General features: G+C 57.9%; 101 protein-coding genes (2 of these 101 cut by a window edge). 56 read left to right on the forward strand and 45 right to left on the reverse strand.

What is annotated here, in order from left to right:
* A protein-coding gene (locus tag FY152_14555; protein UXS33395.1) for a HAMP domain-containing histidine kinase crosses the window boundary here: on the reverse strand, positions 1-86 show its 5' portion. The gene continues 1,249 nt to the left of window position 1, outside the view; 86 of the gene's 1,335 nt are visible here — the first part of the coding sequence; the start codon lies at positions 84-86; its stop codon lies beyond the left edge, outside the window.
* A complete protein-coding gene (locus FY152_14560; protein UXS33396.1) occupies positions 83-757 on the reverse strand; it encodes a response regulator transcription factor in 675 nt (224 codons plus the stop codon). Before FY152_14560 ends, FY152_14555 begins: the two co-directional genes overlap by 4 nt.
* A 185-nt stretch (positions 758-942) precedes the next feature.
* Between FY152_14560 and FY152_14565 the strand changes: the two genes are divergently transcribed.
* Positions 943-2,091: an efflux RND transporter periplasmic adaptor subunit gene (locus FY152_14565; GenBank protein UXS33397.1), complete on the forward strand. Its 1,149-nt coding sequence runs from the start codon at positions 943-945 to the stop codon at positions 2,089-2,091.
* Position 2,092: 1 nt separating this feature from the next.
* Positions 2,093-5,245, forward strand: a complete 3,153-nt coding sequence (locus tag FY152_14570; GenBank protein UXS33398.1) for an efflux RND transporter permease subunit — start codon at positions 2,093-2,095, stop codon at positions 5,243-5,245.
* 15 nt (positions 5,246-5,260) lie between these two features.
* Here FY152_14570 and FY152_14575 read toward each other — a convergent pair whose 3' ends face one another.
* Complete coding sequence (locus FY152_14575) at positions 5,261-5,803, reverse strand: NUDIX hydrolase (GenBank protein UXS33399.1); 543 nt, start codon at positions 5,801-5,803, stop codon at positions 5,261-5,263.
* Between the two features lie 113 nt (positions 5,804-5,916).
* Here FY152_14575 and FY152_14580 point away from each other — a divergent pair, with 113 nt between their 5' ends.
* From FY152_14580 to FY152_14590, 3 genes are all read left to right on the forward strand, one after another.
* Positions 5,917-6,561: a DUF47 domain-containing protein gene (locus FY152_14580; protein UXS33400.1), complete on the forward strand. Its 645-nt coding sequence runs from the start codon at positions 5,917-5,919 to the stop codon at positions 6,559-6,561.
* On the forward strand, positions 6,561-7,565 hold the full coding sequence (locus tag FY152_14585; protein ID UXS33401.1) for an inorganic phosphate transporter: 1,005 nt from the start codon (positions 6,561-6,563) through the stop codon (positions 7,563-7,565). Before FY152_14580 ends, FY152_14585 begins: the two co-directional genes overlap by 1 nt.
* Positions 7,566-7,663: 98 nt before the next feature.
* Entirely contained in the window at positions 7,664-8,455 is a 792-nt protein-coding gene (locus FY152_14590; GenBank protein ID UXS33402.1) for a Ku protein, read from the forward strand.
* Positions 8,456-8,458: 3 nt separating this feature from the next.
* Here the strand turns inward: FY152_14590 and ligD are convergent, their stop codons facing one another.
* From ligD to FY152_14625, 7 genes are all read right to left on the reverse strand, one after another.
* Positions 8,459-10,951: a DNA ligase D gene (gene ligD / locus FY152_14595; protein ID UXS33403.1), complete on the reverse strand. Its 2,493-nt coding sequence runs from the start codon at positions 10,949-10,951 to the stop codon at positions 8,459-8,461.
* Positions 10,952-10,954: 3 nt separating this feature from the next.
* A complete protein-coding gene (locus FY152_14600; protein UXS33404.1) occupies positions 10,955-11,782 on the reverse strand; it encodes a Ku protein in 828 nt (275 codons plus the stop codon).
* Positions 11,779-12,063: a hypothetical protein gene (locus FY152_14605; GenBank protein UXS33405.1), complete on the reverse strand. Its 285-nt coding sequence runs from the start codon at positions 12,061-12,063 to the stop codon at positions 11,779-11,781. Before FY152_14605 ends, FY152_14600 begins: the two co-directional genes overlap by 4 nt.
* Positions 12,064-12,267: 204 nt before the next feature.
* Positions 12,268-14,610 (reverse strand): EAL domain-containing protein, encoded by a 2,343-nt coding sequence (locus FY152_14610; GenBank protein ID UXS33406.1) that lies wholly within the window; start codon positions 14,608-14,610, stop codon positions 12,268-12,270.
* A gap of 324 nt (positions 14,611-14,934) precedes the next feature.
* On the reverse strand, positions 14,935-16,521 hold the full coding sequence (locus FY152_14615; protein ID UXS33407.1) for an ABC transporter substrate-binding protein: 1,587 nt from the start codon (positions 16,519-16,521) through the stop codon (positions 14,935-14,937).
* A 75-nt stretch (positions 16,522-16,596) separates the two neighbouring features.
* Positions 16,597-17,577, reverse strand: a complete 981-nt coding sequence (locus tag FY152_14620; GenBank protein ID UXS33408.1) for a TIM barrel protein — start codon at positions 17,575-17,577, stop codon at positions 16,597-16,599.
* A 66-nt stretch (positions 17,578-17,643) separates the two neighbouring features.
* Positions 17,644-18,357: a FadR family transcriptional regulator gene (locus FY152_14625; GenBank protein ID UXS33409.1), complete on the reverse strand. Its 714-nt coding sequence runs from the start codon at positions 18,355-18,357 to the stop codon at positions 17,644-17,646.
* Positions 18,358-18,562: 205 nt separating this feature from the next.
* Between FY152_14625 and FY152_14630 the strand changes: the two genes are divergently transcribed.
* From FY152_14630 to dinB, 6 genes are all read left to right on the forward strand, one after another.
* The gene (locus tag FY152_14630) at positions 18,563-19,591 is read left to right on the forward strand and encodes an ABC transporter permease (protein UXS33410.1); all 1,029 of its coding nucleotides are present in this window, start codon (positions 18,563-18,565) and stop codon (positions 19,589-19,591) included.
* A complete protein-coding gene (locus FY152_14635; GenBank protein UXS33411.1) occupies positions 19,588-20,487 on the forward strand; it encodes an ABC transporter permease in 900 nt (299 codons plus the stop codon). The genes FY152_14630 and FY152_14635 overlap by 4 nt, the downstream gene beginning before the upstream one ends.
* The gene (locus FY152_14640) at positions 20,474-21,319 is read left to right on the forward strand and encodes an ABC transporter ATP-binding protein (protein UXS33412.1); all 846 of its coding nucleotides are present in this window, start codon (positions 20,474-20,476) and stop codon (positions 21,317-21,319) included. Before FY152_14635 ends, FY152_14640 begins: the two co-directional genes overlap by 14 nt.
* Positions 21,316-22,053, forward strand: a complete 738-nt coding sequence (locus FY152_14645; GenBank protein ID UXS33413.1) for an ABC transporter ATP-binding protein — start codon at positions 21,316-21,318, stop codon at positions 22,051-22,053. The genes FY152_14640 and FY152_14645 overlap by 4 nt, the downstream gene beginning before the upstream one ends.
* 230 nt (positions 22,054-22,283) lie before the next feature.
* The gene (locus FY152_14650) at positions 22,284-24,350 is read left to right on the forward strand and encodes an ATP-dependent helicase (protein ID UXS33414.1); all 2,067 of its coding nucleotides are present in this window, start codon (positions 22,284-22,286) and stop codon (positions 24,348-24,350) included.
* Between the two features lie 23 nt (positions 24,351-24,373).
* Positions 24,374-25,453: a DNA polymerase IV gene (gene dinB / locus FY152_14655; GenBank protein ID UXS33415.1), complete on the forward strand. Its 1,080-nt coding sequence runs from the start codon at positions 24,374-24,376 to the stop codon at positions 25,451-25,453.
* A 302-nt stretch (positions 25,454-25,755) separates the two neighbouring features.
* On the opposite strand, the gene FY152_14660 is transcribed toward dinB, so the two are convergent.
* On the reverse strand, positions 25,756-27,927 hold the full coding sequence (locus FY152_14660) for a TonB-dependent siderophore receptor (protein ID UXS33416.1): 2,172 nt from the start codon (positions 27,925-27,927) through the stop codon (positions 25,756-25,758).
* Positions 27,928-28,191: 264 nt separating this feature from the next.
* On the opposite strand from FY152_14660, the gene FY152_14665 reads away from it, so the two are divergent.
* The 14 genes from FY152_14665 (at position 28,192) to FY152_14730 (ending at position 41,352) form a co-directional block, all read left to right on the forward strand.
* Positions 28,192-29,025 carry an ABC transporter ATP-binding protein gene (locus FY152_14665; GenBank protein ID UXS33417.1) on the forward strand — a complete coding sequence of 278 codons (834 nt, stop codon included), beginning with the start codon at positions 28,192-28,194 and terminating at the stop codon, positions 29,023-29,025.
* Positions 29,022-30,068: an iron ABC transporter permease gene (locus FY152_14670; protein ID UXS33418.1), complete on the forward strand. Its 1,047-nt coding sequence runs from the start codon at positions 29,022-29,024 to the stop codon at positions 30,066-30,068. Before FY152_14665 ends, FY152_14670 begins: the two co-directional genes overlap by 4 nt.
* Complete coding sequence (locus tag FY152_14675; GenBank protein UXS33419.1) at positions 30,065-31,105, forward strand: iron ABC transporter permease; 1,041 nt, start codon at positions 30,065-30,067, stop codon at positions 31,103-31,105. Before FY152_14670 ends, FY152_14675 begins: the two co-directional genes overlap by 4 nt.
* Before the next feature lie 7 nt (positions 31,106-31,112).
* Entirely contained in the window at positions 31,113-32,075 is a 963-nt protein-coding gene (locus FY152_14680) for an ABC transporter substrate-binding protein (GenBank protein UXS33420.1), read from the forward strand.
* 97 nt (positions 32,076-32,172) lie between these two features.
* Positions 32,173-33,069 carry a MurR/RpiR family transcriptional regulator gene (locus tag FY152_14685; GenBank protein UXS33421.1) on the forward strand — a complete coding sequence of 299 codons (897 nt, stop codon included), beginning with the start codon at positions 32,173-32,175 and terminating at the stop codon, positions 33,067-33,069.
* 260 nt (positions 33,070-33,329) lie between these two features.
* Entirely contained in the window at positions 33,330-34,106 is a 777-nt protein-coding gene (rfbF, locus tag FY152_14690) for a glucose-1-phosphate cytidylyltransferase (protein UXS33422.1), read from the forward strand.
* Positions 34,097-35,176: a CDP-glucose 4,6-dehydratase gene (gene rfbG / locus FY152_14695; GenBank protein ID UXS35073.1), complete on the forward strand. Its 1,080-nt coding sequence runs from the start codon at positions 34,097-34,099 to the stop codon at positions 35,174-35,176. Before rfbF ends, rfbG begins: the two co-directional genes overlap by 10 nt.
* A 214-nt stretch (positions 35,177-35,390) precedes the next feature.
* Positions 35,391-36,344, forward strand: coding sequence for a sulfotransferase (locus FY152_14700; protein UXS33423.1), 954 nt, complete (start codon positions 35,391-35,393; stop codon positions 36,342-36,344).
* A gap of 91 nt (positions 36,345-36,435) precedes the next feature.
* Entirely contained in the window at positions 36,436-37,224 is a 789-nt protein-coding gene (locus FY152_14705) for a phosphotransferase (protein ID UXS33424.1), read from the forward strand.
* Positions 37,208-38,287, forward strand: coding sequence for an NAD(P)-dependent oxidoreductase (locus FY152_14710; GenBank protein ID UXS33425.1), 1,080 nt, complete (start codon positions 37,208-37,210; stop codon positions 38,285-38,287). Before FY152_14705 ends, FY152_14710 begins: the two co-directional genes overlap by 17 nt.
* A complete protein-coding gene (locus FY152_14715; protein UXS33426.1) occupies positions 38,284-39,096 on the forward strand; it encodes a transketolase in 813 nt (270 codons plus the stop codon). Before FY152_14710 ends, FY152_14715 begins: the two co-directional genes overlap by 4 nt.
* The gene (locus FY152_14720) at positions 39,096-40,007 is read left to right on the forward strand and encodes a transketolase (protein UXS33427.1); all 912 of its coding nucleotides are present in this window, start codon (positions 39,096-39,098) and stop codon (positions 40,005-40,007) included. Before FY152_14715 ends, FY152_14720 begins: the two co-directional genes overlap by 1 nt.
* Positions 40,008-40,024: 17 nt before the next feature.
* On the forward strand, positions 40,025-40,405 hold the full coding sequence (locus FY152_14725; protein ID UXS33428.1) for a GtrA family protein: 381 nt from the start codon (positions 40,025-40,027) through the stop codon (positions 40,403-40,405).
* The gene (locus FY152_14730) at positions 40,402-41,352 is read left to right on the forward strand and encodes a glycosyltransferase family 2 protein (protein ID UXS33429.1); all 951 of its coding nucleotides are present in this window, start codon (positions 40,402-40,404) and stop codon (positions 41,350-41,352) included. The genes FY152_14725 and FY152_14730 overlap by 4 nt, the downstream gene beginning before the upstream one ends.
* A gap of 339 nt (positions 41,353-41,691) precedes the next feature.
* Here the strand turns inward: FY152_14730 and FY152_14735 are convergent, their stop codons facing one another.
* Together FY152_14735 and rfaE1 are read right to left on the reverse strand one after the other, a co-directional pair.
* Entirely contained in the window at positions 41,692-42,738 is a 1,047-nt protein-coding gene (locus FY152_14735; protein UXS35074.1) for a methyltransferase, read from the reverse strand.
* A 689-nt stretch (positions 42,739-43,427) separates the two neighbouring features.
* Complete coding sequence (rfaE1, locus tag FY152_14740) at positions 43,428-44,885, reverse strand: D-glycero-beta-D-manno-heptose-7-phosphate kinase (GenBank protein UXS33430.1); 1,458 nt, start codon at positions 44,883-44,885, stop codon at positions 43,428-43,430.
* Positions 44,886-45,617: 732 nt separating this feature from the next.
* Here rfaE1 and FY152_14745 point away from each other — a divergent pair.
* The 4 genes from FY152_14745 to FY152_14760 all read left to right on the forward strand — a co-directional run bounded on the left by FY152_14745 (position 45,618) and on the right by FY152_14760 (position 52,280).
* Positions 45,618-47,873: a hypothetical protein gene (locus tag FY152_14745; protein UXS33431.1), complete on the forward strand. Its 2,256-nt coding sequence runs from the start codon at positions 45,618-45,620 to the stop codon at positions 47,871-47,873.
* 115 nt (positions 47,874-47,988) lie between these two features.
* Positions 47,989-49,659, forward strand: coding sequence for an HAD-IIIA family hydrolase (locus FY152_14750; protein UXS33432.1), 1,671 nt, complete (start codon positions 47,989-47,991; stop codon positions 49,657-49,659).
* Positions 49,660-49,724: 65 nt separating this feature from the next.
* Positions 49,725-50,930 (forward strand): glycosyltransferase family 9 protein, encoded by a 1,206-nt coding sequence (locus tag FY152_14755; GenBank protein UXS33433.1) that lies wholly within the window; start codon positions 49,725-49,727, stop codon positions 50,928-50,930.
* Between the two features lie 126 nt (positions 50,931-51,056).
* Positions 51,057-52,280: a glycosyltransferase family 9 protein gene (locus FY152_14760; protein ID UXS33434.1), complete on the forward strand. Its 1,224-nt coding sequence runs from the start codon at positions 51,057-51,059 to the stop codon at positions 52,278-52,280.
* A gap of 135 nt (positions 52,281-52,415) precedes the next feature.
* On the opposite strand, the gene FY152_14765 is transcribed toward FY152_14760, so the two are convergent.
* Positions 52,416-53,312, reverse strand: coding sequence for a methyltransferase domain-containing protein (locus FY152_14765; GenBank protein UXS33435.1), 897 nt, complete (start codon positions 53,310-53,312; stop codon positions 52,416-52,418).
* Positions 53,313-53,475: 163 nt separating this feature from the next.
* Positions 53,476-54,783 carry a glycosyltransferase family 4 protein gene (locus FY152_14770; GenBank protein UXS33436.1) on the reverse strand — a complete coding sequence of 436 codons (1,308 nt, stop codon included), beginning with the start codon at positions 54,781-54,783 and terminating at the stop codon, positions 53,476-53,478.
* A 472-nt stretch (positions 54,784-55,255) separates the two neighbouring features.
* Here FY152_14770 and FY152_14775 point away from each other — a divergent pair, with 472 nt between their 5' ends.
* Positions 55,256-57,019, forward strand: coding sequence for an ABC transporter ATP-binding protein (locus FY152_14775; protein ID UXS33437.1), 1,764 nt, complete (start codon positions 55,256-55,258; stop codon positions 57,017-57,019).
* 82 nt (positions 57,020-57,101) lie between these two features.
* Here FY152_14775 and FY152_14780 read toward each other — a convergent pair whose 3' ends face one another.
* Together FY152_14780 and FY152_14785 are read right to left on the reverse strand one after the other, a co-directional pair.
* Positions 57,102-57,872: an IclR family transcriptional regulator gene (locus FY152_14780; protein UXS33438.1), complete on the reverse strand. Its 771-nt coding sequence runs from the start codon at positions 57,870-57,872 to the stop codon at positions 57,102-57,104.
* A 114-nt stretch (positions 57,873-57,986) separates the two neighbouring features.
* Positions 57,987-58,796: an ABC transporter ATP-binding protein gene (locus tag FY152_14785; GenBank protein ID UXS33439.1), complete on the reverse strand. Its 810-nt coding sequence runs from the start codon at positions 58,794-58,796 to the stop codon at positions 57,987-57,989.
* Between the two features lie 130 nt (positions 58,797-58,926).
* On the opposite strand from FY152_14785, the gene FY152_14790 reads away from it, so the two are divergent.
* From FY152_14790 to FY152_14815, 6 genes are read left to right on the forward strand one after another with little or no spacing between them, the layout of a single operon-like run.
* Positions 58,927-59,730, forward strand: a complete 804-nt coding sequence (locus tag FY152_14790) for an ABC transporter permease (protein ID UXS33440.1) — start codon at positions 58,927-58,929, stop codon at positions 59,728-59,730.
* Between the two features lie 32 nt (positions 59,731-59,762).
* Positions 59,763-60,752, forward strand: a complete 990-nt coding sequence (locus tag FY152_14795) for an ABC transporter substrate-binding protein (protein UXS33441.1) — start codon at positions 59,763-59,765, stop codon at positions 60,750-60,752.
* 60 nt (positions 60,753-60,812) lie between these two features.
* The gene (locus FY152_14800; GenBank protein UXS33442.1) at positions 60,813-61,562 is read left to right on the forward strand and encodes an SDR family oxidoreductase; all 750 of its coding nucleotides are present in this window, start codon (positions 60,813-60,815) and stop codon (positions 61,560-61,562) included.
* 8 nt (positions 61,563-61,570) lie between these two features.
* A complete protein-coding gene (locus FY152_14805) occupies positions 61,571-62,257 on the forward strand; it encodes a hypothetical protein (protein ID UXS33443.1) in 687 nt (228 codons plus the stop codon).
* Between the two features lie 9 nt (positions 62,258-62,266).
* On the forward strand, positions 62,267-63,115 hold the full coding sequence (locus FY152_14810) for a fumarylacetoacetate hydrolase family protein (protein ID UXS33444.1): 849 nt from the start codon (positions 62,267-62,269) through the stop codon (positions 63,113-63,115).
* 23 nt (positions 63,116-63,138) lie between these two features.
* Positions 63,139-63,924, forward strand: coding sequence for a 2-keto-4-pentenoate hydratase (locus FY152_14815; protein UXS33445.1), 786 nt, complete (start codon positions 63,139-63,141; stop codon positions 63,922-63,924).
* 80 nt (positions 63,925-64,004) lie between these two features.
* Here the strand turns inward: FY152_14815 and FY152_14820 are convergent, their stop codons facing one another.
* Positions 64,005-64,910: a LysR family transcriptional regulator gene (locus FY152_14820; protein UXS33446.1), complete on the reverse strand. Its 906-nt coding sequence runs from the start codon at positions 64,908-64,910 to the stop codon at positions 64,005-64,007.
* A gap of 183 nt (positions 64,911-65,093) precedes the next feature.
* Between FY152_14820 and FY152_14825 the strand changes: the two genes are divergently transcribed.
* Positions 65,094-66,149 carry an aldo/keto reductase gene (locus tag FY152_14825; GenBank protein UXS33447.1) on the forward strand — a complete coding sequence of 352 codons (1,056 nt, stop codon included), beginning with the start codon at positions 65,094-65,096 and terminating at the stop codon, positions 66,147-66,149.
* Between the two features lie 49 nt (positions 66,150-66,198).
* Here FY152_14825 and FY152_14830 read toward each other — a convergent pair whose 3' ends face one another.
* Positions 66,199-67,149 carry a bile acid:sodium symporter family protein gene (locus tag FY152_14830; protein ID UXS33448.1) on the reverse strand — a complete coding sequence of 317 codons (951 nt, stop codon included), beginning with the start codon at positions 67,147-67,149 and terminating at the stop codon, positions 66,199-66,201.
* A 78-nt stretch (positions 67,150-67,227) separates the two neighbouring features.
* Positions 67,228-68,031, reverse strand: coding sequence for a hypothetical protein (locus tag FY152_14835; protein UXS33449.1), 804 nt, complete (start codon positions 68,029-68,031; stop codon positions 67,228-67,230).
* 139 nt (positions 68,032-68,170) lie between these two features.
* Between FY152_14835 and FY152_14840 the strand changes: the two genes are divergently transcribed.
* On the forward strand, positions 68,171-69,238 hold the full coding sequence (locus FY152_14840) for a linear amide C-N hydrolase (GenBank protein UXS33450.1): 1,068 nt from the start codon (positions 68,171-68,173) through the stop codon (positions 69,236-69,238).
* A gap of 88 nt (positions 69,239-69,326) precedes the next feature.
* Here FY152_14840 and FY152_14845 read toward each other — a convergent pair whose 3' ends face one another.
* On the reverse strand, positions 69,327-69,854 hold the full coding sequence (locus FY152_14845) for a dihydrofolate reductase (protein UXS33451.1): 528 nt from the start codon (positions 69,852-69,854) through the stop codon (positions 69,327-69,329).
* 46 nt (positions 69,855-69,900) lie between these two features.
* Between FY152_14845 and FY152_14850 the strand changes: the two genes are divergently transcribed.
* The 4 genes from FY152_14850 (at position 69,901) to FY152_14865 (ending at position 72,246) form a co-directional block, all read left to right on the forward strand.
* A complete protein-coding gene (locus FY152_14850) occupies positions 69,901-70,470 on the forward strand; it encodes a TetR/AcrR family transcriptional regulator (protein ID UXS33452.1) in 570 nt (189 codons plus the stop codon).
* Between the two features lie 161 nt (positions 70,471-70,631).
* On the forward strand, positions 70,632-71,231 hold the full coding sequence (locus FY152_14855) for a superoxide dismutase (protein UXS33453.1): 600 nt from the start codon (positions 70,632-70,634) through the stop codon (positions 71,229-71,231).
* Positions 71,232-71,335: 104 nt separating this feature from the next.
* A complete protein-coding gene (locus FY152_14860; GenBank protein UXS33454.1) occupies positions 71,336-71,671 on the forward strand; it encodes a ferredoxin family protein in 336 nt (111 codons plus the stop codon).
* A gap of 11 nt (positions 71,672-71,682) precedes the next feature.
* Entirely contained in the window at positions 71,683-72,246 is a 564-nt protein-coding gene (locus tag FY152_14865; GenBank protein UXS33455.1) for a flavin reductase, read from the forward strand.
* 19 nt (positions 72,247-72,265) lie between these two features.
* Here the strand turns inward: FY152_14865 and FY152_14870 are convergent, their stop codons facing one another.
* The 4 genes from FY152_14870 to FY152_14885 all read right to left on the reverse strand — a co-directional run bounded on the left by FY152_14870 (position 72,266) and on the right by FY152_14885 (position 77,176).
* On the reverse strand, positions 72,266-73,222 hold the full coding sequence (locus FY152_14870) for a hypothetical protein (protein ID UXS33456.1): 957 nt from the start codon (positions 73,220-73,222) through the stop codon (positions 72,266-72,268).
* Positions 73,223-73,303: 81 nt separating this feature from the next.
* Positions 73,304-74,989, reverse strand: coding sequence for an iron ABC transporter permease (locus FY152_14875; protein ID UXS33457.1), 1,686 nt, complete (start codon positions 74,987-74,989; stop codon positions 73,304-73,306).
* The gene (locus FY152_14880) at positions 74,986-76,071 is read right to left on the reverse strand and encodes an ABC transporter ATP-binding protein (GenBank protein UXS33458.1); all 1,086 of its coding nucleotides are present in this window, start codon (positions 76,069-76,071) and stop codon (positions 74,986-74,988) included. The genes FY152_14875 and FY152_14880 overlap by 4 nt, the downstream gene beginning before the upstream one ends.
* A 112-nt stretch (positions 76,072-76,183) precedes the next feature.
* Positions 76,184-77,176: an extracellular solute-binding protein gene (locus tag FY152_14885; GenBank protein ID UXS33459.1), complete on the reverse strand. Its 993-nt coding sequence runs from the start codon at positions 77,174-77,176 to the stop codon at positions 76,184-76,186.
* 281 nt (positions 77,177-77,457) lie between these two features.
* Between FY152_14885 and FY152_14890 the strand changes: the two genes are divergently transcribed.
* The gene (locus tag FY152_14890) at positions 77,458-78,591 is read left to right on the forward strand and encodes an ROK family transcriptional regulator (protein UXS33460.1); all 1,134 of its coding nucleotides are present in this window, start codon (positions 77,458-77,460) and stop codon (positions 78,589-78,591) included.
* A gap of 133 nt (positions 78,592-78,724) precedes the next feature.
* Here the strand turns inward: FY152_14890 and FY152_14895 are convergent, their stop codons facing one another.
* The gene (locus FY152_14895) at positions 78,725-79,654 is read right to left on the reverse strand and encodes an AraC family transcriptional regulator (GenBank protein UXS33461.1); all 930 of its coding nucleotides are present in this window, start codon (positions 79,652-79,654) and stop codon (positions 78,725-78,727) included.
* 96 nt (positions 79,655-79,750) lie between these two features.
* Between FY152_14895 and FY152_14900 the strand changes: the two genes are divergently transcribed.
* Positions 79,751-80,500: an SDR family oxidoreductase gene (locus tag FY152_14900; protein UXS33462.1), complete on the forward strand. Its 750-nt coding sequence runs from the start codon at positions 79,751-79,753 to the stop codon at positions 80,498-80,500.
* 66 nt (positions 80,501-80,566) lie between these two features.
* On the opposite strand, the gene FY152_14905 is transcribed toward FY152_14900, so the two are convergent.
* From FY152_14905 to FY152_14930, 6 genes are all read right to left on the reverse strand, one after another.
* Complete coding sequence (locus tag FY152_14905) at positions 80,567-81,352, reverse strand: myo-inositol-1-monophosphatase (protein UXS33463.1); 786 nt, start codon at positions 81,350-81,352, stop codon at positions 80,567-80,569.
* Positions 81,349-82,245: a glycerophosphodiester phosphodiesterase family protein gene (locus FY152_14910; GenBank protein UXS33464.1), complete on the reverse strand. Its 897-nt coding sequence runs from the start codon at positions 82,243-82,245 to the stop codon at positions 81,349-81,351. The genes FY152_14905 and FY152_14910 overlap by 4 nt, the downstream gene beginning before the upstream one ends.
* Before the next feature lie 46 nt (positions 82,246-82,291).
* Positions 82,292-83,158: an ABC transporter permease gene (locus tag FY152_14915; protein UXS33465.1), complete on the reverse strand. Its 867-nt coding sequence runs from the start codon at positions 83,156-83,158 to the stop codon at positions 82,292-82,294.
* Complete coding sequence (locus FY152_14920) at positions 83,155-84,012, reverse strand: ABC transporter permease (GenBank protein UXS33466.1); 858 nt, start codon at positions 84,010-84,012, stop codon at positions 83,155-83,157. The genes FY152_14915 and FY152_14920 overlap by 4 nt, the downstream gene beginning before the upstream one ends.
* The gene (locus FY152_14925; GenBank protein ID UXS33467.1) at positions 84,009-85,049 is read right to left on the reverse strand and encodes an ABC transporter ATP-binding protein; all 1,041 of its coding nucleotides are present in this window, start codon (positions 85,047-85,049) and stop codon (positions 84,009-84,011) included. Before FY152_14925 ends, FY152_14920 begins: the two co-directional genes overlap by 4 nt.
* A gap of 83 nt (positions 85,050-85,132) precedes the next feature.
* Entirely contained in the window at positions 85,133-86,362 is a 1,230-nt protein-coding gene (locus FY152_14930) for an extracellular solute-binding protein (protein UXS33468.1), read from the reverse strand.
* Positions 86,363-86,507: 145 nt separating this feature from the next.
* Here FY152_14930 and FY152_14935 point away from each other — a divergent pair, with 145 nt between their 5' ends.
* Positions 86,508-87,656, forward strand: coding sequence for an ROK family protein (locus FY152_14935; GenBank protein ID UXS33469.1), 1,149 nt, complete (start codon positions 86,508-86,510; stop codon positions 87,654-87,656).
* 84 nt (positions 87,657-87,740) lie between these two features.
* Here FY152_14935 and FY152_14940 read toward each other — a convergent pair whose 3' ends face one another.
* The gene (locus FY152_14940; GenBank protein UXS33470.1) at positions 87,741-89,723 is read right to left on the reverse strand and encodes a phosphatase PAP2 family protein; all 1,983 of its coding nucleotides are present in this window, start codon (positions 89,721-89,723) and stop codon (positions 87,741-87,743) included.
* 253 nt (positions 89,724-89,976) lie between these two features.
* The gene (locus FY152_14945; GenBank protein UXS33471.1) at positions 89,977-91,257 is read right to left on the reverse strand and encodes a carbohydrate ABC transporter substrate-binding protein; all 1,281 of its coding nucleotides are present in this window, start codon (positions 91,255-91,257) and stop codon (positions 89,977-89,979) included.
* A gap of 194 nt (positions 91,258-91,451) precedes the next feature.
* On the opposite strand from FY152_14945, the gene FY152_14950 reads away from it, so the two are divergent.
* From FY152_14950 to FY152_14975, 6 genes are read left to right on the forward strand one after another with little or no spacing between them, the layout of a single operon-like run.
* Positions 91,452-93,974, forward strand: coding sequence for a hypothetical protein (locus tag FY152_14950; GenBank protein ID UXS33472.1), 2,523 nt, complete (start codon positions 91,452-91,454; stop codon positions 93,972-93,974).
* Between the two features lie 13 nt (positions 93,975-93,987).
* Positions 93,988-95,082, forward strand: a complete 1,095-nt coding sequence (locus FY152_14955; GenBank protein ID UXS33473.1) for a glycoside hydrolase family 105 protein — start codon at positions 93,988-93,990, stop codon at positions 95,080-95,082.
* Complete coding sequence (locus tag FY152_14960) at positions 95,079-96,431, forward strand: glycoside hydrolase family 28 protein (protein UXS33474.1); 1,353 nt, start codon at positions 95,079-95,081, stop codon at positions 96,429-96,431. Before FY152_14955 ends, FY152_14960 begins: the two co-directional genes overlap by 4 nt.
* On the forward strand, positions 96,431-97,534 hold the full coding sequence (gene ugpC / locus FY152_14965) for a sn-glycerol-3-phosphate ABC transporter ATP-binding protein UgpC (protein ID UXS33475.1): 1,104 nt from the start codon (positions 96,431-96,433) through the stop codon (positions 97,532-97,534). The genes FY152_14960 and ugpC overlap by 1 nt, the downstream gene beginning before the upstream one ends.
* Before the next feature lies 1 nt (position 97,535).
* Positions 97,536-98,531, forward strand: coding sequence for a sugar ABC transporter permease (locus FY152_14970; GenBank protein UXS33476.1), 996 nt, complete (start codon positions 97,536-97,538; stop codon positions 98,529-98,531).
* Positions 98,532-98,533: 2 nt separating this feature from the next.
* Complete coding sequence (locus FY152_14975) at positions 98,534-99,583, forward strand: carbohydrate ABC transporter permease (GenBank protein ID UXS33477.1); 1,050 nt, start codon at positions 98,534-98,536, stop codon at positions 99,581-99,583.
* Positions 99,584-99,819: 236 nt separating this feature from the next.
* Here FY152_14975 and FY152_14980 read toward each other — a convergent pair whose 3' ends face one another.
* The 9 genes from FY152_14980 to FY152_15020 form a co-directional block, all read right to left on the reverse strand.
* A complete protein-coding gene (locus FY152_14980; GenBank protein UXS33478.1) occupies positions 99,820-100,881 on the reverse strand; it encodes a LacI family transcriptional regulator in 1,062 nt (353 codons plus the stop codon).
* 191 nt (positions 100,882-101,072) lie between these two features.
* Positions 101,073-101,858 (reverse strand): TIM barrel protein, encoded by a 786-nt coding sequence (locus FY152_14985; GenBank protein ID UXS33479.1) that lies wholly within the window; start codon positions 101,856-101,858, stop codon positions 101,073-101,075.
* Between the two features lie 8 nt (positions 101,859-101,866).
* Positions 101,867-102,877 carry a Gfo/Idh/MocA family oxidoreductase gene (locus FY152_14990; GenBank protein UXS33480.1) on the reverse strand — a complete coding sequence of 337 codons (1,011 nt, stop codon included), beginning with the start codon at positions 102,875-102,877 and terminating at the stop codon, positions 101,867-101,869.
* 10 nt (positions 102,878-102,887) lie between these two features.
* A complete protein-coding gene (locus tag FY152_14995) occupies positions 102,888-103,787 on the reverse strand; it encodes a sugar phosphate isomerase/epimerase (protein ID UXS33481.1) in 900 nt (299 codons plus the stop codon).
* A 158-nt stretch (positions 103,788-103,945) separates the two neighbouring features.
* On the reverse strand, positions 103,946-104,887 hold the full coding sequence (locus tag FY152_15000; GenBank protein UXS33482.1) for a sugar ABC transporter substrate-binding protein: 942 nt from the start codon (positions 104,885-104,887) through the stop codon (positions 103,946-103,948).
* A 279-nt stretch (positions 104,888-105,166) separates the two neighbouring features.
* Positions 105,167-106,195, reverse strand: coding sequence for a LacI family transcriptional regulator (locus tag FY152_15005; protein UXS33483.1), 1,029 nt, complete (start codon positions 106,193-106,195; stop codon positions 105,167-105,169).
* Between the two features lie 404 nt (positions 106,196-106,599).
* On the reverse strand, positions 106,600-107,805 hold the full coding sequence (pcaF, locus tag FY152_15010; GenBank protein ID UXS33484.1) for a 3-oxoadipyl-CoA thiolase: 1,206 nt from the start codon (positions 107,803-107,805) through the stop codon (positions 106,600-106,602).
* Between the two features lie 11 nt (positions 107,806-107,816).
* Positions 107,817-108,512: a CoA transferase subunit B gene (locus tag FY152_15015; GenBank protein UXS33485.1), complete on the reverse strand. Its 696-nt coding sequence runs from the start codon at positions 108,510-108,512 to the stop codon at positions 107,817-107,819.
* Entirely contained in the window at positions 108,509-109,216 is a 708-nt protein-coding gene (locus FY152_15020) for a 3-oxoacid CoA-transferase subunit A (protein ID UXS33486.1), read from the reverse strand. Before FY152_15020 ends, FY152_15015 begins: the two co-directional genes overlap by 4 nt.
* A 138-nt stretch (positions 109,217-109,354) precedes the next feature.
* On the opposite strand from FY152_15020, the gene FY152_15025 reads away from it, so the two are divergent.
* On the forward strand, positions 109,355-110,116 hold the full coding sequence (locus FY152_15025; GenBank protein UXS33487.1) for an IclR family transcriptional regulator: 762 nt from the start codon (positions 109,355-109,357) through the stop codon (positions 110,114-110,116).
* Here FY152_15025 and FY152_15030 read toward each other — a convergent pair.
* On the reverse strand, positions 110,086-111,009 hold the full coding sequence (locus FY152_15030) for a helix-turn-helix domain-containing protein (GenBank protein ID UXS33488.1): 924 nt from the start codon (positions 111,007-111,009) through the stop codon (positions 110,086-110,088). The genes FY152_15025 and FY152_15030 overlap by 31 nt on opposite strands.
* Before the next feature lie 117 nt (positions 111,010-111,126).
* Here FY152_15030 and pobA point away from each other — a divergent pair, with 117 nt between their 5' ends.
* Complete coding sequence (gene pobA, locus FY152_15035) at positions 111,127-112,299, forward strand: 4-hydroxybenzoate 3-monooxygenase (protein ID UXS33489.1); 1,173 nt, start codon at positions 111,127-111,129, stop codon at positions 112,297-112,299.
* A 214-nt stretch (positions 112,300-112,513) separates the two neighbouring features.
* Here the strand turns inward: pobA and pcaQ are convergent, their stop codons facing one another.
* Positions 112,514-113,455 (reverse strand): pca operon transcription factor PcaQ, encoded by a 942-nt coding sequence (gene pcaQ / locus FY152_15040; GenBank protein UXS33490.1) that lies wholly within the window; start codon positions 113,453-113,455, stop codon positions 112,514-112,516.
* Positions 113,456-113,549: 94 nt separating this feature from the next.
* Here pcaQ and pcaD point away from each other — a divergent pair, with 94 nt between their 5' ends.
* The 3 genes in view from pcaD to pcaH are tightly spaced (at most 3 nt apart) and all read left to right on the forward strand, a layout consistent with a single transcriptional unit that may run on beyond the window.
* On the forward strand, positions 113,550-114,347 hold the full coding sequence (pcaD, locus tag FY152_15045; GenBank protein ID UXS33491.1) for a 3-oxoadipate enol-lactonase: 798 nt from the start codon (positions 113,550-113,552) through the stop codon (positions 114,345-114,347).
* Positions 114,348-114,350: 3 nt separating this feature from the next.
* Complete coding sequence (gene pcaC, locus FY152_15050; protein ID UXS33492.1) at positions 114,351-114,785, forward strand: 4-carboxymuconolactone decarboxylase; 435 nt, start codon at positions 114,351-114,353, stop codon at positions 114,783-114,785.
* Positions 114,782-115,343, forward strand: partial view of a protocatechuate 3,4-dioxygenase subunit beta gene (pcaH, locus tag FY152_15055; GenBank protein UXS33493.1) — the 5' portion only. Its footprint extends 179 nt past the window's final position; 562 of the gene's 741 nt are visible here — the first part of the coding sequence; its start codon is at positions 114,782-114,784; the stop codon falls past the right edge of the window. The genes pcaC and pcaH overlap by 4 nt, the downstream gene beginning before the upstream one ends.

The raw sequence follows: 115,343 nt of genomic DNA on the forward strand, positions 1-115,343 counted from the left end.
ACGGCGATCATAGCGGCGACGACGATGCTGAGCTGCCAGCTTAATTGCCACCATAGTGAAGGGTTGGATTTGCCTCGCGCGCTCATCGCTCTTCCTTCAGGAGATAACCGACGCCGCGAATATTATGCACGCTAACTCCTGCCGAAGCGTCGAGCAGGCGTTTTCGCAGCCGGGAGATATGCGCGTCGAGCGCATTGGACTGGATTTCCTCCTCGTAATTGTAGACCGCAGCCTCAAGCGTCGAACGCAGCACGGATTTGCCTTTTCGTTTTGCCAGCGCGACCAGTATCATGAGCTCGCGCCTTGGCAGATCAAACGGCATCGAATTGATCGTGACGCTGAGGTGGAGCGGATCGATCACGATCCGGCCGGCCGCGACCTGCGTTGGGGCCACACTCGCCGGCCGTCTCAGAACCGCACGCACCCGCGCCAGAAGCTCGCCGACGAGGAACGGCTTGCCCAGATAGTCGTCGGCGCCGCCGTCCAGTCCGGCAATCCGCTCTTCCGGTTCGTTCATCGCCGTCAACAGGATGATCGGCGTGTCGATGCCGGCACGGCGCAGCTGCGGAATGAAGGTGAGCCCCTCCCCATCGGGCAGGCGACGGTCGAGCAGGATGGCGTCATAGACATGCTGGCGTGTCAGCTCCATCGCATCACCGAGCCACACCGTATGGTCGATGACGATGCCCTGCCTGCCGAGCGTCGCCGTCAGCGCATCCGCCATTTCCTGTTCGTCTTCAATCAATAGAAGTCTCATTCACCACCGTCCCTTCGCCATCCCTTGTCTGCCAGAAAGGTTGCGGCAGTATTGCGGCAAGGACCGCGCGGCAGGGTAATGCTGCTGCAATTGTGGGGGCCTATCCATAAGCCATCAGCCTGCAAGACAGGCGACATGATCGCGACAAGCGGTCTCAGGATGCGTTTTGCCTGGAGGATTATGGTATGTGGATGAAGAGAACGATCAAGGCGGGGATAGCGCTTGCAGGCTGCGCCCTCGTTGTCACGGCGCTCGACCCCGCGCGCGGGAGCGTCGATGCAAATGAGCGCGCCAAGGGCATTGTCGCGGCCGCCTCAATGAGCCCGGCTGGCATCCCGTTCGAGCTGACGGCAGCGGAAATAGCAAAGATCGGCACACGCGCCATGGCGGAGCGGCTCAGCATCAGCGGCGAGCTTCAGCCGGTCAGCCGCGTCGTGATCCGCGCCCGCGAGGCCGGAAAAATTCTCGATGTGAACGTCCGGGAAGGACAGGCGGTGCGGGCCGGCGACGTGCTTGTGCGTTTCGAAACCGATGAGCTGCAATCGACGCTATTGCTGCGCCAAAGCGATCGCGATGCGGCCGAGGCCGAATTGACGCTGGCGATGCAGGCTCTGACCCGAACCGAACAGCTTGCTTCGAAAAATGTCGCGTCGGCGGAACAGCTCGACAAGGCGAAAAGCGATGTCGTGGTGAAGACGGCAAGGGTCCAGAGCCTTTCGGCGCAGGTGGATATCGCCCGCCTTGCCCTGCGCAACGCCGAAATCCGCGCGCCTTTCGATGGCACGGTCACCCGCAGGCTGGCCGAGCCGGGGTCTCGCGTCGGGGGCGATGGCGAACTTCTCACATTGGTCGATACCAGCATGCTGGAGGCGAAGGTTCTCGTCGCCACACGCGACATTCCACGCGTCGCCCTTGGCCAGACAGCGGAACTGGAGATTGACGGGCTCGGCGGCCAGAGCGTCAAAAGCACCGTCGAGCGCATCAGCCCGGTTGCCGAGGATGGTACGCGGTTCGTCACCGTCTACCTGCGGCTTGCCAATCGCAACGGGCAATTATGGGGCGGAATGTTCGCAAGCGGCTCGATCCTCGTGCGCGAAAAGAACGATGCGCTCGTCGTTCCCGCAATCGCGCTTCGCAAGGACGAGACCGGCTACCACGTCCTCAAGGTCCTGAACGGCCATCTTCGCCGCCAGACGGTGGCGGTGGGGCCGCGCTGGAACGGCGGCAGCCTGATCGAGATCGGCGCAGGGCTTGCGGATGGTGAAACGATCCTGACCGCGCCGCTTCCCGAATTGCAGCCCGATATGGCCGTCACCATCGAGAAGGCAGGCTGAGATGTTCTTGACCCGCATATCCGTCGCCCATCCCGTTTTCGCAACCATGATGATGGTGGCACTTCTGGTCATCGGCGCCTTTTCACTGCAGCGGCTGGGGCTCGATCAATATCCGAATGTCGACGTTCCGGTCGTGGTGGTGGTCACCGCCTATCCCGGTGCCACGCCGGAAACGGTGGAGACGGAAGTGACGCGACCGGTCGAGGATGCGCTGAATGCCATAGGCGGCCTCGACGAGATCAACTCCACCTCTTACGAAGGACGCTCCGTCGTCGTCGCGAAATTCAAGCTCGAGGTTAAAAGTGCCGCGGCCGTGCAGGATGTGCGCGACAAGGTCGCCGCCATCGAGGCGAATTTCCCCGAGGATGTCAAAAAACCGGTCATCTCGCGGTTCGACCCGGCCGCCGAGCCGATCCTGTCTCTGGCGATTAGTTCGACATCGCTCGACGTACCCGCGCTCAGCACCCTTGCCGACCAGAAGGTATTGCGGCAACTGACGACCGTTGCCGGCGTCGGGCAGGCAACGCTGGTCGGCGCCCGCAAGCGGCAGATCGATGTCACGATCGACGACACGCGCATGCGCGCGCTCAAGGTGGGCATCAATGACGTGGTAAGCGCGCTGCGCACCGGCAACGGCAACAGCCCGGCCGGAAGCGTCATCGACACTGTTTCAGAACGCACGGTGCAGGTGCGGGGCCGCATTGAGGACCCGCAGGCACTGCTGGACATGGTGGTCGCAAGGCGTGGCGGCGCGGCCATCTACCTGCGTGATGTCGCCTCGATTTCCGAAGGCGCCGCCGATCCTGAAAACCGCGCCCTCTATAATGGTCAGACGGCGCTGGCAATCGATATCGTCAAGGTTCAGGACGCCAATACGGTTCAGGTCGTGACGGATGTGAGGCAGCGCCTCGAAATGCTCAATGCCGAGCTCGCCCCGAAAAACGTGCAATTGCGCATCGTTACGGACTCTTCGGTTCCCATCCGGGAATCCGTCAACCAAGTGCAGATGACCCTGATCGAGGGAGCCGCCCTTGCCGTCGCCATCGTCTTTCTGTTTCTCAATTCCTGGCGCAGCACGGTGATCACCGGGCTGACATTGCCGATTGCGATCATCGGCACGCTCGCGGTCATCGATCTGCTCGGCTTTACGCTCAACACGCTGAGCCTCCTGGCATTGACGCTTTCCATCGGCATTCTGGTGGATGACGCTATTGTCGTGCGCGAAAACATCACCCGCCACCTGCATATGGGGAAATCCCATATCCGCGCGGCACTCGACGGCACGAATGAAATCGGGCTTGCGGTGATCGCGACAACGGCGACCATCGTGGCGGTCTTTTTGCCGGTCGCCTTCATGGATGGCATTATCGGCCGGTTTTTCTACCAGTTTGGCGTCACCGTGTCGGCTGCCGTGCTGATCTCGCTTTTCGTCGCCTTCACGCTCGATCCGATGCTGTCGAGCCTCTGGTACGATCCGGATTCGCAACCCGACGCCCGGCGTGGCCTGATAGGCCGGCTGATCGCGCGTTTCGACAGCGGCTTCGAATGGCTGGCCAAGCGATACCGCCTTGCGATCGGCTGGACCTTGCGCCACCGGCTCATCACCCTGCTTTCGACGGTTGGCATCTTTGTCGGCAGCCTGTTCATGGTGCCGCTGGTCGGCACGGAATTTGTGCCGGATACGGATGAGGGCCGCTTTCAAATCAACATTACCGCACCGGTTGGCTCCTCGCTGGATTACACGACAGCGAAAGTGCGGCAGGTCGAAAAGGCGCTCAGGGAATTCCCGGAGGTAGAAATGCTTTACTCCACCGTCAATACCGGCGGTGCCGCCGGCAAACATCGCGCCGCCATTCAGGTCGGGCTCGTGCCGCTTTCAGCGCGCACGCTAACCCCGGTCTCGCTGGCCGAGCCGATCCGCAACCGCCTGTCGGCCATACCGGGCATTGAGGTCACGATCCTGCAGAACGGTCTGGGCGGCGGCGAAAGTCCGGTGCAGCTCAGCATCCTTGGCGACGACCGGGCCATTCTTGAAAAAATAGCCACCGGTCTCATGGAAGACATGAAAAAAATCCCCGGCCTCGTTGATGTGACCTCCAGCGCCAGGGACGTGACCTCGATCCTTTCCGTGCGTCTCAAACGGGATGCGGCAAGCGATCTTGGCATTTCCAGATCCGATCTGGCCGCCGCGCTCTCTCCGCTCGTCGCTGGCGAGGACGTCTCGAAATGGACGGATGCCGACGGCAACAGCTATGACATCGTCGTGCGCCTGCCCGGTGAGCGGCGTTCCGATATGACGGCACTTGGTGAATTGATGATTGCGACCAGCCGCATCGCATCGAACGGCGCACCGCAGATGGTGCGTCTCGATCAGGTCGCCGATATCGCCACCGTGCCGGCGCCCGCCGAAATCCGCCGCATCGAGAACCGACGCGAAGTGCTGGTTTCGGCCAATGTCAGCGGCCGCACGCTTGGGGACGTGACAAATGCGTTGCAGAGCCTGACCGCCTCCCGCGATCTGCCTGACGGTTACCGCATCCGCTTCGGCGGCGAAGCCGAAACCATGCAGGAAACGGTTGGCCACATGGTCAAGGCGCTCGTCATGGCGGTCATCTTCATCTACATCGTGCTCGCCTCGCAATTTGGCAGTTTCCTGCAACCGCTCGCCATCATGGCGTCGCTACCGCTGTCGCTCATCGGCGTCATCCTCGGATTGATGGTGGCCGGCAGCACGATCAACATGTTCTCGCTGATCGGTTTCATCATGCTGATGGGCCTCGTTACCAAGAACGGCATATTGCTGGTCGATTTCGCCAATCGCGAAAGAAAACGCGGACTGCCGCTGAACGAGGCGCTCGCAAGCGCCGGCGTCATCCGCTTCCGTCCAATCGTCATGACAACGCTTGCAATGATCGCCGGCATGATCCCGCTTGGTCTCGCCATTGGCGGTGGCGGCGCACAACGCGCGCCGATGGCGCATGCGGTGGTCGGCGGCCTCATCAGCTCCACCCTGCTCACCCTGATCGTCGTGCCGGTGATCCTGTCCTATATTGACAGCATCACCCGGCGTTTCGCCCGCCTGCTGCCGAAAGCGCCGGATGATGTGGGCGAAACCGGATTGGCAGACCATCCGGTATCACCGTCGCAGACTTGACCACGGGATTTGCGGTCAGGGCCTGTCCTCCGCCTGGCGCTTCTTTTTGCCCTTCGGGCGAAAATCGACCAGAAGCGACTTCAGCTCGATTTCCCGGACGCGTCTTGCCGCCTCGTCCGGGCGAACCCATTCCACGAGGCGTTCGCCGCGCTCCTTGAAACTCGCCTCTTCCCCGGTCACCTCGATCTGGAAGACATCCACGACACAGGGAACGACATCACCATTGTCGAGCATCTTGAGATAGGTGTAGCGGCCGACCGCATCTTTTTTGACCCGGCCGCGCACGCCCGCCTCCTCCCATGCCTCGATCGCGGCCGCCTCATGCGGTTTCTTGCGTTTCATCGGCCAGCCGCGCGGAATGATCCAGCGCGCCGTGACGCGGGAGGTGACGACAAGGATTTCGATCTCTTCGCCGCTGCCGCCATAACGGAAGCACAGGGCGGCATATTGCTGCCGGAAAGCGCCGGTGAAGAGCTTTTCGGGAACAGCAGCGAGTTGCTGAAGTAATGTCAGGGGACGCGCCGGGCGGGCTTTCCGGCTTTTCTTCTTGGATTTCATATCCGTTGATAGTGCTGATTTTCCGGGTTGCATCAATGCCCCGCGTGCATTTATGACAGTTTTATGACAATTACCCCCCACAACATAAATAGCGCCATTGAGGGCCAATTCGCATGATGAGCATTTTCCGCAAGCTGATGCCGCGCGAGGACCGTTTCTTCGACATGTTTAGCAAACATTCGGAAACGGTCGTCAAGGCGGCAGCAGCTCTGGACCACCTTTTGAGCGGCGTCGACGTCGAGAAAAACTGCGACCTCATCGTCGCCCTCGAAGACCAGGCGGACGACATTACCCGCGACGTTCTGCTTGCCGTGCGCCGCAGCTTCATTACACCTTTCGACCGTGGCGACATCAAGGATCTCATCCAGTCCATGGATGACGCCATCGACATGATGCACAAGACGGTCAAGACCATTCGCCTGTTCGAGCAAACCGAATTCGACCCGCTGATGCGGGAGATGGGTCATGAAATCGTGCGTGCGGCAAACCTCATTGCCGAAGCCATCCCGCTTCTCAACAAGGTCGGCACCAATGCGCAGCGCCTGTCGGCGATTGCCGAAGAGGTTACCCGCGTCGAAGGCCGCTCCGACGAGCTTCACGATCAGGGTCTGAAGGACCTCTTCCGGCGCCATGGCGCCGCCGGCGATGCCATGGCCTATATGATCGGCAGCGAGATCTACGGCGAACTCGAAAAGGTCGTCGACCGCTTCGAGGATGTGGCCAACGAGATCAGCGGCATCGTTATCGAGAACGTCTGATGGAAGTCGCGCTTGCACTGCCGCTGCTTGTCGGCCTCATCGCCATCGCGCTGTTCTTCGATTTTCTGAACGGTCTCCACGACGCCGCAAATTCCATCGCCACCATTGTCTCCACCCGCGTGCTGCGCCCGCAATATGCGGTGGCGTGGGCGGCCTTCTTCAATTTCATCGCCTTCCTGTTCTTCGGCCTGCATGTGGCCGAAACGCTCGGCACCGGCATCATCGATCCCGGCATCGTTTCGCCGCAGGTCATCTTCGCGGCGCTGATGGGCGCCATCGTCTGGAACATCGTCACCTGGATTTTCGGAATCCCCTCCAGCTCGTCGCATGCGCTGATCGGCGGTCTCGTCGGCGCGGGATTTGCCAAGGTCGGTTTCAATTCCATCGTCTGGTCGGGTCTGCTGAAAACCGTGGGTGCGATCTTCATGTCGCCCGCCATCGGCTTCTTCCTGGCCCTGCTGCTGGTTCTCGCCGTGTCCTGGCTGTTCGTACGCCAGACGCCCTTTGCGGTGGATCGCACGTTCCGCGTCATGCAGTTCATCTCCGCCTCGCTCTACTCTCTCGGCCATGGCGGCAACGATGCGCAGAAGACCATGGGCATCATCGCCGTGCTGCTGTTCAGCCAGGGGCATCTGGGCAACAGCTTCTATGTGCCGTTCTGGGTGGTCATCTCCTGCCAGTCGGCCATGGCGCTCGGCACGCTGTTCGGCGGCTGGCGCATCGTGCACACCATGGGCTCGAAAATCACCCGGCTGAACCCGATGCAGGGTTTCTGCGCCGAAACCGGTGGTGCGCTGACACTGTTCGGCGCAACGTGGCTCGGCATTCCGGTGTCGACCACCCATACGATCACGGGCGCCATTATCGGCGTCGGCGCCGCCCGCCGCGTTTCGGCGGTGCGTTGGGGCCTTGCCGGCAACATCGTCATTGCCTGGGTCGTGACCATGCCGGCCGCCGCCCTCATATCCGCAGCCGTCTATGGGCTGACGTCGCTGTTCGGCTGACACCTGAGCCGCTTGCGATTTGCCAAGGCTCCCGGAACAAAAGCCACCCTGTGGCTGTTTGATCCGGGAGACAAGGGCGACGAAGCGGATCGCGGATCATGGCACGGCAGGTTTTCTGGAAAGGTTATCTGAAGCTGTCACTGGTGACGGCCTCCGTTTCGCTGACGCCCGCCACCACCGACAGCAACAAATACCGCTTCCATATTCTCAATCGCAAGACCGGCAATCGCGTCGAAAGCCGCTATGTCGACAGCGTCACCCACAAGCCGGTGACTGCAAAAAACCAGGTGAAGGGTTTCCCCCGCGCCGAGGATGACTATGTGCTGCTGGAGGATGACGAGATCGATTCCGTTGCACTTGAAAGCACCCGCACCATCGACATCAAGACCTTCGTTCCCACGGGTTCCATCGACTGGATCTGGTACGACCGTCCCCACTTCCTGCGCCCGGAGGACAAGATCGGCGCGGAAGCCTTCAGCGTGATCCGGGAAGCCATGTCGGCGAATGGTGTTGTCGGCATCGCCCGGCTCGTTCTCTATCGCCATGAAAGGGCGGTGCTGCTGGAACCTTCCGGCAAGGGCATCATCCTCTGGACGCTGCATTATGGCGAGGAAGTGCGCGAAAGCATCGATGCGCTGGACCCGAAGATGAAGATCGAAAAGCCGCTGCTGGACGCGATGGAAAAACGCATCGACAAGCAGATGACCGGGTGGAAGCCGACACTGGTGCAGGACCCTATCCAGAAAAAGATCAGCGCCCTGCTGAAAACCAAGAGCAAGGCTGCTCCCTCCCCGGAAAAGAAGACCGGCGCGAAAGCGCGTACCGGCGGCAACGTCATCAACATCATGGATGCGTTGAAGAAAAGCCTCGCCGCAGACAAAAGAAACTAGCCTTCAGCGGGCCTTTTTCGGCAGCGGCCGGGCGGCGGCGAAAAAGCCGTCCCATGGGTCCTTCTTCAGATTGGAAAGTCTTGCCCCGATATTGTTGACGGTGAAGTATGCCGGACCAATCTCGCCGGAGAGTTCCACCCATTCTATTGGCGCTGAAATGGCGGCTCCCGGCCGGGCACGCGTCGAATAGGGCGCGACAGCCGTATTGCCCCTGCCATTGCGCAGATAATCGAGGAAGATGCGGCCCTGGCGTTTCGCCTTGGTTGCCACCGAGAGGTATTTTTCGGGCTCTGCCATGGCCATGTCATCCGCCATGGCCTTCGCAAACGCCTTAAGGGCTGGCCATCCCGCTTCCGTTTTCAAGGGCGCGACGACATGCAATCCCTTGCCGCCGGAGGTTTTCACGAAGGCGGCAAGGCCGGCCTCCTCGAAACGCCGCTTCAGTTCCAGTGCGGAATCGATCACCTCCTGCCACGACACATCCTCGCCGGGGTCGATATCCATGGTGATCATGTCGGGCTTTTCCCAGTTCGCGGTTGTCGCGCCCCATGGGTGAATTTCAAGCGCGGCGGATTGCACCAGCGCCATCATGCCGTCGAAATCGGTAATCCGGATCAGCGGTTCGCCAGCCTTGTCCTTCGGATCCCTGATCTGTTCGATCGCCTTGTTGACACCGCGCCAGGCATGTTTCTGGAAGAATCGCTGCCCGTCGATCCCTTCGGGACAACGAAGCAATGCCAGAGGGCGGTTGACGACGAAGGGAGCCATATGGCGCCAGACCTGCGTGTAATAATCGGCAAGCCCTTCCTTGGTCACGCCGTCATCCGGCCAATAAAGCCGGTCCGGATGGGTGAACTTGATCTTCGACTGCGGCGTCCCTTGTTCCGACACTGCTTTTTCCTCCCGTTCGATTTCCCCCGCCGGTTTATCCTCCCGCAGGCCCCGGAAAGATGCATGGCGCAGATTGCCATCCGCGGACCAAGCCCGAAACTCCACTTCGGCCACCAGTTCCGGCCGGACGAAATGGAGGTCGCGGCGGGCAATTGCCGTCAGCTTTTCGGAAAAAGGGCTTTCCTTGCTGCCCAGTGGTGTCAGGCGGCCAAGCAGCATTTCGGCCACTTCAGCGGTGTAGCCGGTGCCAACGCGCCCGACATGCCGCAGCTTGCCGTCCTCATAAACCCCGAGCGCCAGGGAGCCGATGGCATGGTCCGAACTGGAAGACAGGGTATAGCCGCCGATCACGAATTCCTGCCGCATTGCGCATTTGGATTTCACCCAGCTGCCCTTGCGGCCCGAGACATATTTGCTGTCCCTAACCTTGGAGATGACACCCTCAAGGCTGAGGCGGCAGGCATGGTCGAGCACAAGCCCACCGTTTTCCTCGAAATGTTCGCTGTAGCGAAGATGACGGTTGCCGGCGGGCAGCAGCTTTTCGAGCAGCGCCTTGCGATCCATCAATGCCGCGCCACGCAGATCCGTGCCATCCAGATAGATCAGGTCGAAGGCATAAAAAACGAAGCGGTCGCTGCGCCCTTCGCTCAAATCCTGCTGCAAAGCGGAAAAATCCGAAGCACCGCTCTCCCGCTCGACCACGATTTCGCCGTCGATCAGCAGCGTTTCCGCCGGCAGCGCCTTGAGCGCGGCTGCCACGGTGTCACCGAACTTCTCGGTCCAGTCCAATCCGGTGCGGGTCAAAAGCTGTAGTTTGCCATGGTCTACACGGGCCTGCAGGCGATAGCCGTCGAACTTGATCTCATGCAGCCAGCGCGAACCTTCGGGTGGCCGGGGTTTCAGCGTCGCCAGCGCCGGCGGCACGAAGGATGGCAATGCCTGTTTGCGCGCGCCTTTGGGCAGGGCGTGAGCCTGCTTTTGCCCCGAGGAGGAGCTCGCGGCTTTTTTCGATACGGGTTTGGAATTCCAGGTGTCCTTCGGACTGGCAGCGACTTCCTCGACGCTGCGGCCGGTCTTTACCGATTCCGGCCGCTCCTCCAGTATATCCGCACTGCCATCATGCCTTGCCTCCTCGTCGTCGCCTTTGATCAGCAGCCAGTTCTCGCGGCTTTCGCCGGGCTTTCCATGCATGCGCACCAGATGCCAGCGGCCTTTAAGCTTTTCGCCTTCCAGCTCGAATTCGAGATGGCCTTTGCGGTAGCCCTTCTTCGAGTCGCCGATCGGGTGCCAGATTCCGCGATCCCAGACAATGACGGTGCCGCCGCCATATTGTCCTTTCGGGATGACACCCTCGAAATCGCCATAACTTAAGGGATGGTCCTCGACATGCACGGCAAGGCGCTTGTCTTCCGGGTCGAGGCTCGGCCCCCGCGTTACCGCCCAGCTTTTAAGGACGCCGTCCATCTCCAGCCGGAAATCGTAATGCAGGCGGCGGGCATCATGCTTCTGTATGACGAAACTCGATCCTTGAGCCTCGGCCTTCGCGCCTTTCGGCTCCGGCGTCTTGTCGAAACTGCGTTTGGCATTGTAGGTCTGCAACCCCATGGATCAGCTCGCTTTCCGGGGGGATTTGCGTGCCGCGCCCGCAGCCTTCTTGTCGCCGGCTGCCCCGGCGCTGCGGCGCAGGGCTTCCTTGAGATCGATGATGTTGTCCTGCCTGCGCGGCGCCTGTTTGGCGATTTTCCGGCCCTCGATCTTGGCTTTCACCAGTTCCGCCAAGGCGTCATTGTAGCGGTCGCTATAGTCGGCCGGATTGAAGGTGCCTGCGCGCGTCTTGATGATATGGCCCGCAAGCTCCAGCATCTCCTCATCGAACTCTATATCCGGAATGGACTTGAAGACGGTAGTTTGCGAGCGCACCTCGTAGTTGAAATTCAGCGTCGTCGCGACGAGCGCCTTGCCGCTTGGCCGGATCAGCACAATGCGGTTGCGGCGGAAAAGCACCGCCTCGCCGAGTGCCACGACATTCTCGTCGTCCATCGCCTTCGCCAGCAGCGTCAGGGCCTCCTCCCCGTCCTCCTGCGTCGGTGCAAGATAATAGGACTTGTCGAAATAGAGCTTGTCGATCTCGCGGCGCCCGAGGAAATGCCGGATGCGGATGACCTTGTCGTTTTCCGGCATCAACTTCGCAATCTCGTCTCCCTCGATGACGATGTGATCGCCATTGTCGAGTTCATATCCCTTGACCTGATCCTCACGCTCGACAGCATCGCCGGTATCGCTGTCGACATATTGCCGTTCGACGCGATGGCCGGTCTTGCGGTTGATGATGTTGAAGGAAATCTTCTCCGATGCGGTGAGCGCGGCATAAAGGCCGATCTCACAACTGAAATCGGCAAATTTCAAATGACCTTTCCAGCTCGCTCTCCGGTTCATGATCGCCGCCCATGATCATCGTGGGAGGATCGCTCTCTACCCCGGTCCGCGGCAAGAATACGTTCGATGGCGGGCACGTCCGCCTCCGCTAGCACCGGCACGGGGTCGGATGCCATCGCCTCCAGCACCTCGGGCGAAAGGCCGCCATTGCGGATCACCCACTCCATTGCCTCGCGGGTTTGCCGTTCGGCCTTCAGCTGCGCATAAAGCGCCAGTATCAGCCGGTCGCGAACATCGAAGGGCTTAACATTTCTGTCTGAACGTTCTGCCTGCCGTTTCATGTCAAATCCCCGAGGCGCCTCAAACGATAGGACACGTGGACCCCGCCTCGACCTGGCGGGAGACGCCATATGCGACTCTAACGATTCGGATTGCCCCTCGTTCCATCGGGCATGCGGATGGGCAAATCCTGCGACGGCCCGACCTCAGGCTGGCATGGCAGGACGGTGGGCCGGCGGCATCACAAGCCGCCGCCTCACCCTACCTCAAACGGAATATTTCTTTCTATTGGGCGTGCTCGCCGCGCCGGCGGGCGCAACATCGGGTTTGCCGAAGAGATAGCCCTGCGCCTGTGCACATCCCTCATCGACAACCATGCGATATTGCGCATCCGTTTCGATACCCTCTGCCGTCACCGGCAGATCGAGGCTGCGGCCAAGGCCGATCACCGCGCGCACGATGGCGCGGGCATTGTCGTCGTCGCTCATGGCGGCGATGAAGCTGCGGTCGATCTTGATCTTGTCGAAGGGGAAGCTCTGCAGGTTGCTGAGCGAGGAGTAACCGGTGCCGAAATCATCCATGACGATGGCGACGCCCAGCGCCTTCAACTGGTTGAGAATGATCAGCGTCGCCTTGCGGTCTTTCAGCAGTGCCGCTTCGGTAATTTCCAGTTCAAGCCGGTTCGGAGACAGTCCGGTCTGCATCAGCACGGTGCAGACGACATGGCCGAGATTTGCCAGCGAAAACTGCAATGGCGAGACGTTGACTGCGATTTTCAGATGCGGCGCCCAGGTGCTCGCCTGACGGCAGGCCTCGCGCAGCACCCATTCACCAAGCGAAATGATGATCCCGCTTTCCTCAGCAATCGGAATGAAGACGTCCGGCGGCACCACGCCCCTTGTCGGGTGCTGCCAGCGCACCAGCGCCTCATAACCGACGACCTGACCACATTCGACGGAAAGGACCGGCTGGTAGTTCAGAAGCAATTCGTTGCGGTTGATGGCAAGCCGCAAATCCGTCTCGAGCTGACGGCGTTCGCGGGCCTCCTGATCCATCAGCGGATCATAAAAGGCCAGGATGCCACGCCCGCCCATCTTGGCGCGATAAAGCGCCAGATCAGCGGCATGCATGATGCTTTCGTCGCTGTCGCCGTCCCGCGGGAAGACGGCAATGCCGATGCTGACGCCGACAGCGGTCGGATCGTTGGCGGCATTCATTTTCAACCCGAACATGGCAAGGATCGTCTCTGCAAGCAGACGCGCCTCCTCCGACTTGGTGTGCCGGGCAGTCAGAATAACGAATTCGTCGCCGCCGAGACGAGCGACGACATCGCCTGCCCTTGCACATTCATCAAGAATGGCGGCGACCCTTTTCAGCACGCGGTCGCCCTCGGCATGGCCGAATATGTCGTTGACCGCCTTGAACCGGTCGAGATCGAGCGCCAGCAGCGCAAATTCATCTTCTTCACTGCAATGCTCGATCTGCTGGCGAAGCCGCGTCTGGAACATGGTGCGGTTCGAAAGGCCGGTCAGCACGTCGTGGCGCGCAAGATATTCGATTTCCCGTTGCGCTTCCCGCTTCTCCGTCAGGTCGCGAATGGCCATTACCTCACAGGGGTGGCCGCGATATTCGATGGTGCGCACGGCAAGCTCGAACACCTGCGCCCGCTCCCCGCGCTCGCGGATCGCCTCGACCGGTGCAAGGCGCGGCAGATAGGCCGGCTGCCCATCGATGGCCTTGAAGAGATCATCAGGATTTTTACCAATCAGCGACGCCTCGTCGCTGCCGAGGAGTCCGGCAAAGCGGGTATTCAACTCGACGATCCTGCCATCACGCACGACGGCAAGGCCATCCAGCGTGGCATCGACAAGACCCTTGAGGTCGACAAGATAGCGGTCCACCAGCGCGGCGGTGGCCGTTGTGGACAGGATAAGGAAGGTCACGCCGGAGACGGCGCCGATCATGATCAGTCTGGCGAGGTTATCGGGATCAGGGCCGGAAACGGATGGATCCGGCGACAGGATCGTGGCCGACATGGCGGTAAAGTGCAGCGCGCAGATGGCCAGAATGGAACATGCCGCCGGAGCGACGATGCGCTGTTTCCAGGAGCCTGCACGGCGGAAAAGGAAAAAGGCGAGAAGAAAAAACACCCAGGCAACGACAGAACCGCCGACGATTGGGCCCCAGCGGTAGCTTATCGTCGCGGCCACATCCATTCCGGCCATGCCGACGAAATGCATGACGGCAACCGACAGGGTTACGAGCGTACCGATGATGACGGGACTGTAGCTTGCCTTCGAGCGGATGTTTAGCGCCAGCCAGAACCCAAAAACAGCCAGAACCGAAGAAAGAGCCGTGAACTGGAAATCAAAACCGATTGGAACCGTGCCCTTATATGCAAGCATGGCGACGAAATGGGTGGCCCAGACACTGAGACCTGCGGCAAAGGCGGCGACCAGCACCCAATAGGGCTTGCGGCCAGACGGACTTTCCTCCGCGCGCAACAGAAGGTGAAAAAAGGCAAGCATTCCGAGCAGGCAGATAGATGCTGCAAGAAGCACGATCGCCCTATCGTGCTGAACGGCAACGCATTCCAGAACCGTGAACATGGCACACTCTCCCAGCCTCTGAAGAACCGCTCACGACCGCACTATGGAGTTGGTTTATTTATAAATCTCTAATGCAACCCTTGATAAGAGTGCGTCTTTGTCGACAATGACACAGAAACGGGTGGAAACGGCGCGTCAGCCGGGAGAGCTTTTGCGACCGGCCCAAGGGCTGCCGGTGGCAAGTTCCTGTTTCCGGCGGCGGCAGTTATCGCGGGCACAACCGAAAGATGTGCGCACGGGAGCCAATTCCCACATCCTGACAGAGCCATAAAAAAGCGGACGGTAGATCAACCGCCCGTCGCATCGTTGAGGAATGTGGTGCTGTCACTGCTTCGTCACGTTTTCCAGCCGGGTCGTCTGGCTGGGGTGACCGACATAGTCCTTGACGCGCGACGTCAAGACGATGGGTTCGTATCTCTCGAAGAGAGGCAGAACTGCAGGATTCTGCGCGACGAACTTTTCCTGCATCTCGGTGTAGATTTCCCCACGCTTCTTGGCATCGGGTTCAAGCGAAGCCTTTGCCGTCAGAGCGGTCAGTTCAGGAATATCCCAGGCCGAACGCCAGACGAAGTTGCCGGCATTGTTGGCGGCAAGCGAGTTGTCCGGGTTGCTGGAAAATTGCTCCATGGAGCCAAGGACGTTCGGCATATAGGCGCCGGTCTGTGGCATGAGCAGATCAAAGTCACGGGCGCGGTGGGCCGCAATCACATCCGCACCATTGCCCTGCTGGATATTGACCTTGATGCCGATCTGGCTGAGCGATGCCTGGATGGCGGTCGCAAGATCGATGCGAGGTGTCTGGGCAATGGTCTTCAGATTGAGCGTGAAGCCATTCTCATAACCCGCCTCCTTCAGAAGAGCCTTGGCCTTCGGAACGTCAAGCTTCCAGTCCGGGCTCGGAATGGCATATTCGAAATTCTCCGGCACCGGCACCGTGCGCGCCCGGCCATATGGACCCATGATGGTCTTTTCCATGCCCTTGTAGTCGATGCCATAAGCAATCGCTTCGCGGACCTTGGGGTTGGACAAAGGCTCCTTGCCGGCATTCATCGACAGGACATAGAAACCGCCCGTCGGCACGCGCTGGATCTGGAAACCTTCCTTGTTGTTGAAGGTCGCAAGGTCGGCAGCCGTCAGCGCGCTGGCGATGTCGATATCGCCTCGCTCCAGCATCAGGCGCTCCACCTGGCTTTCCGGCACATGCCGCACGATCACGCGACGCATCTTGGGCTCGCCGGCCACATAATCCTTGTTGGCTTCAAGGATGATGATTTCATTGGGCGACCAGCGATTGAGCGTGAAGGGGCCGGAGCCGGCGGAATTTGTCCGCAGCCAGGCATTTCCCCAGTCACCATCGACTTCATGGGACTTGAGTTCCTTGCTGTCGACGACACTGGCAATGACCATGGCCAGACGATAGAGCAGCAATTCGGACGTCGTTTCGCCTGACAGTTCGATGCGAACCGTCTTTTCGTCCGGGGCGCTGACCAGCTTGTCGACATTTTCAGCGTTGTAACCAACACGCTTGAGGTTGGCGGCAGCCGCCTGGTTCATCTTCAAAAGACGGCTGAACGAATAGACGACATCCGCCGAGGTCACGGGATTGCCCGACGCGAAATTGGCCTCGCGAAGATGAAAGGTGATGCCCTTGTCATCCGTCTCCCAGCGCTCCGCCAGCTGCGGTGAAACTTTTCCCGAACCATCGACTGAAATCAGCCGATCATAAAGATTGGCCATGATTTCATTGGCTTTGGCTTCGGTCGCCTGATGCGGGTCGAGCGACAGCACCTGGGCCAGCGACGTCCCGACGACGAGCTGGTCATTGGGTGTCTTGGCTGCGACCGGGGACGCCTGCACCAGCATGGCGCCCAGAACGGTGGTGAATGCGAGACGGATCATTGATTTTTTCATACCTGCTCCTCCTACAGATCGGTAATTGCATTGGTGAAGCCGGCGGCGCGACGACGCGCCAACCGGCTGAAACAGTCAAAGATGATTGTTATTGAGCGCCTCGATCAGCGCGGCGATATAGCCGTAGCAGAACCCGAAGGCGACACCGACGGGATCGCGGCCCGCAATCGTCGGCACATGATCGGGCATGATCATGTAGCGATAGCCAAGTTCGTGATAGAGCTTCAGCGACCGCACCATGTCCATGTCGCCCTCATCGGGAAATGTCTCCATGAACGACAGCTTGCCGCCGCTGATGTTGCGGAAGTGGACGTTGAAAATCTTGTCACGGCTGCCGAACCAGCGGATGATCTCGTCGATCTCCTCACGCGGATTGTCGAGCATCTCGCCGATCGATCCCTGGCAGAAATTCAGTCCGTGATAGGGGCTTTCCCGCATCTGCACGAATTTCTTCAGTCCCTCGACGGTGCCGAGCACCCGGGTGACACCCTTGTAACCCGGCGGGGTATAGGGATCATGCGGATGGCACGCCAGACGGACCTTGTTACTTTCGGCAACCGGAACCACGCGCTCGAGGAAATAGTCGATACGCTCCCAGTTCTCGTCTTCGGACAGAACACCGGCAAGGCCCGGAGCCGCATCATGGTCCGCCCTGTCCCAGCGCCAGGCTTCATTAAGCGAACCGCCGCGGCCACGCTCCATTTCCGTGCGCGGAATGCCGATGAGGTTGAGATTGTATTTCGCCGCCGGAATGCCGGCCCGGGCGATATCCTCGATCATCCTGCAGACGGCATCGATCTGCCGGTCGCGCTCGGGCCCGGCAAGCAGGATATCGGGAAACGACGCCTGTTCGATGGGTCGGGACGGCAGCGGCAGCTGCACCATGTCAAGGACAAGACCAAAGCTTTCGACCTTGTCACGGTGACGTTCAAAATCCTCAAAGGTCCAGCTCGCGGGCGCTCCAGGCGGATCGGCGTTGATATTCCTGACGCCAAGCTGCGCCCAAACCCTGTAATCCTCGTCGTCGCGTGCTGCCACCTGAGTGCCGACATACATCGATTCTCTCCCTCTCCATGCTAGTCATCATATGACATCGCATGAAATAAGATGAGTGTCGAGATGCTATTGCGCCTCGGAAAGCAACCTGTACCGACGCTGGCTTGCAAGCATGTGATCGCGCATGGCCTTACGCGCGGCATCCGGATCCTGCTCGACGATGGCGCGCAGGATTGCCTCATGCTCGGCCTGCACCTTGCGAAGATAATCCGCATTGCCCGTTTCCGGCAGCGTCGGAAACTGCCCGCGCGGTATAGACCGTGAGCCGAACTGGCGCAGGGCCTCCAGATAGAAACGATTGTTGGTTGCTACCGCAATCGCCGTGTGGAATTCGTAATCGGCCTCAACCGTAGTTTCGCCCGCATCGATGGCCCGGGCCATTTTCCGATGGGCTGCGGAAATTGCCGCCTCCTGCTGGGCTGTGCGGCGATAAGCGGCGATTGCCGCCGCCTCCCCTTCGGTTGCGAGCCGAAACTCGAGCATTTCCAGAGTTTCCGCAATCGTACCCACTTCGGATTGCGTCAGCTTTACACCCGCCCACTCGCCGGCATTGCTGACGAAAACGCCTTTGCCCTGGATGGGAATGACATAACCGGAAGAACGCAGGTCCGCGATCGCCTCACGAACCACCGTGCGGCTTACGCCATAGGTGCGCTCAAGCTGCGGTTCCGTGGGAAGCTGATCGCCGTTCTTCAGTTTTCCACTGCGAATTTCTGCACTGAGATTATCGATGATCTGCTGTGCCCGCCGCTCCCGCGGCTTTTCCCTGTCGCCCATCATGCCACTCTTCCCTCTTGCAGAAAACGAATCCCTTCGCTACTCATATGATGACGTGGCGTTACGTCATATGTTTTCATGTTAGCTCAGGGAGGAGTTGGGATGAAGTACCATCAAAAGTTTTTGCAAGGTAGAATTGCGCGTCTGCGGCGAGCGGTTCAAAAAGTGGCATCGCTGACAGCGTCTTCCCGTGGAAGTGCGACCTGCGATGACTGAAATTTCACTGCGCGGGCTCGGACATCGCTTCCTGCAACTTGTCATCAGCCTCTTCATCCTGCTCTGCATCACCTTCATCATTGGCCGGGTGATGCCGACCGACCCGGTCGGAGCAATCGTCGGTGAGCTTGCAGATCCCAAGGCCTATGAAGCCATGCGGACCCGGCTTGGACTTGATCTGCCGCTTTACCAGCAGTTCTTCATCTATCTGCGCGGCCTGCTGCACGGCGATTTCGGCATCGCTATTCTGACCGGCAATCCGGTAACGCGGGACCTGGCGCAGGCCTTTCCGGCCACGCTGGAACTGGCGACGCTGGCAATCATCATCTCCACGGTGATCGGCGTGCCGCTCGGTCTCGCCGCCGCCCTGTTCCGCGATACGTTCATCGACAAGTTCGCGCGTGTCTTTGCGCTGGTGGGGCATTCGATACCCGTCTTCTGGTTCGGTATCGTCGGGCTCGTGATTTTTTATGCCAACCTCAACCTTGTCGCCGGGCCCGGTCGCGTGGACGTCTTTTATGAAGGCCTCGTCGAACCGAAGACAGGACTGATGCTGGTCGACAGCCTCCTTGCGGGTGAGACAGAAATCTTCTGGAACGCGCTCGCACATATCATGCTGCCGGCGATCATCCTTGCCTATATGGCCATGGCCTACATCACCCGCATGACGCGCGCCTTCACCCTGGAGCAGCTCAGCCAGGACTATGTGATTGCGGCGCGTGCCAAGGGCGTCAGCCCGGCGCGTACCATAACCCGCCACGTGCTGCCGAACATTGCGGTGCAGCTGATCACCGTTCTCGCCATCTCCTATGGCAACCTGCTGGAAGGCGCCGTGGTCACCGAAATCGTCTTTTCCTGGCCCGGCATCGGACAATATATGACGAATGCCCTGCTTATCGGCGACATGAATGCGATCCTCGCAGCCACGATCGTCATCGGCTTCATCTTCATGATGCTGAACTTCCTTGCAGACGTGGCCTATACCACACTCGACCCGCGGACACGGGAGGTCGCTCGATGACCGATATCACTCAGAACAATCCCGTGCAGAGCCGCAGTGCCTTGTCACGCCTATCAGCCACAACGGTGCGGACGCTGCAAAAGCTTGGCGACGAGCCGCTTGGAATGTTCGGCTTTGCCATTCTCGCCATTCTGGTCATCGTTGCCATTTTCGCGCCGCTCATTGCGCCCTACGATCCGGTAAGTCAGGCGCTCGACAACGCGCTTCAGCCTCCCAGCTGGGCGCATCTGGCCGGAACCGACGAATTTGGCCGCGATATTTTCAGCCGCCTCGTCTATGGCACACGCATCACCATCCAGACTGTTTTGTCGGTCTCGGTCATCGTCGGCCCGATCGGGCTTGCAATCGGCGTCATGGCCGGTTTCTTCGGTGGCCGCACCGATGCCATTCTGATGCGTGCGACCGATATTGTCCTTTCCTTCCCTTCGCTCGTCCTGGCGCTGGCCTTTGCCGCTGCGATGGGGGCGGGTCTTGGCACGGCCATCATCGCAATCTCGCTGACCGCCTGGCCGCCCATCGCGCGTCTGGCGCGTGCCGAAGCGCTGGTGGTGCGAAACACGGATTATGTCGCTGCCGCACGCCTTTACGGGGCATCGCCGCTGCGCATCCTGTTTCTTTATATCGCGCCAATGTGCATTCCCTCGGTCATCGTCAGACTGACGCTGAACATGGCCGGTATCATCCTGACGGCCGCCTCACTTGGCTTCCTCGGTCTCGGCGCGCAGCCGCCGCTTCCCGAATGGGGCGCGATGATCTCCAGCGGCCGTAAATTCATGCTCGATTACTGGTGGGTCGCCGTCATGCCCGGCATCGCGATCCTTTTGACGAGCCTTGCCTTCAACATCGCCGGCGATACGCTGCGCGACCTGCTGGATCCGCGTCATGCCCGTTCCTGATAGCTCCCCCATTCTCTCGGTCCGCGACCTCAATGTCCGTTTCGGCCGCAACACCATTCCGGCCGTCTCCAATGTCAATTTCGACGTCGGCCGTGAAAGGGTCGGTATTGTCGGCGAGTCCGGCTCCGGAAAGTCCACGACCGGGCGCGCCGCCATGCGGCTTCTGCCCAAAAGCGCCACCGTGACGGCGGAGCGCATGGATTTCCTCGCCGAACCCCTGCTTGAAAAATCCGAGCGCCAGATGGGTGCGATCCGCGGCAGCGAGATGGCGCTCATCATGCAGGACCCGCGTTATTCGCTCAATCCGGTCCTGCCGATTGGAAAGCAGGTGGCGGAGGCGGCCGAGCTGCATCTGGCGCTGACCGGCAAGGCCGCCAGAAATGCCGCGCGCGACATGCTCTTGCGCGTGCGCATCAACGATCCTGACCGTGTGATGGGGCTTTATCCGCACCAGATTTCGGGCGGCATGGGGCAGCGCGTGATGATCGCCATGATGCTGCTTGCGAAACCCAAGCTGGTCATCGCCGACGAACCGACCTCGGCCCTCGATGTCAGTGTCCGCAAGGATGTCCTTCTGCTTCTGGACGAGATGGTGCGCGAGAATAATTCGGGCCTGATCCTGATCAGCCACGATATCCGCATGGTCGCCGCCTTCTGCGAACGCGTGCTGGTCATGTATGGCGGACGCGTCGTGGAGACGCTTTCCAAGCTCGAAGATGCGCAACATCCCTATACGCGGGGCCTGATCGCGGCGATGCCCGATCCCCGCAACCCGGTCCGGCGCCTCAAGGTGCTGGATCGCCAGGCAATCGATGCGGAGGTGATGCGATGATCACGGTAGACAAGCTCGATGTCGTCTACGGCACGAAGGAAAACCGCAACCATGTTGTGCGCGATGTCAGTTTTCGCGTCAATAAAGGTGAGACACTCGGCATCGTCGGCGAAAGCGGTTGCGGCAAGTCGACATTGCTGCGGTCACTGGCGGGGCTGGAAGCCGGCTGGACCGGATCGATCAGCTTCGACGGCAAGCCGGTCGACAAAGTTCGCAGCCGCGAGGAGCTGAAGCTGGCGCAGATGGTGTTTCAGGATCCCTACGGTTCCCTGCACCCACGCCACCGCATCGGCCGGGCTCTGGCCGAACCGATCCGCTCGATGGGGCTTGGCGATGGTTGGTCGAAAGTGCCGGCCGCCCTGCAACAGGTCGGCCTGCCCGCGCATTTTGCCGAGCGCTTCCCGCATGAACTGTCCGGCGGCCAGCGCCAGCGTGTGGCGATCGCCCGCGCGCTGATCCTCGAGCCGCCGATCCTGCTGCTCGACGAGCCGACATCCGCGCTCGACGTCTCCATTCAGGCGGAAATCCTGAACCTGCTGGCCGATCAGCGTGAAGACCAGAACCTCACCTTCGTTCTCGTCAGCCACGACCTGTCGGTCATTGCCCATATGTGCGACCGTGTTCTGGTCATGCAGAATGGCGTTTTTGTCGATGAATTGACCAAGGCAGATCTTGAAGCCGGCATCACCCATGCAGCCTATTCTGGCGAGCTCTTCGAAAGCAGCTTCCTCTGAGACCGTGATGGAGCGGCGCGCAACGATTGGACCAAGAAGACCGCCCCAACAACGTTATCCAACGTGATGTGGAAGACAGGAACGCCCGTTCATTATTTGTTCTGGCCTGCTGTTTGAGTTTTTGCTAATCATTGCGACAAGAGTGCAAAAATGACCGGCCGTCATCAGACGGCTGGCATTTTTGAATAAGGCCGTCGTCGTGCGGACAGGCAAATATCAAGGATGCAGGCATGGCGGTTGCCTATCTGGACAAACTGAACGAGCAGCAGCGCAAGGCCGTGGAACATGGCGTTGGACTTTCAGACGGGCACACGGCCGGACCATTGCTGATCATCGCCGGCGCCGGTTCGGGCAAGACCAACACGCTGGCGCACCGGGTGGCGCATCTGATCGTCAATGGCGCCGATCCCCGCCGAATCCTGCTGATGACCTTTTCACGCCGCGCCGCTTCCGAAATGTCGCGCCGTGTCGAGCGTATCTGCAAACAGGTCATCGGCAGCAATGCCGGAACCCTGACGGATGCGCTGGCCTGGTCCGGCACGTTTCACGGGATCGGCGCGCGCCTCCTGCGGATTTATGCGGAACAGGTCGGGCTGAACGTGGACTTCACCATCCATGACCGCGAAGACAGCGCCGATCTGATGAACCTTGCCCGTCACGAGCTGGGTTTCTCCAAGACCGAGAGCCGTTTTCCGACCAAGGGAACGTGTCTTGCGATCTATTCGCGCGCCGTCAATTCGCAGACGCCGTTGAAGGAAATCCTGCGCCAGCATTATCCATGGGTGTCCAGCTGGGAAGCCGAGCTCAAGCAATTATTCGCCGCCTATGTAGAGGCCAAGCAGGCCCAGAACGTACTCGATTATGACGATCTTCTGCTTTACTGGGCCCAGATGGTCAGCGATCCCGACCTGGCCGGCGATATCGGCGATCGTTTCGACCATGTGATGGTCGACGAATATCAGGATACCAACCGGTTGCAGGCCTCGGTGCTGATGGCGTTGAAACCGGGCGGTCGCGGGCTGACCGTGGTGGGTGACGACGCCCAGTCGATCTATTCCTTTCGGGCAGCGACGGTACGCAATATCCTGGATTTCCCGGCATCCTTCAGCCCGGCCGCCGACATTATCACCCTTGATCGCAACTATCGCTCAACGCAGCCGATTCTGGCTGCGGCCAACAGCGTCATCGACCTTGCCCGCGAGCGGTTCACCAAAAACCTCTGGACCGAACGACAGTCACTCGAGCGACCGAAGCTCGTGACGGTAAAGGACGAAACCGAGCAGGCGAACTTCATCATCGACCAGGTGCTGGCCAATCGTGAGACCGGCATGACACTGAAGCAGCAGGCGGTGCTGTTTCGCACCTCCAGTCACAGCGGCCCGCTCGAGGTCGAGCTGACACGCCGCAACATTCCCTTCGTCAAATTCGGCGGCCTGAAATTTCTCGACAGCGCCCATGTGAAGGACATGCTGGCGGTATTGCGGTTCGCGCAGAACCCACGAGACCGGGTTGCCGGTTTCCGGCTTCTTCAGATGCTGCCGGGTATCGGCCCGAAAAAAGCCGGCAATATTCTCGATACGATCGCGGCAGACCCCGAGCCATTGCTCGCCCTTGCCGAAATTCCGCCACCACCCAAAACCGGCGATGACTGGGTATCCTTTGTTCAGCTGCTGGCGAACCTGCGAAAATCGCACGGCGGCTGGCCGTCGGATATCGAGCACGCGCGGCTCTGGTACGAGCCTCATCTCGAGCGCATCCATGAGGATGCGGAGACCCGCAAGGCCGATTTGCTGCAACTCGAGCAGATCGCCGGCGGCTATCCCTCCCGTGAACGTTTCCTGACCGAACTGACGCTCGATCCGCCGGATGCCACCAGCGACCAGGCGGGCGTGCCGCTTCTCGATGAGGATTACCTGACCCTTTCAACCATTCATTCGGCCAAGGGCCAGGAATGGCGTTCTGTCTTCATCCTGAATGTGGTCGATGGCTGCATCCCCTCCGATCTCGGCGTCGGCTCCACGCATGAAGTCGAGGAAGAACGCCGTCTGCTTTATGTCGCCATGACACGCGCCAAGGACAGCCTGTCGCTGATAACGCCGCAACGGTTCTTCACCCATGGCCAGAATGCGCAGGGAGACCGGCATGTTTATGCCGCCAGAACCCGCTTCATACCGGCAACTCTGTTGCAATTCTTCGAAACCGCCACCTGGCCGCTGGTTTCGGCCGCTGCCTCCGAGCGCAGCGCGCAGCAGATCCGCATCGATGTCGGCGCGCGGATGCGAGCAATGTGGAAATAGGGACTATCGTACAGGCTGGAACGATGGATAGCACGGCTGTTCGAAAGATCATCCATATCGACATGGATGCCTTTTATGCATCGGTGGAGCAACGTGACAATCCCGCACTTCGCGGCCTGCCGGTCGCCGTCGGCGGATCGGCGGCACGGGGCGTGGTGGCTGCGGCGAGTTACGAGGCAAGAACCTTCGGCGTGCGTTCCGCGATGCCATCGGTCACCGCCAGACGGAAATGCCCGGATCTGATCTTCGTGCCGCCGCGATTTGACGTATATCGGCAGGTGTCGCAACAGATACGCGAAATATTCGCCGAATATACCCCGCTGATCGAGCCGCTATCGCTCGACGAAGCCTATCTCGACGTGACCGAAAACCTGAAAGGCATGGAGATCGCCACGGAAATCGCGCTGGAAATCCGCGCAAGGATCAAGGCGGTCACCGGCCTCAATGCCTCCGCCGGCATCTCCTACAACAAGTTTCTCGCCAAGATGGCAAGCGACCTGAACAAGCCGAATGGCCAGGCCGTCATCACGCCGAAGAATGGCCCCGGCTTTGTTGAGGCCCTGGCGGTTAAGAAATTCCACGGCGTCGGACCGGCCACGGCCGAGCGGATGAGACGGCATGGCATCGAAACCGGGCTCGATCTCAAATCGAAATCACTCGGTTTTCTGCAGCAGCATTTCGGAAAGTCCGGCCCTTATTTCTACAACATCGCCCGCGGCATCGATGAACGGCAGGTAGTACCCGATCGCATCCGCAAGTCCGTCGGCGCCGAGGATACATTCGTCGAAGACATCGACGATCTCGATCTGGCCAAGGCTGAGCTCGGCCCTTTGGCTCAGAAAGTCTGGCGGTATTGCGAGGCCCACGACATCACCGGAAAGACCGTGACGGTGAAAATCAAATATTCGGATTTCACTCAGGCGACACGCAGCAGGACCGTCTCGGGAGCCGTGCCTGACCTCGCGACGATCCAGGAAATGGCCGAGACCCTGCTTGCATCCGTCTTTCCATTCAAACGTCCGGTGCGGCTGCTGGGTGTTACTCTTTCATCGCTGAGTGGAGAAGAGAGCGATGAGGAGCCGCAGCTCGCCCTTGGCCTCTGATGCCCCTGTTCTGAAAACGAAAAAGCCCGCCGCGGGAGGAGGTGCGGCAGGCTTTTCGAAAACTCGAACAACGGCTGGGAGGAGGAGTGCCATTGTTCACGAGATAACCCTTGGGAGGAGGATAGGGTCATCTCAGTTCGAAGCTCTGCGGGAGGAGGTGCATCACTTCGATGAAGACCAAGATACCCGATTTCGCCGCATATTAAATAGGCTTTATAGCAGCGCAGCCATGCAAGAAACGCAGGGGCTGATTTGCACGAGCGATATATTGCAAGGCAAATGGCCTGTGCCGCCTGTCTCCGTCAAAACTTCACGCTGGCTGTCAGGCTGACATTGAAGGGCTCGCCCACGGCATTGGCATAGCTGGTGGAGCCGATGGACGAGGTGTAATAGGTCTTGTCGAAAATGTTCTTCAGATTGAGCTGCAGCGTCACCGGCTTTTCGAACTGAAGCGTGTAGGTGGCGAAGGCGTCGAAGACCGCATAGCCCGGCAGATTATAGGAATTGTCGTTGATGCCAGCGCGCTGGCCGACCGCCCGCACACCACCGCCGATGCGCAGTGTATTGCCGTTAGGCCCGACCTCGCCGACATCATAGGCAAGGAAGAGCGAGCCGGTGTGGCGCGCCACATTCGGCAGGCGCTTGCCGGCATAAGTGGGATCCTCAAGCACCAGCGCATCCGTATAGGCATAACTCGCGATGAGATCGAGATCGTTGGTCAGGCTGCCGGCAATATCGACCTCCACACCGCGCGAACGGACGAGGCCGGCGGCCTTCACCGTCGAGACGCCGCCGACATCTTCCGAATAGGCGACATTGCGCTTGCGGGCATTGAACAGGGCGATATTGGCGTTGAGCCCGGCGAAAAGATCGAACTTTGCACCCAGTTCATAAGAAATGCCCTCTTCCGGATCGAGCCCGCCATAATAGGCGCCGATGGAAGATTGCGGACGGAAGGTTTTCGCCACATTGGCGTAAAGCGAGGCATTCGGAGTGAGCTTGTAAACCAGACCGGCATTGGGAATGAGTTCGCCGCCATCCTTCTCGGTATTGACGACGAAAGGACGGCCCTTGCCGGCATAGATGTCGTAATACTGGTAACGCAAGCCGCCGACCGCGATCCATTGGTCGTTAAGATGCAGGGCGTCCTGCATATAGATCGAGGCGGTGGAGAGCTCTTCCGTCTGGTCGCTGTCGACCGCCCTCACCGTGGTGCAGACCGGCAGGCGGCCATAAACCGGATTATTGACATTGAAATTCGTGGAATTCGCGCATCGCAGCATGTCGGTGCGCAGGGTATCGCTGTAGTCATAGGACGCACCGAACAGCAGGTCGTTGCGCAGCCCGCCGATTTCGGCCTCGCCCGTCAAATCCGCCCGCACCGCGTGATTGTAGATCGTGGAATATTGCGTCGCATCGGCCCGTCGCGTCACCTGTCCCGTGCGGGAATTGTAACCCATCACGCGCGCCTGATTGTCCGAATATTCGTTGCGGCTATAGGCGTAATTCAGCGACAGCTTCCAGTCATCGGAGAGTTGCCGGTCTATGGCGATGCTCGCCAGATCGGATTTGCCGTCAGTGATGTTATAGGCTTCATCGAGGCGCAGGCGGCGGCTGACATTGATCGCTCTGCCGGTCGCCGGATCGAAGATCGTGCCGCGATCGAACGGCACGCTGTAATCCTCATGCATATAGGAAACCGTAATATCGGTGTCCTCGCCGCTCCATTTCAGTGAAGGCGCGATGAGCCAGTTCTTCTTTTCACCGAAATTACGCCAGTAATCACTGTTTTCCCCCTCGCCGATAAGGCGATAGGAAAAATCCGTACCCGCAATCGGGCCGGTCACATCAAAACCGCCCGATTTGCCATACTTGCCCGCCCCATAAGCGGAAAAGCGCGAATAGGCCTCGGCCGTGAATGTGTCCTCTGGCTTCTTCGTCACGACATTCACCATGCCGCCCGGATCGAGAATGCCATAAAGCGTGGAGGCAGGCCCCTTCAGCACTTCCACCCGCTCGACCGTATCGTTGAAGGAATGCGGCAAGGCCGTCTTCAGCCCGTTGACGAGGATGGAGCCGTCGCGATTGTCGCCGAAACCGCGGCGGATGACGGCATCCTGCGTACCGCCGAGCGTATTTGCCTGGGTGACGCCGCTGACATTGGCCAGCGCTTCGTCCAGCGAGCGCGCCTGCTGGTCGCGCAGCACCTCAGCCGTCACCACATTGACCGATTGCGGAATATCGAGGAGCGGCGTTTCGGTGCGTGTCGCCGTGCCCGTCGTCACCGGCTGATAACCGCGCGCACCTTTTTTGACCTCGGCATTGACGGTTATGGTTTCGAGCACGGTCGTCCCGTCGGCGTTTTTCTTCGGTGCTACACTATCCTGCGCATAAGCAGGCAGGGCGACCCCGGCCAGAAGAAACGCCAGCAGCGCCCGCGAGCGCAACCCAATGATCATCGAACCGTCATGCATCGTGTCTTGTCCCCGGCTGTCCCAAATCGTCATCGCGACGATGATGCACCGCTCTTTCAATTGATGAATGTAGTAGTCAACTTTATTTCCGCTTCAGCACGGCAAAACGTCGGTACCGAAGGGTGCATTCGCGCTTCTTGGCGTGTCATTTCAGCCCATGACGGCCGCTTTTTGCTCAAATCGACCGGCAAAAACCGCATTTTTGAACGCTATATACTTGACTACTACAGTCATCAATAATTCTGGTGGCAACACATTCAGACGGTGACGAATTTGAACGACGGCATGAGACCCATAAGCACGGATACAGGCCTTGCGGCGCAGGCAATCGAGCTTGCCTATGGCGACACGCCGGTGCTTGCGGATATGTCCATCGATGTCGCGCCGAACCGCTTCACCGTTCTGCTTGGCCCGAACGGCTCCGGAAAATCCACGCTTCTCAGCGCGCTTGCCCGCCTGCACCGGCCCGCGCGGGGCCATATTCTTCTCAACGGTAGCGATATCTTCCGCCACCCGACCAAGGAGGTGGCGAAAAAGCTCGGCATGCTGGCGCAGCAGAACCATACGCCGGAGGGGCTTTCGGTTTTCGACCTCGCCTCCCGCGGCCGCTACCCGCATCAGGGATTTCTGAAGCAATGGAGCGAGGAAGACGCCCGCGCGGTGGAAGAGGCGCTGTCCGTGACCGGCATGTCCGAACTGGCGGAAAGAGCAGTCGACAGCCTTTCCGGCGGCCAACGCCAGCGCGCCTGGATCGCCATGGCGCTGGCCCAGCAGACGGATATAATTCTTCTCGACGAACCGACGACCTTTCTCGATCTGCACCACCAGATAGAGGTGCTGGACATGCTGGCCGGCCTCGTCAGCCGCCACAAACGCACGATCGTGGCGGTGCTGCACGACATCAATCTTGCCCTGCAATATGCCGATCACCTGATTTTCCTGAAGGACGGGCGGCTGCGGCACCGGCTGGAAACGGCGGCGGCCTGCGATGCCGGCATCATTGCCGATGTCTTCGACATGGCAGTTGCCCAGCTCACGCATCCGGTGACGGCGCGGCCGGTATTTCTTCCCCTGCCCGGACGGGCCGGCGCGGCATGAACCTTACCGGTACCAGCAGCGCAAGCACTCTTGCCCTTAGAGAGCGAGCCTATGGCCGCACACTAGCAGCAGCACTTCTCCTGCTGCTCACCATGCTGCTTCTGGTGCTGGCGCATATGGCCACCGGCCCGCGCCCCATCGCGCCGCACGTTCTGCAAGACCTGATATTCGCCTATGACGCCCGCAATTTCGACCAGCAGGTTTTGATGCGCCTGCGCCTGCCGCGTCTGCTGGCTGCGTTGCAGGCCGGGGCCTGCCTTGGAACAGCCGGGCTTCTGCTGCAGACCCTGCTTCGAAATCCGCTCGGCGAACCGCATATTCTTGGCTTGAATGCCGGGGCAAGCCTTGCTGTCGTTCTGGCGACGGTGATGCCGCTCGGGCTGATCGCAACGCCGCTGCTCCGCCCATTGCTGGCGGCGACGGGCGCGGGCGTCAGCTTCTCGCTCGTACTTCTCCTTGCTTCCGCCGGGCGGCAGGGGCTGACACCGGCAAAGCTCGTCTTTTGCGGCATTGCGCTTTCCACGCTTGCCGCAACCCTCACCTCCGCCATCCTCATTCTCAATGAGGAAACATTGCAGCAGATGCGTTTCTGGCTGGTGGGCGATACGGCCGGCGTTTCCATGGCAACCATCGCCGCCGCCCTGCCCGCGGCCATGATTGCGCTCGTCCTCGCTTTCGCCGTCGCCCCCCGGCTCGATCTTCTGGGGCTGGGCGACAGCGCAGCCGCAGCGCTCGGCGTGCCGATCCGTTCGACGCGGATTCTGGCGCTTGTCTCCATATCGCTGCTCTGCGGCGCGGCCATCGCCGTCGTCGGTCCCATCGGCTTCGTCGGCCTGCTAGTGCCGCCGCTCGTCGCACGCCTGAAAACGGGGCGGCTTCTGCTTGCCATACCCATAGCAGCACTCGGCGGCGCAGTCCTCTTGATCGCCGCCGATCTTGCCGCCCGCCTCATTCTCCTGCCGAAAGAACTGCCCACCGGCGCGATGACCGGCCTTGTCGGCGCGCCGGTCTTTCTTTGGCTGGTGCGCAGGGTGCTGAAATGAGCCGTTACCGGGTTATCCGACTGGGGCGCTTTTCCGTCCGCTTCATGCCGTTGAGGCTCACCATTCTGCTGGCGCTTTTCCTCTGCCTCATGCTTGTCGCCCTGTGGTCGCTCACCGCCGGCAGCCAGCATATCCCCGCCTCCGCCCTGTGGTCGCTTATCACCGCAACCAACACTGATCCCGCTATGACCGACGCACTCGTGGTTCTCGACTTCCGGCTCTCGCGTCTGGCGCTTGCGATGGTGGCCGGCGCCATGCTCGGCATTGCCGGCGCCATCATGCAGGCCACGACCCGCAACGGCCTTGCCGATCCCGGCCTGCTCGGCGTGCGCGAAGGCGCATCCCTTGCCGTGCTGGGCTGCCTGTTCCTGCTGCCTGCCCTGCCGGTCATGTTGCGCCCCGTCGCGGGTATTGCCGGCGGCATGGCAAGTGCCGCAATCGTTCTGACGCTCTCCGGCGCAACCTCGCGCCTGCGCTTCGTTCTGACCGGCATCGGCTTTTCATGGTTTTTATCAGCTTTGCTTCTTATCCTCATGGCATCGCTCGATATTCGCAATTTGCAGACAGCGATGATCTGGATGGCTGGTAACCTGCAGGGCGCAAGCTGGACCGCCGTTTCAATCCTCTCCGTCATCCTCGTCATCGCCCTTGGCCTTCTGCTCCTGACGGCGCGCGCCGCCGACGTGCAGGCGCTCGGCGATCATGCGGCAACCGCGCTTGGCGTCCATAGCCGCGTCCTTTCGGTGCTTCATGTCACGCTTGCCGTCAGCCTCACCGCATCCTGCGTTTCCTTCACCGGCAGCATCGGTTTTGTCGGCCTGATCGGACCGCATATCGCCCGGCTTCTGTTGCCCGGCGGCTCCTATCCGGGGCTTGTCATGGGTGCAGGCCTGACAGGCGCGATTCTGGTCGCAGCGTCCGACACCATCGCCCGAACCGCCTTCTCACCGCTGGAGCTGCCGACCGGCCTCGTTCTTTCCGCCGTCGGCGCACCCACGCTCCTTGCTCTTCTCTGGTTTCACCGGCATCGCCTATAGGTCCCCCATGCGCAAAACACTTCTCGCCCTTCTCCCGGCCGCCGCTTTTCTCCTCGGCACAGCCACGGCTCAAGCCGAAGAGACCAGCCGAAGCTTTACCGACGACCTCGGCCGCAGCGTTTCCATTCCGGCAAAACCAAAACGCATCGTGACGCTGCACGATATCGACCTCACCATTCCGCTGATCGAACTGGGCGTGACGCCGGTGGGCAGCCATGGCCGCATGGGCGCGGACGGCAAACCCTATCTGCGCTCCAGCGCCATTCTGACCGGTGTTGATTTCGACAATAGCGACATCGCCTATATCGGCTCCATCAATGCCGATCTGGAGGCAATTATCGCCCTCAAGCCCGATCTCATCCTGACCGAACCTGACCGACCCACCCCCGTTGAAAAACTGGCGCAGATCGCCCCCACCGTCGCCATCGACAATACCAAGGACGGCGCGCCGCATATTTACAAGGTGCTGGCCGAACTCACTGGCACGCAGGAGCGTCTTGCCGTGTTGGACCGGCGCTACCGCGCGCAGATCGAAGCGCTGAAGGCATCGGTCGATACCGGCGCCATCACCGTTTCGGTGTTCCAGCCGCTCAACGGCAAGATCAGCGTCTACCATACCTATCGCGCACTCGGTCGGGTGCTGCGGGATGCGGGGTTTCGTTTCCCCGCCATCATCGACGCCATTCCGGATGGCGACCGTATCGAAATCAGCGCCGAACGGCTGCCGGAACTCGATGCCGATATTATCTTCGATCCCTATCGCTCCGATACCGGCTCTTCGCCGCAGGCGGAAATCGACATGATGGAAACCGTGATGCCGGGTTTCTGCAATTTTCTTGAGGCCTGCCGCAACGGCCGTTACATCCTCCTGCCGCGCGAGGAAGCGATTTCCAACTCCTATGCCGCGCTCAGCCTCATGGTCTCCGCCGTCCAGTCGCATTTGACGGTGCAGCCAGCGCACGAAAAGTGACGGCAACGACCACTACGGACAAAAGCGCTTGCCTCCCGGCTTGGCGCGCTGCTAATTCGTGAAGAAGAGTAGAAAACTCAGCTTCACGGAAGAATTCATGTCGGCTGGCGAAACGCATATATCAAGGCTTCGGCGCACCGACCGTTTCGGCGAGCAGCTGCGCAAGCGCCGCGACCGCCTGTCGCCGGGCCTGCTTGCCGTTGCCGAATATATTGACGGCCACCGCCATGCGGTTCTCGCCAAATCGGCGCTGGAAATCGGCTTCGAGACCAATACATCCGATGCGACCGTCATCCGCGCCATACAGGCGCTCGGCTTTCAGGGGCTGGTCGATCTCAAGGAAACGCTGGAGGCCTATCTGGGCGTGACGGATTCGCCCGTCGAAAAAATGGCGGCGACGACAAAATCCATATCCGGCAACTGCGATGCGGCGATAGACTTCGTGCTCGACAATCAGAAGAACACGCTGGAGATGCTTTCAAGCGCCGAAAACCGCGAAGCCATGGCAGCGGCCGTGCGGCTTCTGTCGCAAGCGCGCGGCATCGGGGTGCTCGGCATCGGCGCCTCCGGCATCATCGCCACCTATGCGGCAAGGCTATTCCAACGCTCGGGCGTGCATTCCTATGCGCTCAACGCCACCGGCATCGCGCTTGCAGAGCAGTTGCTGGAGCTTGAAAACGGCCACGTCCTCATCATGCTCCTGCACGGCCGCGCCCACCGCGAGGCCCAGACCGCCATAGCCGAGGCCGGCCGCCTCGACATCCCGATCATCATGCTGCTCGGCCAGGAAGACAGCGTGCTCAAAAAACACGCCAACGCCTGCCTGTTCCTGCCGCGCGCCAAAACGGAAGGGGTCGCGCTCCACGCCCCAACCTTCGTTGCCATGGAAACCATGGCCCTTGCCCTCTCCGCCGCCCGCCCCGAGCGAAGCCTTGAGACGCTGGAGCGGCTGGTGGAGTTGCGGACGTCGATCAGGCCGCATAAGCGGGTATAACAGCCTCCGAAAAGCCGGCTCTTGCTGTTGAGACTCTCAACTTATTCATTTGAATAATTTGCAACCCATTCAGTCCGGCTTTATACCCGAATCGTAAGAAGGTATTTGGCGCCCAAGGTGGTCGACAGAGCTGAACGGGGAGCGATTGGATGGCAAGCAATCTAACGCACGCCTCTTCCGCAGCAGTCGAGCTATAGGGTTAAGAACACTAAGCACGCTTGAATGTTTGTCAAAATATTGCATGGCTGAGGTCGTTTAGAATGAAAGCTGTTATTCTCGCTGGAGGCCTCGGCACCAGAATATCTGAAGAAACCCACCTCAAGCCCAAGCCGATGGTGGAAATTGGTGGAAAGCCAATTCTATGGCACATCATGAAAATCTATTCGTCACACGGCATCAATGACTTCATCATATGCCTGGGTTATAAAGGTTACTTGATTAAAGAGTACTTCGCCAATTACTTCCTACACATGTCTGATGTGACATTCGACATGAAGACTAACAGCATGGAAGTTCATCAGCAACATGCCGAGCCTTGGCGCGTCACGCTTGTTGAAACCGGCGAAGCCACGATGACGGGTGGCCGCCTTAAACGCGTTTCCCCCTATTTAAATGACGAAGAAGCCTTCTGTTTTACTTATGGCGACGGCGTTAGCGATGTAAATATCAGGGAGCTTGTCGATTTTCATAAGCGCCATGGTGGTTTGGCAACGCTTACAGCAACATACCCGCCGGCAAGATTTGGCGCTCTGGACATACAGTCGGATCAGCGCATTACATCCTTTAAGGAAAAACCCAAAGGGGATGGCGGAATGATAAATGGCGGCTTTTTTGTTCTGTCTCCAAAAGTTGTCGATTTCATTGAGGGCGATAACACACCCTGGGAACACGCGCCGCTCGAAAGTCTCGCCACTCAGGGAAAATTGTTCGCATATGAGCACACCGGCTTTTGGCAGCCGATGGATACACTCAGGGATAAACATCTCCTTGAGGATCTTTGGGCCCGTGGGAAAGCTCCTTGGAGGATCTGGGAGTGAATATCTCGTTCTGGCGCGGCAAGCGCGTCCTGCTCACCGGGCACACGGGCTTCAAGGGAAGCTGGCTATCTCTTTGGCTACAAAATTTGGGCGCACATGTTACAGGGTTTGCGCTGCCCCCGCCGACCAACCCCTCTCTGTTTGAAGCGACAGGCGCGGCTGACGGAATGACCTCACTTATTGGGGACATACGGGATCTGGAGGCGTTGAAAAATGCGATGCGAACAGCAGATCCTGAAATTGTAATTCATATGGCCGCACAGCCTTTGGTGCGATATTCCTATGTAAATCCCGTGGAAACATTTTCGACGAACGTCATGGGCGTTGTGAATTTGCTTGAGGCGGTACGCGAAAGCCAGAAGATCAGGGCCGTCGTTAATGTAACAACGGACAAATGCTACGAAAATCGAGAATGGCCTTGGGGGTATCGAGAAAACGAACCCATGGGCGGGTACGATCCCTATAGCAGCAGCAAAGCGTGCGCGGAACTTGTGACTGCAGCCTATCGCAGATCGTACTTTACAACACCGTCAAATGGTCATCGTGTCGCCGTGGGGACTGCACGGGCCGGCAACGTTATCGGCGGCGGAGACTGGGCAAAGGATCGCCTCATCCCAGATATTGTATATGCGTTCTCGCAGGGAGTACCGGCTTCCATCCGGAATCCGCAAGCCATTCGCCCCTGGCAGCATGTTCTTGAATCGCTTCGCGGTTACCTCGTCCTCGCAGAAAATCTCTTCGAACATGGAGATGAATTCGCAGAAGCCTGGAATTTCGGACCTAATGACGATGATGCAAAACCCGTATCATGGATCACAGAGCGCATGGCAGAGTTGTGGGGCAACGAGGCAAGCTGGTCCTGCGATGTTGGAAATCATCCGCACGAAGCTCATTTTTTGAAACTCGATATTTCGAAGGCGCGTAGTCGTCTTGCTTGGCACCCTGAACTTCGTCTGGATCGTGCACTTCAATATATTGTGGATTGGAGCAAGGCCGTTGCCGAGGGGCAGTCCGAAAGGAATGCTACCATTGCACAAATAAGAGAGTATCAAGCAGCCATAGCAAGGTAAAAATGAGAGGCCGTATTTTCCGTTCAGAATGCTTGCTGTTTAACAGGCCAACAGGAACCGTAAGCGTCCTCCAAAAGCGCAATTGAGCTTGCACAGCGCAAACTTAAACATTCCCGGTGCATTTTCGCGAAAATGGCGCTAAAGCCAGACCGCAAGGCAACGGCATTCATCAACTGTCTTTGCTCGCTCAAAGACGAAAAAGGATCGATATTATATGAGCCACTTCAAGTTTGTCATGATTTCTGCGGGTTTCGAGCACGGAGGCAATGTTACGCACCGGCACCTCGACGGGCACCCGGATCTGCTGGTTTATCCCTTTGAATCTCAGCTGGGCAGCCGCAACTTCAACGACTTTCTAGCTTCGGTCGAGCGCGTACAGTATCGTTACCCTGAATTCCCCGAAGGCGCACGCCCCTATGAACTTTATGAGCATATGATTGACGAAGAGGCCAAGACCTTCCTTCGAAAAAGAAATGGTTCAAAGTTCAAGGATGCCGACCTGGATATGGTCGAAGCAGATCGTCTGGCCATTTTTGAGGAAATCCTGGGTGATGCACCGTTCTATCCCCGGGCCAAGGTTATCGAAGCATTTTTCAGGGCAACCTTCAAAGCTTGGAAAAACTACTACACCAAGCAGCGCGAAGATATGACTTATGTAGGATATTCTCCAGCAATCGGTATCGACGCCGATCGTATCGTGCGCGATTTTCCGGATGTCCGCATCATTCACATCGTTAGAAACCCATTCTCGGCATATCGCGACACCAAGCGCCGCCCCTTCCCTCAGCCGCTCAGCAAATACCTGATCACCTGGAACATCTATCACTCCACCGTCGAGATGTACGCCAAGATGCATCCTCGGAACGTACGTATATTCCGCTATGAAGACCTTGTGGCCGATAAGGTGGAATTCATGAAGCAAGTCTCTGAATTCATAGACGTGCCCTTCAGCGAAACGATGCTTTACCCCAGCTGGAACGGCGTCGAGATCAAGGACAATATTGCCCCCTGGGGCACGGTGCTTAAGAGCACAGAGGAATATAACGAGGCAATCATCAACGAACTGACGGACGCGGAAAAAGCACAGATCGCCCACGGTTCCATGGCCCTTGCACGTCATTTCGGTTTCGACAAGATCAGCTACCTCAAGGACTATTACGGTGCTTAGCAAGTTGCGGCACCTTAGTGCCGCAAATACTTTCAATCCGTTGAAAGAGGATTTGATGTCCGGGCTCCAAAGAATCTTTGGGGCCCACTTGGTGAAAATTGAGGTCGTCGACGGTGGCACGCTCGGGCTCTGCTTCACAGGGGAATTACTCGGACAGAAAAGGTTCTTTAAAACTTACGCCACCCCTGCGGGACGCTCTACCCTTGAGCGCGAGGCTGCTTTTCTCGTGGCAACGGCAGGGTCACGCGTAGACGCGGGTTTGAATTCCGTGACATCAGGGCAAGAAACCCGGACCTGGTTGAATATGAAGGTTCTTCAGCCCGGTTATCCGCTTCATCCAGAAGCGGTACGAGATATCGTGTCTTGTTACGAAAGGGCGCTTTCCCCAATAGAGAGCGAGATAGCGATACCTTCGTCGGAAAGTCTCGATTTGTTACTTTCCGAAGCGAACGCTGCCCTGGCGACGCTTTCACAGAAACGGCTGATTTCGGGGAGAATAACGGAGCAGGTGCAGAATTATCTTGATTTGCTTCTTTCATCTGCTCCCGCTTGGCAACGTCAGATTTGCCACGGCGATTTGAGCCCTGCAAACATCCGATCTGACGATATGGGACCTGTCGTTGTCGACTGGGAGGACGCATTCTGGGGAGTTGCCGGATACGATTATCTTTATTGGCTTACGTTTTTTGAAAACAGAAAATGGCTGCTACCGGAACAACTTGGGCATACATGTCTAGGAAAAAAAAACGAAGTCGCAATAATGACCGCAGTCATACTGTTAAAATCGATATTGTCCGTACGGAATGGTAGCTATAGAGCAAATGCAATCAGTTTCGATCAACGCTTAACGGAAGTGATAAAACTTGACTGCGACAATTGATGGCATTGCGTCGCAGGGCGCAACAAGACATGATCTTAAAACGCTGATAGTGGACGCTAGGAGCGACTTCGAGACTCTGCAAGATGCACGCCTGTTTATCACCGGAGGCACCGGTTATATAGGTCGCTGGCTACTCGAAGCTATCAGCTATGCGAACACACATATGAATCTTGGCATACAGGCGGTAATACTCAGTCGCGATCCCGACCGTTTCGCGAAGTTATACCCTCATCTGGCCAATGATTCCGCGCTATCATTCATAAAGGGTGATGTGCGCGAATTTCATATCGAAAATCCTCGCTTTACGCATATCATTCACGCGGCCACGGACGTAATCGCCGTAAACTCTCCGCTTGATGTGTTTGACGTCACTGTGCAAGGCACACGCCGCGTTCTCGATCTTGCTCGTGACAGTGGCGCCACCAAAGTTTTGTTACTATCTTCCGGCGCAGTTTATGGTCGCGACACCGGCCAGAGGGATCGATTTTCGGAGACATCAGCCGTGTCTGCCGATGTGTTCTCAACCAGCTCGGCATATGGATTGGGTAAGATCAATACCGAATGGTTAGGCAATACCTACGGGCAGCAATACGGTTTCGCCTGCAAATCCGCCCGTATTTTCGCTCAGATTGGTCCCTATCTCGAACTGGACGCCCAATTCGCTGCCGGGAATTTTATGCGTGATGCCATGCTGGATCTCCCTATAACGATAAAGGGTGACGGGAAAGCGATACGTTCATATATGTATGCGACCGATCTTGTGGAGTGGCTAATCGCAATTTTGGTTCGAGGACAAGCGGGCAAAGCGTACAATGTCGGATCAGACGATCCAGTCTCAATTGCGGCGCTTGCGCAAGCGATTGCTCGAATAGCGGGCTTGAACCAATCAAAAGTTCAAATTCTCGGTCAGACCGTAAAAGGTGCCGCTCCGGATCTCTATGTCCCCGAAACCCATGTCACGCGCACTGAGCTTGGTCTTTCAATACGAGTATCGTTGGACGACGCCTTAACGCGCACTATGGAATGGTATAAGCCAATTATTGCGAGCAGGAAACAGCCATGACTGACCTTTCGACATATGCAAAACAGGTTCGGTTGCGGGTGCTGGAGCTCTGCAGCCTCAAGCGCACGTCTCATATTGGCGGCGCCTTCTCCGTTGCCGACATTCTCGCGGTACTTTATGGACGCGTTCTGAACGTGTCGGCCGATGCCGTGGACAACCCGAACCGGGACCGCTTGTTCTATAGCAAAGGTCACGCATGCACCGCGCTCTATGCCATGCTGGAACTCAAGGGCTTCTTTGCGGGTAAAGACCTCCTGCGTGAGTTTACGGAAAACGGTAGCTATTTCACATCACATATCAACCACAACCTGCCGGGGGTTGAATTGTCCACAGGTAGCCTCGGCCATGCACTCGGTGTGGCCTGCGGTAGTGCTCTTGCTGGAAAGCGTTTGAAGCGCGCAAATAGCGTTTTTGCCATATTGAGCGACGGGGAGCTGGATGAAGGCTCGAATTGGGAGGCGATCATGTTTGCCGCTCATAATCACCTCGACAATCTTGTCGCAATCATTGACTACAACAAGATACAGAGCTTCGGCAGAGTATGCGACGTGATGAATCTTGAACCCCTGGTGGATAAATTCCGCGCTTTCAACTGGGAGGTAGAGGAAGTGGACGGGCATTCGACCACCGACCTGTTGGAGCTTTTAAGTCGCTTCAAGGCAAGCCGTGATGGCAAACCAAAATGCGTTATCGCGCATACGGTGAAAGGAAAAGGGGTAGGCTTTATGGAAAACGATCTTGCCTGGCACTATCGCTCTCCATCGGCTGCCGACGTCGCGAAAGCGCGTGAAGAGTTGGAGTCTGTTTGATGCGTAACAGTTTTATCAACACGCTTTGTGACCTTGCCGAAGAGAACGACGACGTATTCCTTTTGTGCGGTGATCTGGGTTACTCGGTTCTTGAGCCTTTCGCGCAGCGTTATCCTGACCGTTTTTTGAATGCCGGCATAGCCGAACAGAATATGACGCAGGTTGCCGTAGGCTTAGCCCGCGAAGGATACAATGTTTTCACCTATTCCATCGGCAATTTCCCAACGCTCCGCTGTATGGAGCAGATCCGCTACGATGTCTGCTATCATGAAGCCAATGTAAAAGTTGTGGCCGTAGGCGCCGGTTATGCTTACGGATCACAAGGCGTCTCGCACCACACGACAGAAGATTTGGCAATGATGCGCTCTCTGCCGGGCATGACAATCTGTGCGCCGGCTGACGCATTGGAAGCGCGCGCGGCGGCCGTTTTCATGACGAAGCATAAGGGTCCGGGCTATATCAGACTGAATAAGTCTGGAGAAATCCATCTGCACGACCCCAACACTCCCCTGTCCATTGTCCCGGGTGAGTTCATACCTGTGAGAGAAGGGTCTGAAACTCTTGTTTTGGCAACTGGAGCCGTTGGCGCTCCAATTCTCCAAGAGATGAAAGATAGCGGTCGTGATTGGGCATTTTGGAGTGCGCCTTTTGTAGGAGGTTACAAAAAAGACGTTCTCATTGATATGGCTCAGCGATTTCAAAGAATTGTCACCGTCGAGGAGCATCAGCTCAATGGTGGCTTTGGAAGCTCGATTGTGGAAGCTTTAAGTGATCTGTGCGCATGTGGCGAACTAGCACAAATCCCTCTCGTGAAACGAATTGCCGTTCCCAATACTTTCATCAGCACATCCGGTACGCAGGAATATTTGCGGCAAGTTGCGGGTATAACGATCACGGAAACCGGCTGGTAAGATCAGGAAACGACGACATGCCAGCCAAACCGTATCAATTCGATATCAGGATAGTAAAATTCTTGATAGTTGGCGTCATCAATACAATCTTTGGATACACGATATACGTCGCCAGTCTCTGGATCGGATTACACTATACGGCAGCAGTCGCAACCTCCACAATTCTCGGAACGTTGTTCAATTTCAAAAGCATAGGTGCATTTGTATTTGAATCCCGGAATAATGCGTTGTTGCTTCGCTTTATCGGCGTGTATTTGTTCTTATATCTGCTGAATATCTCAGGGGTAAGCCTTCTCGTTCATTTCGATGTGCCTGCGTGGTTTGCTGGCTTGCTGCTTCTATTGCCCTTGGCAATTTTATCTTTCCTCCTAAATCGGCGTTATGTATTTTCCCCATGAGAAAAAAGATCAGCATAGTAACTCCTCTCTTTAACGAAGAGGAAAATGTCGTTGAGCTGTGCGAACGCATAGCCGCCACTATGGCGAAATTGCCATATGACTACGAACACCTTTGCATAGACAATTGTTCGAAAGACAATACCGTGGCGATTCTTCGTTCCAGAGCGAAGAACGACAAGAATTTACGCGTTATCGTGAACAGCAGAAATTTCGGTTATATCCGCTCCTCTTTTCATGCTCTTCTGCAAGCTTCCGGAGACGCGGCGGTCTTGATAGCTTCCGACCTTCAGGATCCACCAGAAATGATCGCCGAGTTCGTGAAAAAGTGGGAAGATGGTTTCAAGACCGTTATGGCGGTAAAACCCGTCAGTGACGAGTCGTCCGTCATGTTTGCCGTTCGAAAGCTGTATTATTCAGCCGTAGGCAGAATCTCCGAGGTGCCTCTTATCCAGAACGCGACGGGGTCCGGACTATTTGACCGCGCAGTCATTGATATCCTCAAACAAATGAATGACCCATACCCGTATTTCCGGGGACTCGTATGCGAAATTGGCTATCCGATTGCGACTGTTCCATTTAAGCAGCCGAGACGAGCACGCGGCGTAACCAGTCAGAATTTTTATTCGCTATATGACATGGCGATGCTCGGGATCACGAAACACTCAAAGGTTCCTTTGCGTCTCATGACGCTTTCCGGATTTGCTCTCGCGTGCCTAAGCCTGTTGGTTGCATTCGGCTACTTTGTTGCGAAACTGGTTATGTGGAACTCATTTGACATTGGCCTAGCGCCAATTTTGATCGGTATATTTTTCTTTGGTGCCGTCCAGATGATTTTTCTCGGCATGCTCGGAGAATATATTGGGGCGATTCAGACTCAGGTGCGAAGTCTACCACTTGTGGTTGAGGCGGAGCGCATAAATTTTGACGCTACTCGAACGAGCGATTGAGAAATAATTGATCTGAACCTGTCATATCAACGATAAATTGGGCCGTTTGGAGCTGGAATTTTCGGTTTGTGGTGCCTGATGGGAAGAAGAAAAAATTCAATAAGGGCCTCGAAGTTTTCAGAAGCGCAAGTCGCATTCATCTTTGAGCGGGTACGCATACGGTTAGCGTGGCAGAGGGAAAAACAGTTCTTCGTCGTGATCAGGCCGAGAACTTCAGCTTCCGGTTTTCGAACGTTTAACCTCAAAAATCCCAGGGGATTCCAGCTCCGCAGGCTCAGAGCCCCTAGGGCCTGAGCGTCGCAGGGCAGGATGCTTGTGTATGAATAAACTACCGAGTTTCTATTCAGTCTCTATCTTAAAACTATGAAGCCCAAGTCCAAGCGCCCGGGTGTCCCTGTTCGATGCATCCAAAACATTTGGAGGTGTAAATGACTCAGGCCTGAATTCAACAAAAAGTGCTGGTGGAGACTCAGCATTTCGGTGTCCTTGAAGCATATGGAAAGGAATAATTAATTCCCGTTTCCCGCGCTGATGTTCAGACGTAAAAGTCCACTCGGCAATCTCGGCACCTTCCAACAAAACCGTGACTTTCTGCTCCACCTGTTTGCCAAGCAAAACAGCATCGACATCAAAAATTAATCTGATATCCGTTTGGGGCCGAAAGGGGATTATAACGGACATCGTATGGCTCTCCCCAACGCCCCACACCCCCCAGTCTTCCAGATCACCCCAGCCATCTCTCAAATAAGTTTTTAAAAGTTGCGTAGGAACCCAGGAGCCGACTGAAGAGTCCCGGAGCCTCTTAATTCGCCAATTTTCGAATTTATCGGATGTCCGCGCCTTTCGAACAATCACGCTACCGCAGCTATCCGCTAATGGTATCAAGCACTCTGGTTTATCGGAAAAAAATTCGTCGGCTGCATTCTCGGCTCCGTCCCAATGCAAGCTCGAATAATCATGCAAAACTATAAATCCGCCCTCCGCCATTCTTGGGTAGAAATAGCTCAACGCGCTCATTATTGGACTGTAAAGGTCGCAATCAAGATGCACTAGGCAAAATTTTAGATTGTCCGGGATTTGCGCAGCCGACTCCGGGAAATATCCTTTTACATAAACCGTATTGTTGTCACCAACGAAGTCACGGACCGTTTCGAGACTCGTATCGGAAAACTGCATCGGAATAGATGAGTCAATACCTTTGATATCTCTCGAATCAAATCCCTCGAACGTATCAAATAGATAAGCTGTTCGCCCGAGATCCTTAGCAAAATTTGCCAATATGTAAGATGTATTCCCTTTATAAACACCGAGTTCAGCAATATCGCCAGCAATACCCTCTTTCCTTATTTGGTCATGCACAAGACAAAAAGTAAAAAATCGGTTCATATCGCCTTTATTCACTTGTTCATTATGAATAAAACCGCTCACTAGATTTTTTAGAGGAAGCGCATTTCCCCTATTCTTATACATTTTATAATTCATAGAGTATCGCTGCGGTACAGCCGAACGAAGATCGCGGGGCCAAGCATCGCCAAACTCCGAATCGCGAGAGGTATTGGAAAACTTTTTCAACCAATTCGAAACAAACTTCATTCTTATTCCACCAAGCGCTTATATTCGTTATGCAGTCACTATAGTTTTGGCTCGCAATCATGGCCAACCTGCACTATAGGCTATATTTCGCGTAAAAGTTTTCTAATGAAGAATACATATCACGCGTTGCATCCTTGTCTAACCTATGCGCATCCGCATAGTCTGACAACCACACTGCCGTGGAAAATCAACAGCGAAAGCACCAGCTGCCAATTCGCGTGCCATTGCCTCCGACCCTCGTTGGGTTTACCGAAGACCATTTAATTCAAGTCATGCAGACGACGCGCCCTGTCAAATCCGGGGAGCACGTCAAAACGACGATGGAGCAAACTCAGAGCTGGATATAACGCATGACAAAATCAAAATGTTTTACAATCCGAAAGGCAAACACATTGAGAACGGGAAGCCGTGTCGCGTCGAGTTCGAGAAGTAGCCGAAAATCTAACCCGAGCGTATTTATGACCCTCTGGGCTATTCACGCATCACTTTAATGTTCGCGCGCGTTTGATTATTCCAGTTGTGGACTTGCCAGGGAGAAGCTCAAAACGCAACACTTCCCCCCCTCTTGCAAGCACGGATTCCGCTCCGACAATTTCATCAATTTTGTAGTCGGCGCCTTTGACAAGCAACGACGGCTCGAGAAAGTCGATAAGCTCTTTCGGCGTATCGTGATCAAAGATCACAACAGCATCAACCACGGCCAAGGCAGACAACAGGTTCGCACGGTCATCTTGGGAGTTTATAGGGCGCTCAGGCCCTTTCAATCTGCGTATCGACGCGTCCGCATTTACGCCAACAATCAGCCGGTCGCAGTGGGATCTTGCGAAATCCAAGATTGAAGTGTGACCCACATGAAGAATATCAAAACACCCATTTGTGAAGCCTACCTTGAGCCCGTCATTTTGCCAGGATCGCGATACGACTTTTGCTTCCTCCCAGGAGAGCACTTTTACAGACGAAGGCGTGTGCCCTGTATCGCTTTCCTTAGCCAACTCCTCCATAAGTTCCGATCGCGTAGTTGTTGCAGTTCCACGCTTGCCAACCACAATTCCCGCAGCCGTATTTGCGACATGGGCTGCCAGCTCCACGCTTCCTCCACAGGCCATGACCAGCGACAGGGTGGCGATAACAGTGTCTCCTGCACCAACGACATCAGACACTTCGCGTGCAGCAGCAGAAATATGCACAACGGGGTCCGTTTGGCCCACCAATGTCATACCCTTTTCCGCACGTGTTATAAGGACATGCTCAAGATCCAGCGACTTCAATATCTCCTGGCCGGCAATAATCGCTGATTCATCATCGAGCGGATCAATACCGGTCGCGACCCGCGTCTCTGTAGAGTTCGGCGTCAAAAGGGTTGATCCACTGTAACGAGAAAAATCCTTGGACTTGGGATCGACGATGACCGGTACGTTTCTGGCCCGCGCCAGAGAGATTATACGCGTGAGCACGCCTTTGGTCAGCACACCTTTCGCGTAGTCGGAGAGGATGAGCACGTCATGATTACCCATGAAGCCATCAATGACGTTGAAAATCTCGTTTTCCGTGCCTTCATCTATGTCGACAGAGACCTCGCTATCAACACGCAACAAATGCTGACCGTTGGTCACAAAGCGGGTCTTTTCACTGGTTGGCCTATCTTTAGCAACCACCAGCCTGGGCAAAATTCGATCGTCAGTTTCCAACAATTCCCGAATAGTGTCGGCTGCCTTATCGTTACCGACAACTCCTACGATGGTACAACGCCCCCCCAAGGAAGAGATGTTGCGAGCAACATTCGCAGCTCCGCCCGCAAAAACGTCTATCTTCTCTTCGGATAAAATCGGGATCGGACTTTCAGGAGATATACGCTTGACAACACCGGATACGAACCGGTCCAGCATAACGTCTCCCAGGCAGAGAATCTTGGCGGAATCAAACTTTTCTATTACAGACATCGAACCTTCACCTATCAACCGCCGATACGATCTTTGAGATTGGTGCATTGTTATTCCGCTCGAATCTTCGCCTCGAATAACGTTCACGGCCGAGCGTGTATCGCGGAACAATGGAAGTTTCAAGAAAGAACGTCACAAGCTTTCACGAAGCTCGATTCTGATAATCAACTCCCTGTTCGAGGTGCTCGCTCAACAACCCCAACAGCATGGACAGGAGGGGAAAGGAGCTCTGATTGGTTCCTCGACACCTTACAGACACGCGCTCGGAAAAATCCCTTTGCGGGCTCTGCGCCTGGTTTCAGCCATACTCGTTGCCTTGTCTGAGAAATATCAGGAGACTGTCACTTTCGGGAACGGCTAGAGCATTTTTGCAAACTGAAGAAGCTCAGGCATTCACGCGACTACCTCGGCGCTGACGGCAATACCGTTTTCAGGATCACTGGGACACGCGTCTACGTAAAAAATGAAAAGAATATAGACACCGACAAATGGTTCCCGGGCCAAAATCAACCATCTGCCGATGGATGTTACTTCGACCTCAGGTATGGCGAAGGAAAATGGCTCTTGGCACGGGTACCTGATAATGGAACACTAGAGCGATGAACGCACCGCTGAACCGACTTGCGATAGACCCGGTGTAATTGCAGATGATCGGCACCGCCAACCTTGCTTTGAATGACCTGCTACGATAACGAAAGTCAGGTTCTATAAAATCAAGCCTTTGCGGAAACGATGCGACTGTTCATTCAAAAACTTTGCCGATGGTTTGAATTTTTTGCTCATGAGCGCCCCGTAACATGGGCCATTGCTTGTGCTCTAATTGGAATATGGGGAACGCTGGCAGCGGCGGGTTTTTGGAGAGTAGCTTTTGGCAGCCCTCCTGACGTTCAAGGCGACGCCCTGTTTTTATTGCTTTTTTCGAAGTCTGCGATTCTCGGCGAAGGATTCGTCAATATACCGTTTCTGGCATTTCCAGACGGTCTGAATTTTTCTTATTTTCCAACATTCGATTTCACGCAATTGTTCCTCATCAAGGCACTTGTACAATTTTACCATTCGCCCTTCGAAATCTGGACCGCCTTTCATATCGCCGCCGCAACTCTAGGCTTTTGCACCAGTTATTTGCTTTTTCTTTCCCTGACGGGGAGCCCGATGCAATCGGCCCTAATGGCCTTCTGCACCGCGTTCTTCGCTTACGTACAACGTTTGACCGGACATAATTTTCTTTATGCAGATTACGCCGTCGCTCTCGCTGTTCTGCTTATATTCACCCTGCTGGCCAAGGACTCGATAACACGTTCAAAAAATAAATTTATATACGCCATACAGTTTTATTTATTGCCATCACTCTGTATTTTTATCGTATTGTTTTCAGGCGTATATTATACGTTTTTCTTTCTTGCGATATTTTCATTCTTACTTTTCTATAAAATACTCACAGGAACGATTGAACTGCCCTATCGCGCGGTGGCGGTTATTATCGTTTCTATTATAATTTTCTCCATCGGCATGTTTATCGTCTATCCTCAGATATTACTGGACTCGGCCGTTTTTTCACCAACACGATCGGCTTTCGATCAACCAGCTGCGGCGTTACGCATCGCCGATGCCGCGCTGGAGTATTCAAACAACCGCTACAATCCATTAATGCCATTTCAATCGGGTACTATCTCCGCCTATGCCGAGTGGAGGCAGGTTATCGAAGGGTTTGACGCGTTCTCAGGACCGTTCGTCACTCTATTCGCACTTGCGGCGCCTTTTCTTGTGCCGCTCTCGTCTGGCGGATTCGTAAAACGCTGGTTTGAAAACGACAGAAAAGCCAAGGCCGTTTTGGATCTGAGCGCCGTCGCCATACTCTTCATTATATTGTTCGCCGTCCCGTTTGGTTACGGGTTCCTGTTCAGTGAATTCATTACACCAGCTCTTCGATCCCAGAACAGGATCAGTCCATTCATGAACCTGTTTGCGATCATTTTGCTTTACGGCTTCATCAAATATGCTTTCAAGAGCACATTTGCGGTCGTGGTTGCATTGATCGTGATCGTCGGCTTCAACGGGATTGGCAGATACGACTATTGGGCCCAATATTATCGATCCATAAGGACTGAGTCTGCACTCAACCTCCAATCGGCGCAAACTCTCGTAAGCAAGATGGAAGCCACACCGGAGACCGTTGTTCTGCAGTTGCCATATGCAAACTTTCCCGAAGTTCCTGATATCAAGAACTTCGCTCCATACCAGCATCTTCTGCTGCCAATTGTCTTTCCGACAACCAATGCCAACGAGATGCCGCGCTGGAGTTATGGGTCCGTAACTGCGCAAGTGGCATCAAAGCTCGGGAATATACATATCGGAGAGCCGCTGAAGGCAGGATGGGATCGGAATGCGGCATGCATGGGCTTCACCGACATCGTTGTCGAAAAGCGCGCCTATGACCAACTCCCAGTACCAGATGGATCTCTTTGGGTGCTACGTCATGAAGATTCGCTGAGGCAACTCTGGGAGCGCGCCAGTACGTCGCGTCCATCTGGTTGTGCAAACACTTTGGCACTGGATTTCAGAAAAACCGATGATCGTATGATGCTTTACGGCGAGGACAGAGTCTGGCATGTGGACGAAGTGGGTGGGTATTTGAAAACAAGCGAAGGCAAGATTGCACTACCACTGTTCGATTTGCGTCAGAGCGAGATTTGCCTGAGCGTGGAAGCGCAATTGATTAACAGGACAGACCGCTCGAACCGAAATACGCAACTCTTTCTTAAAGTGGGCTCCACGCAGACTGTATGGCCAATTGAGGGCAATACGGCGAGCGCTAGCTTTATCGCTCGGATAGGCAAAGACGATTGGCAAGGGAACGTGATGTATATGACGGTCAGCCAGACTGCAGCGGATATGCCTTGGTTTGAGAGACTGAAGGCAAGTTACCGCGCGCGCAAGACCATGATTGGCATTCAATCTTTGCAGATCAAACCATCACCTTGCGGGTAGCGTTATAGTCAAGGAACGATTTGCCCAACAAAATTGTTCCTAGATGATCGGGCTTGGAGTGTGTTCTCAGGCGCAGATCGAGTTTTTCGCCTTTAGAAGGTCATGTGGAGATAAAATGTCCGGTTTTTCAAATGCAAAAACAGAATATGACGATCTAAAGACTTGGTTGTTCGAACACGCCCTTCCTCTGTGGGGAAGCGAAGGCTGCGATCGTCAAGGTGGCGGTTTTCACGAAAAGATTGATCTTACCGGAAAGGCAATCGACGCTGGCCGGCGCACTCGTGTCACCGGGCGGCAAATCTACAGCTTTTCCGCGGCCGTGCGAATGGGTTGGCCGAGCGACGGCCGATGGTTCGTCGATCACGGTTGGACATTCATGACGCAGAAATGCTTCAAACTTGATGGAAGCATGAAGTCCGTCATAGATTTAACGGGACAGGAAAATATTGACGCGTTCGATCTTTACGATCACGCGTTCGCGCTGTTTGGGCTTTGGGCGGCCTGCGATACGAATTCGGATAATCGCGCGACTATCGAGCGTCAGGCGCTGACTTGTCTTCAGGCCATGATTGCGGACTGGAAACATCCCCGCGCTGGCTTCGAAGAAGCCATACCGCGCAAATTGCCATTACGCTCAAACCCACATATGCACCTCCTTGAGGCTTGTCTGGCATGGCTCGACTATATGCCGTCGAGCGGCAGCGAATTGTGGGGACAAGTTGCGGACGAAATTGCCGAACTGGCTCTAAGCCGCTTCATCGGTCCGAATGGCGCGTTAAGAGAGTTCTTCGACGCAGAATGGAACCCGATGCCCGGATTGGACGGAAGACTTGTTGAGCCCGGACATCAGTTTGAATGGGCTTGGCTTTTGATGAGATGGGCACGCCTGAGGGGAAGAAAAGATGCGATCACTGCCGCCAAAAGACTGGTGGAAATTGGTGAAGCACGCGGGATCAATGAAAATGGGTTCCCGTTCAACTCTATACTTGACGACTTAACACCTCACGATCGAGGGTCTAGACTTTGGCAGCAGACGGAGCGAATTAAGGCGTGGCTGGCAATGACTGACATCGCGGCCGATCCTGAGACCAGAGATCATGCTTTCCAGAAAGTCGCAGACGCAGCCATCGGCCTGAAAAGCTTCCTTGATGTTCCCATTAAAGGGCTTTGGAAAGACAGGATCAAAGACGATGGAACATTTATAGACGAGGCCGCTCCGGCCTCCAGCCTATATCATATTGTTTGCAGCATCGAGGAGATGCATCGCTATTTCAGTCGACCGAATGGTGCAAAGCCTGCAGTCTTCCTGGACCGTGATGGGGTTGTCAACTATGACACGGGCTATGTGAAGTCCTCGGATGAGATACAGCTCATTCCTGGTGCTGCCGAAGCAATAAAATATCTAAATGAAAAACAATATCTTGTGTTCATTGTTACAAATCAATCGGGTATCGGCCGCGGCTTTTACGATGTCGACGACTATACCCTCGTTCATGCCCACATTGAGAATTTACTGAAAGCAGAAGGAGCAAGAATCGACGATGTCCGATTCTGCCCTTTTCATCCCGACGCAAAACACGAAGCTTTCAGGGGTGAGCATGCGTGGCGAAAGCCGTCCGCGGGTATGCTATTCAGTATCATGGACGAATGGCCCATCCTGCAACGGGACAGCATTCTAATCGGAGACAAGGATACTGATATTATGGCAGCGGAAAAAGCCGGCGTGAAAGGCCATCTCTTCTCTGGTGACAATCTTTTGGATTTCGTCAAATCACTACGACTATAAGCGGAACAGCTCGTTCTTTTGTGGCAGTGAATTCGACATCTAAAGCGTGAGGGGGGATACAAGGCATGTACTCTCAAGAGACCATCGGCGGCCTGAAATATCATAGGACCTGGACACCGTTGCGGAAGCAAACCACGGCCCGGATCTTGATCATGAATCTTGGCCATATAGGCGATTTCTGGATGTCGCTGCCAGCACTTCGACAAGCGCGGTTGTTGTTCGGATCAGCACACATCACCCTTGCAGTCAGTTCTTGGAATCTCTCTATAGCAAAGACCGTTAATGTCGCTGACGAGATAGTTGCACTGGACTACTTTCCCGAACAGGCAAAAGCCGACGCGGCTGCGCGTATATTTCAACAAAACGTGGTTCAAGAAGCGATTAATCTGGGCGAGTTCGATCTAGCGATCGACATTCGAGTGCCAGACGATACGCGTTTTATAATTGAGGGGCTTAGGGCAAAACAGAAGTTTGCCTTTTATAGGGATAGAAAAGGTGAATTCCGATATTCTCTTCCGCAAACACCCCTGAGCGTTCGGATAAAAAGAAAATATCGGATATTCTCGAAACTGGGATTTAAAAAGAAAGAGCGAAAGATTCGGGAGAATTTCGCTGAAAAAATGGAGCATTGTGCGATTAATGCGTCGCGCATAATAAATTACGCCTACGCAAATTCCGAGTTCAGCAAGAACACGACCTCAATTGAGGACGTCTCCGAGAACATATTTTCCGTAAAAAAGGATGGAAGAGCGGTAGTTGCTGTCGTTCCCTTCTCTAATTCGGCGCTAAGGGACTGGCCGTTCGAACGTTATCGTGAATTGATATTGGCACTTCTGGATAAGACTAAAGCAGATATCCATTTAATCTGTAACGGCAAAAATTTGCGGGTGCACGAGATCGTGGCTGTAAGCAGTCTTCAGCAGGACCTTAGCTCCAACGAACGGTTCGTTTTGAAGGATGCGTTAAGTCGTGATGAATTTTATTCGGCACTGGCCGCAGCTAACCTCGTCATATCCAATAACTCAGGCGCAGGGCATGTGGCGGCACAATTGAGTGTACCGACTATCGGCATTTATACGGCATCCCACCTCCCGGACATTTGGGGCTTTGTGGGACCCAAAGTGAGCATGATTTCCGGCGATGTGGAGTGTGCGGGATGCGGTTTGGATTTCGATGAATCCCGTTGTCCCAACGGAATGAAATGCCGTTCAATGATCGGTGTGAACGCGATTTTGGAGGAATCTCGTTTCCTGTTGACCCAATTCACCTGAGGCAGCATTGTAAATTGCTGTCCAAGGAACAACGCAGTCTACCAGCGTTTCCAATTTAACCTGCCTCACGGATAAGCCCGTTTCGTGATATTGGCAAAGTTTACTTTTCCTACCTTGGACTAAATAATGCGCGACAATAAGCTCCGACGCGGCCCGTTACGGCGAAGCTGGAAAATCGCCCGTCGATGGCTGCGGGCGAAATCCCGATACATGTCTGCTGTTTTGCGCGGAAAAGGCAACCTGTTCGGACCTGCCACCCTCCGAGTCAATCATTCTGTCCCACTGTGGCCTCAAAAAATTCTCATTATTAAATCCGACAAGATCGGGGATTTCGTTCTGGCCCTGTCGGCCATGGCCCATTTGCGTGATACTTTTCGCGACGCAGAGCTTCATCTATTGGCCGGCCCGTGGAATCGAACCTTAGCCGAGCAATCGAAGCTCTTCGACGTGATTCACCTTACAACCGCCAACAATGGATCGAGCCAACCCGGGCGTGGCGAATTTGAATCGACGGCGGCACGACTACCTCATTTCGACCTTGCAGTTGATCTGCGGATTGAAGACGACCAGCGCGGCTACATTCTAGCGATCGATGCCGATACGAAAGCGGCGTACTCCGGAAAGAAAGGGCCTACCCGCTTTGACATTCAGCCGCCGTTCCCGAGAAAAGAATCTTGGGCAACGCAGATGCTCGATATTCATGCATCAACGTTGATGAACAGACTGGCGCGGGAGGTATCGGGTTTTTATCAGGATAATATTGTTGCGAAGTCTGTACTCATTAATCTGGCAAGAGAGAGAACTGCTTACACAGAGACCTTGATCAATGGGATTGACCACGACAGCGAAAAATTCCTTGTTGGCATAAATTGCGGCAGCGGTGCGCAAACGAGGGACTGGCCCGAAGAGTCGTTCTTGGCCTTGGCCAATCGTTTGATTGTAGAAAGCGATGCTTTTTTTCTTCTGATTGGCGGCCCCGACGAAATCGCGAAACATGAGATAATTGAGCGCGCATTGCCTGAAAATCGCGTTTTAAACCTCACTGCCAAAATCGATCTCGCGGACCTGCCAAGCATTCTGATAAAGCTGTCACTTTATGTCGGCAACGATACGGGAACGACCCATATGGCAGCGAGTCTCGGCATCCCCACTGTCTGCATCTATGGTGGGGTGACTTCGATCGGCAGATTTGCCGCTAAGGGTGAAAAAACAATCACAGTCACCAACGCTGTCCCATGCTCACCTTGTGGCGTTTCATCCCTGAAGGAATGTATCGGTGGCCACGCCTGTATGAGGGGCATCTCTGTCGATCGCGTTGTAGATGCGGCAGCGCGGGCAATGAATACTTAGCACAATGTAAATATTGTCAATTCTGAAGCCTTCGGAAACAGATTTCTTTCTCTAAAGGGAGCATAGAAGTCGTCGCGGTATCGCGACAACTCTCCTTTTAAGAACCGCTCAATTGCGTCCAGCCTAGACAGACACCTAAAATCGAAGGAAGGTCCTGATTTTCCTCACCCTTCGCTTGAGAATCTCTTTTGGTAGGTTTCTTCGAATGGTCACGAGCTCATCCTGCACTGCAGACAATGCTGATCGTGTCTCTTCGAGATTATGCTCCAGGGCATGCATCCTGTCGATAAGCCGGTCGAGGGGAAGATAGCTATAAGGAGAATTTTGATTGAAATCCTTATCCACCACATCCGATAGTTTTTGAAATGACGGATCGTCGTGCGCCTTCTGCGCGATCACCGAATAATCCGGGAAAAGTTCGGTCAACTCCAGGAGCGCGCCGGCAATCCCGGATGTGAAACGAAGCGAAGGCTGGTTTATCCCTATTGCGTAAACATCCGCAAATCCAGAAAACTCAGCAATGAACTTCAGGTAGTTTGGCGGCAGCGGATGTATATGTGTCGGATCCATATAAAAACGGTTGGATCCAACGAGAAAATTCTCTGGATTGGGCGTCTCGAATATTATCATCCCGCCTGGCGCAAGCACACGGAAACTCTCCGCGATAAGATCGTGCAAAATATCGACGGGAAGATGTTCGACGATATGAAACCCGGTAACCAGAGAAAGGGATGCATCCGGTAACGACTTAATATGAGCAAGAGCATCGCTGACAACTATTTTCAGGCCATCCAATTCGGCCGGTCTAAGCATTTCAACGTTTGAATCCACTCCCGTGGCATTCCATCCTCTATGAGAGAGAATCTCCAACCATTCGCCACGACCACAACCATAATCGACGCTTACCTTGGGAAGGCCCGAGGCCTCCAATGCGTCCAGAAGTGGAGAATATCCTAGCAGCCGTTTACCAACCTCTGCGCGGGTACCCCGATATTTTTGCTCGAATTCAAAATAGAATCTCTGATCAACCATTATAACCGCGGCTTTCTTTGAGGGGCGTAATGCACAATACGCCGACACGTCTTTCGCTATGGATTAAATTCTAAAACTTCCTCACAAATCGCCGCGGCGACAACTAGGTCTGCGTTTTCCAACCCATCACCTGCTGCACCGCGATTACCCGTGCCGGATACCTTCAAACATCAGCTGTCGAGGCGGCGTGGACCTGATTTGAGCCGCGCAAATCATGAACTGCCTTCATCACATCGGCTGCGACGTCACGCCAGGTTCGCATATCGGGATGAGCTTCTGCTATTCTCGTCTTAAGCGCAGCATAGTCTTCCGGTGTGGATAACAGTTTTCCGAGAATACTCGCCAATTGCTCAGGCTGCTCTGGGTCGAAGTAAAGCGCCAAATCACCTCCTGCTTCACGCAAAGCGGGGACATCGGCCGCCAGCGCAGGTGTACCGCACCACAAAGCTTCACTTATCGGCAGGCCCCAACCTTCCATTCGACTGGGGAGGAGCAACGCAAAGGCACCCTCATACAGCAAGCGAAGCTCGGCCTGGTTAGGGTTGAGAACAAACTGAAACTTGTCAGCGATCGCTCGATATCGATCTTTCTTCAGAAACTTCTCTACTCGCTTGCGCCGTGCCCCAGCCAGAACAAGTAACGGGACATCGACGCCATTATTTTTAAGATTGAGCATCGCCTCCACAACGCATTCCAGATTTTTCCGGCCGTTGTATATTCCAACGCAAAGCAGATACGGCTCTGCCGGTCCTCTTTTATTCACTTGCTCGTTTGTTGGTCGAAGCTCGTGGCAAAGTGGTACCGCAACCACCTCAGGAATTGCCGGCAATGTCCCAGCTTGGGAAAAATGGCGCACTTCGCCTGCCGTAAATTCCGAGTTCGTCAAAATCAGCGAGGCCGCTTTTATCGTTACCTGATTGTCGTAAAGGAAGTTTCGAGGAAAGGCGAATTGATTGCGGTGCGTAAAGTCATGCAACGGAATCATATCGTGAAGCAGAGGCACAAAAACGGGCCTTTCCCCGCGTTTTTCCAACGCCATAATGTAGTCAGAAATGATTTTGGGGCGGCCGAGCGACACCAAAATTTGCCCGTCTAGGTTCACCTCTTTCGTCGCACCGTCCGGGACTGTCTGCCAGCGTTTCGTGTTTCGATGCACAACGATTTTACGCGCTATGTCGTAGAAGATTTTCTTTATGAAATTTGTATCATAAATATTCTGCCTAAGACGCAAAGGTGTCGCGGTAGATGGAATATTGGGATCGAGAACTCCCGTCGGAGATGCATCCCCTACCCGTGGAAAAACTTCAAAGAAACGGCCGTGCAACGGCGAGTAAATGACATATCTGATCGACTTATCCAGTGACGTTAGTTCATACGCTACCTCCATGACCGTTCTGGAGATTCCGTAGTACTTGAACTTTACGCCGGAATTCAAAAACAACTCCGACAAATCGAAAAATATTTCAGGCATTCACTATCCTGTCTGCTACAACGAACCGACAAGAATCGGACGCTTCTTTTAAGATACAAGGCGCACCGCTTTCGGCTCATCCCCATCAACGGCTCATCTTTTACATCGGCACATAGCCTTCGAAAAGCGCTATTTCTCGTTTGATATGAACTGAGCTAGATACCTCTTTCATCTTCGGATATTGGCCTTGACGCCAGCTTTTGCGGGACCACATAAATAAGGTAACATTATTCCACCTTACCTCGACAGCGGTTGACACATCGCGAGAGCCGATTTATTGGCACTCTCACCTAAGAAAAGATTGAAGGTACCTCGGCATTTGGAAGCGGTGTAAAGCTCTTTGTCATACATGCATGAGACCTAAAAAGTTCGTTTCGAGCGAAAAGCGAACCAAGCCTGAAGCAATGAAGGCCGGATTTGCAGTTCCTTTCTCGCGTGATAAAAACGGCCTACATCAAACAGGAACAAAACTGTGATCGGATCATTTTTGTCGCCAAACGACAAGAAGTTGCTGACGCGACTTTTCAAAGAAAACTTCAAAAAACATGTCGGTTGGTACTCTGCAGCAATTGCGGCGATGGTTGTCGTTGCCGCCACGACGTCTCTCAGCGCTTGGATCATGCGCGATATCGTCAACAGCGTTTATCTTAAGAGAGGCTTTGACGTCGTTCTTGAGATTGCTGTTGCGGTTGCGGTCATTTTCATCGTGAAGGGTCTCGCGACCTTTGTGCAGAGCTATTATCTGAGCAAGGCCGGCAACAGCATCGTCGCCGAGCAGCAGCGCAAAATCTATGATCGGCTGTTGAAACAGGGAGTATCCTTTTTTCAAAACCTACCTTCCTCTGAACTGCTTGTGCGCGTCACCTATAATGCGCAGGCGGCCCGGAGCGTCATAGACACGATCGTCACCTCTTTTGTCCGGGACCTTTTTTCGCTCCTGGGGCTGATCATCGTGATGTTCGCCCAGAATTTCCTTCTGAGTGCGATTTCCATGATTATTGGTCCCTTGGCGATCTTCAGCGTTCGTCTCGTCCTGCGTCGTGTTCGCAAGATCATGGAGGCCGAACTCGCCTCGCTGGGTGAAATTGTCAATGTCGTGCAGGAAACGAGTATTGGCGTTCGCGTTATCAAGGCCTTTTCGCTTGAGAAACTGATGCGCCAGCGCATGAACAAGGCCGTGTCAGATGTTGAGCACCGTGCCAATGGGATTGCCAAGCTCGAGGCAGCTACGAGCCCGATCATGGAGACACTGTCTGGCCTTGCTATCGCAGTGGTGATTGCTGTCTCTGGATACACGGTGCTCGAAAAAGGCGGCTCCCCCGGCGATCTGATGGCATTCATTACCGCTCTTCTCCTAGCCTACGAACCGGCTAAGCGACTTGCTAGAATGCGCGTACAGATCGAAGGCGGGATGATCGGCGTGCGTATGATGTTCGAGGTGCTGGATGCGCCGCTAACACTGATGGAAAAGAAAGACGCAGTAGCGCTCCCGAAGGCAAGCGGCGATGTCGAACTCAAGAACGTCAGCTTCGAGTACGTGTCCGGTCAGCCGGTTCTCAGGGACGTCAGCGTCCTTTTTGAAGGCGGCAAGATGACGGCGCTGGTCGGCCCCTCTGGCAGTGGCAAGTCGACTATCATCAACCTCATGATGCGTCTTTACGACCCACAGAACGGCTCTGTTGAAATCAACGGCACGGATCTGCGCGATGTTTCCTTTGCCAGCCTGCGCGAACACGTTTCTTATGTAGGCCAGGAAACCTTCCTGTTCTCCGGAACGGTCAAGCACAACATCTCCGTCGGTCGCGACAATGCGACAGAGGAAGAGATCATCGCTGCCGCCAAGGCCGCAAATGCGCATGATTTCATCATGAAGATGCAGGACGGATACGACACCAGGCTCGGTGAGAACGGCTCCGGTCTGTCGGGCGGTCAGCGCCAGCGCGTGGCCATTGCTCGCGCAATGCTTCGAGACGCGGATATTCTAATCCTCGACGAAGCAACCAGCGCTCTCGATTCGGAATCCGAATCCCTCGTGCGCGATGCGCTGGAGCGTCTCACGCTCAACAAGACATCCATCGTCATCGCCCACCGCCTTTCCACCATCAACCGCGCCGACAAGATTGTCGTCATGGACAATGGTGAAGTGGTAGAACAGGGCAGCCGGCGTGAATTGTTGGCGAATGATGGTCTTTACAAGCGGCTCCACAGCATCCAGTTCGACGCCGACGTCGCTTGAGACCAAAATGAAATCGGGCGGCTCTGCCGCCCGAATTTACTTTTCGGCTATCTTAAGCTTGGGCCCAAAAGAGCCGGATTAGCTACCAGGCGATTTCCATGTCACTCGCAGCCCTTGCCAGAAGCGGCAATATCTCCGCCACACGCTCATCCGTAAGACGAGTCAGCGGCGCCGCCACGCTCATGGTTCCCACGACATCTTTCCCCTGGTGGATGGCGACAGCAATTGCCCCCACTCCCTCTTCGGCTTCGCCAACTGCGCGGCCGTAACCGAGACCTGCAACGGCATCGAGTTCCCGGTTCAGCGCTTCGATGGTATTGATGGCGTTGGCAGCCTGCTGGCCGGGTTGGCCGAGCCCGGCTTCAAGGGCGATCCTCAGCGCCCTCTCCCGCTCCAGGCTCGCCAGCCATATTTTACCGTTCGCCGTCGCATAGGGTACGATGCCGGCGCTCATATCGGGTTCAAACACCAGGCCTGAGCGGCGACCGCGGGCGGAGCCGACCCAGACAAGCGTATTGTTCTGCACAGCCGTCAAACGAACGAGTTCGCGGGTGCGTTCGGCGAGCGCATTCAGGATCGGCTGACGCAAATCCGAGACCTGCAATCGCGCCAGTTGTTTCTGGCCCACCAGCGCCATGCGCATGGTTAGCGCGTAGCAATCGCTCTCGGGGCTCTGCCAAGCCCAGCCATTCTCGATCAGGGAAGTGAGGATGCGATGACATGCGCTTTTCGGAATATCGAGTTGATGAGCGACATCGGATAGTTTGAGCGGTTCCTCGGCCAAGGCGAGGAGCTCCAGCATGGCAATCGTTCGCTCGACGCCGCCGCTTGGTACATTGATCGTCCTGTCCATTTCATTCTCCGGTCGCATATGCGTCGCGATTTTCAATCAAAAGACAACGCTTCATCAGGAAGATGCAGGGCCTTTCGCGTATTCCTCTTCGGATACGTGAAAGGTCCGTTCGTTTCAGGCATGGCGTTGCAAAATGCCGCGCGAAAGGAAAATCTCGGTAATCTCCTCGGATTTCTCGATGAATTCCGGCTCCCGTCGGGCGGCCAGCCCACGCGGCCGAGGCATGTCGATATCCAATATCCTCTCGATTCTCCCAGGTCTCGGGGTCATGACGATGACGCGATCCGCGAGAAGAACCGCTTCATCGATGGAGTGGGTGATGAAGACGACCGTCATTCGATTCTTCAGCCAGAGCGCTTCCAAATCGATACGCATCTGTTCGCGCGTCAGCGCATCCAATGCCCCGAAGGGCTCATCCATCAACAGCAGACGCGGTTGCAGAAGCAGAGCACGGGCGATCGATGCGCGCTGCTTCATGCCGCCGGAAAGTTCATGCGGATACCTGTCGGCGAAATCCTTCAAACCGACGGATTCGAGAAGCGCAAGCGCATGCGGCCGCAATTCCTCGCGGTTCCGCCCGGTCATTTCGGCTGGAAACAGCACATTGTCGATGATCGTTCGCCAGGCGAGAAGCACGTGATTCTGGAAAACGATGCTCATACCGGGCGGCGGTGCCTTGGAAACGTCGCCGAAAACGGAAATCTCCCCCGTGCTGGCGTGAGAAAGACGGGAGATCAGCCGCATCATCGTCGATTTGCCGCAGCCGGATGGGCCGACAATCGCGACGAACTCCCCGTCACCAATAGTCAGGTCAAGTTTTTCCAAGGCCACGACAGGCGCGTCCGCATGCCCGAAATATTTGCTGACGCCCTTTAGCAAGACGCCGGGTTCATAACCGGTCCTGTCGTTTTTCTTCTGCAACATGCGTTCCTCCCGCTGCATTTCATTCTTTCACTGCCTCCGAAATAGCACTTGACGAAACATCAGTCCATATGGAACATTGTTCCAATAATACAAAATTGTCCGGCAACGAGCGGGCAATTCGGGAGGAAGCATGTTTTCGAAAGTCATTGGTGCCGTCAAAGGACAGGCCCACACCGTAGGCAGCCTCGTGGGTGCAGGCATTGTCTGGGAAATCGCGGTGCGTCTCTTGAATGTTCCGGAATATATCCTGCCGGCGCCGAGCAAGGTCTTTGCGGACCTTTATAACAATGTGCCTATTGTCTTCACCGCATCGCTCTACACACTGCAGCCCATGGTGCTCGGCTTCCTCGTGGCCGTCGTCATGGGAACGTTGCTTGCTCTGCTGGTCGTCTATTCACGCGCATTCGAGGCGATCTTCTATCCGCTGCTGGTGATCCTGCAGATCATCCCCAAGATCGCCATCGCACCGCTCTTCATTATCTGGGTCGGCTTCGGTCTGCCTTCGAAGATCCTGCTGGTCTTCCTGCTTTCCTTTTTTCCGATCGTGGTCAATTCCATCGTAGCGTTTAAGTCCATCGAACCTGACGTCTACGATCTCGCCAAGAGCTATCGCGCCGGACGACTGAAGATTTTCTGGAAGGTGGAACTGCCCGGCGCCCTGCCCTCGCTTTTTGCCGGCTTCAAGGTGGCTGCAGCACTGTCTGCAACGGCGGCCGTGGTGGCGGAATTCGTTGCCTCCGACAACGGGCTTGGATACCTGCTGCTGAACTATAACGGCAACATGAATACCAGCATGACCTTCGCCGTCATCATCGTGCTGAGCCTGCTTGGCTTGCTTCTCTACGGCATCGTGGAACTGATCGAGCGTTTCGCCATCCCCTGGCACGTCTCGCAGCGCCGTGACGATTTCACTGTCGGGAAAAGCGCGACCTGAATTCGGACTTCAATTAAAAACGGGAGGATAAAATGTTCAATATTATGAAAAAAACGCTTGCGGGCGGTGCGATCGCGCTCGCCGTTGGTCTGGCAGGAATTCAATCCGCTGCGGCTGAAGACAAGGTCACACTCCGTCTCAATTTCCTTTTGAGTGGTGTCCATACCATCTTTTATTACGGCGCAGAAAAGGGTTTCTACAAGGAGGCCGGCATTGATCTGCAGATTGGCGAAGGCCAGGGCTCGGCGCGCACGGTCCAGTCGGTCGCAACTGGTGGCGATATGTTCGGCATCGCCGATGGCGGCAGCGTCATTGCCGGCGCGTCGAAAGGCGCACCGGTCAAATCCGTGCTCGGTCTGCTTAACACCTCACCCTATGCCATGACGTTTCGCGCGGATTCCGGCGTAAAATCCATCAAGGATGTGGAGGGCAAGACGGTCGCGGCCAGCGCCGGCGAAGCTTCACTCGCCCTCCTGCCCGCTATTTGGAAAAAGAATGGCGTCGATGCGTCCAAGGTCAATATTCTGAATGTGGATGGACCCGGCAAGATCATCGCCATCATGCAGGATCGCGCCGCGGGCATTCTCGGCGGGCTTGAAAACCAGGTCGTGGTTCTCAATTCAAAGGGTCTGGAGCAGAAGGTATTTTCTTTTGCGGAGCTGGGCGTGAACACGCAGGGTCTGACAATCGTTACCAACACCAAGTTGATCGACAGCAATCAGGACCTGGTCAAGCGCTTCGTGGCGGCGTCGCTGAAATCCATAGAGGCAGCCAAGGCGGATCCTGACGCGGCAGTTGCTGCAGCCGTCAAGGAAAAGCCGACCGGCGATCCCAAGCTTCTGAAGGAGCAGCTGGAAGTCTCGCTCAAACTTCTGCCGTCGCCATCTGCCCCATCTGCGCCGCTCGGCGAAATGGCTGCGGCAGACTGGCAGCAGACACTCGATCTGATGAAGGAATATCAGGACATCAAGACCGATATGTCGGCAGACGCCTTCTTCACCAACAGCCTCATCGCAAAATAACTGCAGACGCCGAGAGCCCGGCAGATCTGCCGGGCTCGATGCGGAACAATGGTTTCAAACATGTCCACACACTATGATCTTGAAGGCCGGGTGGCGGTCGTCACGGGTGCTGCCGGCGGCTTCGGTGCCGCCATCAGCCGGCGGTTACAGGACTGCGGCGCCACGGTGGTTCACTGGGATCTGCCGACAGCTGTGAAAAGCGGTTACGTTGCCAACCTGCCCCATGCCGGCGTCGATATCACAGACGCGCAAAGCATCGAAACCGCAGCCAATGATCTGCAACAGCGGTTTGGCAGGCTCGACATCCTCGTCAACAATGCCGGCATTGTCGGCAATGTCGCGCCCTTGTGGGAAATTCCGGTCGAGGAATTTCGCAGGATCATCGACGTCAATCTGTTCGGGGCGTTTCTTGTCTGCCGTGCGTTGGTGCCGTTGATGATCGAAACGGCGAAAGAAAGCCATTTCGGCCGCATCGTCAACGTCGCCTCCATCCAGGCCAAGGAAGGCATGCATCAGGCAGCCGCCTACAGCGCCGCCAAGGCGGGGCTGGTGGCGATGACCAAAAGCCTCGGCAAGGAACTGGCAACAGCGGATATTCTCGTTAACGCCGTTACGCCCGCGGCCTCCATGACGGCAATGAGTATCGATGCTCCGAGGGAACGACTGGACGATATTCTCTCCCGCATTCCCATGCGGCGTTTTCTCGACCCCGCCGAAGTCGCCAATATGGTGGCTTGGCTCTCTTCTTCCGAATGCAGCTTCTCGACCGGCGCGGTTTTCGACCTGTCCGGCGGTCGTGCAACATATTGAGGTAACCAATGTCTCTCTTGGGAAAGGCCGTCGTCGCCATCTGGAACGACATCTTGCCGGAAGGCCGCGAAAACTTCATCGAATGGCATAATCGCGAGCATATCCCGGAACGCGTGACGATCCCCGGTTTCCTGCGAGGACGCCGTTATATCGCCGAGCAGGGAGCACCTGAGTATTTCACGCTCTATGAGGCAGCGGATGCGAAGGTGCTGGTCGGCCAGCCCTATCTCGACCGGCTGAACAATCCCACCCCCTGGACAAAGCGTTCCACCGCCGACTTTCGCAACACGACACGCGGTGTCTGCAACACCGACTATTCCCATGGGTGCGGCGACGGTGGCTTCATCGCCACCTTTCGTTTTGATGCGGACGAGACGGACAGGGCGGCGATCCGATCCATGCTGACTGACGCTCTCTGCGAAACCGGTAAGCTGAACGGCATCAGTGGCACCCATCTTTGCATTGCAGACAGTGGCGCAAGCAGCCTCGAAACCGCCGAACGCAAGGGTCGTCAGGTTGGCGTACCCAACTGGATCATCATGATCGAAGGCGGCTCGGCCTCTTCCGTTGCCACTGCCGCGGACAAGCTGGCACAACAACTCTCCGGAAACGACCTCGTCGGACCCGTGGAATTTGGACTTTACCGCCTTGAATTTGCGCTCGGCGAAAATGCCCTTCAGCAATCAGCCGCATAGGAAAACAGAATGAAACTTCTCCGTTATGGTCCAATCGGCCAGGAAAAGCCGGCAGCGCTAGACGCCGAGGGCATTATCCGCGATCTTTCTTCGATCGTCACCGACATAGCCGGGGCGACCCTTTCGCGCAGTTTTCTTGAAAAACTGACAAAAACCGATCTTTCTTCCCTCCCGGCCGTACCATCTGATGTGCGGATCGGTCCCTGCGTCGGTTCTGTCGGCAATTTTGTGGCGGTTGGCCTCAATTACATCGACCATGCGCTGGAAACGAATACGCCCATTCCCGAAGAGCCGGTGCTTTTCAACAAACACACCTCCTGCATTTCCGGCCCGAATGATCCGATCTGCCTTCTGAAGGATTCGGAAAAAACCGATTGGGAAGTCGAGATCGCCTTCGTTATCGGTGAGCCGGCCTATCATGTGCGGGAAGAGGATGCACTCTCCGTCATTGCGGGTTTCTGCGTCTGCCATGATGTCTCCGAACGCGCCTTCCAGATCGAACGCGGCGGCCAATGGACGAAAGGCAAAAGCGGACCGACATTCGGTCCGCTCGGGCCGTGGCTGGTCACGCCGGATGAAATCGGCGACGTGCAAAATCTCGGCCTGTGGCTGGACGTTAACGGCCAGCGCATGCAGACCGGCTCGACGTCCAAGATGATTTTCCCGATCGCAACGCTGGTTTCCTATATCAGCCGCTTCATGCGTCTGATGCCAGGCGATGTGATCACCACCGGCACACCGCCAGGTGTGGGCCTTGGAATGAAATCGCCCGTCTTTCTGAAAGCCGGCGACGTGGTCGAACTCGGCATTGATGGCCTTGGCAGACAGCGCCAAATCGTGACAGCATTCGGCGCGTGAGATCATCAGGAGACATGAGCGGAATGACGGCGATCGAAAAACTGGCGGAGCGTTTTGCAAAGGCAAGCCGGGAGGGTGATAGAATTGCTTTAGCGGAGCTGGAGGCGGAGGGCCTCGTTCCGGGCACGCTTGCAGAGGCGATGGCGGTTCAGCGAGACTTTGCCGGATATTTGGGAAAACCGATCGGCGGCTGGAAGCTGGCGATTCGTCCGGATGGCGAGGCGGTCGCGGCTCCCATGTTCGATTGCTGCCGGGTGAACGATGCCAATCTCGCTTCCTTCCCGTTAGATGGAACGGAAGCGATTGAAGTCGAGATATGCTTTACACTCTCTGCCGATATTCCCGCTGCGGCCGAAGGGCGGCTCACCAGATCGGATCTGATGCAGTATATCGACAAGGTGCATCTGGGTGTCGAGCTTCTCCGTTACAGGCTGGAAGAGAAAAATCAGGTTGCGTTTCCGCTTTTTCTGGCAGACCGCCTCGCCAATCACGGTTTCGCCCTCGGTCCGGAGGTGGACAAGAGCATCGTGGACGTTTTTGCCGCTAATGGCGATGACCTGCCGCAGCTCATCGTTACCGAAGGATCAGTGCAGCTCTTCCATGCCAAGGTGAAACACCCGAATGTTGATCCGCTGGCGCCACTTCTTGCCTTTGCCAATGCCGCACTCAACACGGGACATATGCTGAGGGCAGGCCAGGTGGTGACGACTGGCAGCCTCTGCGGTGCGCTGCCGGGCGCACTCTCTGATGAGACCCGCATTATGCTGGAATCGGTTGGCGCTTTCACGCTGTCGGGTCCGAAAGAATAAGCCGGCAGCCCAACGAATAAACAATCACGTTCTCCCGATCAGCGATGATGAGACGCAAACCGGCACCTTTTTGCGTCACTTCACTTAACCCGCCCGTATTCACCCAGAAAATCGAGCAACGCCCGAATACGGGACGGGAGGAGCCCGCGCTGGCCGGCATAAACGGCGTGAAATATCTCCGTTTCACCCGTATCAAGATGATCGAGGACCGATATGAGCCGGCCAGCGGCGATATCCTCCCGCACGGTGAAGGCAGCAGCGCGAACCAACCCGACACCGGCAAGGGCGAGATGGCGAAGGCCCTCGCCATCGCTGACCTGCACGCGTCCCGTCGCGGGAATGACGACGGTCTTTCCGGCATCCCGCAACGGCCACCCGTCGATTGACCGGGCATAACCGAACCCGAGCCGATTGTGATTTTCCAGATCGGTTATGGTTTGCGGCACGCCGCAGCGCTCGAGATAATCCGGGGCGGCGGCAATGATCATCCTTGTCTCACCGAGTTTCCGGGCAACGAGAGTTGAGCTCTTCAGGGGTCCGGCGCGCACCGCGACATCCATGCGCTCCGCAAGGAGGTCGACCACCATATCCGTCTGGACGATATCGAGCGTGACGCCCGGATGAAGCGCCAGAAACCGTGGGAGGATGGGCGCAAGAATATGTGTTGCATAAGAAGCGCTGGTGTTGATCCGCACCCGGCCGACGGGCTGTTCGCCCTCACCGGCAGCCCGTTCGGCCTCTTCGAGATCGGCAAGGATGCGGGTGGCCCTTTCATAGAAGGCGCAGCCCTCCGGCGTGATCTGAAGCTGCCGGGTGGAACGGTTGAGCAGGCGCACGCCCAGGCGGCCTTCCAGCCGTGCGATCAGCTTGCTCACCGCCGAAGGTGTCATGTTCGCCGCTGCAGCCGCGCGGGAAAAACCGCCGAGTTCGACAACCCGCACGAAGATTTCCATCTCCCCTGCCCGGTTGATATCCAGTCGCGCCATGATGATTTCATCTCACAAGTGATAGTATTTTCGGCATTCTATTTCATTGAAGAGTGAGCGTCTATCTTCAGACGGCGATTGAGACACATCACAATCCTCGTCTGCCTGATCACGGGATGGGCAGAGCGCGATGCTTTAAAGCGACCCGCCCGCGACTATTTCGAAGCAACAAAGGAACGCCCCATGGAATATCGCCATCTCGGCCAATCCGGCCTGAAAGTGCCAGTCTTGAGTTTCGGCGCCGGAACTTTCGGCGGCTCCGGCCCGCTCTTCAGCAACTGGGGCAATTCAGACGCGACGGAAGCCCGGCGCCTGATCGATATTTGTCTGGAAGCCGGCGTCAACCTGTTCGATACCGCCGATGTCTATTCCAATGGCGCATCGGAGGAAGTGCTCGGCGAAGCCGTCAAAGGAAGGCGCGACAGCATTCTGATCTCGACCAAGACCAGCCTGCCGATGGGCGACGGGCCGAACGAGGCGGGCTCGTCGCGCTTCCGGCTGCTGCGCGCGGTGGATGACGCCCTGCGCCGCCTAAAGACCGACTATATCGACATCCTTCAGCTTCATGCCTTCGATGCCTTCACGCCGGTTGAAGAAGTGCTGTCGACTCTCGATACGCTCGTCCGCTCCGGCAAGGTGAGATATACCGGCGTCTCGAATTTTTCAGGCTGGCAGATCATGAAATCGCTTGCCGTCGCGGACCGATATGGCTGGCCGCGTTATGTGGTCAATCAGGTGTATTATTCCCTGATCGGCCGGGATTACGAGTGGGATCTGATGCCGCTCGGCGCCGATCAGGGTCTTGGCGCAATGGTCTGGAGCCCGCTTGGCTGGGGGCGGTTGACCGGAAAAATCCGCCGCGGCACGCCGCTGCCCGAAGGTAGCCGCCTGCATGAGACCGCCAGCTTCGGCCCGCCCGTGGATGATGAACATCTCTACCGCGTAGTCGATGCGCTCGACGCTGTCGCGGAAGAAACCGGCAGGACGGTGCCGCAGGTTGCCCTCAACTGGCTGCTCAGACGCCCGACTGTTTCCACGGTGATCATCGGCGCGCGCAATGAGGAACAGCTTCGCCAGAACCTCGATGCCGTGGGATGGGAACTGACGTCCGCACAGGTAGCGAAGCTGGACGAGGCCAGCGAGACGACTGCTCCCTATCCGCATTTCCCCTATCAGCGCCAAGAGGGCTTTGCCCGGTTGAATCCACCGGCCATGACACGTCAGACTATGCCGTTCTAAGGCAGGGTCAGGCCGCCTGAACTACAGGCGGCCTGACAGATGCGGAGCTTCAGGCGGCTTTGTTGGCGGAGCCTGCGTCCACCCGGCCGGAAAACCAGTTTGCCAGGATTGCGCCGGAAATATTGTGCCAGACGCTGAAAATGGCGCTTGGAACCGCGGCGAGAGGTGAGAAATAGGCCGTGGCAAGTGCCGCGCCAAGGCCCGAATTTTGCATGCCCACCTCGATCGCAATGGCCTTGCGCTTGGCAAGTGACAGGCCGGTTGCCTTTGCGGCGAGATAACCGAGGAGATAGCCAAGCCCGTTATGCAGGACGACGACGGCAAAAATCATCAGGCCGGACTGGGCGATGGACGCCTTGGATCCTCCCACCACCGCCGAAACGATGAGGACGATGCCGATGACGCTCACCAGCGGCAATGCCGGAACGGCGGCCTTGACGAGACCGGGCAGCAGCTTCTGCAGAGCGGCGCCGAGAGCGAGCGGAACCAGAACGACCTTGACGATGCTGAGGAACATGGCCCAGCCGTCAACCGGCAGGAACTGGCTCGCAAACAGCCAGACGAGGAACGGCGTCACCAGCGGCGCGGCAAGCGTGGTGACCGAGGTGCAGGCAACGGACAAGGCGACATCGCCCTTGGAGAGATAGGTCATGACATTGGAAGATGTTCCGCCCGGGCAGCAGCCGACAAGAATGACGCCCGCCGCGACTTCCGGAGGCATCGGAATGATGCGGGTGAGCAGCACCGCCAGAAGCGGCATGATGAGAAACTGCCCAAGCACGCCGATCGTCACATCGAACGGCCTTTTTACGACTTCCCTGAAGTCATCGACCGAAAGTGTGAGCCCCATGCCGAACATGATGATCGACAAGAGCGTCACGATCCACGGTGCGATCTGCTTGAACGTATCCGGAAAAAAGAAGCCGAGTACGGCAAACAGGATGACCCAGATGGCAAAGGTCTTGCCAACGAACGCCGAGAGGCTTGCCAGCGATTTCATATCTTTACTCCCTAATGAACACGAGACCCCGTCTAGACTCCAAGGGGGTCGTGTCAAGGTCACTCCGGGGGCAAAGGGTCAGAACCGGTAAGTCAACCCGACGACCGGTCCACTCAGCCGGGAATCGAAAACGTAACCATCGTAGGAGTAATCCACGTCAAGCACCTTGTAGCCCGCCGAGACCGACAATGTGTCGGTAAAGACATAGTTGACCGTCGCGAGGGCTGACCAGGTGAGATCGGATCCTGCTCCGAAACCGCCGATATCCACCTGTCCCTGAACGGACAGCTTGTCCGTCAGGCTGAAAAAGGCCCGCGCGCCGATGACGGGGTCCACCCAGCCGAAACTCTCCCTATGGCTGGCGGAAACGCTGCCGATCAGGGGGTGGCTGGCAGTGACCGCAACGTCATTGGAAATGTGCCAGAAGCGCGCGCCGGCAAGCGCGTCCAGAGAAAATCCATCCGCATCGATAACACGGTAACCCGCCTGCAGCGTCGCCATGAATTCCTGTGTGTCCACATTCGCACCGACAGCGGCACCGGCCGGCAAGGTTGGCAAACCCGGAATTTGCAGCGCCGGCAACGGACCGGCTGCCTTGCTGCCGGTGGTATCGACATACATCAAATCGCCGGAAAGGACGAAACGGTCGTAACGCCCCCAGATGTTGAGAAACCCACCGAAATTAAGATCATCCATGACATCTGAAAAGGATTTCTCCACATGCAGGGTCGGTGCCCGTCGGAACGGCGATATGTTGCCATTCAAGCCAGTCGCCCAGAGATAGCCCGTGGCCTGGAACGCCCAGTCGGCCCCGCCATCAACCTTCGCGGGTGCGGCAACAACGTCGTCCGCACCTGCGGCCGCGGTTGCGGAAAAAGCCATAACGGCTGCAAAAACTGATAATTTTAGCAATGCCTTCTCCCCAACTAATCGCCCGTAGCTAAACCTATTTGACTCCCGCCAACAAGTCCGATTTTCTATCATACGCTGTATTGGCACCGCGAGCACCGGAGACGTTCCCATGCGCCCCAAGACCCTTCCGTTTTTTTCCGCCTGCACTGCCGCGATATTGTCTGTCGCCACGCTTGCCACATCGGTTGCCGAAGCCTGCACGCGCTTCGTTTATCTGGGCGAAAATGATCAGGTGATGACGGCGCGGTCGATGGACTGGAAAACGGATGTGGGAACCAATATCTGGGTCTTCCCCCGCGGCATGGAGCGCTCCGGCGAGGCAGGTCCGAATTCGATCAAATGGACCTCGAAATACGGCAGCGTCATTGCGTCGGGTTATGATATTTCGACGACCGACGGCATGAATGAGGCAGGCCTTGCAGCAAACGTTCTCTGGCTGGTGGAGTCGAGCTATCCCGCTTATGACGGAAAATCGCCGGGCCTGTCCATCGCCGCCTGGGCGCAATATGCGCTCGACAATTTCGCAACCGTGGACGAGGCCGTCAGCGCACTCGAGAAAAACCCCTTCACCATCGTCACCGACAATGTCCCCGGTGAAGAACGTCTGGCGACCTTACACCTCTCCCTTTCGGACGCGACGGGTGACAGCGCGATCATCGAATATATCGACGGCAAACAGGTTATCCATCACGGCCGTCAATATCAGGTCATGACCAATTCGCCGACCTTCGATCACCAGCTGGCGCTCAACGAATATTGGAAGCAGATTGGCGGTACCGTCATGTTGCCGGGCACCAACCGCGCATCGGACAGGTTTGCCCGGGCCTCATTCTATGCCAATGCCATTCCCAAGAGCGAAAATCCGGTCGAGGCCATAGCCAGCGTCTTCAGCGTCATCCGCAATGTCTCAGTTCCCTATGGTATCACCACGCCGGACCAGCCGAATATTTCCTCTACCCGCTGGCGCACGGTGATAGACCACAAGCGCAAGCTCTATTTCTTCGAGTCCGCGCTCACGCCGAATATCTTCTGGATCGACATGACGAAACTCGATCTTTCGAAAGAGACCGGTGCCGTCAAGAAACTCGACCTCGGGCCCAATCAAATCAACATCTATTCAGGCATGGCGAACGAAAGCTTGAAGGACACCAAGCCTTTCAAGTTTCTCGGGCTTTAGGTCTCAAATCGCGTAACAGGGCGGTGAGTAACAGGCGGGCCGTTTCCGTCGTTCCTTGCCGCCCATCGTGTAAGTGAACCTAAGAGCATCACGAGAAGCGATAGTGCAATCGAACGCAGCCCTTTTCGATTTCCTTTGCGCTGACAAGAGTGGGGCTTGCGCGGTGACCTGTAAGCGGGAAAAGAGGTTCGCCTGAGCCGAGGATTTCCGGAATTAGGTAAATCTCGATTTCATCCAGTGCGCCGCGCTCCAAAAAGGCCATCTGCAGCTTTCCGCCGCCCAGGATCCAGACATCGCCATCATCGAGAGCGCGCAGTTCCTCCATCAAAGAGCCCACATCGCTGCGCACCTCCAGAGGTCCCTTGGGCTCCTCGATCGGCCTCGAGGTGACGACGATGACGCGTTGATCTCCATAAGCCCAGGGTGACTGTTCGCTGGCAATGAAATCATAGGTCGCACGCCCCATGACAACGGTTCGAATTCCCTTGATAAAACGTCGGTAATCGTGTTCGCCAAGGTCCATATCATCATATTTGTAGAGCCAGTCGAGCGAGCCGTCTCCAGAAACGATCCGGCCGTCCAGGCTCGCCGCGATATACCCGCGAATGACTGCCATATTATCCTCCTTGATTTATAAATGAATATACGTTTATATATAAGCCATGCCAAGACACAAGTCTATTTCAGATGATCAGGTGCTGGACGCACTGCTGCCCCTCATGTTGCAGATAGGCCCTGACGGGCTGACTTTTGCCGCAGCTGCAAAGGCCTGCGGCCTATCTGCGGCCACCCTGGTGCAGCGTTACGGCAAGCGCGAAGACCTTGTCGAAACCGTGCTTCTGCGCGCCTGGGACAAGCTGCAGGCGGAAACGGAAACGGCCGATGAGCAGGAACCCTTGACGCCGCAGGGCGCCATAGCCCTTCTCATGCGCCTCATGACCTCTGAAGCCGCAGAACAAAACGCCAGTGACGGACTGCTGCTGCTCAGAGAAGACATTCGCAATCCGAAGCTGCGGGCGAGAGGTGCCCTCTGGGGACACACCCTTGCCCACGCGCTTGGCCGCCGCCTTGCCCGCGACGAGGAGAGAGCATTGCGGCTGGGGTGGCAGATGGCCGCCGTTTGGCAAGGCGCACATACATGGTGGGCATTTGTCCGCGGGGAAGATGCGGGCACGGCAATCCGCAGGGCGCTCGAAGAATGGGTCGCCACCGTCAACGCAAGCAAGCGGTAACCCGCGCCACCGGACGCATATTTTATAAGCCGCAGTCGGGTGAATTTATCCTCGAAAAACCGCTTGACCTCAACCGTGATTGAGGTCCTAGAACTATTGTCACCTTGTTTTTGCAAGGCTCTTTCCATGCTCTTGAGCGAACAGTTGACAAAGGAATACCAATGGCTTTCCAGCTTCCCGACCTCCCCTATGCCCATGATGCGCTCGCCCCTGCAGGCATGTCCGAGGAGACGCTGAAGTTTCATCACGATCTCCACCACAAGGCCTATGTCGATAATCTCAACAAGGCGATTTCAGGCACCGAGTGGGAAAACAGGAGCCTCGAAGAGATCGTCCGGGGCACCTATGAGAAGGGTGCGGTGGCGCAGTCCGGCATCTTCAACAATGCCTCCCAGCACTGGAACCACAATATCTTCTGGGAGATCATGGGCCCAAAAAATCATGCGATCCCGAAGGTGCTGGAAGATGCGCTGACGCAGTCCTTCGGCTCGGTCGCGCTGTTCAAGCAGAATTTCGCCCTAGCCGGTGCGTCGCAATTCGGTTCGGGCTGGGCGTGGCTGGTGGTGGATACCGATGGCACACTGAAGATCACCCGCACGGAAAACGGCGTCAATCCGCTGTGCTTCGGGCAGAAGGCGCTTCTAGGCTGCGATGTATGGGAACACAGCTACTACATCGATTTCCGCAACAAGCGCCCGGCTTATCTCGAAAATTTCCTCGACAATCTGGTGAACTGGCAGGCGGTCGCCGCCCGCCTCTGATTTAAGTCCCACCGATCCGGTCGTTGCCGCTGCCCTGGGTGGCTGGCCGGGTCAGGCGCAGCCGGACAGCCGCCGTCCGGCTGCAACTCCATTCGAGCGTCTCAATGCCCTATGTCGTCACCGAAAACTGCATCGCCTGCAAATATATGGACTGCGTGGAAGTCTGTCCGGTGGAATGTTTCTACGAGGGCGAGAACATGCTCGTTATCCATCCCGATCAATGTATCGACTGCGGGATCTGCGAGGGCGAATGTCCCGCCGCGGCCATCCGGCCGGATACCGAAGCGGGGCTGCATGTCTGGCTAGACCTCAACCGCCATTATTCCGGCATCTGGCCAAGGGTGTACCAGAAAGGGAACCCGCCTGATAACGCCGATATCATGAACGGCGCTGCGGCCAAGATGTCCATTTTCTCAAAAAATCCAGGAGCGGGCGGTTAGCCCGGCACTGCATGTCTCATAATTTCAGGCTGATCGATGGCGGTGTGGTCAATCACGCGCATATTCCACTGAAGGCCGCCACCTCTCCAACGATCTCGCCGCGTGAATTCAAGGATTCAATGGCCGGGCTTGCCTTTACGGTTGCCGTGGCCACGGCCTCACACGCCGGGGAGCGGATCGGGCGGACGATCACATCCTTCATGCCCCTCAGCGCCGAGCCGCCGCTTCTGATGATCTCCATCGACGCCAGCAGCCGCATGGTCGATCTCATCGCTGCAAGCAGACGGTTTTCCCTCGCAGCGCTATCCAGAGGACAGGAGGAGATCGCCGACGTGTTTGCCGGAAAAGGAAACCAGCCGGACCGGTTTTCCGTCGGCAACTGGGATGTCTGGCCTTCGGGAAGCCCAAGGCTTTCCGGGGCCCTGCTCTCCATGGATTGCAACCTTGTCGGTTCCATCGATGCCGCCGATCACATCCTCTTCGTCGGCGCGATCATCGAAGCGAGGTTCGATCCGTTGCGCAAAGCCTTGCTCTGGAGTGAACGCAACTATAAAAGGGCGGAGGTAACAAAATAGCTGTCGGCACGGATCTCTCTCACCGCGCCTTCAGGCATATCACCGTCCTGTCGTCGCTGAATTCACTCGATGTTGATCCCTTTACCGATGGATAGTCATTGAGCTTGTGAAAATCTGCCGCTTCGACGCGGGCGAATTCGGCTTCCCAGTCGGCGACGTCGACCCCGGCAGGTAGTGAGAGATAACCGTCGGTAAAGATTTCCAGGCTGTTGATCGTGTCCTTTGCGAGTGACAGGTCGATCGTCCCCTCCTCCATCACCATCCCGCCATTGATCGAGGCGTATCCCAAAACATGGCCTTGTCTGTTTGCGTAGCGTGGCTGAACGCGAATACCGCCCATCAGAAACTCTTCCACGGCTTCGATCTCGGCCTGAAGGCCGCTTGCGGTAGCAGCTGTTGTGATCACTGTTTCCGCGTCCGTCGCACTCATGATCCCGGCTTTGACCGCAGCACGAAGGCCGGAAAATATGGTGGCGCGGGTTTTGGCCTCCGCTGCATCACCATCCCCAATTGACGCGAAAAGCTGTTTGAAGACGTGGATGCGCGCCGAGGTGCTGACCCGGTCTATGAGCTTGGCATGCTGCAACAGCCTGTCCCCATTGATGCGCACACCGGAATCGCCAGCCAGAAGCAGCCGAAAACTGTCCCCCATATCGGCAACGATAGCGAGCGTGGTGGATGGTGGGTGGCTGGCATTGATGCGCTCGGCTTCCTTTTTCAGGATATCGCTGATGGTCTGGAACAGCGTGGCTGCCTCGCAATTTTGCAAAGCATCCTGGATGCTCATCTCCGCCACCGCATTTGCGGCGGCAAGCGCGGCAATGCGGCCGGAACTCAGCCCGCCATAATTCACACCGGTCGGGTCAGTCGCACCGTCAAAAACGGCTAGGACCCGTCCGGGAAGAAGAATGGCCACATCGTCCCCCGGCGTTGCGGAATTCTTGTATTTCGATTGCGAAAAGCTCGCGATATTCATCGTATTGTTTCCTTGCAGAGGGGAGCAGGCGGCGACGCGCCGCTCGCCGCTGCTTTAGTCTTTCATGAGGGTTGCAAGCGGTCAGACGAAGGATGCTTCCTTGTCTTCCGACAAACGGAAGACGACGAAGACGCAAATCCCGGTACTGACCAGAAGCAGGGTGGACAACGCAGCCGCCGTGCCGAATTCTCCGTCGATCACCTGGATATAGATCAGCACCGGCATAGTGATCGTGCGGGCGGTGTAGAGGATCAACGTCGAGGAGAGTTCATTGATGGCAGTGATGAAGCTCATCAGCGAACCGATGATGAGGCCAGGCAGCATCAGAGGCACCGTCACCGATACGAAGGTCTTTGCCGGAGAAGCCCCAAGATTGACCGCGGCTTCCTCGATGGACGGCTTGATCTGCCTGAGGATTGATGTCGTCGAGCGAACGCCATAGGGCAGCCGGCGGATAAACACCAGAAGGATGATGATCAGCGCCGTCCCGGTGATATCAAAGGGCGGATAACGGAACGTCGTCACGTAGCCGATCGCCATGACGACGCCGGGGATGAGGTAAGGCACCATCAGCAGAAGATCGAGCGAACCGGAGACCGCATTGTCGCGTCGAACCACGATGAAGGACAGCAGGCCGGAAACGATGGCGATAAGCACGACGGCGGCCAGTGCAAACGTGAAACTGTTGGCAATCGCCTGCGGTGAATCGCGAAGGATGCGGGCGTAGCTGTCCAATCCGAAACCGCCGGTAAAGACGGGACCGCTGGTTGCAAGGAACGACGTATAGATGACCGTGAGCGACGGCAGCATGGCGATGAGCACGACAAAATAACAGAAGCCGTGCACGATGAACGATTTCAGCGGTCGCATGGACTGCTTGACCGGCCGGTTCGTCAGCGAACTGGCGTAGCGGCGCTTGGCAAGAATATGCCGCTGCAACAGAAGTGCCGCCATGGAGATCGCAATCATCACCATGGAAATCGTCACCGCCATGGTCGGCGTACCAGCCATTTCGGAGGTGTATTGCGCATAGGCGATGGTCGAAAGCGTTCTGATGCCCTTGCCGAGGATTGCCGGCGTTCCAAAGTCGGCGATGGACAGCACGAAGCAGATGATCGCGCCCGTGCTGACTGCCGGAAAGACCAGCGGCAGGGTGATCTTGCGGAACCGCTGGAACGCCGTGCAGCCGAGGTTTTCCGCCGCGTCCTCATAGGACTTGTTGATGGTGTTCAGCGCATTTTCCGTCATCAGGAAGATGTAGGGAAAGAACTTCAGGCTGAAGACCATCACGATACCCGGGATTCCGTAGATCGTCGGCAGGGAAATGCCGGCGAAGGACAGGAGATTCGTGACAGCACCATTGGCACCGAACAGCATGATCCAGGCATAGGCACCGATGAATGGCGGCGCACAGAGCACCAGCACCGCAAATGTGGCGATGAAAGTGCGCCCCTTGATGCGATAGCGGGAGGTACAAAAGGCAAGCGGAATACCGAGAAGGCAGGCGCCCAGCATGCCCAGCACCCCGATGAGAAGCGTATTCCAGAGTGCGACCGTATAAAAACGCCGTGTGAACACTTCCGCATAGTTGCTGAAACCGAATGCGCCTGTTTTGGCATCGAAGAAACTGATAAAGAACACGCTGAAAATCGGCAGGATCAGAAAGATCGCCAGCAGGATGACGGCAAACACCGTCACGCATGTCCAGAAGCCCGGCAGTCTCAGGCGGAAGCCGCCGGCGGTCGCAGTCGCGGTGATATCCGTCATGACAGGCGCTCCCCGGTTGTGCCCTCGCCGAACAGCTGCGCATCGGCCGTGCGCCAGGAAAATGTGGTTTTCTGGTTGGGCTGCAGCCCGATGATCTCCGGCGATGGCTTGGTGATCGCCTCGATCTCCTCGCCCGACGAAAGCACGGCGGCAACGTTCATTTCGCGGCCGGTAAAGCTGACCTGCCTTATGGTCACGGGCAGTTCGATGCGTTCATCGCCATCAATCGCGCAAGGACCGACGGCAATCGCCTCCGGGCGGATGGCGGCGACGATCTTCCGTTCCGGCGAAACTGCGTCCGCCTGCGGCAACGCGACCTTATGGCCGGAAATGGAAGTCTGCCCCCCAGAACGGTCAAGCGTCAGAAAGTTATTTGCTCCCACGAAAGACGCGACAAAGCGGTTGGCGGGATTGTTATAGACTTCCCAGGGCGCCGCGGCCTGTTGAATGACGCCGCCATACATGACGCAAACCAGATCGGACATGGCAAGCGCCTCTTCCTGATCATGGGTGACATAAACGGTGGTAATGTTCATCGCCTGCTGGATCTCGCGGAGTTCTCGCCGCAAATCCACGCGAAGTTTGGCGTCAAGGTTGGATAGGGGTTCGTCCATCAACAGCACTTTCGGGTTGATGACGAGCGCACGCGCCAGACCGACGCGCTGCTGCTGACCGCCGGACAATTCATGCGGCATACGCTTGGCATAGGGGGCGAGCTGCACGACATCGAGAATCTTGCCTACCCGCTCGCGGATCTCGGCTGAAGATGCCCTGCGCTGCTTCAGGCCGAAGGCGATGTTGTCGAACACCGAAATATGCGGAAAGACCGCGTAATCCTGAAAGACCATGCCGACATCACGCTTATGGGCCGGAACATGTTCGATCGCCTGTCTTTCGATGCTGATGCTGCCGCTATCCTGCTGATGAAAACCGGCAATCGTGCGCAGAAGCGTGGTCTTGCCACAACCGCTCGGTCCGAGAAGCGTAAAAAACGATCCTGATGGAATGGAGATATTGATGTCGGAGAGAGCAACGACATCCCGGTAACTTTTTTTGATGCTGGTAATTTCTACGGCGGCCATGTGCTGCTCCATGACATATCCTGCGCGGTACACGACCACGGTGGACGAGACAAAAATGCGAGTATGAATGCGATACCGTGAGGACGGCGGCCTTCGCCGCCGCCTTAACGTCTTATTGGACGTCGAGCAGGATCTCGTTCCATTTTTCCATCAGGCGGGAGCGATTGTCCGCAGCCCACTTGAAGTCATATTTCGCATCCGGAACATCAGACAGCGGGACAAGCGCCGCATTGGCCGGGACATCGGTTCTGACGGAACGCCGACCGGCCTTTACCACCACTTCCTGCGCTTCCTTGGAGACGATGAAATCGATGAAGGCCTTGCCGTTTTCGGCATTGGGCCCGCCCTTGACGAGCGCCATGCCGTCAGGTGCGATCGCCGTGCCTTCTTTCGGATAAACGATCTCTACTGGGGCACTGCCCAGCTTGTAGCGCAAGGCGGCGTCTTCGAGCGTAATGCCAACCGCCTGCTCGCCATCATTGACGAAACGCGGAACCGCGCCTGACGATGTGGACAGGACGGAGTTGCCGAGAATGCCGGTATAGACCTCCCAGCCCTTCTCCTCGCTGTCGAAATCCTGCAAAACCGTTGCCATCTGGATATAGGCGGAACCGGACTGATCGGCGCGAGCCGAGGAAATCAGGCCCTTATATTCAGGCTTCGCAAGATCGGCCCAGGAAGTCGGAACCGGTGCGCCTTTCAGCGCTTCCTTATTGACGATGAAGGCCGTAACGACTGCGGTAAAGGGAACCCAGTTGGTGCTCGGCGAAAAGGCAGGGTTGATCGATGCTGCCTCGACAGGCTTGTAAGGTTCGAAGAGGTCGGCGGAAAAGTCGATGACAGTGCCATCAACGCTCCAGATCACATCACCCGCTGCCTTGCCGGTTTCCGCCTTGATGCGGTTCATCAACTCGCCGGAACCGGCTTTGACAAGCTCGACCTTGGTGCCGGTCTTCTTTTCAAACAGCGGCAACAACTCATCCATAAGCTGCTGCGGCGCTGCCGAATAGACCACGACGGTACCTTCGGCATGGGCGAAAGCCGCGCTGGCAAGGAAGGTTGCGCCGGCAACAAGGCGCGCGAAAATAGTGCATGATTGACGCATGAAGGGTGCTCCGTTTTTTTGTTCCCTGACCACGATGTCCCGCGACCTAAATTTTTTTTGTTTTTGTCGTCGCAGCTCGTTGTCTGATATTTATTTTCTTTACGTAAATTAATAAGTCAAGCGCGAATTCGTTACAAAAATTAAAACGCCCTATCGCACTGATAAAAAAAGGTATTCTAATAAAGTTACAGCATCGCCGCTAAACCCGGACCGGGAAATTCGCTGTACAATCGCGTCGTTTGCGCTATTCAATCCGACGTTACGTCTCGCGGGAGAATGGCTTGATCGACCTCGGCTACAATGAACGGCGTCTGCTCGAGATTTTGCGCGGCAAGGGTGGCATGTCCCGTATAGAACTGGCGCGCGAGATGGATGTGTCGGCACCGACGCTGACGCGTCTGACATCCAGCCTTCTTGAATCCGGCCTCATCATCGAGGCTGAGGAAGCACGCAACGACGGCAAGCGCGGGAAACCGTCTACCGCGATCGAGATCAATCCGAACGGGCTTTTCACACTCGGGGTCTACTTCAATCCAGATGACCTGCGGGTCTGCATCGCAGATCTCAATGGCACGATAAGGCACGAAGTCAGATCTGACCTGGAGGACTACAGCTTCGAGCACATCATGGAAACGGCGGAGGCCGCCGCACGCCAGGTGCTCGAAAAAGCAAAGGTCAAAAAAATGGATGTGCTTGGCTGCGGCATCAGCTTTCCGGGCCACTTCAAACGAGACCGTGGCCATGTGTTCCGCATCAGGCAATTCGAGAGCTGGCATGACATCGATGTCGACAAAGACTTCCAGCCCTATTTTGATTTTCCGGTCTTTCACGAAAACGACGGCAATACCGTTATTCTTTCTGAGCTATATTACGGCGCAGGCCGAAGCATCCGCAATTTTGCGATGATCTGGCTGACTTACGGCATCGGCGGCGCGGTGGTGGTGCAGCGCCATCTCTATCGCGGGACGAACGGCAATGCGGGTGAGTTTGGCGGCCTGTTTCCAAAATCCCATCCGCGTCCTTCGGGACAGGACCTTTGCGACACGCTGGCCGCTCACGGCATGGATATCAGGCGTCTGAAGGATATCGATGAAAGCTATTCGGATCACCCTGCCGTGGTCGCCTGGCTTGAAAGAGCGACAGAACAGCTTCGCTTGCTCGCACTGACCGTTGCCCGAACGATCGATCCCGGTGCCATCATTTTTGGCGGATCGCTACCCGACTGGATTCTCGAACATATCGTGCAGCGCATCGGCTCGCTGGAAATGCTCGGCGAGGATTTCTTCGTCGAACCCCCCGAAATACGCAAATCGATGATGAGCGACCTGCCGCATCTTGGTGCCGCCAGCATACCGATCTACCGTGCCACGACACCCAGCTATTATTCAGGCAGGGCGTTGAAGGGATGGGCTTAGCCGCTGTTATTCGGCAGCCTTCTTACCCAGTAATGGATTAAGTTGCCGGCTGTCTGCACCTGTGAAGCGAATGCGCCTATTCCGCCCTCCCTTAAGATAATCCGGGTGCCCTCATCGTCATGACAGGCAACTGCTAGAGAAAACCTACCTGCTGCCAGCTTCTGTCCCCATTTGCGCGGGCAAAGATTCCCGGAGCGACACCGTTTCTTTTGCGGAAAGCGGTACTGAATGCGCTGGCGGATTCGTAGCCGATCTCCTCGGCGATATGATCGAGCGACTTTACGCCGCGCATCAGCGCGTCCCTGGCAAGCGCCATCCGCCAGCGCGCTAGATATTCGATCGGCGCGCAACCGAGCACTTCATTAAACCGCGCGGCAAAGGCCGAGCGCGACATGCCGGCGATCCCGGCCAGTTCGGCCACGGTCCAGTTCGCGCGGACATTGGCATGCATGGCAGACAAGGCGCGGGCAAGCCCGGGCAAGCGCATTCCCTTCACCAGCCCCGCCGGAATAGCCTCGCTGCCGGCGCCGGGACGACGCAGCACTTCGATCAAAAGAACCTCCAGCATGCGCCGGATGATGAGTTCCTTGCCCGCATCCTCGCTGGCGCATTCCTCTGACAGCAATTCTATGAGGCGCGCCAGCCGGGATGCTCCGCCCTCGCCCGCCGGCACATGGATCAGCCCGGGAATCAGCGAAAGCAAAAGCGCGGCATTGATCCGCTCGAACATGAAGCTTCCCCCAAGCGCAACGAAATCCGGCTCTCCCTCCTGTTCACCATGCCGGACCGCCCGGTCTTGCGGCTCCACCGGAATACATTCGACATCGGTATCGCTGCAGAGCGAGAAAGCCGGCGTCGATGGCAGGAGCAGAAAATCACCGCGCGCCAGCCGCAGGGGGTCGCGGCCCTCGAGCAGAACCCAGGCCGCGCCGGAAAGGACGATTGCAAAACCCGGAGCGTCATAAGCGCGATAACGCACGCCCCACCGGCCCCGTCCGGAAATCGGCTTGGACACGGCGGCACTCGGGCGCAGAAGATCGATAATATCGCTGAGTGGATCCATTCTCTGGACGATCAATAATAAATTTCGGCTTATTAAGCATATATCATCCAGATAACGTTGTCTATCTCCAATGGCATCAAACAATGGAGATTTATGATGACCAAGACCATCCTCATCACCGGCACCTCGTCTGGTTATGGCAAGGCGACCGCCGCGTTCTTTCTGTCCCGCGGCTGGAACGTCATCGCGACCATGCGAAATCCGGATGCGAGCCACTTCGGTGACGATACCGGACGGTTGCGCGTCCTTCCTCTGGATGTGACGGACGAAAAGAGCATCGCGGCCCTGATCGATACGGCAGGCCCGGTCGACGTGCTGGTAAACAATGCCGGCATCGGCATGGTCGGGGCTTTCGAGGCGACACCCATGTCGGCAATCCGTACGATCTTCGACACCAACAGCTTCGGTGTGATGGCAATGACGCAGGCGATCATCCCGCAGATGCGGAAACGCCGGTCCGGCACGATCGTCAACGTCACCTCCAGCGCCACGCTCGCCTCTTTCCCGCTCGCCGCCGCCTACACCGCCAGCAAGCAGGCAATACAGGGTTTTTCCGGTTCACTTGCGCATGAGCTGGGTCATTTCGGCATCCGCGTGAAGCTGGTCGAACCCGGCTATGCGCCGACGACCCGTTTCACCGCAAACGCCATCCTGCCGCTGGAGCAATTGCTGCCGGACGACTACATGGGCTTTGCCGCGCCAATCCTGGAAGGTTTCGCCACGCCAGCCATGACGACCACGCAAGATGATGTCGCCGAGACGGTCTGGAATGCCGTCCATGACGTATCCGGCCAGCTTCGTTTTCCGGCAGGCCCGGATGCCGTCGCGCTGGCTCGGGGAAACTGACCGAACGTGGATAAACCGCAGATGCCGGGTGCTTCAGCAACACCCGGCATCGATGTTCGCGGCATCTCACGCAGGTTCCGTCGATGCTTTCTCCGCAATCTCCGGCCACAGCCCCTCCGTCGCCGTCATCAGCGCCGGCGTGGCGGCGGCAACCCAGGGGATGCCGCTGCCGGGGCGCGTCCCGATGCGGACATCGAGACCCGCTTCCCTTGCGAGAACGACGCCGCCGGCGATGTCCCACATGGTCGTCAGCTTCTGCAGATGGCCGTCGAAGATGCCGCGCGCGGCAAAGGCAAGGCCGATCGATGTCGAGCGGATGGATTCCACCACCCAGCCCGCATGCCGAAGCCCGACATTGAGAGCCGCCACTTCCGCCGCATCGCCGGCGGCGCTGTCGCCGAGCGACATGACCTGCACAGCCTCGAAGGGCACCTGACGGGCAAGCGGCTTGCCGTTCAGCATCAACCCGGTCCCATCAGCCGCCGCGTAGATATCCGCAAACACCGGCATGGCCACAACTCCGAGTTCCGGTTGGCCGCTCCGCACGAAACCGAGCGAGATGCCCCAGAGCGGCGAACCGCGCAGGAAATTGGCGGTGCCATCGATGGGATCGATGATCCAGTAGGCGTCATCGGCAACGCCGCCCATTTCTTCGCCCAGCACGGTTTCGCCGGGAAAGGCGGCCGCCAGACGGTCGCGGATGAGCTTTTCGACCGTGGTGTCGGCTTCCGAGACGAAATCCTGAAAACCCTTCGTCCGGGTGGCGATGGCATCGCGTGCCTCGAAAAAGCGAAGGGCAAGGCCCATCGCTTCCTCGATGATGGCGACGGCGCGTTCGAGCCGCTCGCTCATCGTCTCCACGCCCTGCCCGTCTCGCCGGCGCCAGCCTTCAGCCAGCCCGTGAAGGCTTCGACTTCATCCGTCTGGATCGCGCCGACGCCGGCCTCGGCAAGAGCGCCCCACACGGTTTCGGGATTTGAAAGCGCCCGCGTATCGTCGAAATCAACGCAATGGGACACATCAAGCGTGTTGATCCACAGGCGGATATTCTGGCGCTCCATCTCGGCCCGGCCTTCGGTAAGATCGGCAATGTCGGTAAATTTCACCTCGATCATCGGCGCCTTCAACGCCTCGATACGGCGCAGATCCTCGGCGAACTTGCCCTTCCGGACCGGGAACATCGGCATATGCGGGATCTTGCCGAACCAGTCAGTGTTCAGCACCTCGAAACGGCCCGCTTCGGGATCGATATCGGTCTTCACCAGCACCTGATCCTCGACGCCGAGCCGCAGCACGGTTTCCATGACCTGCGGCAGATCGCGGGTGAATTTGGTGTCGATATTGACGGTGATCCTGCCGCGCGCCTCTTCCAGCAACTCCTCCAGCGTCGGCACGCATTCATCGGTCACCTCAGCGGCCTCGCCGCCTGCGCCGGCCTTCAGCTTCGCTGCGCGGACCACCTCGAAAGGTAGCGCGCTCACCGTTCCATTGCCCGTCGTGGTTCGGTCGAGCGTTTCGTCATGAATGACAACGAGCCGGCCATCGGTCGTCGCCTGCGTGTCGATCTCGATCATCTCGACGCCGACCGCGATCGCAGCGCGGACGGAGGCGAGCGAGTTTTCCGCAGTGGCGGTCCAGAAGCCGCGATGGGCGATGGTCAGGATGGCCGGATTGTCTCGCGAGCAGAGTGCAAGCACATTGCAGGGATTAGAGGTATTGCGGGAGGCAGCAAGGGTCTGGTGCATGATTTTCACTTTCGGACGTTGCAATTACCGGGTTTGACTGCCCGGATCAGATTTTCCCCATACCCGCCGCCATCAGATCATCGCGCAGGATGCGGCCCGCAATGATGAAGACAATGAGTGCGGGAAGAAGCAGGATGAAGGAGACGATGGCGGCGAGCGGCAGCTGCATCGAATAGGGATCGAGATACATGTAGAGCTTGATCGGCAGGGTCTCGACGACCGGCGCGCCGACGATGAAGGACTTGTCGAATTCCTCGAAGCTGCCGATGAAGGACATCAGCCCGCCGGCCAGAAGGCCGGGCACGGCCAGCGGCAATATGATGTGCAGCACTATGCCGACCGCTCCCGCGCCAAGCGAGCGGGCGGCATGAATGAGATCATCGGGAATGGTCTCCAGCGCCGCCGTCATCAGCCGGATCATCAGCGGCAGGGTGCCGACGATCTGCACAAGGATGACGCCCGTCACCGAATAAGCGAGGCCGAAAAGAAGGAACACCTGACCGATGCCAACGGCGACGACAAGCCCGGGAATGATGATCGGCGCCAGAATGAAGATTTCCACCAGCCGTTTCAGCCGGAAGGGAAAACGCGCCATGGCCCAGGCGGTGGGCAAGGCGATGGCCGCAGTCAGGAAGGTGACGACGATGGCGATGAGGATGCTGTTGACCGCAGCGCGGATGAGGCTGCCATCGCTCAGGATGCTCGCCCAGCGCGCCGTGGTGTAATCCTTTGGCACGATGAGCGGCGGCGACCAGCCGTCGGCAATGCTCCAGAGGAACATAAGCGCCAGCGGCACGGCGATAGCGAGTGTCAGCGCGCCATAAAGCCCAATGGAAACGAAAATCCGGTCCTCCGGCGTAAAGGCGCGGCGACGGGCACTGCTGGGGGGATCGAGAGTTATAGCGCTCATCATGCGTCTCCGCGGGTTTGGCCGGGGCCGATGCGGGATGTCAGGGAATAATAGAGCAGCAGCACGGAGACCGCGAAGAGGCTCAGCACCATGCCCATGGCATAGACTTGGTTGAAACGTCCCTGGTTGAATTCCTTGACCATCAGCACCGAAAGGGGCCGGGCCGTCGGCGGGCCGACAATGTCGGGAATGGCATAGGAGCCCATGGAACCGATGAAGGTCAGAAGAATGGCGGCGGTGATGCCCGGCATGGCGAGCGGCACCTCCACGAAGAAGAATGTCTTCAACCGCGAAGCGCCAAGCGTGCGCGAGGCATAGCGGATATCCTCGGGAATGGCTGCGAAGGCGCTGGTGATGATCAGCGTCATGAAGGGTATCTGCTTCCAGACGCTGGCGAGGATGACGCCGACGCCCCAGTCGTCGCGTACGAGCTTGGGCAGTTCCAGCCCGAGCGGCGCGACCAGCCGGTCGAGAAAACCGCCCCTCTCAAAAACGACGATCACCATCAGGCCGACGATGATGCCCGGTACCGCCATCGGCAGCTTGTAAAGGCCGCTGAACAGTTTTCGACCGAGAAAGCTCTTGCGGATCAGAAGCGCCAGCGGCACCGAGGCCGCAAGCGAGACGATGACAGGCATGACGCCGTAATAGATGGAGGTGGTGAGACCTCGGATCATCGACGCACGGGTGAAAATCCGCTGGTAGAACATCAGCGTGAAACTGCCATCCTCCTGCCTGAAGCTGCCGATCAGCGCCGACAGCAGCGGCCCGCCGAAGAAGACCAGAAGATACCCAACACCCGGCAAAAGCAGGAATAGAAGCTGGGCGCGCCTGTTTCGAAAGAGCCCGGCCATCATGCCGCCTCTCCCGCCATCCTGTCATCGAGAAGATGGACCGAACCGGGAAACTGCAGGGCGACCTTCTGCCCGGCATCAATAAGAGTTTCCGCACCGGACTGGCTGATCCGGATCTGGCGGCCGCCGATCTCGACCGTATAGAGCGCATTGGCGCCCATGAAGGAGACAGCGGAAACCGTGCCCTCACCGGCCTGATCGGCGCGGATCTGGATGTTTTCCGGACGAACGGAAATCTGCACATTGCCGGTGGCTGCGCGGTCCAGCGTCACCAGCTGACCCCATGGCAATTGCGCCTGCTGGCCATCAGCGGAGACCGGCAAAAGATTGGTCTGGCCGAGGAAGCCGGCGGTAAAGGCGTGTTTCGGCGAGCGGTAAAGCTCAAGCGGCGTGCCGATCTCAACCACCCGACCGGCATTCATGACGACGATCCGGTCAGACATCGCCATGGCCTCGGCCTGATCATGCGTCACGTAGAGGCTGGTGGCGCCGATGCGGCGGTGAAGCTCGGTCAGCTCATGGCGCAGCGTATCGCGGAGTTTGGCGTCGAGGTTGGAAAGCGGCTCATCGAACAGAAGCAGGCTCGGCTGCATGACGATGGCGCGCGCCAGTGCCACACGCTGCTGCTGGCCGCCGGACAATTGCCGGGGCATGCGATCCACCAGCCCGGTGAGATTGCAGATATCAAGCGCATGGGCGATACGCCGCACCCGCTCATCCTTCGCGACCTTCTTCATTTTCAGCCCGAAGCCGAGATTCTTGGCGACCGACATATGCGGGAAAAGCGCATAGGACTGGAACACCATGGCGATATCGCGTGCTTCCGGCGGCGCCTGATCGATGCGCTTGCCACCCAGCCGGATCTCGCCGCCCGAAGGCTGGCTGATGCCGGTGAGTATGCGCAAAAGCGTGGACTTGCCGCAGCCGGAAGGACCGAGAATGGTGACGAATTCGCCCCGCTCGACAGTGATCGACACGGGATGAAGCGCCCGGCTTGCGCCGTAATCCTTGCTGATATTGCTGATCTCGAGTTCACTCATGGCGAGCCTCCCTCATATTTTTGACCAAGGCTATCCGGACCGTGCAGCCACTTGCGGCACACGATCCGGCAATCCCAACGGCGTTACTGGTTGAGGACTTTTTCATCGAGCGCTTCGGCAAGCGCCGTCGACATGTCCCAGAAAGCCGGCAGCGACAGGCGCGGATAGACGCTCTGCGGCAGGACATGCACCTGCACGGCCGTCGGCATCAGATCATTGGTGACATCCGTGCGCGGAGAGCGGGAGGCCTTGTTTTCCAGCTTCCAGAGCTGGAATTCCTTGCTCATCGCCATGTCGATCAGCAGCAGCGCCGAAGCGACATTCTTGGCATTGGCCGGCACAAACATGGCGTCCCCAGAGCCGACCTGGCCCTTTTCCAGAAGCGTGACGCGGAAACTGTCAGGCAATTGCTTGGTGCCGAGGAAGCTCATGACCTGATCTTCCCAGACCGTGCCCATGTGAAGCTGCTGGTTGTTGATGAGGTTGAGCGTATCGGCATTACCATTGGTCAGTTCTGCCACGGCCAGAAGACGGCGGTAATAGTCCCAGACCGGATCGAGGCACTCGGATTCCATAGCCCAGTCTTCGGCCTGCTGCAGCGTCTGGTTATAATCGGTCAGCTGCTTGCGGCAGTCGCCGGTGAGATAATTGAGCGCCACCGAATAGATGAATCCGCCGCCCGAACCACCCTTGGCCGGCAGGGTGACGCCAAGCCGCTTGGGGTTCTTTTCGGCCCAGACGAGAAGGTCTTCGAAGCTCTTTGGCACATCCTCGGCCTTCACGAAGGCAGAGTCATAACCGATTGCGGTCTGGTTGAGATGCACTAGCGGGAAGCTGCCGCCATGCGGCTTGCCGAAAACGGTCTCGGCCATTTCCGGATTGTAATTCGCCATGTTCGGCAGGATTTTCGTCAGCGCAATATTGCCGACAACGCCCTTGGAGGAGAGAAGCGGATAGCTGCCTCCGCCGGCGAAATAAGCATCGACCGGCGAATCCTGCCCTGCCGCCTGTACCGCGATCAGCTGCTGGTTCGCCTGATCGCCCTTCACGTCGCTATAGGCAACCTTAATGCCATATTTGGCTTCGAAACGGCTGATCAGCTCCTTCCACGTATCGGCAAAACTGCCGGCGAAATTATACATCGTCACCGCGCCCTCGGCTTTGGCGGCGGGAACGACGATGTCGTAGAAATTGTCGCGCGTGACCTTCGACAGATCGAAGTCGAGGTTTTTCATGTTGCTGTCAGCCGAAAGGCACGGCGCTGCCGTCGTCGCCAGCGCAAGCGCGGCGATCGCAAGAAATTTCATGCGCATTGAATGGTTCCTCCTGAGGACCCGTTGTTGACCGGCCCCTTATTAATACACTCTAAGTGTAATATTTGTGACAGTCCAGTGAAAAATGCTGTCGCAAACGAATGCCCCATGTTGCCGCCACTTCGCACAGCCGTTATCCAAGGCCATGACAACAGATCAGACGCCGCAGCACACCTTCGACCGCCAGCCGCTCGCCAGCGAGAATGAGCGTCTCATTCTGGATATCGTGCGCCGCCATGGCCCCATCGCCCGGGCGTCGATCACGGGCCATACCAACCTGACCCAGCAATCCGTGCACCGGCTGATCGAAGGCCTGCTGGAGCGCGGACTGCTGCAGACCGGCGCACCGCTAAAAGGTACGCGCGGCCAGCCGAGCCCCACCATCGAGCTGGTGCCGGAGGCAGCCTATTCGCTCGGCATTTCCATCAACACCGACTCCGTGGTGATCTGCATCGCCGATTTTCGCTGCGACGTGATTGTTGAGGAAAAACTGAAGATGCTTCCGGAAGACCGGGAGATGACGCTTGCTGCATTGTCACTGGCGCTCGAACGGCTACTGGCGGAGCACGGCATCCCGCGCGAGCGCCTGCTTGGCCTCGGTTTTTCCATGTCCGGCTTCTTCGTGTCTGAGGACCGCGCCTTCAATGCGCCGGAGCCCCTGCGCGACTGGTCGCTGATGGACCTGAAGCCGATCCTTGAGAAACGGTTCCACCTGCCGGTCTGGCTGGAGAACAACGCCACCACGGGCGCGATTGGCGAAAGCCTCCGTGGTGTCGGCTCGTGGTGTCAAACCTTCGCCTATCTGTCGTTTAACTACGGTTTCGGTGGCGGATTGATCCTCGGCGGCCAGCCGTTTCACGGCTTTCATGGCAATGCCGGCGAATTCAGCGGCATATACAGCCCGGATGAATCGCCCAAACGGCCCGCCCTGCAATACCTGATCACGACGTTGCAGAAAAACGGCGTCGACATCCATTCGATCGAACCGCTCTATCAACAGTTCGACCCCGCATGGCCGGGCGTCGAGGAATGGCTGACCGAAACCATGCCGCAGGTGGACCGGCTGGTGGCAAGCCTGATCGCGGTCCTCGATCCGCAGGCCATCGTCTTCGGCGGACAATTGCCACGCGCCCTCGGCCAGATGATGATCGAACGCACGCATATGCCTTCCCAGCGCGAACACCGTTACGGCGTCGGCCCGAAGGAGGCGAAGCTGGTTCTCAGCGAAACCGTCGGCGATCCGTCCGCCATCGGCGCCGCGCTATTGCCACTGAGGGTCCGGTACTTCCTGTAGGGTCATTATCCTGCGGTTTCCTGCAAATCTTTTGGGGCCGCCGTAACCGCAGGGTTGCGGCAGCCTCTATCATCGCATCATGGCCTATTCGACCACGACGGACAGTGCCGAGCCGGTATAGACCGCCCGTACTTTCACATTGCCCGCATCGATCGTGGCGAATGTCCCGGTCAGACCATTGGCAGCGATCACATCGAGGCGCGTGCCGGCAGCCGGCACGCCACCATCGAAAGCGAGCTTCAGCGTCGCGCCGTCCAGCACCACATTCCCTTTAACGCGCAGAGCAGCCTTTTGCGGATCCAGCGCCAGTATGCCACCAGACTGCGAATAATCACCGCCGATGGCGACATCCTTGCCTGCCTTGAGCGAAAGCGTGCCGCCGCTGACCAGCACACCGCCGGTTCCAAGCGCATCGGCAGACGAGACTATCAGCGCACCATCCCTTAAAATTGTGCCGCCACCATAGCTGTTATTACCGCTGAGCGTCAGCGCTCCGCTACCGGATTTGACGAGACGCCCTGCCCCGGCAATATCGTTCGTCCAGCGGTCTGCCGCGTTGAAGCCGCCGGCGGCGGCATCCATCGTGACTTCGACATCGCCATCGAACGCACCGTAACCACCGGCCGCGGCCACCAGATTGATCCGCCCCCAGCCATTGCTGTCATCAAGCAGCGGATAACCCGCCTCGATACCGGTGGAGAACAGAACGGCGCGCCGCTCTGCGGCATCAAGATAAGGCAGGCGCGTTTCCAGCAGAACCTCGGCCCCTTTCGGCACCATCATCGGCGCATCACCCACGGCTTTGTCGCGGCTGAAGGAAAAGGACATGCGCCTGCGATAATCCGATCCGTTCTTCGCCGCATCGGCAAACCGGTCAACATCCGGCTTTGCGCCATGGGCGAAATCGATGAGCGACTGGCCCTGTGGCAAGCGTTTGGCGAAATAGGCCTGCAAGGCCGCGTGCGCGGCCTTCTTAACCTCGGCATTTTTCGGGTCCTGCAACATGGCGGCGGCCATGGCGGTTGCGGTGATGCGGCCGCCGATCACGTCGAGCGGTGAATGCATGCCGGCGACGATGCGGCTTTCGCCGAGTTCGGAAGCAGCCGTCAGCAATTCGGAAAAGCGCTCCGGCACGGCATAGGCATAGGCGATGGCGGCCAGATAGGCGGCATTGGTATGCCCGCTCGGGAAACCGCCATCCTTGCCGCGCCCGCGATTTTCCCGCGCATATTTCAGCGCCGGCACGATGATGCCCGGATCGCTTTCATGGCTTTCGAAGCTGCGGTCGCCAATCGTTTCCTTGCCGGTCTCGATCACCTCGCCTTTGTCGTTCATGCGCCAGGGCCGTGGTGTGGAATAGAAATATTTCGCCGGCGACGTCGTGCCCTCCGGGCCGCGGATCACCTTCATGAAGGCGACGAAATCCTTCAGTTCGCTATCGGCTGCACCCGCCTCGGTGCCCTTGTCGTCTTCCTTGCGGGCGATGACCTCGTTCGGGTCGAAATCAGCGAGCGTATGATTGATCGTCGTCGTCGCGCCCGCCCCTTTGCGATACCAGTCGGCGAGCGGCCCCATGCCGTCGATGACGCTGTAACCCTGCGAACGGCGATCATTCATATAGGCTTCGAAAGCAGCAGTGCGGCTGCGGTTCTCGCCGGTGACGGACAGCACGTAGCGCATGTTCTCCTGCCAGACGGCGGGATCGACGATCTTCACATGGCTGAAATCCGCCGGACCATCGCCATTGGCACCGCCATCCGCCCATTTTTCATCGCCAAGCGTCCAGATGCGGTTGAAACCGGAGAGGATTTCAATGATCGGGTTGTCCCGATCATCATAGGCGCGAACTGCCTCGCCCTTCTCATTCTTGCCGGTCTGGTTGCGATAATTGTCGGCAAGCGGCAGCGGGTATGTTGCCGCCGGTTCCGGCACCGTGATGGCATAACCCTGCCCTGCCGGCCCGGTGCGATCGAAGGCCTGCGCGCCCGGAACCAGAATCAGCAATGCGACGGAGGCGAGCAGGCTCGAGCGTGCGGAAAAGAAAGACGACATCTTCAGTCTGGCCATGACGAATCCTATGATTTTCAGCGAGAGACGCGTGACGAAAATAGGCGGCGCGGCGTTCCGCGCGCCTCATCGTCAGGTTTAAACAGAGCGTATTTCAGTTTTTCGATGGACCGCCGGGAATGGCTCCCTGCGGCAATTCCTCCAGCGAAAATGCGCCGCCTTCGGAAAGAAACGGCGCGATATGCCCGGAGCACCACTCCGGGCATATCGTTCGAGAGCTTCATCATTCCGCCGGAGGCGGACGGTCAGACCCTTATTTCTTGACCGCGACAGCCTCGTTGATCTTGGCGACGTCATCCTCCAGAACCTTGTAGGTCTGGTCGAGCGTCAACTCGCCGACGATGAGCTGGCTCATGCGCTGCACGATCTGCTGATACATGGCGCTGCCGCCCTTGGCGCGTTCGAAATCGCGGGCGGCCTGCGGCACGTTCTTCTTGTTGTCGAGGAACACCTTCATCGCCGCCTTGGCGTCTTCGCTCTTCAGCTTGTATTGCGGATCGACGATCTCGGCACCCGTCAGGACGACATAGTTCTCGGCGATCTCCCGCTGCACCTTTTCGGAGCCGAGGAATTCGACGAAGTGAGCCACATCTTCAGGGTATTTGGTGCGCTTGAAGCCGACAATGGCGGTGCCGCCGGGCATGGCGTAGCATCCGGCATCGCCGCAAGGTGCGTTGATTGCGGTCCATTCGAAGGCGTCGCCGATCTTGTTCTGGAACGGATTGACCATCCAGTTGCCGGCCAGATAGGTCACGACATTGCCGTTGACGAACTCGTCACCCATGTTCTTGTACTGCGAACCGCCGGCGGCACCCCACATTTCCTTGGGGAAGCTGCCATTCTGCGTCCATGAATAGATATCGGCGATGTATTTCTTCGCCGCATCGTCCGGGAAGCTGAACTTGCCGTCCTTCACATAGGTCGCGCCATAAGCAAAGGCGCCGCCGGAGAAGCGGTGGCCGGAACGGTCCATGGTGAAGGGAATCTGCACGCCGGTCGCCTTGGCGACACGGGCGGAAGCCTCGACGATCTCGCTGAATTTCGCGGTCGGGCCGGGCAAGGGTTCACCCGCCTGCTCGAACAGCGTCTTGTTGACGAAGGGCAGGTTGAGCGTCTGCGACGCCATGTAACCGTTGATCGACTGCGGATCGCTGACATTCGGCAGGCGAAGCTGGTTGAGGCTGGAACCATGCAGCTTCGCGAAGGCTTCCGCGTCTTTCATGTAGGGGCGCATGTCGAGATAATAGGGGGCAAGCTGCCAGTCGGTGATCTTGGCGATGTCAGGACCTTCGCCCACCGCCAGCTGCACCGGCAGCTGCTTGGAAACGGCGTCATAACCCGAAGACACGAAGTTGATCTTCACGCCGGGATTGGCCGCTTCGAACTCCTTGCTGAGGTCGGCCATGCGCTGCACGTAACCCTGGTCGTCATCCGTAAAAAGGAAAGTGATCGTGCGGGTCTCGGCCTGCGCGGCTGCAAGACCGGCGACGGAGGCAATTACAAGGGCGCTGACGCCCGAAAACAATTTCATCATGCTCATCCTCCCAATGAAAATATTTTCACAAATCGAACAAAAGCTCCTCTGCTTAATTCGATTTATCCTGTTTTGCGACTTGACAGAATAAACGTCAAGCTGTTTGTTTTGGGTAAATCACACAAATCGACGCGAAAAAGCGAAAATCGAATTGTGAAAATAATTTCATAAAGATCGAAGGGAGGCGACCCATTATGACGGATGGACCATTTGCGGCGAACGCGTCGCAGCCGACATATACCGTCGCAAACGGCGAAACGGTGACCGCCTGGATCGTCTCCGATCCGGTGGAGACGTCGTTTCCCGGCACCGCAGCCCCCGCCGAAGACCGCGTGAACTATCGCTTCATCAACGGTTTCGTCGATGTGGGCGACCTGCCCTGCCGCAAGGCCTTCCAGCAGACCATGATCGGCCGCGATATCGCGCCCGAGACTGGCTTTACGGTTTCGCACCTCAACCTGCCGGGCTCCAACCGCCGCGTCGAATTCACCGGTTTCTGGCATGTTCCCACTCATGTGCAGCGCTGGCTGAAGGGCACCTTCCGCAGCGATGCGGCAAGACAGGCGCATTTTCGGCTGCGCACCTGCGGCGGCGTCCGCATCTGGGTGGGCGGGGTCGAACAGGTCCGTTTCGAACCTTTCATCCGCAATGTCGAAAGCAGCCGTGACATCACGCTCGATCTCGCGGCCGGCGACAACGAGGTGCTGCTGCTCTGCGAGGATCTGGCGGAACGCGACATCATCTGGTTCTTCGAACTTGAGGTCGTCGACGCCGTGCCGCTGACCGTCGTGCTGCCCGTGCCGCTCGACCGGGAGGAGACGAAGCGTCTCGCCGCGCTGGTGCGCGATGTTCGCCCGGCGCGGGACGTGTTTTCCGGCACGGCCCTCGAACTGGTCTTCGGGGCCGCACCTGCGAACGACCTGCCGGTGCACATCGCGGTCAAAAGCCATGGCCATGAGCGCGCTGCGCTCGCGGAAGTGGATACCGTGCTGAAGGCCGGGCAATCCTCGCTGACGATACCCGAAACGACAGGCATTTCGGATGGGTATCACGGTGTCAAAATCACCATTGGTTCGGGAGCGGGAACGGTAACCCGCGTCATCGACGCCGCTTTCATGCATGACATCGCGCCGGAAGCCTCCAATGCCGATATCAACGAGCGGAAAAAGGCCGCCCTCTCCTTCAGCGCCCGCTTCGGCGCCTGGCGCATCGGCCGCGCGCTGGCGATGGCCGCCACCGGCAGCGATGACATCGAGACGATCGGCGGCATCGTTGACGCAACGCTGCATTCCATCGATCGGCGGGAAGACTGCTCCGACTTCGTCATGATCCCGCTTCTGTGGCTGGTGCGCGCCTATGGCGACCGCCTGCCGGCAGAGATGCGGGCGCGGATCGATACCTCGATCCTCGGCTATCGCTACTGGGTGGACGAACCGGGCAATGACGTCATGTGGTTCTGGAGCGAGAACCATGTTCTCTGCTTCCACACCAGCCAGTTATTAGCCGGCGAGTATCTGCCGGATGCCGTCTTCACCGCCTCCGGCCGCAACGGCAGAGAACAGGCGGCGCTGGCCACTGAGCGGCTGGAGCGCTGGTTCGACAGCGTCGAGGCGCATGGTCTCGCCGAATGGAATTCGGCCGCCTATTACCCGGTGGATTTCATCGGCCTTCTCGCCATCGAACATTGGGCGGGGCAGGAACTTGCCGCCCGCGCGCGCTATCAGATTGATCTCATCTTCGAAATGATCGCATTGCACACGCTCGGCGGCGTTCCCTCCGGCTCCCAGGGCAGGGCCTATGACAAGGAGCTGCGCGCCGGGCCGCTGACGGAACTGGCGCCTTTTGCGCAGGTCGCCTTCGGTCAGGGCTGGCTGAACAACGGTGTCGCCTCGCTACCGATGTTCTGCTGCGGCGATTACCTGCCGCCGGTGCACCTTGCCGCCCTTTCACAGTTGACAAGTGGCCGCATGGTCGAGGCGCGGTATGCGCAGGGGCTGGAGCCCGGCAAGCTCGTGCTCTTCAAGAACGAGGCCGCCCAGCTTTCCACCGTTGTCGATCACAAGACCGGCCGCAAGGGCCACCAGCAGCACGTCATGGACATCAAGCTTGCCGGCCACCCGATGGCGCGGCTCTGGGTCAATCATCCGGGCGAAGACGATCCGTGGGGCACCCAACGCCCCTCCTATTGGGCGGGAAGCGGCATCCTGCCGCGCGTGGCGCAACATCGCGATCTGGCGATGCTGATCTTCGATACGCAGGATCACCGCAACGACTGGACCCATGCCTATCTCGGCCGCGACGGGCTGGACGAGGTGCTGGTGGAGGGCAACTGGCTCATCACCCGCGCGGGCCGCGGCTTTGCCGCGCTTTATGCGACCAACGGGCTTCAGCCCATCGCCGCCGGCGCCACCGCCAATCGCGAGATCAGATCGCCCGGCCGCCGCGCCGGCTGGGTCGGCATCATCGGCTGCGGGGATGTCGCGGAGTTTGCCCGTTTTCGGGAAAAAATCCTCACCACGCGGATCACCTTCGATGCCGAAAGCCGGCTGCTCTCGGTCACGCCGCCGGGCAGCCCGGAGCTTACCCTGACCTGGGACGGCGCATTCACCATTGGCGGGCAGGCCATGGCCTTCGACCACGACCAGCCCCAGCCGGAAATCACCTTCGACAGTGCCGACCCCGCATCGGGCGGCGCGGCACAACCATTCTACTCCTAAGCGGAATTGACAGATGAACCAGCCAAGCATGGAAAAAGACACTCTCAGGACGACGATCGACAATGTCGCCGCCGCCTTCAGCCGCCTCAAGGGCATTCAGGAAGGTCTGGTCAGCGGCAGTTCCGATGGCAAGATCCAGTTCGATGAATGGGACTGGGAAGTGGGTGTGGGCCTTTACGGTTTCCTGCGCCGGGCGCTCGCCGCCAACGACCGGAAGGCATTGGACGACCTCGTGACATGGTATGGCTGGCAGATCGAACGTGGCCTGCCGCCACGCCAGATCAACAGTTCCGCTCCGATGCTGCCGCTTGTCATCCTCACCGAACATGTCGACCGACCGGATTTCCGGGCGCTGGTGGAAGACTGGGCCGACTGGTTGGTGCATCAATTGCCGAAAACCGAAGATGGCGGCTTTCAGCATGTCGTCAAGGAGCGGCTGAATGAGGGCGAACTCTGGGACGACACGCTGTTCATGGCATGTCTGTTCCTCGCCCGCGCCGGCGTTGTCTGCAAACGTCAGGACTGGATCGACGAGGCGGTCTACCAGTTCATGATCCATACGCGTTATCTCTCGGACCCCGTCACCGGGCTCTGGTATCACGGCTGGACCTTCAACGGACGCCATAATTTCGCTGACGCCTTCTGGGCACGCGGCAATTCCTGGATCACCGTCGCCATTCCCGAACTCTTCGAACTGGTGCCGACGCTTGGCGAAAAGGACAGGCGTTTCCTCGCCAATGTGCTGGCAAGCCAGGTGCGGTCGCTGCGCCAATATCAGCGCGAGGACGGCATGTTCCACACGCTGCTCGATGACCCGACCTCGCCGGTGGAAACATCAGCCACGGCCGGCATCGCCTATGGCATTCTGCGCGGCATCGAGGCCGGCATTCTCGGCGAAGAAAATCGCCCGCATGCGGAGCGAGCGCTGAAGGCGGTGCTTGGCAATATCGACGATGAAGGCGTCGTCCACGGTGTCTCCGACGGCACGCCGATGGGCCACGATCTCGACTTCTACCGCCGCATTCCCAATCTACCCACGCCCTACGGGCAGGCGCTGACCATGCTGCTTTTGATCGACGTTTTTCTGAAAAGGCCGCAGGTATCATGAGCGCGCAGCCTCACATCAGCATCGAGGCCGGCGGCCATGACGCCACGGCCGACATCCAGCGGGCAATCGATACGGTCTCGGCAGCCGGCGGCGGTCGCGTGTCGCTTCTGGGCGGTCGCCATGTCACTGGCGGCCTCAAGCTTAAGAGCGGCGTGGAACTGCATCTTGCGGAAGACGCGGTGCTTGCGCCTGCCTCCGACTATGAGGCCTATGCCCATACAACGGTTTCGGTGATCGCCGAAGAGTCCAACCGTGGCATGATCATCGCCAAGGGGGCGAGTGATATCGCCGTCACCGGCCCCGGCCGCATTGAGGCCGGCGGCGAGAACTTCATCACAGGTGATGACGAGGCCATGGGAACCTATATCCCGGCCGCAAGGCGACCGCGTGTAATGGTGCTGGAGTGCTGCCGCAAGGTGCGCCTTGAAAACCTCTCCATCAGTGGCTCGCCGATGTGGACGCTGCATATGGTCGATTGCGAAGACCTTCATTTCCGCAATCTGCGCATCGAAAACGATCGCCGCCTGCCCAATACGGATGGCATCGTGCTGGATGCCTGCCGGCGCGCGCTGATCGAGGATTGCTTCATCTCGACCGCCGATGACGGCATCTGCCTGAAGACCAGCGCCGGGCCGGACGGCAAAGCGGTGGGTGTCTGCGATGACATCACAGTTCGCCGCTGCACCGTTTCCAGCGTCAGCTGCGCCCTGAAGCTCGGCACGGAATCCTTCGGCGATTTCACCAATGTGGTGTTCGAGGATTGCAAGATCGTCAAGTCCAATCGCGGCGTCGGCCTGTTTTCCCGTGATGGCGGTGCCATGCGCAATATCCGCTTTTCACGGATCGAGGCCGAGTGCCACGAAACGCCGGGCGGCTTCTGGGGCTCCGGCGAGGCTGTGACCGTCACAGTCGTCGACCGCCGCCCCGAGCGTCAGGCCGGCAGCGTCGACAATCTGGTCGTTGAAGACTTGAGCGGTTCGATGGAAGGCGCGATCAACCTCGTCGCCACATCGAAGGCCGGTATCCACAATGTCCGGCTGGAGCGCATCACGCTGTCGCAGCGGCCCGGCAAGCTCGGAACCGGCCTGCAATATGATCTGCGCCCGACCAATGCGGATATCGCGCCAAGTCCCGACGCGGCCGGCCGTGCCAATGCGTGGACGCGGGATGCCGAAGGCAGGATCGTCGGAATGGAGGATTATCCCGGCGGAATGCCGGCGGTCTATCTTGCCGGCGTGGAAGGATTTGCGGCACGCGATGTCGCCATTAAAAGAACGACGCCCTTGCCCGAGGGCTGGAACAGCCAAGAGATCGTCGCGACGACGAACTTGTGCGAAGGGAGCAGGTGATGGGAAGTCTGAAACTGGAAAATCTCAACAAGGCATTCGGTGCCGTTCATGTGCTGCATGATATCGATCTTCAGATCGAAAACGGCGAGTTCGTCGTTTTCGTCGGCCCGTCGGGCTGCGGAAAATCGACACTGCTGCGTATCATCGCCGGCCTTGAGGATGTCACCTCCGGCACCATCGGCATCGGCGGGCGCGATGTCAGCGCGCTGTCTCCGGCCGAGCGCAAGATCGCCATGGTCTTCCAGTCCTATGCGCTTTATCCGCATATGAGCGTGCGCAAGAACCTTGCCTTCGGCCTGGAAAACCTGCGCTTCAAGCGGGCGGAAATCGAAAGCCGCATCAACGAGGCGGCGCGCATGCTGGCCATCGAGCCCTATCTCGACCGAAAGCCGAAACAGCTTTCCGGCGGCCAGCGCCAGCGCGTCGCCATCGGCCGCGCCATCGTGCGCGAGCCGGATATTTTCCTGTTCGATGAGCCGCTATCGAACCTCGACGCGGCGCTGCGCGTGCAGACACGCGCCGAAATCACCCGCCTGCACCGCGATATCAAGACGACGATGATCTATGTCACCCACGATCAGGTGGAAGCCATGACCATGGCCGACAAGATCGTGGTGCTGCGCGCCGGGCGCATCGAGCAAGTGGGCAGCCCGCTCGAGCTTTTCGACAATCCGCGCAATCTCTTCGTCGCCGGTTTCCTCGGCTCGCCGCGCATGAACATGCTGAAGGGCACCATCACCAAGGGCAGCGACGGCGGCATCGCCATCGACGCCGGCTACGGTGTGTCCCTGCCCTGCCTCGTCGATCCGGCAGCCGTCAGCCCCGGACAGGCGGTTCTCGCGGGCATCCGCCCCTCGCATTTCACCATCGCGGATCGAGGATTGCCCTTCGAGGTGCAGTATCATGAAAGCCTCGGCACAGAGACCTATCTCTACGGCAATCTCCAGGGAGAGAAAGAACAGATCATTGTGCATCAGGCGGGCCATTTCGCCCCCGCTTCCGGCTCGGTGCTGAAGATCATGCCGGCACGGGAAAAGGTGCATGTCTTCGATCCCGCCACCGAACTGGCGCTGCCGCGCCTGGACAGCGAAGGGAGAGGTTAGCATGGCCAATCCGACGCTTGCGAGACTGTCCGACCGTGCGCTCGATGCCGTGATGGCGATTGCCGAAGTGCCGCTCAACTTCATCGAGCGGCTGATCGGCAAAAGGCGTATGCCCTATATTTTCCTGATGCCGAACCTCGTTCTCTTCGGCATCTTCACCTTCCTGCCGATTGCCATTGCCGTCGGTTACGCCTTCACCGGCGGCACCGAACTTCTCATCACCGACCGCCCCTTCGTCGGGCTGGAAAACTTCGGCAAGCTGCTGGATTGCCAGAGCTACATGGACCCCGGAAGCTGCCGGGAATCGCTGTTCTGGACGGCGATCTGGAACACTTTGTGGTTCGTGGGCTTCAACGTCATCGCCACGCTGCTGGTCGCGCTCATCACCGCCCTCATCCTCAACCGGGCGATTGCCGCGCGCGGTTTCTTCCGCGCCATGTTCTTTTACCCGGTCCTGCTATCGCCGGTCGTCATCGGCCTCATCTGGAAATGGTTCCTCGACCGCAACGGCCTGCTGAACGCCTTTTTCCAGATGCTCGGCGTGCCGCCGGAAATCTTCCTGCTGGACGTCGGCTGGTCGCGTTTCTTCGTCGTGGTGGTCTCGGTCTGGTTCCACATGGGCTTTTATACGCTGATCCTGCTCGCCGGCCTTCAGGCCATCCCGAAGGACCTCTATGAAGCCGCCGCCATCGACGCCGCCTCGCCCCGGCGCACCCTGCTGCGCATCACCCTGCCGCTGCTTGGGCCCAACCTGCTCGTCGTGCTCATCCTGCTTATGATCCGCTCGGTGCAAATCTTTGACGAAGCTTGGGTTCTGACCAATGGCGGCGGGCCGGGCACGGCCAATACATTCGTGGTGCAATATATCTACCAGATGGCCTTCGGCAGCGATCTGAGGCTGTTCGGCCTTGCATCCGCCGCATCGGTTCTGATGGGCCTTGTGCTTCTCGCGCTGACGCTCGTGCAGTTGCGCCTTGGCAAAAAGATGGAGTCCTGACCATGTCCAACGCCGTCGCGTTCCTCACGCGCACCCGCCGCCCCGGCCGGATCGGCCTCACCGATATCCTGTCATGGGTCTGGCTCATCGGCGGCACGCTCGCCGTCCTCATCCCGGTCGTCTGGGCCGCCATGTCATCGCTGAAACCGGAAGCCGAAATCACCCGGTTTCCGCCGAGCCTCCTGCCGCGCGCCGCCGTGCAGGTGGAAGTGCAGGGTTACGACAAGCCACTCAGCCTGTGGAAAGCCCCCATCGACGGCATGGAGCGGGAAATGGCCATGGTCCGCCGCATCGGCCTTAAAGCCCAGATGGTTGACCCGGCCAATCCCGGCCCACCGGTCAGCGTCGATACGCGGGAAATAACGCCCGTCCAGAAACTGACCATCGCGACGGAGAACTTCACCGATCCGCTGACCCGCTTCAGCTTCCTGACCTTCCTCAAGAACTCGGTCTTCGTCACTTTCGTGGCGACCATCCTGACGCTGATCGTCAATGCCATGGCGGCCTTTGCCCTCTCGAAATACCGCTTCCGCGGCGAGAAGGCGATCTTCGTGCTGATCATCTCCACCCTGATGATACCGCTCACCGTCGTCATGGTGCCTGCCTATCTGGTCATTGTCGGCGTCGGCCTCGTCGACAATCTCTGGGGCGTCATCATCCCGACGGTCGCGACGCCGACCGGCGTGTTCCTGCTCCGGCAATATATGCTGACCATCCCGGACGAACTGATCGAGGCGGCCCGCGTCGATGCGGCAAGCGAATTCCGTATCTTCTGGCGCATCATCCTGCCGCTGACGGCGCCGGCGCTCGCGGTTCTCGCCATCTTCTCGGTGCTCTGGCGCTGGAACGACTTCCTCTGGCCGCTGATCGTTCTCAGCAGCCGTGAAAACTTCACGCTGCAGGTGGGGCTGAACGCCTTCCAGGGCGAGTTCTCGGTGCAATGGCACTATATCCTCGCCATGACCTTCCTCAGCCTGGCACCTGTCACCGTCGTGTTCCTGTTCCTGCAGCGTTACATCACGACAGGCATTGCGGGCACGGGGATGAAATAAGGAGAGTACGAGCGTTGCGGTGAGACAGCAGGCCGTCACGATTGGAATGTTGCAGCCCCTCCACCCGTCATCCCGGCCTTGAGCCGGGATCCAGCCGCCGCGCGTCTGCGCGGCGAAAGGACTCTTTTCAGCCCAAGGACTTGGGCTGGCTGGATTCCGGCTCAAGGCCGGAATGACGGGAGAATTAATCGTCTGGAGTTTGTTCAGCGGTCAACACAAGACGACACTCAAACACCTTACTTCGGCGGCGGCGCGATGCTGCCCCTTAACACCAGCCGACAGCCGAGTTCCAGCCGGTGCGCCGGACGCGTCGGATCAGCAGCCACAAGCCGCTGCTCCAGCAGCGCGAGCGCCGCACCGCCCAGCCTGTCGGCGGGCAGCTGGATGGTGCTGAGCGGCGGCGCACTGAAGGCCGCCGGCATGATATCGTCAAATCCCAAGACCGAAACATCGTCCGGCACCCGGATTCCGGCCTCCGTCAGGGCCTTCAGGCAACCGAGCGCCAGATTGTCGGCGGCGCAGAAGATCGCCGTGGCGTTTCTGAGCGGTCGCTGTTCGGCCAGCAGGCGGCGGATGGCCGCCTCGCCCCATTCCGGCTCATAGCTCTCCACCTCGATAACCATATCGGCGGGAACAGTGAGACCCGCCGCGAGATACGCGTCGCTATAACCGTCATAACGACGGCGGATCGTCGTGCGCCCTTTCCAGGTGATGTGCAGAATATTGCGATGCCCGAGCGACAGCAGATGCTCGATACCGAGCCGCGCGCCAAACCGGTTCTCGGCGGTCACCGTATCGACGATCATGGCGGGATCCTCGCCATTGATCAGCACCACCGGCCGCGCGAGCGCAGACAGCGCCTCGACCAGTTGCGGCCTGTCATCGTTCAGGATCACGATACCATCGACATTGTCGGCATCCGCCGCCGCCACCACCGCAACCGGGTCGAGCCGGCTCGTTGTGCTGACATAGGGAACAATGCGAATGCCGCGCCGCTCGCATTCGCGCCTGAAGCCGTTCAGCATGGTCCAGCTGACCATGTTGAGATCGCTCTGCGGAGCAGCGTCATTGGTCATGGCCAGAAGCACGACACGCAAAGTCGCGATCGTCGCCTTCTGTCGCCGGCTTTCGAGATAACCAAGTGCGCGTGCCGCCTCCAGCACCCGCTCGCGAACCTGCGTGGTCAGGGGTGCGGTGCCGTTGATGGCGTGCGAAGCCGTGCTCAACGAAACATTCGCCTCCCGCGCCACGTCCTTAAGCGTCGTTTTCCTGTCTATTTTCATATAAGGGAAATTCAACCACTCTACTTCGGACGGTGCGGGCAGAAAGCCTGCCTCACGCAGTCGATCTGAAGAATACCCGTGCCTGTTTGCTGCTCTCTCGTCGCCGGAAGACTACAGCATCATCCGTAAATGCGGAATTGATTTCTCTCGGTTTTTAATCCCCCGCAAGAAACGCCGCCCGCAGCGAACCACGGGCGGCGAGGCGGTCAGAGCGCCTGGGAGATATGGTTGATGCTGCTCTTTACGGCAGCAGCCGGATCCTTCAGTTCGTGTACTTCCGTCGCGAAGGGTTCGAAGCTGTAAGGTCCCTTGTAACCGGCCGCCTCTAGTGTCCTGATCTGGGCGATATTCTCCAGCCGGTCGCCGCCATCCACCAGAACGCGGTGGGCGTCGAGCATGTCGGCTACGGAGATGGCAGGATCGGTCACGCCGGAAATATGCACGAGGCCGGTGCGTTCGGGGAAGAACACCGTCTCGCCTGCTAGATGGTGGTGGAAGGTATCGTGCACCAGCCTGTAGACATCGCCGCCACCGGCCGCATCGATGGCCCTGATGGCCTCGGCCTTTGTGCGCAGCGAAGAGACCGGGAAACCGAGCGGCTCGACGAAACCGATCAGGCCGCGTTCCTTAAGGATCGGCGTCATGGCCTTCAGCGCCGTGACGAGATCGTCAAAGGACACCGGCGTACCGTCGTTAAGCGGGCACATGACCAGCGCTTTCGCGCCGCTTGCCGCCGCATAATCGGCCATGGCAACGGCCCGCGCAGGCAGGTCGCCCGACCAGACGTTGAAGGGATAAAGCGCATTGATCGAGATGATCGTGACGCCCGCCTTTTCGGCCGCCGCCTTCACGGCCGCCGGCTCCACCGTGCCGACGATGTCGGGCAGGTCGTTGCGGATTTCGACTTCGGTCAGGCCGAGTTCGCGGGCTGTCGCGAAGAACGCCTCAAGAGAAAGCTTCGGGGCGGTGATGTGGTTGATGGCAAAACGCATGAAAGACCTCACTGATAAAGGGCGGGACGGGTGGGAAGCTTGATTTCAACGGCTGCCCCCTCTGTTTCCTGCGCGGCCACGCAGGCGTCGGAGGTGATGGCGGCCACGTAGCCGTCCCAGGAATTCGGTCCCGAGGCCGTACCCTTTGCCGCCGCATGGATGAAGTCCTGCAATTCCACATCGTAGCTGGCGATGAAGCGGTCTTTCCAGTCGGTGAGGATATCGTTCTGCAGCTTGGCGCCGAGGCGAGTCTGCACCGACATCGGCTCCGGCAGGCTGGCAATGCCGTCCTCGCCCACCACCTGGCACTGGATATCATAGCCATAATGGCAATTGACGAAGATTTCGACATCGATGATCGTGCCCTTCGTCGTCTCCAGAATGACGATCTGCGGGTCCTTCAGCCGCGCGTGGCTTCTGGCCGCCGAACGGGGAAAGAGAACACGCGCCGAAACATAGTCATCGTCAAGCAGCCAGCGCAACACGTCGATCTCATGGATCATCGTGTCATGGATCGCCATCGGGGTGACATATTGCTCCGGAACGGTTGGATTACGATGAGCGGCGTGCACCATGATCGGCGCGCCGATCCTGCTATCGACGGCCTGTTTCAGCGCGACATAACCGGCATCGTAGCGGCGCATGAAGCCCACCTGAACCAACCGCCTGCCATGCGCCACTTCCGCGTCGACGATGCGTTTTGCCCCATCCGCCGTTGTTGCCAGCGGCTTTTCGCAAAAGCACGGTTTGCCGGCGGCGATTGACGCCAGCACATATTGCTCATGAGTCGCACCCCAGGAGGTGACGAGCACCGCATCCACATCAGGTGACGCGATCAGTTCCTCGCCGGTGGCGAAGATTTCCGCATCCGGGGCGATGTCATTGCGCACCGCTTCTGCCGAGGTGCGGTTGACGTCGCTCAGCGCCACGACCTTCGCGCCGCCAAGGACCTTGTTGATGCGTCGGGCATGGTCGCGGCCGATGGCGCCGGTGCCGATAACCCCAATTCTCACAGTCATTTTCAAAACCTCACTTGCGGTATTTTTCGATGTAATTGTTGATTTCAGCGCACATGAACTCGCCCGATTCATCAGCCCTGTCCTCCCAGGCGAAAACGCAGGAGGTCACGATGCCGTCGAAACCGATTTCGGCGAGCGTGCCGAAGAAGTCGTCCCATGGCACTTCGCCCTGGCCGATATTGAGATGCTGGTGTACCCGTGCCTGTGTGCCGGGTGGATTGAGAATGTAGCGAAGCCCGGAACTGGCCTTGTGGTTAAAGGTATCGCCCACATGCACATGCGCCAACACATCCTTGGCTTCGCGCAGCATCGCCCTGGTGTCGTCGCCGAAATAGAAGGTATGCGGCGCGCAATAGAGGAATTTGACGTTCTTAGAATTGACCGTGCGGATGATGTCCAGTGCCGGCTGCAGCGTCTCGCACCAGTCCTCCGGGTGCGGCTCGACATGCAGGTTGATATTTTCGCGCTCGAAGATCGGCACCAGCTCTTCCATCGAGCGCCACCAGGCATCCTCGCAGGCCTCGATCATCGATCCGGTGTGGCAGCAATAACATGACCCCTTGTCGGGATGCGGGCCACGGCCGAATTCGGAGTTCATCGTATCGACCTCCAGTTCGACGGCGATCTCGATGGCGCGTTTCCAGTGTTTCACCGCCGCCTGCCGCTCGGTCTCGTCATTGGAGGCCCAGCGATACATCGGCAGCAGCGAGGCGATGCCGACATCAGCATCTTTCAGCGCCTTCTTGAAAGACCTGATCCGCTCGGGAAAGACGCGCGGCGCCTTGAACCATTCGAGGAAATCCGCGCGGGGGCTGAGTTCGATCCAGTCGTAGCCGAGTTCCTTCACTTTGGCCGGAAGGGCTTCGAGGCTGAGATGGCGGTGCATGAAAGGGTCGAGGGCGATGCGCATATACGCTTCCTTGTCGTCGGTCTCTGTTGGGATGTCGTTGCAGGCAGGTCGTGCAAGGCCGCGGTCCGGGAGAAGAGACCGCGGCCTTTGGCCGGTTTTTCATGGTCGGCCTTGATTCAAGCCCGGCATGCGGAAGGCATGCCGGTCATAAGGCAGGCTCAGTTCTTCGCCTGGTAGTTTTTGAGGTTGGCTGGCGTGACCAGTTCGAAGGGCACGAAAACCTTCTTGTCGATCGTCTCGCCTTTGGCGAGTTTAAGGGCCGCATCCACCGCGCCCTTGCCTTGCCCGGCGGCATTCTGGAACACGCTGACATCCAGCTCACCCGCTGCCATGGCGGCAAGCGCATCCTGCGTCGCGTCGATACCCGCAATGATGACGCCATCCATCGGCCTGCCGGCCGCCTTCAGCGACTGGATCGCGCCGATCGCCATCTCGTCATTGTTGGAAATCACCGCATCGAACTCGACACCGGCCGAAAGCCAATTGGTCATCAGGTCAGAGCCCTGCGTGCGCGACCAGTTGGCGGATTGCTCCTCGACAAGCTTGATGAAGCTGCAATCCGGCGTGGCGACGACATCCTTGATATCCTGCGTGCGCATGCGGGCCGCCTGATTGGAAAGTTCGCCCATCATCACCACGGCCTTGGCTTCCGTCTTGCCCGCTTCCTTCAAAAGCCGGCAGACTTCCTGCGTCTGCAATGTTCCGGACTGTTTTTCATCGGATGCGACAAAGGCCTGCTTGTCCGGCAGACTGTCGAGATTGACCGGCTGGCGATTGACGTAGACCAGCGGAATGCCGGCCTTGGCCGCCGCCTGAGAAAGCGCCACGGTCGCATCCGTATCGACGGGATTGACGATGATGGCGTCAACGCCGGCGGCGACGAAGTTCTGCACCTGGCTCAACTGCTTGCCGACATCGTTTTGCGCGTCCTCGATCTGCAGCGAGACGCCGTTCATGCCCTTTGAATAGTCGATCATGCCGTTGCGCAGCACGGTCAGGAAATTGTCGTCGAACAGGGCCATCGAAACGCCGATGGTCTGGGCCGACGCCGTGGTTGCCAGCATGGTAGCCAGTGCCGCAATCGCAAAATGTCTTTTCATATCGTCCTCCTCCGAAACACTTGAAAACACCCGCCGCACGGTCAGCGCGCATCGCGTCGCAGCCGATCGCCGGCAAAAGAATGCCCGTCGCCGAAGATGGATATCTGCGGCGGGCAGCAAACTTGAAACATCGTTATTGCCCTGGATCAGCCTCCTGCCCGCTCCACATGCGGGCAACATGGTCCTAGTCCGTGGCTGGCGTCAACGCGTCTTCCACGGTCGAAAACATCATGGCTGATAGAAAGAGACGCGGAATTTATGATGAAATCTATCAAACCATCAAAGACTCTCAGGAACCCACAGATGAGCGGGTACAAATCTTTGCCCCGGCGTTTCCGCCATTCCGTGCTCAATGGTGTGCACCATGGTGGCGACGAGATCAGCGCATAATTCGCGAAGCGGTGTCTGGAACACGCCGGTAATGCGCCGTTCCAGCAAGGCCTGCCGGGATTCCGGCGTCAATTCGTTGACGAGGCAGACGATAGTTTCCTGGCGGTTTTCCTGCTGCAGGGCCTCGATCACCCCTTCCATGCCGCCACCGACACAATAGATGCCGACGAGATCGCTGTGTTTGGCGATGGTGTCCATGACAAGCTCATAGGTAAGCCGCCTTGTTTCCAGCGTGATAAGCGCGTCCATCACCTCGAACTCCGGCGCATATTCCCGCATATAGCTGCGAAAGCCGGTTTCCCGCAGCGAATGGCCGTGAAAACGGTGGCCGCCAAGCAGCAGAAGCACCTTGCCTTTGCTGCGCGCCAGCCGCGAGATCATCCATGCTGCCGTGCGCCCGACTTTCATGTTGTTCGCACCGAGATAGGCTTCCCGAACGCCCTGCGCGAAATCGGAAAGCAGCGAGAATGTGGGAATACCCTTCGCCTTCAAAGCCTCGACGGCGGCTGTGACATCATGATGATCAGGCCCGGTGGCGGCAACCGCATGGACGCGGCCTTTCATGCCGGTGAGAAGCGCGGCAAGCTCGCTCGGCTCACCCGACTGTGCGAATTCGATGCGCAGGTTGAGGTGTCGATCCCTGACGTTGCGCGCCGCAAGCTCAAGCTCATCGGCAAATGTCTGGTAAAAGGAGTGCCGTTCTTTCCGCAGAATGATGCCGAGATTGTAGGATGGCAGATCGGCCAGCATACGCTGGCGAATGATGTTGGTGGCATGAAAGCCGATCTTTTCCGCCGCCTCGAACACCCGCCGCGAGGTTTCCTCCCGCACCGGCAGGCGACCGTTCAGCACCCGGTCAACGGTTGCGACGCTGACACCGGCGGCGTTTGCGACATCTGTGATTGTCGGACGTTTCATGCGCGCACCTCGAAGGCGGAAAGATTCCTGTCATATCTCGCAAAACATGTCACGAATGATGATGGAATCCAACGCATGCGGAGGATTTCGTCAGGGGAGACTTTGGACGTGAATGTCAGGCGGGCGCAGCATTTGCGAGATCGGCTTTTTTTGGAATGCCGTTGCCTCCCTCATCTCTGTGCTTGTCACAGAGATCCAGCCAGCCCAAGTCCTTGGGCTGAAAAGGCCCCTCTCACCGCGCAGACGCGCGTCTGCTGGATTCCTGTGACAAGCACAGGAAAGAGGGAGTGGGATGGACCCAATGCGAGAAAATCCTGCGTTGAGTGCCTGTTCACCTGCGGGGGCACCTGTGACATGGCGGCACCGGCATCCTGACCATCACGATTGCCGAATGCCGCGCCCGGTCAGATCCGCTCCAGCGCCACGGCGATGCCCTGCCCCACGCCGATGCACATGGTCGAAAGCGCATAACGCTTGCCCGTCAGCGAAAGCTCCATCGCTGCCGTGCCGGCTATGCGTGCACCGGACATGCCAAGCGGATGGCCGAGTGCGATGGCGCCGCCGTTCGCGTTCACCCGCGCATCGTCGTCGGCAATGCCGAGCTGGCGGAGCGTTGCAAGACCCTGGCTTGCGAAAGCCTCATTCAGTTCGATCACGTCGAGCTGTTCCTGCTTCAGCCCCAGCCGTGCCAGCAGCCGCGCCGAAGCCGGCGCCGGGCCGATGCCCATGACACGTGGCGGAACGCCGGCAGTTGCGCCGCCAAGAATACGGGCAATCGGCGTCAGGCCGTATTTCTTCGCGGCCTCAGCCGAAGCGATGATCAGCGCGGCAGCACCATCGTTAACGCCGGATGCATTGCCCGCCGTCACGGTTGCGCCGTCGCGTTTGTTCACCGGCTTCAGTTTGGCAAGGGCTTCAAGGCTGGTGGCGCGCGGATGTTCGTCTTTCGATACCACCAGCGGATCGCCCTTGCGCTGCGGGATCGTTACCGGGACGATTTCCTTATCGAGGCGACCATTGGCCTGCGCTTCAGCGGCCTTATTCTGGCTGCGAACGGCAAAGGCGTCCTGATCATCGCGGGAGACCTGATAGTCAACGGCGACGTTATCACCGGTCTCCGGCATGGAATCGACGCCATATTGCGCCTTCATCAGCGGGTTGACGAAACGCCAGCCGATGGTGGTGTCGTAGATTTCGGCATTGCGCGAAAAGGCGCTTTCCGCCTTCGGCAGGACGAAGGGCGCACGGCTCATGCTTTCGACGCCACCGGCGATCATCAGTTCCGCTTCGCCCGATTTGATGACGCGGGCAGCGGCAATGACGGCATCCATACCCGAGCCGCACAGCCGGTTGATGGTGGTTCCGGTTACCGAGACCGGCAGGCCGGCCAGCAGCAGCGACATGCGCGACACATTGCGGTTATCCTCGCCCGCCTGATTGGCGCAGCCGAATATCACGTCCTCGACGGCTTCCCAATCGACGGAGGGGTTGCGCTCGACAAGCGCCTTCAGCGGCACCGCGCCGAGGTCATCGGCCCGCACGGAGGAAAGCGCGCCGCCGAAGCGGCCGATGGGCGTGCGGATATAATCGCAGATGAATGCGTCGGTCATCGGTATTTTCCTTACAGTTCCGGGGCGACGAGATCGGCGACCGCGCCATCGACCGCCAAAGGCGCGCCGGTCATGGCCTGCAATTCATCGAAGCTCATGTCAGCCAGTTTTTCGCGCAGCACGAAGCGACCATCCACAACGTCGATGACAGCATGGCTGGTATAGATGCGGGTAATGCAGCCGACGCCGGTCAGCGGAAAGGCGCATTTTTCGACGAGCTTCGGTTCGCCATTCTTGGTCACATGTTCGGTGATGACGAAGACCTGCTTGGCGCCATGCACCAGATCCATGGCGCCGCCGACGGCCGGCACGCCCTTGGAGCCGACGCGCCAATTGGCGAGATCGCCGTTCTGCGCCACCTGATAGGCGCCGAGGATAGCCACATCCAGATGCCCGCCGCGCACCATGGCGAAGCTGTCGGCATGGTGGAAGAAGGAGGCACCCGGCTTCAGCGTCACCGCCTTCTTGCCGGCATTGATGAGGTTCCAGTCCTCCTCGCCCTCGGGCGGCGCCTCACCGAAATTCAGGATGCCGTTTTCGGTATGAAAAATCGCCTGACGGCCGGGCGGCTGGTAACGCGCCACCATTTCGGGAAAGCCGATGCCGAGATTGACGTAAGCGCCGTCCTCGATGTCCTGCGCGGCGCGCCAGGCGATCTGGGCGTTGGAAAGCTTGATGTCTTCGCGGGTGTCGATTGTCTGGGTCATGCGTAGGCTACTCCCGCACGAATGAGGACTTCTTCTTGTTGCGGATCGGGGATTTCCACGACGCCGTTGACGAAAATGCCGGGGGTGACGACGTGCTCCGGATCGATCTCGCCGGCTTCGACGATCTTCGAGACCTGGGCGATGGTGGTTTTCGCGGCCATGCACATCAGCGGGTTAAAATTGCGGCCCGCCTTGTTGTAGGTGAGGTTGCCATAGGTATCGCCGAGCTCGGCCTTCACAATGGCAAAATCCGCCTTCAACCAGCGTTCCTGCACGTAAGAGCGGCCGTCGAACTCGGCGATTGGCTTGCCATTGGCAAGCTCGGTGCCGAAGGCGGTCGGGGTGTAGAACGCCGGAATGCCGGCGCCGCCGGCGCGGATGCGCTCGGCAAGCGTGCCCTGCGGCACCAGTTCCAGCTCGATTTCACCGGCCAGATACCTGTCGGTAAAAGCGCGGGGGTCTGACGAGCGCGGGAAGGAGCAGATCATCTTCCTGACCATGCCGGCATCGATCATGGCGGCAATGCCGATGCGGCCGTTACCCGCATTGTTGTTGATGACCGTCAGATTTTTCGGTCCCTTGTCGATCAGCGCGTGGATCAGCTCGATGGGCGCGCCGGAGCCGCCAAAACCGCCGATCATGACAGTCGCGCCGTCGCCGATGCCTGAAATTGCCTCGGCCGCACTGTTGATTGTCTTGTCCATGTCAAACCTCCATCCAGCCGAGCGGATGGAACCGCCAAGGCTGCGTGGCCCCAGAGGTAAATCCGAAACCGGCTCGACGGCAAGGATTTTGTGCGCTATATGATTTTTGTTCGTATATCGCACAAATGGAGCCGCGACATGGCCGTCAATGAAAGAGACATGATGGGCGGCCTCGCCAAGGGACTGAAGGTGATCGAAGCCTTCAGCGCCGAGCGTCCGCGCCTCTCCATTTCCGATGCGGCTGATATTGCAGGGCTTGACCGCGCCACCACGCGGCGTTGCCTGCTGACGCTTTCAGAACTGGGTTACGCCGCCTATGACGGCAAGTTCTTCACCGTCACGCCAAAGGTGCTGCGGCTCGGCACCGGCTGCCTCGCCACCATGCCGCTGCCCCGCATCGTCCAGCCGCTTCTGGATCGTCTGTCGGAAGAGATCGGCCAAAGCACCTCCGTCTCCATTCTGGATGAGACTGAAATCGTCTATGTGGCGCGCGCCGCCCAGCAGCGCGTCATGTCCATCGCCCTGATGCCGGGATCGCGGCTGCCCGCCTATTGCACATCGATGGGTCGCGTTCTCCTCTCGGTTCAAACACCGGAGCGGCAGCGGGAAATTCTTGAAAGCTCAAAGCTGGTGGCGCGCACGGAAAAGACGATCATTGCCATGGATGCGCTGCTTGCCGAAATCGAGGCGACCGGCAATCGTGGTTATGCCCTGATCGATCAGGAGGTGGAGGTTGGCCTCCGTTCCATCGCCGTGCCGCTGAAAACCATGCGCGGACAGACGGTCGCAGCGCTCAATGTCGGGCTTGCCGCCTCCGTCGCCTCGATGGACGATCTGGTGGAACGTTATCTGCCAGCACTTCTCGCCGTTCAGCGGGAGCTGGGAAGAATGCTCGTCTGAGGCAGCATCTGCCGCATGCCGGAATCCCCCATTTTCCGCTGCTCCGCAAGCCGCCAGGCGCGTGGCGTCATGCCGGTTTCCCGCTTGAAAAAGCGATTGAAATAAGCGGGATCGGCGAAACCGAGCCCTTCCGCGATCATCTGCACGGTGGAGACCGTGAAGATAAGCTCCTGCTGCGCTATCTCGATCTGGCGCCTGGCAACGAGCCGTTGCAGGCTGAGGCCACAAACGGAACGGACGAGGCGGTTGAGATGCGTCTCGGAAAGGCCGAGCTTCTGTGCATAAAATTCCGCCTTGCGCGGCTCGCGAATATGCCGGGCGATCAGCGACAGCAATAATTCGAAGCGCCGCTCCGCAAGCCCTTCACCAGAGCTTTCCATCAGGGGCCGCATCGCCCGCGCCAGAAGCGTGACAACGGAGGCCAGCTGGCCTTCGATCATGGCGTCGCGGCCGATTTCGCGAGCCTCATATTCCCCGGAAATATGTTCGAAGCCGCTGCGCAGCCGATCGCCATCCGTGAAGCCCTGCAATGGCAACAGGACCGGCTGCTGGAAATTCCTGAGCAGCAGCGCCTGCACGGATGCGGGAAGGGCACCGGGCAGCACCGTGACGATCACCCCGCCAATATCACGCGAAAACCGAAAGCCGTGTTCGAAGCCCGGCGGCACGACAATCGCCACTGGCGGGCGGATGGCCTCGATGCGACCGTCCAGCAGCGCATCGCCCTCGCCGCCCCAAATGTACAAGATTTGCAGAAACGCCAAATGACGATGAAGACCGATTTCGAAGCGATGCAGGCTGCTTCTCGAAAAAAGCGTCTCGCAATGAAAGCGAAAATCAGTGCCTTGTAACGCTTCTTCGCCATATAGCCCTTCACTGGCCACAACCCGCATATGAACCTGCCTCCCAGCATCGTGGTCGAATTGTGCAATTTACGGATCAGAAAGTCCATTGAGCTTGTGAGCAGGCTTGGTCAATTTCCTGACAGGAGACAATTCCGGGAGGAAACAATGCGCACAAAAGTCGTCATCATCGGCTCCGGCCCCTCAGGCCTGCTTCTCGGCCAGCTGCTTGCCAAAGAAGGCATCGACACCGTCATTCTCGACCGCGCCGGCAAGGACTATATCCTCGGCCGCGTCCGCGCCGGCGTGCTGGAAGAAGGCACGGTCAATCTTCTGGAAAAGGTTGGCGCTGACAAACGCCTACGCAAAGAGGGCCTGCCGCATGAGGGTTTTTCGCTGACCTTCGACGGGCGCGACCACCGTATCGACCTCTTCGATCTTACCGGCGGCAGCCAGGTGATGGTTTACGGCCAGACCGAGGTAACGCACGACTTGATGGATGCGCGCGAAAAGGCGGGGCTTTTGACGATCTATGAGGCATCGAATGTCGAGCCGCATGATTTCGATGGCCCGAGCCCCTATGTCACCTATGAGAAAGACGGCGTAACCCACCGGATCGATTGCGATTTTATCGCGGGTTGCGACGGTTTCCACGGCGTCAGCCGCAAATCGGTACCTCAGGGCGCGATCAAGGAATTCGAGAAGGTCTACCCTTTCGGCTGGCTCGGCATTCTGGCCGATGTGCCGCCCGTCAACCATGAACTCATCTATGCCAACCACCCGCGTGGTTTCGCACTCTGTTCCATGCGCTCGCACACCCGCAGCCGCTATTACATTCAATGTTCGCTGGAAGACCGGCCGGAGGACTGGAGCGACGAACGCTTCTGGGATGAAATCCGCCGCCGCCTGCCGGAAAACCATGCCGACGCCATGGTGACGGGCCAATCCTTCGAAAAATCCATCGCTCCGCTCCGGTCCTTTGTCTGCGAACCGATGCGGTTCGGACGGCTGTTTCTGGCCGGCGATGCCGCCCATATCGTGCCGCCGACGGGCGCCAAGGGCCTGAACCTAGCCGCCAGCGACGTGCATTATCTGAGCGGAGCGCTGATCGAGTTCTACCGCGACCGGTCAGAGGCGGGCATCGATTTTTATTCGCAGAAGGCGCTCTCCCGCGTCTGGAAGGCCGTGCGTTTTTCCTGGTGGATGACGACGATGATGCATCGTTTTCCCGATACCGGCGACTTTGGCCAGCGCATCCAGGAAGCGGAACTGGATTACCTCGTCCACTCCCGCGCCGCCTCCACGGCACTTGCGGAGAATTATGTCGGGCTTCCTTATTAGGAGGTCCAGGCCGACAAAGCCGCATAAGACAGAGCAGCTTGTTAATCTGTAGCATTTCCGTCTCCGTCACCCCGGACCTGATCCGGGGTCCAGCGCGATCAAGTCCTTGATCGCGGAAGACTCTTTTCACGGCGCAGACGCGCCGTGGCTGGATTCCGGCTCAAGGCCGGAATGACGGAGAGGGATTGCTCGGACTTCGTCATCCGCTTGCTTCTCAGGAGGTCGCTTCCGATTTCGGTTCCAGCAACTCACTCGCGGTTTCGCGAATGGCCTGCATCAACAGCGACAGCGGCAATGACGGCTGGGTATCGGCCCTGACCGTCAGCCCCACCGGCCCGCTGGTATCGCCGGTATCAACCGGCAGAATTGCCAGAATGCCGTCTGCCACGTCAGCGGCGATCACGCCTTCCGAAATGATCCAGACGGCATCGCTGGTGCGCAGATACGCCCGGCCGAAGGCATCCGACACGGTCTCAATACGGATCGGTAGCGCCGGCACGCCATTGGCGATCAGGAACTGTTCGACGATGGGGCCGATCACCGATTGCCGTGTCGGCATCAGCACGGGAAACTCGTGAAGCCGGTCGAAAACCGAAACGCCGTTAGACAGCAGCGGATGGCCGGCACGCACCACGAACCGCACTTTTTCTGAATAGAGATGCTCGAAGGAGAAGCCCGTCATTTTCTGCGGCGCGGCCAGACGCCCGACAACGAGGTCCAGATCGCCGACCCGCAACTGTTCCAGCAGCACGGCGTTTTCACCGGTGACGATCTTGACGGGGCTGCCGGTTTTTTCCGCGAGAAACCCCGCCATCGCCTTCGGCATGATCCTGACGGAAACGGTCGGCAATGCGCCGACCCGGACGGGAGGGCCGGCGCGTGCGGCCTCCTGCGAGACCGAATCAACCGCCTGCCGCAGCGCCGTCATCGTCGCGCCCGCATGGCGCAGAAACACCTCGCCATAACGGCTGATGCGGATGCCGCGTCCTTCGCGATCAAACAGCGAGACACCGAGGATTTCCTCCAGTTCGCGGATGGTTTTTGTCACCGCCGGCTGGCTGACATGCAGGATTTCGGCGGCGCGGATGACACTTTTCTGCCGCGCCACCTCCACGAAGGTCTGAAGATGCCGGAACTTGATGCGTTGATCGACCATCGCTCATATAATCCATGGGTTATGATTTTCATCGATAATGTCATTTTACTTAACCGGAACGCGCTTGCAATATCCGCGGCGGGAGGAGCACATCATGCATTTTCTGCGCTGTGGCGAAAACGCGATCCATTACCGTGCGCACGGATTGGAAAGCGGCAAGCCGGTCATCGCCTTCATCAATTCGCTGGGCACCGACTTCCGCATCTGGGATGCGGTGATCGAAGCACTCGGCGATGATTATGCTTTTGTCCTGCACGACAAACGCGGCCACGGGCTTTCCGACATCGGCACCTCCCCCTATTCAGTTGAGGATCATGCCGATGATCTGATCGCGCTTCTCGATCATCTCGGCGTCAAAAGCGCGATCATCTGGGGATTGTCGGTCGGCGGCCTGATCGCCCAGGGGCTTTATGCCCGCCGCCCCGATCTCGTCCGCGCCTTGATACTCAGCAACACCGCCCACAAAATCGGCACCGCCGAGATGTGGAATGCGCGCATCGACAAGATCGCCGCTGACGGCCTTGCCTCGCTGGTCGATCCAGTCATGGAGCGCTGGTTCACACCCGCCTTCCGTCAGCCGGACAATGCGGCTTATGCGGGCGCGCGCAACATGCTGTCGCAACAGCCGGAAGCCGGCTACAGCGGCACCTGCGCCGCCATTCGCGATGCGGATTTCACGAAAGAGGCGGGCCTTATCGCGGTTCCCACATTGTGTGTGGCGGGCGATCAGGACGGTTCGACCCCGCCCGCGCTGGTTCGGTCGCTGGCGGGTCTCATTCCCGCCAGCCGCTTCGTCACCATCGGCAGCTGTGGCCACATCCCCTGCCTTGAACAGCCGCTCGCCTACACACAGGCGGCCTCAATTTTTCTGAAGACCTTGCCGGAGCACTGACAGATGGCGGAAAATATCGACAAGAACGACAGATTCGAGCAGGGCATGAAAACGCGCCGCGCTGTGCTCGGCGATGCCCATGTGGACCGCGCGCAGACGGTGACGACCGGGTTCGACCAGCCTTTTCAGCAGCTCATCACCGAAGCGGCGTGGGGATCGGTCTGGTCCGGCAACCACTGGACGAAGCGCGAGCGTTCGATGGTCACCATCGCTCTGCTCGCCGCACTCGGGCAGGATGAGGAACTTGCCATGCATGTGCGTGCCACCATCAATACCGGCGCGACAGAGGCGGATATTCGCGAGGCGCTGCTGCATGTGGCGATCTATGCCGGCGTGCCCGCCGCCAACCACGCTTTCAAGATCGCCAAGCTTGCCCTGGCCAGCATGAAAGCCGATAGTTCCCCCGATAATTCTGGCGATGGGGAGGAGACGAAATGAGCAACCAGCCACCCGAAACAGGGCCGTTCTTCGCACGCGACCGCAATATCCATCCGCTGCCCTATTCGCCCGGTTACAAGACCTCGATCCTGCGCTCGCCCCAGCGCGCGCTGATTTCGCTCGAAGGCACCAAAAGCGAGATCACCGGCCCGGTCTTCGGTCATGGCATGCTGAACCCGCTGGATAACGACCTCATCCTCAACTATGCCCGCCCCGGCGAAATGCCCGTCGGCCCGCGCCTTCTTGTGCATGGCCGGGTGCTGGACGAGCGCGGCCGCGGTGTGGATGGCGCGCTGGTGGAATTCTGGCAGGCCAATGCCGGCGGGCGCTACCGCCACAAGAAAGAAAGCTATCTTGCCGCCATCGATCCGAATTTCGGCGGCGTCGGCCGCACGATCACCGATGAGAACGGTTATTACTGGTTCAAGACCATTCAGCCCGGTGCTTACCCCTGGCCGAACGGCGTCAATGACTGGCGCCCGGCCCATATCCATTTCTCGGTCTTCGGCCACGGGTTTGCCCAGCGCCTCATCACCCAGATGTATTTTGAAGGCGATC

The organism is Agrobacterium tumefaciens (assembly GCA_025560025.1).
Classification (GTDB): domain Bacteria; phylum Pseudomonadota; class Alphaproteobacteria; order Rhizobiales; family Rhizobiaceae; genus Agrobacterium.

Coding starts and splice junctions, on each gene's coding strand:
- FY152_14960 (UXS33474.1), top strand. CDS start 95,079: ATGAGCGCGCAGCCTCACATCAGCATCGAGGCCGGCGGCCATGACGCC.
- FY152_14785 (UXS33439.1), bottom strand. CDS start 58,796: ATGTTGCAGAAGAAAAACGACAGGACCGGTTATGAACCCGGCGTCTTG.
- FY152_14660 (UXS33416.1), bottom strand. CDS start 27,927: ATGCATGACGGTTCGATGATCATTGGGTTGCGCTCGCGGGCGCTGCTG.
- FY152_14800 (UXS33442.1), top strand. CDS start 60,813: ATGTCCACACACTATGATCTTGAAGGCCGGGTGGCGGTCGTCACGGGT.
- ligD (UXS33403.1), bottom strand. CDS start 10,951: ATGGGGTTGCAGACCTACAATGCCAAACGCAGTTTCGACAAGACGCCG.
- ugpC (UXS33475.1), top strand. CDS start 96,431: ATGGGAAGTCTGAAACTGGAAAATCTCAACAAGGCATTCGGTGCCGTT.
- FY152_14615 (UXS33407.1), bottom strand. CDS start 16,521: ATGAAAAAATCAATGATCCGTCTCGCATTCACCACCGTTCTGGGCGCC.
- FY152_15015 (UXS33485.1), bottom strand. CDS start 108,512: ATGACCCAGACAATCGACACCCGCGAAGACATCAAGCTTTCCAACGCC.
- FY152_14610 (UXS33406.1), bottom strand. CDS start 14,610: ATGTTCACGGTTCTGGAATGCGTTGCCGTTCAGCACGATAGGGCGATC.
- FY152_14670 (UXS33418.1), top strand. CDS start 29,022: ATGAACCTTACCGGTACCAGCAGCGCAAGCACTCTTGCCCTTAGAGAG.
- FY152_14645 (UXS33413.1), top strand. CDS start 21,316: ATGATCACGGTAGACAAGCTCGATGTCGTCTACGGCACGAAGGAAAAC.
- FY152_14850 (UXS33452.1), top strand. CDS start 69,901: ATGCCAAGACACAAGTCTATTTCAGATGATCAGGTGCTGGACGCACTG.
- FY152_14940 (UXS33470.1), bottom strand. CDS start 89,723: ATGGCCAGACTGAAGATGTCGTCTTTCTTTTCCGCACGCTCGAGCCTG.
- FY152_14830 (UXS33448.1), bottom strand. CDS start 67,149: ATGAAATCGCTGGCAAGCCTCTCGGCGTTCGTTGGCAAGACCTTTGCC.
- FY152_14765 (UXS33435.1), bottom strand. CDS start 53,312: ATGGTTGATCAGAGATTCTATTTTGAATTCGAGCAAAAATATCGGGGT.
- FY152_14795 (UXS33441.1), top strand. CDS start 59,763: ATGTTCAATATTATGAAAAAAACGCTTGCGGGCGGTGCGATCGCGCTC.
- FY152_14855 (UXS33453.1), top strand. CDS start 70,632: ATGGCTTTCCAGCTTCCCGACCTCCCCTATGCCCATGATGCGCTCGCC.
- FY152_14825 (UXS33447.1), top strand. CDS start 65,094: ATGGAATATCGCCATCTCGGCCAATCCGGCCTGAAAGTGCCAGTCTTG.
- FY152_14590 (UXS33402.1), top strand. CDS start 7,664: ATGGCACGGCAGGTTTTCTGGAAAGGTTATCTGAAGCTGTCACTGGTG.
- FY152_14580 (UXS33400.1), top strand. CDS start 5,917: ATGATGAGCATTTTCCGCAAGCTGATGCCGCGCGAGGACCGTTTCTTC.
- FY152_14630 (UXS33410.1), top strand. CDS start 18,563: ATGACTGAAATTTCACTGCGCGGGCTCGGACATCGCTTCCTGCAACTT.
- FY152_14575 (UXS33399.1), bottom strand. CDS start 5,803: ATGAAATCCAAGAAGAAAAGCCGGAAAGCCCGCCCGGCGCGTCCCCTG.
- FY152_14810 (UXS33444.1), top strand. CDS start 62,267: ATGAAACTTCTCCGTTATGGTCCAATCGGCCAGGAAAAGCCGGCAGCG.
- FY152_14600 (UXS33404.1), bottom strand. CDS start 11,782: ATGAACCGGAGAGCGAGCTGGAAAGGTCATTTGAAATTTGCCGATTTC.
- FY152_14930 (UXS33468.1), bottom strand. CDS start 86,362: ATGCGCATGAAATTTCTTGCGATCGCCGCGCTTGCGCTGGCGACGACG.
- FY152_14565 (UXS33397.1), top strand. CDS start 943: ATGTGGATGAAGAGAACGATCAAGGCGGGGATAGCGCTTGCAGGCTGC.
- FY152_14875 (UXS33457.1), bottom strand. CDS start 74,989: ATGACGGATATCACCGCGACTGCGACCGCCGGCGGCTTCCGCCTGAGA.
- FY152_15025 (UXS33487.1), top strand. CDS start 109,355: ATGGCCGTCAATGAAAGAGACATGATGGGCGGCCTCGCCAAGGGACTG.
- FY152_14770 (UXS33436.1), bottom strand. CDS start 54,783: ATGCCTGAAATATTTTTCGATTTGTCGGAGTTGTTTTTGAATTCCGGC.
- FY152_14915 (UXS33465.1), bottom strand. CDS start 83,158: ATGATGAGCGCTATAACTCTCGATCCCCCCAGCAGTGCCCGTCGCCGC.
- FY152_14640 (UXS33412.1), top strand. CDS start 20,474: ATGCCCGTTCCTGATAGCTCCCCCATTCTCTCGGTCCGCGACCTCAAT.
- FY152_15000 (UXS33482.1), bottom strand. CDS start 104,887: ATGAAAAGACATTTTGCGATTGCGGCACTGGCTACCATGCTGGCAACC.
- rfbF (UXS33422.1), top strand. CDS start 33,330: ATGAAAGCTGTTATTCTCGCTGGAGGCCTCGGCACCAGAATATCTGAA.
- FY152_14835 (UXS33449.1), bottom strand. CDS start 68,031: ATGGCTTTTTCCGCAACCGCGGCCGCAGGTGCGGACGACGTTGTTGCC.
- FY152_14950 (UXS33472.1), top strand. CDS start 91,452: ATGACGGATGGACCATTTGCGGCGAACGCGTCGCAGCCGACATATACC.
- FY152_14885 (UXS33459.1), bottom strand. CDS start 77,176: ATGCGTCAATCATGCACTATTTTCGCGCGCCTTGTTGCCGGCGCAACC.
- FY152_14585 (UXS33401.1), top strand. CDS start 6,561: ATGGAAGTCGCGCTTGCACTGCCGCTGCTTGTCGGCCTCATCGCCATC.
- FY152_14955 (UXS33473.1), top strand. CDS start 93,988: ATGAACCAGCCAAGCATGGAAAAAGACACTCTCAGGACGACGATCGAC.
- rfaE1 (UXS33430.1), bottom strand. CDS start 44,885: ATGTCTGTAATAGAAAAGTTTGATTCCGCCAAGATTCTCTGCCTGGGA.
- dinB (UXS33415.1), top strand. CDS start 24,374: ATGGATAGCACGGCTGTTCGAAAGATCATCCATATCGACATGGATGCC.
- FY152_14700 (UXS33423.1), top strand. CDS start 35,391: ATGAGCCACTTCAAGTTTGTCATGATTTCTGCGGGTTTCGAGCACGGA.
- pcaC (UXS33492.1), top strand. CDS start 114,351: ATGGCGGAAAATATCGACAAGAACGACAGATTCGAGCAGGGCATGAAA.
- FY152_14840 (UXS33450.1), top strand. CDS start 68,171: ATGCGCCCCAAGACCCTTCCGTTTTTTTCCGCCTGCACTGCCGCGATA.
- FY152_14730 (UXS33429.1), top strand. CDS start 40,402: ATGAGAAAAAAGATCAGCATAGTAACTCCTCTCTTTAACGAAGAGGAA.
- FY152_14750 (UXS33432.1), top strand. CDS start 47,989: ATGTCCGGTTTTTCAAATGCAAAAACAGAATATGACGATCTAAAGACT.
- FY152_14560 (UXS33396.1), bottom strand. CDS start 757: ATGAGACTTCTATTGATTGAAGACGAACAGGAAATGGCGGATGCGCTG.
- FY152_14780 (UXS33438.1), bottom strand. CDS start 57,872: ATGGACAGGACGATCAATGTACCAAGCGGCGGCGTCGAGCGAACGATT.
- FY152_14975 (UXS33477.1), top strand. CDS start 98,534: ATGTCCAACGCCGTCGCGTTCCTCACGCGCACCCGCCGCCCCGGCCGG.
- FY152_14900 (UXS33462.1), top strand. CDS start 79,751: ATGACCAAGACCATCCTCATCACCGGCACCTCGTCTGGTTATGGCAAG.
- FY152_14935 (UXS33469.1), top strand. CDS start 86,508: ATGACAACAGATCAGACGCCGCAGCACACCTTCGACCGCCAGCCGCTC.
- FY152_15030 (UXS33488.1), bottom strand. CDS start 111,009: ATGCGGGTTGTGGCCAGTGAAGGGCTATATGGCGAAGAAGCGTTACAA.
- FY152_14735 (UXS35074.1), bottom strand. CDS start 42,738: ATGAACCGATTTTTTACTTTTTGTCTTGTGCATGACCAAATAAGGAAA.
- FY152_14860 (UXS33454.1), top strand. CDS start 71,336: ATGCCCTATGTCGTCACCGAAAACTGCATCGCCTGCAAATATATGGAC.
- FY152_14755 (UXS33433.1), top strand. CDS start 49,725: ATGTACTCTCAAGAGACCATCGGCGGCCTGAAATATCATAGGACCTGG.
- FY152_14865 (UXS33455.1), top strand. CDS start 71,683: ATGTCTCATAATTTCAGGCTGATCGATGGCGGTGTGGTCAATCACGCG.
- FY152_14990 (UXS33480.1), bottom strand. CDS start 102,877: ATGACTGTGAGAATTGGGGTTATCGGCACCGGCGCCATCGGCCGCGAC.
- pcaF (UXS33484.1), bottom strand. CDS start 107,805: ATGACCGACGCATTCATCTGCGATTATATCCGCACGCCCATCGGCCGC.
- FY152_14685 (UXS33421.1), top strand. CDS start 32,173: ATGTCGGCTGGCGAAACGCATATATCAAGGCTTCGGCGCACCGACCGT.
- FY152_14920 (UXS33466.1), bottom strand. CDS start 84,012: ATGATGGCCGGGCTCTTTCGAAACAGGCGCGCCCAGCTTCTATTCCTG.
- FY152_14680 (UXS33420.1), top strand. CDS start 31,113: ATGCGCAAAACACTTCTCGCCCTTCTCCCGGCCGCCGCTTTTCTCCTC.
- pcaD (UXS33491.1), top strand. CDS start 113,550: ATGCATTTTCTGCGCTGTGGCGAAAACGCGATCCATTACCGTGCGCAC.
- FY152_14910 (UXS33464.1), bottom strand. CDS start 82,245: ATGCACCAGACCCTTGCTGCCTCCCGCAATACCTCTAATCCCTGCAAT.
- FY152_14745 (UXS33431.1), top strand. CDS start 45,618: ATGCGACTGTTCATTCAAAAACTTTGCCGATGGTTTGAATTTTTTGCT.
- FY152_14635 (UXS33411.1), top strand. CDS start 19,588: ATGACCGATATCACTCAGAACAATCCCGTGCAGAGCCGCAGTGCCTTG.
- FY152_14880 (UXS33458.1), bottom strand. CDS start 76,071: ATGGCCGCCGTAGAAATTACCAGCATCAAAAAAAGTTACCGGGATGTC.
- FY152_14945 (UXS33471.1), bottom strand. CDS start 91,257: ATGATGAAATTGTTTTCGGGCGTCAGCGCCCTTGTAATTGCCTCCGTC.
- FY152_15005 (UXS33483.1), bottom strand. CDS start 106,195: ATGAAACGTCCGACAATCACAGATGTCGCAAACGCCGCCGGTGTCAGC.
- pcaQ (UXS33490.1), bottom strand. CDS start 113,455: ATGGTCGATCAACGCATCAAGTTCCGGCATCTTCAGACCTTCGTGGAG.
- FY152_14605 (UXS33405.1), bottom strand. CDS start 12,063: ATGAAACGGCAGGCAGAACGTTCAGACAGAAATGTTAAGCCCTTCGAT.
- FY152_14620 (UXS33408.1), bottom strand. CDS start 17,577: ATGTATGTCGGCACTCAGGTGGCAGCACGCGACGACGAGGATTACAGG.
- FY152_15020 (UXS33486.1), bottom strand. CDS start 109,216: ATGGACAAGACAATCAACAGTGCGGCCGAGGCAATTTCAGGCATCGGC.
- FY152_14905 (UXS33463.1), bottom strand. CDS start 81,352: ATGAGCGAGCGGCTCGAACGCGCCGTCGCCATCATCGAGGAAGCGATG.
- FY152_14845 (UXS33451.1), bottom strand. CDS start 69,854: ATGGCAGTCATTCGCGGGTATATCGCGGCGAGCCTGGACGGCCGGATC.
- FY152_14650 (UXS33414.1), top strand. CDS start 22,284: ATGGCGGTTGCCTATCTGGACAAACTGAACGAGCAGCAGCGCAAGGCC.
- FY152_14925 (UXS33467.1), bottom strand. CDS start 85,049: ATGAGTGAACTCGAGATCAGCAATATCAGCAAGGATTACGGCGCAAGC.
- FY152_14725 (UXS33428.1), top strand. CDS start 40,025: ATGCCAGCCAAACCGTATCAATTCGATATCAGGATAGTAAAATTCTTG.
- FY152_14625 (UXS33409.1), bottom strand. CDS start 18,357: ATGATGGGCGACAGGGAAAAGCCGCGGGAGCGGCGGGCACAGCAGATC.
- FY152_14715 (UXS33426.1), top strand. CDS start 38,284: ATGACTGACCTTTCGACATATGCAAAACAGGTTCGGTTGCGGGTGCTG.
- FY152_14805 (UXS33443.1), top strand. CDS start 61,571: ATGTCTCTCTTGGGAAAGGCCGTCGTCGCCATCTGGAACGACATCTTG.
- FY152_14675 (UXS33419.1), top strand. CDS start 30,065: ATGAGCCGTTACCGGGTTATCCGACTGGGGCGCTTTTCCGTCCGCTTC.
- FY152_14790 (UXS33440.1), top strand. CDS start 58,927: ATGTTTTCGAAAGTCATTGGTGCCGTCAAAGGACAGGCCCACACCGTA.
- FY152_14760 (UXS33434.1), top strand. CDS start 51,057: ATGCGCGACAATAAGCTCCGACGCGGCCCGTTACGGCGAAGCTGGAAA.
- FY152_14820 (UXS33446.1), bottom strand. CDS start 64,910: ATGGCGCGACTGGATATCAACCGGGCAGGGGAGATGGAAATCTTCGTG.
- FY152_14985 (UXS33479.1), bottom strand. CDS start 101,858: ATGCGTTTTGCCATCAACCACATCACCGCCCCGAAGCTTTCTCTTGAG.
- FY152_14995 (UXS33481.1), bottom strand. CDS start 103,787: ATGCGCATCGCCCTCGACCCTTTCATGCACCGCCATCTCAGCCTCGAA.
- FY152_14720 (UXS33427.1), top strand. CDS start 39,096: ATGCGTAACAGTTTTATCAACACGCTTTGTGACCTTGCCGAAGAGAAC.
- FY152_14815 (UXS33445.1), top strand. CDS start 63,139: ATGACGGCGATCGAAAAACTGGCGGAGCGTTTTGCAAAGGCAAGCCGG.
- FY152_14895 (UXS33461.1), bottom strand. CDS start 79,654: ATGGATCCACTCAGCGATATTATCGATCTTCTGCGCCCGAGTGCCGCC.
- FY152_14870 (UXS33456.1), bottom strand. CDS start 73,222: ATGAATATCGCGAGCTTTTCGCAATCGAAATACAAGAATTCCGCAACG.
- FY152_14970 (UXS33476.1), top strand. CDS start 97,536: ATGGCCAATCCGACGCTTGCGAGACTGTCCGACCGTGCGCTCGATGCC.
- pobA (UXS33489.1), top strand. CDS start 111,127: ATGCGCACAAAAGTCGTCATCATCGGCTCCGGCCCCTCAGGCCTGCTT.
- FY152_14570 (UXS33398.1), top strand. CDS start 2,093: ATGTTCTTGACCCGCATATCCGTCGCCCATCCCGTTTTCGCAACCATG.